Source organism: Burkholderia sp. LK4, from assembly GCF_001043615.1.
Classification (GTDB): domain Bacteria; phylum Pseudomonadota; class Gammaproteobacteria; order Burkholderiales; family Burkholderiaceae; genus Burkholderia; species Burkholderia cepacia.
Genome location: NZ_LDUL01000033.1, coordinates 57,672 through 172,160, shown reverse-complemented (window position 1 = coordinate 172,160; position 114,489 = coordinate 57,672). Strand labels below are relative to the sequence as shown.

The following is a 114,489-nucleotide window of genomic DNA, read 5'->3' as shown; positions in this document are numbered from 1 at the left end:
TGCGCGGCGAAGCCCGCACCCGCAATGCGTCGGCGCCCGGGCTCGCCGGCTGCAACGCGCGCAGGGTCGCCGCATCGATGTGCACTTGCCAGAACTGCGGCCTGTAGTCGGGATCGCCGTCGCGATAACCCTGCCCCGTGATGGTCTGCCCGTCGGGGCTCACGCCGATTACGTTGGCCAGGTTCAGCGTGCCGACCGACAGGCCGGCCGCTTCGAGCAATGCAACGAGGCTACGCATGCCGCTTTGCGGCGTCCACACGAAGACTCGCTCGACACCGGTCTGTCCGTTGCTCGATGTGCCGATGACGACCCGCCCGTCCGTGCTGATCGCTTGCGCGTAGCTGCTGTCGTCGCCGTCGAGAAAACCGAGCCGCTGGATGCTGTCGCCGCCGTTCGTCCACAGCACGGCCTCCGAATCGACCCGTTGTCCATCCGGCGTGACCACCAGCGTGCCAAGCGCGCCGGCGATCGTCCGTTCGTCTTCGGTCACACCACGGGCCTGATCCATTCTCGCCACGCCCGCGTTGATCGTCGGCAATAGTCGTTCACCGATTCGTTCTGTCCAAAGGAGCGCACGCGAGCCATACACGCCGTCGACATTGCCGGCGAACCCCGCTGCTGCATTCCCTGACGAGGTCATCGACAGGAGCTGCACGACATAGTCGCCGCCGGGTGGCAGCTGGCGGAAACCCCTCGGCTGGTCCCACATGAACCGTGCATTCGAGACGCCTATCGTCGAAAAGCGGCCCGCCATCCTCGTGCCGCCGAGGTTCGCGACTTCGACCGATGCGCCCCAGCCCGCCGTATCCGGAACGAGTTTTTGTGTGCGACCGTCGCCAGGCCATCGCACCGCCCATCGATCAAGGTTGCTGCTTTCCGCCTGGCGCGCACTGATCGAGCCGCCGATCACCTGCCCGTCGCCCGACACCGTCTGTGCCATCGAGTCATAGGCGTTCGCCGGCGCCGCCAGCCGCTGCCAGCCCGTCGCGGCCGACCACGAGAAGGCCATCGAGTTACCGGGCTGCGCGTCGCTCCAGTAGGAGCCGATGATCGTCTTGCCGTCCGCGCTGACGGCATTCCCGTTGTACTGCATGTCGCGCGGCCCGCCCAGGTCGCCGATCACGGTCAGCGAATAACCACCCGCCGATACCGTCTGCGCATGAACCGCGCCTGCCGTCGACGCAACGAACAATGTCGCTGCCATGGTGCCCTTCAGATGCATCTCCGTCTCCCCCGAAAAAGACGCTCGGCCGCCGGCCTGCCTTGCACGGTAAATGCCCGCACAGACCGCGCTCGCATGCGTCAGTAGATAAACAACCGAATCGTCGCCGTGCCGTTGAACGGACCGATCTTCGGCGGCCCGAACGCCTTCAGAACGGCATCGAGCGTCACGCTCTGGTAGTTCACATTTCCCGGCATCTGGGCGAGCACGAACTGTTCGTTGAACGCAATCGCCTTGCCGTTTCGGTCCTCGATGCCGATGCCGAAGTTACTCTTCGGATCCGGCACGAGCAGCCCGTTCTGCACCGTCTGCGAAGTCTCGAAGTAGCCGTCCACACGCACCGGCACGTTGCATTGCTTGGTCAGCGCGAGACTGAACGACTTGCGCGGCACGGCTGGCAAGAAACCGCTGCCCGTGGCCTGAACCTGGCCGAACTTCACGACGCCGGGTTCAGGCGTGACTTTCACGTCGACCATGCAGGGTGTCGGCTTGAGATTTTGCAGACCGCTCAGCTTGTAGCGGAAGCTTCCCTTGCTGTTCAGCCCGCGCTCGCCGTCGAACTGAAACACTGCATAGATATCCGAGGGCGGCCTCGTCCACGCCCCCCGCTTGCGAATGACGACCTGATACCTAATGCTGATGGGCCATTTCGGACACATTCCGGCATCGACCTGCCAGTTGTCCAGCTTGCAGATTTTCACGGAGCTGTGCGTGTCAATGCCGTCCCCCGGCTGGCTGGTGCGTCCGTAATAGTCGGTGCCCTCGAAGCGAATGCCGACTTCGAGCCCCCACGCGGCCGGATTCTGTTTCTCCGGGTTCGCGTAGAAGTAGATCTGTTCGGGGAAATTCTGCAACCCGCCGATATCCTTGTAGCAATAGCCCGTTGTCGTACGCGGCGGCGACACCCAGATCACGTAACCATCTGGCGCGTCGGTCGGATACGACGCGACATTGCCGATCGCCTCGGTCAGCGACAGGCCGCCGCTGTCCGCAATACATTTCAGTGCCCACGCCGGCTGCGCGAACACGACGAACAGTGCGATCACCCACCACCTGAGCCACGCCGGCATCCGCAACGCGATCCCGTTTCGTCGCGCGCCGCTCATTTCTTCACGCTCTTGCAAGCACCGGCCTCGCACGCATACTCGACCGCCACCTGGCCGCCGTAATCGTCGATGTGCGTGACGAACAGCGTCGCGGGCGTCGCGGCCTTGAACGGCACGTCGGCCGTGCTCATCGGGCTGACCATCACCGGCTCCAGCGGCACGTGCGTCTTCTGCGCACCCGCCGCCACATCGACGATCGTGATGTGATACGGCGTCGGATTGTCGAACACGAGCTTGTGCGCGGCCGCATCGACGCGCAACGTCATCGGCAGCGTCCAGTCCTCGTCGCGCGCGGGCTGCACGGCCTTCGGCCGGTAGAACAGCTTCATCTGCGTATGCAGCGCGATCTGCAGCGTGTTCGGCGTATCGGTCTTCGGCGGCACTTCGCGGATGTTCAGGTAGAACACCGATTCGCGATCGGCCGGCAGCTCGGTGCCCGGCAGCTTCGCGATCCGCAGCACGTTGCGCTCGTTCGCCTCGACGCGCTGCAGCGGCGGCACGACCATCAGCGGCGACGTGATCTTGTTGCCCTGCGCGTCCTCGAGCCACGACTGCACGAGATACGGGTAGGTCGTGCTCTTGTTGGTGATCGTGACGACCGCCGCCTGTTCGCCTTCGTTGAAGATCACGCGCGTGCGATCGGGCACGATCGCCGCCTGCGCGGCGCCCGCGAGGAGCGCACCGGCGGTCGCGAGCACGCACCATGCGCGCCGCGGAAAGGAAAGGGAGAAGGAGTTTTTCATCGCTGGATCCGTGAATTCATCGTTCGACCCGTGCGGCCGCTGCATGCGACTCGCCGGGCGTCTGGCACGTCACCGGAATCGGCGTGCCTTCGAGTTGGAGCTGGTTCGGCAGCGTGTCGATCGTGCAGAGCGTGCGTTCGCCCGCGCGCACCGCCAGCGTGGATTTCGGTTGAACCTGGGTCAGGAACGCCGCGCCGCCCTCGCCGACGATGCCGAGTTCCTTGCCGTTCGCCATGTCCTGCACCGATGCGCCGAACGGCAGCGGCTTGCCGACCGGGTCGGTCAGTGTCAGGTACAGGTTGCTGCCGCGCGCGGCGGAGAACTTCACGAAGCCGATCGCGCCGTCGGTCAGCACCATGCGCTGGATCGGGTTCGACACCTGCACCTCGAGCGGCAGCTTCTCGACGTTGACCGTCGCGTCGTAGACGTTGTACGGCGAGATGCCGTCGAGCACCGTATAACCGCGCGAATCGGTATGCGAGAGCGTGCCGGACAGCGGCACATCGGGCACGCCGTCGGTCGACACCAGCAGCCGCGTGTCGCCCGCGTTGCCGTTCGCGTGCGCCGCGACGCCGTATTGCGTCGCGACGAACGAGCCGTCGACTTCGAGCGACGCGGCCGCATATGCATTGGCGAGCGTCGACGCCTGCGCGGTCAGCTGATACGCCGACGAGCGCTGGCGGTAGCTCGCGTTCGCCGACGCCCGTCCGTCGGTCGCGCCCGCGTTGACCTGATAGGTGCGGCCATCCGGATCGTCGTAGATATAACCGGCGTTCACGCTCGTGCTGCCGCTGCCCGTCGTCAGGTTCGACGTGACGGTGTGGCGGCCGCCGATCGGCAGCGTCGCGGTAACCGAGACCTGGTTGCCGCTTGCACCGGCGCTCTGCGTGCGGAAGGCCGATACGCTCACGTTCAGGTTGCGCAGCGTGCCGATCGAGAACGCGCGCGTCAGCGTGAGGCCGACGCGCTGCTCGTTCGCACGTTCCCAGTAGGTCGTCTGGTCGTACGAGAAATAAGTCGACGTGTCGCCGAAACGCTTCGACAGCGTCGCCGAGTAGCGCTGCTTGCTGTTGGCGAGGCCGTACGCGGTCGGGTCGCCCGAGAACTGCGCGAAGTTCGTGTATTCGCGCTCGGAGAAGCGATAACCGAAGAAACGCACGTCGGCATCGAGCCCGTCGAAGTGCTTCGAATAGTTGATGCGGTACGAGTTGCCGTTGCGCGTCGCGCCGCTCCACCACAGGCGTGCCCGCGCATGCGTGACGTCGGCCGACAACGCGCCGAACGCGCCGAAGTCGCGGCCCACGCCGAGCGCGATCGACGTGTAGCCCGACGCGGCGATGAAACCGCCGTACGCGGTGACGTCGAACGGCAGGCCGTAGGCGATTTCGCCGAAGCCGAAGAACGGCGTGATGCCGGCGCCGCCAAAGAGCCGCGGCTTGCCGACGGCGGCCTTGTAGCGCAATTGCCCGGCGCGCGCGAGGAACGGCACGGCGGCCGTCGTCACCTGGAAGCGCTGCACGCTGCCGTCCTCTTCCTCGACTGCAACGTCGAGCGTGCCCTGCACGCTCGTATTGATGTTCTGCAGCGCGAAGGCGCCCGGCGACACGCGCGTCACGTACAACACGCGGCCCGCCTGGGACACGGTCACGGTCGCGTTGGTGCGCGCGACGCCCGAGATCAGCGGCGCATAGCCGCGCAGCGAAGGCGGCAGCATGCGGTCGTCGCTGCGGATCGACGCGCCCGTCAGCGCGAACGTGTCGAAAATGTCGGACGTCAGGTAGTCGTCGCCAAACGTCACCGTCGACTGGATCGACGGCAGCGCGCGAAACGCATAAAGCCGGCTGAAGCGGAACGTGCGGTCCGCGTAGGCCGTATTGCCCACGTTCGATTGCGCCTGGTAGTCGCCGCGAAAGCGCCATGCATCCCAGTTCGCGCCAACCGTCCCGTAGGCCTGGATCGAATTCGTTTGCCCGCCGCCCGTGCCGAAGTTGCGGTTCGTGTTCGCGATCACGCGATAGTCGAGCATCGCGCCGGGGATCCCTTCCGACCAGCGCTCCGGCGGCAGGTAGGTCGTATCGCTGAACTCGAGCGCAGCCTGCGGAATCGTGATCTTGAGCCGCCCGTCGCTTTTCAGGTAGCGCACGGTCGCCCCCTCGATCGCGCCGAGATCGACGCAACGGCCGCCCTGGAAGCGCGGCAGGTCCTTCGCGAGCGACGGCTTCAGCCCGAACTGCGCGACGAGTTCCGGGCGCAGGCACGGTTTGCCCGCTCCCGACGCGTCGACGGCGATGAACTCGATCGCCTGCAGCCCGTAGAACAGGTCGTTGACCTGTACGTCGAGCATGTACTCGCCGGGCAGCGTGAAGTCCGCCTGCGAGAACTGCGACAGATCGACGTTGTTCGAGCCGTCGATGTTCAGGAACGACGAATTGAATTCCGTCGCATGGCTCTGGCTGCCGACAACCAGCACGGAGACGCAAAGGAAGGAATGTCTGATTCGCACGCGGCGCTACCGGAAGTCGAACGAAGGGGGAAATGAGGAAAAACGAACGAGGAAGGGTGCGCGCACCCTTCCCCGGTACGGCGGCTTACTGGTAGCGGACGGTGAAGTTCGCCACGCCTTCGGCGGTACCCGGCGTCACGCCGGCTGCGGTCGCTTCGTACATGGCCGCGAAGCGTGCGACGTTCGTGCCGTTTTGCAGCACGGTCGGTGCCTTCTGCTCGGCGCCGTTGTCGAGGTATTCACCCGACGCTGCCTGCAGGCGGATGCCGACGTTGGTTGCCGAACCGATCGTGGCGAGCAGCTTCGGCTGGCCCGCGCTCGACGTGCCCGTGAACGTGAAGTACGCGTTCTGCGCGACGCTCGTGTCGCAGTCGGTCAGCTTGATGTCGAAGTTGGTCGGCGTGGACTTGTCGCCAGCCTGCTTGAACACGTTGGTCGGCACCTTGCCGAGGTTCACGGTCTGGTTGACCGAGCCCGAATCGATGCCGCATGCGCCCGCGACGATCTCGCCCGTGAAGTTGATCGTGCCGGTGCCCGCTGCGAAGGCCGAGGTCGACAGGGCCGCGAGTGCGACAGCGGTCAGGATGGATTTTTTCATGACGTTTCCCGAAAGGACTGCAAATGGAATAGATGACGTGGCGGATACAAACGGCAGCGCGTGGCGGCTCCCGTCCGTCACGAGGCGGCATTATCGAGATAATCATGAAAGTTTTCTGTAAATCATTGTCAAATGCATCTGACAATGTCCGATTTACCCCTCCAAGTCCTCACTATTTCCTGTCGATTTTCAATCCGGAAATTTTTATCCGCAGTCCTTTTTTATTCACCGGAAGCAATTGAAGATCAAGGACATTTCCGATCGAGAGTCGAAACCACCCCGCTCACCCTTGCCGGCATTGGCTCCAGCAAATCATCTGCGAAAAGGACAAAACATTGTCCGGAGCCGCCATCGTTGCCCGACGACAACGCCAATATCAAATCATTTTCAACAAACAGGAAATTAACCGGCGATTCAATCAATACGATTTTTTCGCGCAAACGATTGCGACATGAATACAAACGTTTTACCGCGACACTTTGTCGCCCTCATTATTTCCGATATATGATTAATTCGATCTTCAATTCCGGATTGCAAATCGCACGCATGAGCGGCCGCCGGAACCCGATATCGGAACCTCGTCGCATGGGAGAAAGAAGGCAAAATGACCCGCACACGTTTGCGCGAAATTGCGACACGCGCGGTCGCAAGATGACGGCTATCCCGGCCGGCCTGTCGATGGGAAAAGATATCGCTGGAACCAGCGGTATGGATCGAGGGAAGCGGCGGCGGCACGTCGATACGTACCGCCGCCGTCATGCCGCCCGACGCGCTGCGGCGTCAGGCGACGGGCACTACGCGGAAGCCGCGGCCTCCGCCGACGCCGGCGACCAGCCGCCGCCGAGCGCGCGATACAGCGCGATCGCATTCGCGAGCCTCAGCTGCTTGAGCCGGATCAGTTCCTGCCCCGACTCGTACGTGCTGCGCTGCGCGTCGAGGAGTTCGAGATACGTCGCGACGCCGCCCGCGTAGCGGCGTTCCGCGAGCTTCAGCCGCGCGCCGTCGGCCGCATACACGTCCTGCTGCGCGGCGAGCTGGCGATCGATCCAGTCGCGCGCGGCGAATGCGTCGGCCACTTCGCGGAACGCGGTTTGCACCGCCTTCTCGTAATCGGCAACCGCGATGTGCTTGCGCGCGTTCGCGACGTCGAGGTTCGCGCGGTTGCGTCCGCCCGCGAAGATCGGCAACGTGATGCGCGGCGCGAACGTCCATACGCTGGTGCCGCCGGCAAACAGGCTCGAGAACGCGTCGCTGACCGAGCCGTAGTCGCTCGTCAGCGTGATGCGCGGAAAGAACGCCGCGCGCGCGGCGCCGATCTGCGCGTTGGCGGCCTTGAGCCGCGCTTCCGCCTGCCGGATGTCCGGCCGCCGTTCGAGCAGCGCACTCGGTGCGCCGGGCGCCACGGGCGCGATCGACAGCGTGTCGAGCGCGGTCGTGTCGCCCGGCACGTTGCGCGCGAAGTCGCCCGCGAGCAACTGCAGCGCCCGCACCGACTGCGCATGCTCGCGCTGCAGCGCGGCCTGCGATGCGCGCGCGGATGCCACCAGCATCTCGGCCGAGCGCAGCTCGATCGCGTCGCTCGTGCCGGCCGCATAACGACGCTGCGTGAGCGCGGCCATGCGTTCGCGCGCGTCCAGCGTGCGCTGCGCGAGCGCGAGCTGCTCGTGCAGCGAGCGCTCCGATACGTACGCGCCCGCCACGTCGGCGATCACGCCGATGCGCACCGTGCGTTGCGCGTCGGCCGTCGCGAAATACTCGGCGAGCGCCGCGTCGGACAGGCTGCGCACGCGGCCGAACAGGTCGAGCTCGTACGCGCTGACGCCGACGCCCGCACGATACAGCCCGCTGATCGCGCTTTCACGCACGACCGGGTCGTACTGGCGCGCACGCTCATAACCCAGATTCGCATCGACCGACGGCATCAGGTCCGCGCGCTGCACGCCGTACAGTGCGCGCGCTTCCTCGAGCCGGCCGGCGGCGACCCGCAGGTCGCGGTTGTTCGCGAGCGCCGCGTCGATCCACGCCTGCAGCGCGGCATCGGTGAAGTACGCGCGCCAGTCGTCGAGCAGCGCGGCATCGGCGGGCGATGCCGCGGCCGACGTGGGCGCGGCTTCGCCGTCGACCGGCGCATAGGTCGCCGGCACGGGCGCCGCCGGCCGCTCGTAACGCGGTGCGAGCGTGCAGCCGGCCAGCGCGAGCGCGGCGGCCAGCGCAACCTGAACCCGCAGCGCTGCCTGTGCATTCAGCGCAAACATCATTGAGAACCCTCCATCGCCGCCGGCTGCGCTCCGCCGCGCCGGCGCGGGCCGACGTCGAACAGGCGGCCGACGATCACGAAAAACAGCGGAACGAGGAACACCGCGAGCACGGTCGCCGTGATCACGCCGCCGAGCACGCCGGTACCGATCGCCATCTGCGCGCCGGACGCGGCGCCCGACGCGAACGCGAGCGGCAGCACGCCCACGCCGAACGCGAGCGACGTCATCACGATCGGCCGCAGCCGCAGGCGCGCGGCCTCGAGCGCGGCGTCGACGAGCGACATGCGCTGCGCGACCAGGTCCTTCGCGACTTCGACGATCAGGATCGCGTTCTTCGCGGACAATCCGATCGTCGCGATCAGCCCCACCTTGAAGTAGATGTCGTTCGGCATCATCCGCAGCGTGACGCCGAGCACCGCGCCGATCACGCCGAGCGGCACGACCAGCATCACCGCGAACGGAATCGACCAGCTCTCGTAGAGCGCCGCGAGCGCGAGGAACACGACGAGCACCGACAGCGCGAACAGCATCGGCGCCTGCGCGCCCGACAGCCGTTCCTCGAACGATTGCCCCGACCACGCATGGCCGGTACCGGCCGGCAGCTTCGCCGCGAGTTGCTCGATCGCGGCCATCGCCTCGCCGCTGCTGTGGCCCTGCGCGGCCGAGCCGTTGATCGTGAACGACGGAAAGCCGTTGTAGCGCGTGAGCTGCGGCGGGCCGAGCGTCCAGTGCAGTGTCGTGAACGCCGCGAGCGGCACCATCTCGCCATGCGAGTTGCGCACGCGCAGCTTCTTCACGTCGTCCGGATCGAGCCGGTGCAGCCCGTCGGCCTGCACGATCACGCGCCGCACCTGCGTGCCGTGCATGAAATCGCCGATATAGTCGGAGCCGAACATCACCGCGAGCGTCGTGTTGATCTCGTCCATGGACACGCCGAGCGCGGACGCCTTCGCGCGATCGATGTCGAGCTTCAGCTGCGGCGCGTCCTGCGTGCCGGCGAACATCAGGTCGGTCAACGCGGGATCCTTGCGGCCCGCCTCGAGCAGCTGCTCGCGCGCGGCGCTGAACGTCGCGTAGTCGAGCCCGCCGCGGTTCTGCAGCCGGAAGTCGAAACCGCTCGACGAACCGAGATCGGGCAGCGCCGGCGAGTTCATCGCGAACACCGTCGTGTTCGGCGTGCCCGCGAAGCGCTCGTTGATGCGCGCGACGATCGCCTGCACGTGCGCGTCCGCGGCCTTGCGCTCCTTCCAGTTCTTCAGCGTGACGAAGATCATCCCGCCGTTCGGCCCTTCGCCGTACAGGTTGAAACCGCCGAGCGCATACGTATAGGCGGTCGGCTCGTCACGGCGGATGGCCGACTCGACTTCCCGCACGCTCTGCATCGTTTCCGCGAGCGGCGTGCCTTGCGGGCGGATCACCATCACCATGAAGTTGCCCTGGTCCTCGTCCGGCAGGAACGCGGTCGGCAGTTGCGTGAGCATCAGCCCCGCGGCCGCGGTCAACGCGCCGTACACGACGAGCCAGCGCACCGGCTTCTTCAGCATCTTGCCCACGCGTGTCGCGTAGCGCTGCGTCGAACGCGCGACGAAGCGGTTGAACCAGCCGAAGAAGCCGCGCTTCTCGTGATGTTCGCCGGACACGGGCTTGAGCAGTGTCGCGCACAGCGCGGGCGTGAGCGACAGCGCGAGGAAGGCCGAGAAACCGATCGACACCGCGAGCGACAGCGCGAACTGCCGGTAGATGTTGCCCACCGCGCCGCCGAAGAACGCCATCGGCACGAACACCGACGTCAGCACCACGGTGATCCCGACGATCGCGCCGCTGATCTGCTTCATCGCCTTGACGGTCGCGTCGTACGGCCCGAGCCCCTCCTCGACCATCAGCCGCTCGACGTTCTCGACCACGACGATCGCGTCGTCGACGAGGATGCCGATCGCGAGCACCATCCCGAACATCGTCAGCACGTTGATCGAGAAACCGGCCGCATACATCACGCCGAACGTGCCCGCGAGCGCGACCGGCACGACGAGCGTCGGGATCAGCGTCGCGCGCAGGTTCTGCATGAACAGGAACATCACGAGGAACACGAGCACGCCGGCCTCGATCAGCGTCGTGACGACCTTGTTCATCGACACGCGCACGAACGACGACGTCTCGTACGGGATCTGGTACTTCACGCCCGGCGGGAAATACGCGGACAGCTCGTCCATCGTCGCGCGGACGCGTTTCTCGGTGGATACCGCGTTCGAGCCCGGCGCGAGCTTGATGCCCATCCCGGTCGCGACCTTGCCGTTCACGTACGACGGGTAGTTGTAGTCGTTGCCGCCGAACTCGACGCGCGCGACGTCGCGCAGATACAGCGCGGAGCCGTCGGCCTGCGTGCGCAGCGCGATCGCGCCGAACTCGGACGGCGTCTTCAGCGGCGCATCGGCGAACACGGTCGCCGCGATCGGTGCGCTGGCCGGCACCGCGGCGCGGCCGATGTCGCCGATCGTCACGCGTGCGTTGTGCGCGCGCACCGCCGACGCGATATCCGACGCGGTGAGGCCGTGCCCGGCCATCTTCACCGGGTCGGGCCAGATCCGCATCGCATATTCGGCGCCCCAGAACTGCACCCGGCCGACGCCGTCGACACGGCGCAGCGCCTGCACGACGTTCGCCGACGCATATTCGCCGAGCTGCACGTCGGTCATCCGCCCGTCGTCGGATGTCAGCGACACCACGAGCTGGATGTTGTCGGCGGCCTTCTCGACCTGGATGCCGTCGCGCCGCACCGGTTCCGGCAGCCGCGCATCGACCGTCTTCAACCGGTTCTGCACTTCGACGGCCGCGAGATCGGCGTTGACGCCCTGCTTGAACGTCAGGTACAGCGACGCCGCGCCGGCGCTGCTCGTCGCGGACGTATACATCAGCCCCGGCGCGCCGTTCATTTCGCGCTCGATCAGCGCGGTCACCGATTCCTCGACGACCTGCGCGGATGCGCCCGGGTACGTCGCATAGATGCTGACGACGGGCGGCGCGATGTCCGGGTACTGCGCAACGGGCAGCGAGCGGATCGCGAATGCGCCGCCCAGCATGATGAAGATTGCGATCACCCACGCGAAGACGGGGCGATCGATGAAGAAACGTGCCATGGTGGTGTGGTGTTAACCGGTCAGGTTTGACGGGCGGCTGCCTGCGAAGCGGCCGCTGCCGGCGCCGCTTTCGACGGCGGCACCTTCTCGACGGGCTTGACGGCCGTATCGGGCGCGAACTGCGCGGCATCGTCGACGATCACGCGCTCGCCGCCCGCGAGGCCGCGCGTGATGCGCCAGTCGCGGCCGCTCATCTGGTCGGCCGTGACCTCGACGTCCTTGACCTTGCCGTTCGTGCCGACCACGCGCACCGACGTGCGGTCGGCCGTGCGCAGCAGCGCATCGCGCGGCACGAGGATCGCCCGCTGGTCGACCGCCGTGTCGAGTGCGATCCGCACATACGCGCCCGGCAGCAGTTCGCGCTCCGGATTCGGGAACAGCGCGCGCATCGCGACGGTGTCGGTGGTCGGATCGACCGCGAGATCGCTGAACAGCAGCTTGCCCTTCAGCGGATACGCGGTGCCGTCGGCGCGCAGCAGCGTCACCGTGATGTCGTGCTGCGCGATGCCCGTCGCGCGCCCGCTCTTCACCGCCCGGCGCAACGCGTCGACGTCGGCGGCCGGCTGCGAGAAGTTCACGTAGATCGGGTCGAGCTGCTCGACGGTCGTGAGCGGCGTCGCCTGGTCCTGGCCGACGAGCGCGCCTTCGGTCACGAGCGCGCGCCGTGCGCGGCCCGCGATCGGCGCGGTGACCGTTGCATAGTCGAGCTGCAACTGCGCCCGTGCGAGTTCCGCCTTCGCGGACGCAACGTCGGCCTTCGCCTGCGTGTCGCCGGCAACGGCCTCGGTGTGGTCGCGCTCGCTCACCGCGCGATCGCGCACGAGATCGTCGTAACGGCGGCGCTTGTCGCTCGCCGCGAGCGCGGCGGCCTGCGCCTTCGCGAGCGCCCCCTGCGCGGCGTCGCGCGCGGCCTTCAGCGGCGCGGGATCGATGCGGAACAGCACCGCGCCCTGCTTCACTTCCTGGCCTTCCTCGTAGGTGCGTGCGGTCACGATGCCCGCGACCCGCGCACGCACTTCCGCCTGCCGGTATGCATCGAGCCGGCCCGGCAATTCGACGGTCATCGGCACGGCCGTCGGGCGCACCGTCACGACCGTCGCCTGTTTCGCGGCCTCCGGCGCGGTGTCCTTGTCGCCCTTTCCACATCCGGCCAGGCCGAGCACGGCCGCCAGCGCGAACGGCGCCAGCCGGTGGCGCAACAGGGAGCGATTGTTATTCATATGTGACCTCGGATCGTTCGCCGCCGATACAATGCGGCGGCTCAGGGTGGCCGATTATAATCAGTCACGATTGATTAAATACACGCCGCTTCAATCTGACCGGCACACTGTCTCAATAAAACGACAGCGAACTGTAAGGAATTTCAGGACATGGCCCGCAAGACCCGCGAAGAATCGCTCGCCATCAAGCACCGGATCCTCGACGCCGCCGAACTCGTGCTGCTCGAGAAAGGCGTCGCGCAAACCGCGATGGCGGATCTCGCCGAGGCCGCCGGGATGTCGCGCGGCGCCGTCTACGGCCACTACCGCAACAAGATGGAAGTGTGTCTCGCGATGTGCGACCGCGCGTTCGCGCGCACGTCGGAAGGCTTCGACGCGGGCGACGGGCTGCCGCCGCTCGCCACGCTGCGGCGCGCCGCCTCGCACTATCTGCAGGAATGCGGCGAACCGGGCCCGATGCAGCGCGTGCTCGTGATCCTCTATACGAAGTGCGAGCAGAGCGAGGAAAACGGCGCGCTGCAGCGGCGCCGCATGCTGCTCGAATTGCAGATGCTGCGGATCACGAAGGCGCTGCTGCGCCGCGCGATCGCGGCCGGTGAACTCACCGCCGATCTCGACGTGCATCTGGCCGCCGTCTATCTCGTGTCGCTGCTCGAAGGCGTGTTCGCGTCGATGATCTGGACCAACCGGCTGCGCGGCAACCTGTGGAACGACGCCGAGGCCATGCTCGACGCCGGCTTCGACACCGTGCGCACGTCCGATGCGTTGCGCAGCCGCACGCACAAATTGCCGGACTGACGAAATTTGTCGTAATAAATGCTGATTTAACCCGATTTACCGCACTGCGAAACGAATGAGCTGACCCTCTTTAAAATTTTTAACGTTGTGCGGAACACCGGTAGACTGGCCCTGTCATCTTTCTTTAGCGTCTTCGTGATAACCGGGTTCGACCCGGTATGCACGCCGCCGTTCGAAGCGGGCATCGCCCCGCGCGTTGGGTCGAACGGAAACGACACAGGCCCCTGGCGGGGCCTGTTTTGTTGCACGCCCGCCGCCCGCGCCCGTCGCTGCCCGACGGATGTGCCGCCGGCGGCCCCTGCCCACACCCCTTTGAACCGCTTTCCTGGATGTGGACACCTTGGTCAAGTCTGCCGCTACCCCTGATGCTTTCGCGCCCGGCCGCGCGCAGCGCGTCGTGCGCGCGCTCGTGCCGGCCGCCGTGCTCGGCGCCCTCGCCGCACTCGGCCTCGCCGCGCTGCCGGCCGTGTCGCAACTGCCGGGCGCCGTCGACTCGGGCACGGCCGCGCTGCCGCAGCGCGTGCTGTCCGACACGCCGTTTCCCACCGCGCAGCATTTCGTGACGAGCGAGCTCGCCCGCACGATCGGCGAGCGCAACGAGCACGTCGATCGCAACACCGATCGCAGCCTGCAGCCCGGCCTGTTCGCCCCGCTCAGCGCGCATCGCAACGACATGCTCGGCTATGCCAGCCTGTTCCAGCTTGCTCCGCCCGAACACCAGCAAGGGATGCGCGCGGGCGACATCGAGCTCACGCTGTCCGATACGCTGAACCGTCTCGACGTGCCGCCCGAAGTGCGCATCCAGCTCGGCGATCTCGTCAGCGGCAAGGTCGCGATGCGCGCGAGCGCGCAGCGCGGCGACTACTACCGCGTCGCGTTCGATACGAACGACGGCACGCCGCGCCTCACGGCGCTCGAACTGCGCGTCGCCGGCCGCACGTTCGGCGCGATCTGGTTCCGCGCGCCGGGCGCCGAACACGGCGCGTACTACGCGCTCGACGGCTCGCCGCTCGAAGCCGCGGCGTTCACGATGCCGGTCAAGTGGACGCGCATCAGTTCGTTCTTCGGCGAGCGCATCCATCCGCTGTCGCAGGCGATGGCGTTCCACACGGGCGTCGATCTCGCCGCGCCGAGCGGCACGCCGGTCGCTGTGGCGGCCGACGGCGTCGTGTCGTTCGTCGGAACCGATCCGGGCGGCTACGGCCGCTATGTGATCGTCGATCATGCGGACGGCTATTCGACGTACTACGCGCACCTTTCCGCATACGCTCGCGGGCTGAAGGTCGGCGAAACGGTGAAGCAGGGTCAGCGTATCGGCTCGGTCGGGATGACGGGCGCGGCCACCGGCCCGCACCTGCATTTCGAGGTGCGGGTCGCGAACGATCCGGTCGATCCGCTCGTCACGCTCGCGAACGCGCAGACGGGGCTGTCCGACATGCAGCTCACCGCATTCCGCCAGGAAGCCGCGCAATGGCGCTTCCGCCTCGCGTCGATCAACAAGACGCCGTTCGCGTTCGCGCAGAACGACGGGCCGCTGTGGGGCGATTTTGCGACTGGTCCGTCGACGTTGCGGGCGGTTTTCGATACGCACTACGCGGCGGAACGAAGCTGACGCGCTGAAGCGCCCGACCACCGCAGCAACATCACGCGCGTCGCCGGTCGAATAGCGGCGACGCAGCCCGCTGCGGAGGGTCGCGGACCATTCATCTTCATCACCGAGAACGCGCGCACGCATCGCACCGGGCTCGCGGGCCCACCGTTACCGCGCGGGTTCCGTGCACTCGGCCGTCGTCTGCGCCGCACGCCGCTCCCGCGCCCCCCGCGACAACAACCACCGCGCCGCGCCGTCGAGCGACGTACACAGCACCAGATAGATCACCGCGACGAACAGAAAGATCGGCGCCGGATACACCATCAGCCGGTTGTTCACCTGCGTCGCGACGAACGACAGCTCCGGCACGCCGACGATATACGCGAGCGACGTGTCCTTCACGAGCGCGACCCACTGGTTGACGAACGACGGCGTCATGATCCGGATCGCCTGCGGCAGCAGCACGTGGCGCACCGTCTGCCAGCGTGTGAGCCCGAGCGACAGCCCGGCCTGCCATTGCCCGTCGCCCGCCGCGACGATCCCCGCATGCACCGCATGCGCGAGATACGCGCCGCCGATCAGCGCGAGCGCGCACACGACCGTCGTGAGCCCCGGCACGTCCATGTGCAGCAGCACGGGCATCAGGAAGTAGGTCCAGAAAATCAGCATCAGCACGGGAATCGCGCGGAAGAAGCCGATGAACGCGAGCAGCAGCACGCGCGCAGGGCCGCGCGCGAGCGCCATGCCAACGCCGAGCGCGATGCCGAGCACGGCCGATGCCGCGGCCGACGCGATCGCGAGCAGCAGCGACAGCGCGGCACCGCCGAGCGGCCCTTCCGGGAACGCACCGACGAGCAGGTACGGCAGATTGGCGAGCAGCAGCGAGAAATCCATGGTCAGCGCCCCGCTCCCAGCCGGTCGCGCCATTGCGTCGCCGCATACGCGCCCGCTTCGATTACGGCCACCGCCGCGACGTACAGCAACGTCGCGACGCCAAACGCGGCGAACGTCTTGAACGTTTCGGTCTCGACCTGCCGCGACGCATACGACAGCTCGGCCACGCCGATCGCCATCGCGAGCGACGAATTCTTCACGAGATTCATGTACTGGCCGAACAGCGGCGGCAACGCGATGCGCACGGCCTGCGGCAGCACCACGTAGCGCAGCGACTGCATCGGCGTGAGGCCGAGCGCGGCGGCCGCATCGTGCTGTGCGCGCCGCACGCCGCGCAGGCCGGCTTCGCATTCCTCGGCGACGAACGCAGCCGTATACGCGCTCAACCCGACCCAGCCCGCGACGAATTCGAACGACGGCCACGCGAGCGCGAATGGGCCCACGCTCACCGCATGGCGTGCATTGAGCCATGCGATCCACGTGTCGGGCAGCAGCGACGCGACACCGAAATACCAGAACAGCAACTGCACGAGCAGCGGCGTGTTGCGGAACGTGACGACGTACGCGGCGGCCACCGCGCGCGGTGCCGTGCCGCGCGCATGCCGCATGACCGCGAGCAGCAGCCCGCCGGCGGTCGCGGCGACGGCCGACGCGGCCGCGAGACCGAGCGTCAGCAGGAAGCCCTGCCAGAGCCAGGACAGATATTTGGGAGCCAACCCGAGCATGCTGGGAAGCGCGCACGACGCGCGCGGTCGGATGAAAGCGAAAAGCGCCGCGCGGCCGGTGCTCCGGCCGATCGCGGCGCGCGAGCGGGAGCCGTCAGGTCTTGTCGCCGATCCGGAAGATGCGCGTGAGCGGCGTCTTCGTCGTCGGCCCGAACCATGCGTCGTAGATCTGCACGGCGCGGCCGTTCGCCTCGAGCCCCTTCAGCGTGTCGTTGACGAAGCCGAGCAGGCGCGTCTCGCCTTTCGGCACGCCGACGCCCATGTAGTCGTTCGAGATCGTGAACGCCGGAATCTCGTAGTTCTGCTTGTCCGGCACGTTCGCGAGCAGGCCGATCAGCTTCGGGCCGTCCTGCGTAATCGCCTGCACGTTGCCGGCGCGCAGCGCGGCGAACGCGAACGGCGTGTCGTCGTACGCGACGATCGTCGCCTTCGGGAATTTCTCGCGCAGCGTGATTTCGTTGGTCGTGCCCTTGTCGGCGCCGACGCGCAGCCCGTTCAGCTGGTCGGCCGATTTCAGCACGCCCTTCTTCGCGAGAAACTGCTGGCCCGACGAGAAATACGGGATGCTGAAGTCGACCTGCTTCGCGCGCTCGTCGGTGATCGTGAAGTTCGCGAGCACGAGGTCGACCTTGCCGGACGTCAGGAACGGAATGCGGTTCGCGGGGTTGGTCGGCTGGAGCTGCAGCTTCACGCCGAGCTTGTCGGCGAGCGCTTTCGCATAGTCGACGTCGAGGCCGACGATGTGATTGCTTTTGCCGTCGACATAGCCGAACGGCGGGTTGCTGTCGAACGTCGCGACGCGCAGCACGCCGGCCTTCTTGATATCGTCGAGACGGTCCGCATGCGCGACGGTGCCTGCGGTAATGAGCGCAGCCCCGACGAGCCACGTAGCGAGAGTGTGGAATTTCATGAGCACGACCTGATTTGTTATGAAGGCCGCCGCGGATCGCGCGGCGGCCCGGTTCGAAGAACATCGCGACGGAGTGTGTCGTCGCGAAGCCGCTAACGTATCAGCGCGTGCGGTGAATCCGAACCAACAAATGGTGCTTTGCTCAGCGGGTTTCGTCATGAGCCACGCGGGCCGCCGGCACGGACACGCAGCAACCAGCATAGGCGAGCCGCCGCACCCCACCAACCCCGCCGGGGCCGACGTGAGACGCAACGCGCACAAAAAAAGACGCCCGCTGCACGCAGCGGGCGCGAATCCCAGTCAAGGAGGTGTTACACAAACTACGCCCTCAGGGTGCGGAAATCTCGCGTGATGGACAACGAATCGATTTCGATATCGATATGACGGGACACGCATTCGTGGAATCTTCCCGCGTCGAGCCGTGAATGCCGCAGCCCGACGCGAGGCCGGGGAACGCAGCGGCCCGGCTCGACGATCATCGCGAAACGTGCAGGCCGCGAAGCCGCCAGCGCATCGGCGCGCGTCGCGAATCCGAACCGGCAACAGATGCTTTGTGCCACACGTAACGCGATGAAAAAGCCACTGCACGCATCTTCTCCGCATGCGCGCAGTGCCGGGGCCGTTACGGAAACGTGAACGTAAACTCCGCGGCGCCGCCCGCGTAGCCGGCCCTGAGTTCGCTGTCGGTGCCGGTCCGGATGTACTGCGCGCTCAACGGCATCACGGCGGTGTCGCCGACGCGCTTCATCGGATACTGCTTCGCGCTGTCCGGTTCATCGTAGCTGATCCGCTCGCCAGTCAGGCCGTTCGTCATCACGATGTTGAAGCCGCGGGCGGTCGCCTGCCCTTCGGGCGCGCTGAGCTGCAGCAGCGTCTTGTCCGCATTCGGCTGGACGGCCTTGTCGCGGAAGCTGATCGTCGGTTTCGCCGCCGCCGCGCACCGGCTGAGCGTGATGTTGAAATCGACCGGCTGCGACGTTGCATGCAGGCTCGGGAACTGACCGAGCGACGCTCTGCCGAGATTGACCGGAACGATCATGTTCGACTCGACTTCGCATTGCTTCGGTATCGGAATGCCCCCGCCGCCACCGATCGTCAGGTTGCCGACACCGGTATAGCTAATCGACTGCCTGCACATGTTCGATGGAAGCGGTGGGGTCAAGATCACGTCGCTGCCGAGCGACGCGGCGTTTTCCGGCAACGTATACGCGTACAACGTGATGCGCGGTGTCCCGAGCAGGTCGTTCACGACGATCTCGCCCTCCGGCAACGAGGTCGCCGCCTTGGTCAGCATGAGGTGCTGCTCGAAATAGACCATGATCGTATTGCCGACGGACGTCCCGCCCCCCTCCACGCGGACGATCGCCGACTTCGCAACCGCGGTCGGATAGACACTCTGCACCAGCTTGCGCGATTCGCCGTCGCTGTCGACACCCGACCAGCGCAACGCGATGCCGTCCACGTTCGTCCGCGCGAGGCCGTCGGTAACGACCGTCCCCACCTCCCAGTGCCCGGCACTCACCAGCTCGTACGCGTAGGGCCCTTGAGGCCCGTACCTGTACGATACCGTGAGCGACACCATGCGCTGATAGAGCACGGCGCCGACCGGTGTGCTGTTCGTCAGGCGCGTGATCTGCCTCCAGCTCGTCGCCTGGACGTTGCCGAACGTGCAATCGACGGCCGTCGTCCCCGCCGTTGCCGCATTGACATGGCATGCGCACGCCGCGCACACGGCGGCCCTGAACAAGCGCGCGGGCGTGCGCCCCCATCGACATACGCGCCGCAGTATCGTTGTCATGCTGTCTCCCGTTGAAGCGGCGACGGGCGTCGCATCGCCCGTCGCCGAATGCCTTACTGCTCGATCACACCGAGGTTGACGCCCGCGATCTTTTGCTGCGCGGCGGCACCGACCGCATGGCTCCACCGGAACGTGCCGCGATTGACGCCGACGAGGCCACCGTAGACCTGCTGCCACGACGAATAGGCGCTGTTGTTGACGCGACCGCTTGCCGCCGAGCTCTCGACCAGCCCCGCGTTCAGCCCGACCAGGCCACCGAGCGTTGCCTGGCAGCCGCCGCTGACCGTGCCCGACGCCGACGAGCCGAAGATCTCGCCGAGGTTGTCACCGACGAGTCCGCCGACGACGCCCGACGTGCTGCCCTGAACGTTGCCGGTCGCCGATGCGACGGCGAGCGTGCCCGACGTTGCGTTGGTACCGGCAAAGCCGCCCACCGACGCATACATGCCGGCGGATACATCGCCGCTTGCATCGTTGTCGGCCAGTACGCTCTCGTTGTAGCCGGCGAAGCCGCCCGTCTTGCTGTAGTTGCCGCCGGTCGTCTTGCCACGCGCGACCGAATGCGCGATCGTCCCGTTGAGATGACTGCCGACGAAACCGCCGACGGTGCCCTGCCCGCCGGATACCGTGCCGTGTGCCTGTGCGTCGTCAATCAGCGCATCGCGGCCCTGGTTGATGCCGACAAAGCCGCCCGTTGCGCCGGACGACGCGCTGGTGACCGCGCCCAGCGCCTTGCTCCCGGTCACGGACCCCAGGTTCATCCCGACGAACCCGCCGATCGCCTGAGCGGACCTGCCGTCGACCACGCCGCTTGCAAGCGCCCCCCAGATCGTGCCGGCGTTGTAGCCGACAAACCCGCCCGCCGTACCGGCCGTGCCGCCCGTCGTGCGTCCGGAAGCCGTGCCCTGCACGATCCCGCCGGCCAGGTTCGCGCCGACCAGACCGCCAACGTTGACGCCGGACAGACCGGCGGCGGACGTCGAGCCGAGGCTCGTGCCATTGCGGATCGTGCCCCCGCGGTTCACGCCGACGAGGCCGCCCAGCGACGCTGCGTTCGGTGCGCCACCCGATACTGTGGCGTTCGCCATGCTGTCGGATATCGTCGTGTCCTCCGCGCGTCCGGCCGGTGCCGCCTGCTCGCCGACGAGACCACCCGCGGCGTAAGTCATGCCGTTGCCTTCCACCCTGCCGGTAAACGACGATTGCGCCACGCTGCCGCGGTTGATGCCGACGAGACCGCCGAGCACGTTGCTGCGGCTCGCACCGGCTCGCACCAGCGTGTTGTCCGACACGACGACGTTCGCGATCTCGCCGCGATTCTCGCCAGCCACCGCACCGATCGAGACCGGTCCCGGGCCTGCGGCCGCACCGACGCTCGACGATTTCAGCACGAGGTTCGCGATGCGCCCCGTATTGAGGCCGAACAGGCCCGCATAGGGGCTGCCGCTCGTAATCGACAGCCTGCTGACCGAATGACCGAGCCCGTCGAACACACCGGAGAACGGCGTGTCGGCGCCGATCGTCTGGAACGTGGTGTTGTAATAGCCGCCGGCGATGTCGTTGCCGAGCACGTACAGGCCGCCCAGGTTCGCGTTGATCGCCTGCAACTGCGCGAGGGTCTGGATCACCGTATGGAGAAACCCGTTCGACTCGAACCCTGCGCCCGCACCGGACAGCGTGACGGATGCGCTGTTGCCGAGCGAATACGTGCCAACGTAGTCGAGCTTGAAACGGGCGTTCGCGCCGGTCAGCGCGACCGGCGCGTTGATCTGCGCGCCTTGTGCCGCGTCGATGGCCACCCCGGCGTTCGCGCCCGTTGCACGTAGCGCGCCGTTCACCGCGACGTCGCCCTGCCGGCTCGTCAGCATCAGCTGATTGCCCGTTGCCCAGTTCACCGGGCCGTCGACCGACAGCTTGCCCTGCTCGGCGACGAGTTCGATATCCGTCATCCCCAGGTTGCGCGACAGCGTATCGGCGACGATCGTCCCCTGCCGGCTCGCACCCGGCGTGACCGACAGGTCGGACGACGCAATGCGCCACACGCCGTTGCGTCCGTTGGTGGCACGGGTATCGACCGTCGTGCCGAGCGCAACCTTCACGTCCGCACCGCGCGTGTCGATCGTGCCGCCGTTGCCGGGGGTCGTCGCGCTGGCGTTCAGCGTGCCGGCGACGTTGACCGTCCCTGCGTCATGACCGTCCAGCGAGATCCGCCCGGCGGAATTCCTGAGCGTGCGCGCCTCGATGGCGCCCTGGTTGTTCACCACCGTCTGCAACAGCGCATTGGCGGTGCGCGCGCTCATCAGCACCTGACCGCCATCGGCCTTGAGCAGACGCTCGTTGCTGGCCAGCGCGTCGACCGCACGCTCGTCGACCTGCACGTTGAGCAGCTTGCTGCCGTCGAAGTTCAGCGTGATGGCATCGCCCGCGGCGAGCGCCACGGTGCCCATCTGGGCCTGGACGACGCCACGGTTCACGACCTGCGCGCCGAGCAACGCAATCGCGCCGCCTTCGGCCGCGACGAGGCTGCCGCTGTTCTGTATGTTGCCGATCGACGAGCCGGAGAACCGATAATTCCCGGCGGCGAAATCGGCATTCTTGATGTCGAGCGTCGAGGCCACGAGGCCGCCGACGTTGACCTGCGCACCGTTGCCGAACAGGATCCCGTTCGGGTTGACGAGAAACACGCGGCCGTTCGCGTCGATGCTGCCGTGAATCGCACTGCCTTGCTGCCCCACGACCCGGTTCAGCGCGATCGACGACGCGGACGGCTGGTTGAACTTGACGCGCTGCCCCGCATCGACGTTGAACGACGACCATTCGGTCAGCAGCTTGTCGCTGTGCTGGTTGATCGACATCTGCCGGCCGTTGTCGTAACGCAGGATGTCGGCACTCCCGGACACGACGTTCTCGCCGACCGGCAACGCATGCGCGGCGCTCATCGCACCGCCGGCGACGCATGCGACGGCCAGCATCCTCCTGGTGCGCGTCGATGCCTTGCCTCGGCGACGCGCGCGTTCACCCGCAACCTGCCACACTCCCTGCCCGCTGTTCCACACCAGAGCGTAGGTTTTGTTCATTGTCGATTTGCCTCGTAATGATTGAATCCCTGCCGATATCCCCGGCAGGACGGGTATTGCACGGTTTGCCGGGGTACCGGCGATCAATGCGCATCGAGCCGCCCCCGGTGCTCGCGCGACTGGCCGCCGTCGTCGACCGCGTCAAAGAGGATGTCGTCCACCGGCGGGCCGGACCGCGCATCGAGCGGAATCTCGGTGCGACCGAACGGCTCGACGTCGACCGCGCCGCCGGCCAGCACGATGGGCCGCCCTTGCACGACGACCCGCGTCAGCGTCACGTAGTACGGCGTCGGGTTGACCGACACGAGGACGGAATGCGCCCGCGCGTCCGCCACCGTCCACCTCAGGCGATCCGGTGCGTCGCGCGGATCGCCGTCGATGCCGCGCGGCCGGTACAGCAGCTTCATGCGCAACCGGTACGCAATGCGCAGCATGTTGTCGGCCTGCCCGGCAGGCGGAACTTCGAGCAGGTTGATCCAGAAGCGGGATTCCCGATCCGTTGCCAGTTCGTCGCCCATCGCGCGCACGCGTACCGCCAGCGCCTGCTGCGGGTCGAGCCGCGCAAGCGGCGGCGCGACGACGAAGGGCACGCGAAGCCCGCCCGGATCGGCGTTCGCGTTGCCGTCGTCGAGCCAGATCTGAACGAGGATCGGCGTGCTGCCGAGATTGCGGGCGGCGATCGTCTGCGCACGCGCACCGCCGGAATAAATGAAGCGCGTGCCGACGACCGACAGCGCTGCCGATGCGGGGAGGGAAACGATGGCCGGCACGGACGCCGCGGCAGCAAGCAACGCCGCCCGGACCGCGCCGCGCAAAATGTGCGCGTTGCGCGGCATGAGCGGCCACCGGGTCGCGAGCGACACGAAACGGGAGAGAACGACGCGCATCGAACTACGGCCTCCCGGCCCGCGGTGGCAGTGACGCGGGCGAACGGCACACACGCGTGAGCGTCACATAGCCCGTGCCCGCGCGTTGCTCCGCCGGCACCGAATAGTCGATCGCGCACTGCTGATCCTGTCGCTGGCCCCACTCGACCCGGATTCGGCCGTCATGCTCGCCGCTGCGCACGAACAGGCGACTGCCCTGGCCGACTGCCCCGAGCGGTGCACCCGTCCGTGCATCGAGCGCGCGCGCGGCGAACGGCAACGGACGGCCGTCCTCGGTTGTCGCGTCGATCAGCAGCGCGCGCGCCTTCACCGTATCGTATGAAAGCATCACGACCGCGCCGGCGCGGGGCGCAACGCTGCGCGAGACCGTCGTCATCTCGACGTCGTCCGCCACGTCTTTCGGATCGATGTCGATCCGGTTCAGCTGATAAGGGACGAGACTCGGGACGATCGCGTAGCCGAACCGGTTGACCCTGGCATCCGAATTGCCGACCGACGCGCCTTGCGCATCCGGCGCGCGCACGACACCGACCGTCTCGCCCAGCGTCGGCCCGGGCGTCACGCCGCCCGGGTGCACGACCAGCCCGCCCGACGCACTGAGCGACGCCTGCTGGTAGCCGCTGCCCATCCCGAAGTTGCCCGCGAGCGACGCCGTCGGCATCCGGTAGCCGACACCGACACTGCCCGACGACGCACGGTTGCTGCCGTCGTAGGTCGCCGACAGCGAGTACGAGCCGTCGCCCTGTTCGCCGAAGCGCCCGGACACGCCTGCCATTGCACTCGTGCCCGCGCTGCTGTCGTGCGTGACGAGTGTGTTGAACGTCGGTGCGCGACGCGCATTCCGGTCGAGCGGAATCGACACGCTCACACTCGCGAGCGTGTTGCCTTCCGGACGCCCGAACGACGACATGCCGGCCGACATGTTGCGCACCCGCTGGACCGACGCGCTCAGCGTCACGTCACGCCACTGTTTGCTGTAGCCGAGCGTGAAGCTGAGCGTCTGGCCGCGTCCCGCCCAATAACTGAGCGACGAGCCGTTCAGATAGACATTGCCGGCCTGCCCGATCTGCTGGCTGATGTTGAGATCGACGCGATTGCGCAACCGGGGAAACGAGTCGGCCGACAGCCCCTGGGCCGTCCTGCCGGCCAGTTGCAGCGCATCGCTCAGGCCGAGATAGCCTTTCGTCGAATAGCGATACGCGAGCAGCGAGAAGTTCGTGCCGCTGTTCGGCAAATTCTTGCTGTACGACACGCGGATGCTGGACCCGTTCATCCGCTCGGCGCCGGCCGGCTGCGTGCGCGCAACCGTGACGTCGGCCGCGATGCCGCCGATCGGCGTATTGAACGCGATGCCCATCAGCGCCGACTGGTAGCGCCCGGTGAACGCGCCGCCGCCGTATGCCGTCACCAGGTTGTTGATCCCCCGCTGCACGGTGAACTGGCCGACATACTGCGCACCGCCGCCGTTACCTGAACCGAAATCGATCGCGCGACCCGCCATCGCGCTGAAGCGCGTGCTCCCCGGCCGCAGCAACTGGACCGTCGTCGCGAACGGCACGATGAAGCTGTGCGCATCGCCGTTCGCTTCGGTCACCGTCACGTTCAGGTCGCCGCCGTAACTCATCGCCTGCAGGTCGTCGATCTCGAACGGGCCCGGTGCAACCGTCGTCTCATGCACGAGATAGCCGCGCTGACGGATCGTCACGCGCGCGTTGGACTGGGCAACGCCGCGCACGACGGGCGCGTAGTAGCGCAGCGTATCGGGCAGCATCCGGTCGTCGCTCGAGATCTGGACGCCGCGAAACGATACGGCGTCGAACAGATCGCCGCTCGTCGAGCTTTCCCCGACGAGCAACTGGGCCCGCCATGCAGGCAGATCCGTCTGCGCGTAGACGTTGCCGCGCTGGTAGCGCACGACACCGCGCTGCGACCAGGTGAAATTGCCCGTATGGCGAATCCGGAACGGCCCGGCGTTCGCCCCCATCGTCAGCCCCGTATAGAGCTGCGCGAACTCGTAGCCGCTGGCGCGCGTCGTAAACGCCATCGCGTTGTAGTTCACGAGTGCGGCCGGCACGCCGTTCGTCCAGGTCGACGGGTCGACGTAAGTGCTCCGGTTCGCGAGCCGCATGTAGAACTGCGGGACGACCAGATACAGCTTCTGTTCGTCCTGATCGAACGACAGCTCGGCCCCCGGAACATGGCGGGAGACCGGCTCGCAAAGCAGCCCGTCGGGCATCGGTTCGGGCGGTGCATCGCGATCCTGGCCGCGCTCGCTGCGCGCCAGATCGACGCCCGCGCGCTGCAGCATCGCACGGTCGTAGCACGGCCGCACGCGGCCGTCGCCGGCGCGCCGGAACGAGATCTCTTCCACGCCGCGCCATTGCCCGTTGACGACGAAATCCACGCGCCGCTGCCCTTCCGTCAGCACGTTCGGACGCTCGTAGGGCGTCGTGTCGATCGGTGTGGCCCCGGCTCCGTGCATCAGCATCGATTCGTCGAAGCGGACCGTGTCGCCAGCCTGCGATACCGGCTCCGCCGTAACCGGCGTGTCGCGGCCGGTGCCGTCGTGCGCCGGCGTCGCGATTTCCGCGGCCGCGCGCTCCACGAGCAGCCCCGCGCTTGCGACGGCGACCGCCACCGGCGTCAGTGCCGATGCGATCGCCTGCCGACGCGATCGCGGTCGGCAGCGCGGCGCCGGTACCGGGCCGCGCAAGGTAGGAATAGCCGAAAAGCTCTGCATGAGGAATTTCGTTTTTTCGCATACCGAATCAACTGGTCGTTGTATCGACCCGTGAAACGGCATGTTGAATCGTGCCTCGATACGGTGTGGACGGACGCCCTGCTCAGTTCTCCAGTTTTTTCGTTATCGTGGTGCGGCCGCCGTAGTCGTCGATGACCATGTACCGCACGGTTGCCGGCTTGCGCGTGGATGCCGCAACACCCGGCAGAACGAACTGCGCGCGGTCGAACGGCGCGACCATTCCGCCGCCTGCCGATACGAACGTGCCACCCGCATCGCTCTCCACCTTGCCGAACGAAACGTAATACGGCGTGGGGTTGGCAACCTCGAGCACGACCCTGCGGCCGCCCGCGCCAGGCGCTGCCGCGACCGTTTTCCAGACCAGTTGATCGGGTGCGGCATCCACGCCATCGGCGAGCGCCGTCGGTCGAAAGAAGAGTTTGATGCGCGTCCGGAATCCGAACCGCAGCTGGTTACCGGCATCCTTCTGGCCGGCCGGCACTTCGAGTACGTTCAGCCAGTAAATCGATTCGCGGTCGCCGGGCAGCGATGCCGGCGTATGCGTGATGCGCAGCACGGCACTGCGACCGGGCTCGACGCGCTTCAGTGACGGAGCGACGATGAAAGGCACCTGCAATTGCTCGGGCGGCACGTCGACACGGCCATCGTCGACCCAGCTCTGCGCAAGCACCGGCTGCTCCGACGTGTTTTCGACGCGCACCGTCACGTCGCGCTCGCGTTCCGGGAAAACCACACGCGTGCCGTTCAATACAAGCGCTGCCTGCGCCGGCACGGCGCAGGCAGCCCATGCCACGACGCAACACGTCACCACATAATTAATAGTACGAAATGACAAGATCATGGCACGGAACATGGACAACAACGATCAGTAGTAAGCGAGCGTGTAGCGGATGAACGAATTGCCCGAGCCGGTCTTGATGGCGGCCTGATCGACCGTCGACACGTAGGCGGCCGAATAGGTCAGCGTCGCCGTATTGTCCTTCACGGTTGCGACCTGCGCATCCGCCAGGTTTTGCGGCTTGCCGAGCCAGATCTTGCCGGCCTTGCCGTTGCCGGCGTCGCTGACCTGAATCTCCACGCCTTCGGCCGGTTTCGTCCCGACGAGCTTCAGGTTGCCGGTGGCCGGATTGACGTTGACCGATGCCGGGTCGAAATCGATCACGACCTTGGTATCGTCGGTACAACCCGCGTTGCCGCCGATATTCAGCGCAAACGGTACCGGCGTGGACGTCGAGCCGGCCGTGGCGAACGTGCTGGGGTTGATATGGTCGCCCAGCGACACTTCGCGGATATTGTCTACGCCAGGCGCCTGGCCGTTGATGTTGCACGTCACGTCCGAGATGCTTCCCTCGAACTTGATCGTCCCGTCGTATGCATGGGCAACCGTCGGAACCAGGACTGCGCTTGCGATACCGGCCGCAACCCAGCACCGAAGAAGTTTCATCTTCATTTCCACTTTCCTATGAGATTGATTGGCTTGTGGCATACCGGCCGACATGCGCAATGCCACTTGCTTCAATGGCATGACGCGAAATGGCGGCCGCGCCGTCATTCCCGGTGAAACGGAATGTTCCGCTCCCCTTCGAATATTGACGACCCCGCAATTCTATTTATCCGAACTGGAAATTAATATCGTACAAGTAAGAAATTGATGGAGCAGAAAGCATTCGCGAAGCGCCGGATTCGGGCAGTTTATTGGCACATCCGCGATCGAAGCGGTTTTCCGGGAAACAAGACCATGCCGGAACGTCTGCGCCACCTGCCCGGCAGCGCGTCCAGTGAATATCTCAAGCATGGATAAAAACCCCTGTCAATCCACTCCATGACATAGGCTTTCTGGCCAGCGTAAAAGTCCTAATTCAATACCTGAAATCAGGACAAAACCCAATCCAACTACCGGAATTTGTGATTGGAATAGAAAGCGGCGCTATCCGCAAAAAGGCAATGCGCCGGTGTCCGACGTTTTAGTTTTGAGTAGTGCGGCACGTCGGGACAACGCGCGGCGTTCATTCCCGGAAATCCGGATGGCCGAGAACGGCAGGCAACGCATTATCGTGGTGCAGGCCGGCACACGCGTGTGCCGGTCGGGCGAGAGCGAGCGCGCGCGAACGCCGCGCGCATCGGCGGCCGTGGAGGAACCGATCGTGGCGCCGTGGCCGGCGGCACGCGAAAAAAGACGCCCGCTGCACGCAGCGGGCGCGAATCCCAGTCAAGGAGGTGTCACACGAACTACGGGTTCAGATTACGGAAATCCCGCGTGATGGACAACGAATCGATTTCCATATCGATATGACGGGACACGCTCACGCCGGCACTTCCCGCGTCGAGCAATGGATGCCGCCGCCGCCCGACGCGATGCCGAGGATGTCGACCTGCACGATCGCCCGGTTCCCCGCATACGGGCGGACGGCCGCGACCGCGGCTGCATCGGCCGCCGCGTCGTTGAACTTCGGCATCACGAGCGCCCCGTTGCACGTGTAGAAATTGATGTAGCCGGCCGCGAAGTGCGACATCTGCCGGTCGTTCAGCGTGGTCCCGGCGGACGTGCCGAAAATTGTCGGCGGCACCAGCTCGACGATCTTCAACGGCCGGCCGTTCGCATCGGTCTGGCCCGCAAGGCGCTGCCGGTTCGCATCCGTCAACGCGCGCTCGCCGGTCGAGTTCGACGCGTCGTAACAGCACGCGACCACGCCGGGCGCGAGAAAGCGCGCGTAGAAATCGACGTGCCCGTTCGTGATGTCGGTCTCGCCGGCCGGCGTTGCCGCGCCGCCGGCACCGCCCACGCCGCTGCCGCGCGGATAGGTTGCCGTGCCCGGCAGCCAGATGATCTTCCGCACACCGAGCGTGCGCTGCAGTTCGGCCAGGACGGTATCCCGGGCCGTCGGCAGCAGCGTCGCATTGGCGATCGCACCGTTCGGGATATCGAACAATTGCGGATTCCGGTTCACGTGCAGCACGGCCGACTCGGTGAGGATCGCCGTCGCGTCGCCGTCGAACTCGATCGCGCCGCCCTCGAGCGTCAACGTGCTGCGGATCAGGTTCGCGCCTTTCGTCTGCGCCATCCAGCCCGCCACCGCACTGTCACGATCGAACGGCTGGAAGAACTTGCCCGCCTTCGACCGGTTGCTCGCAGCCGCGACCGCCGGCGGGACCATCGTGCCCGGACTCATGCCGGCGCCGTCGGTGTTCGCATTGCCCCAGCCGTTGAAATTGAAGCTGATCGCATTCAGTGCATTGCCGTTCGCGGTGTCCCTGACGAACAGGCACCCCGTGTCGCGCACCCAGAAATCGTTGAAGCCGTCGGCGAGCGGCACGAGGTTGATCCCGCCCGCACCCACGGCGCGTGCCGCATAGCGCGCATGCAGATCGGGGTTCGCCACGCTCGCGGTCGCGAGCAGCGCGCGGGCCGCGTCGAGATCGGCCGGCTGCACCAGCATGTTGACCGGTTCGGTTGTGCCGATCGCCTTCGCGACATCCATCAGGTCGGCCCGCACCCGGTCGATCCCGGCATCCGTGCTCTGCGACGTGACCGGCATCCAGATGCCTTCCGTGCCGGACGCAAACGCCATGTAGGTCGACGCGTGCGGGGCATCTTCGGCCGGCAGCCGGTACACGGCCTGCCGCGCCGACGGCGTCGTGCTCGGCGTGGACGCCGTGCCGGAGGCTCCGTCGTCGCCGCCGCCGCATGCGGCCAGGCTGCCCAGCAGCGGCAAGCCGAGAAAGGCGGCCGAATATCGGATGAAGCCGCGCCGGCCGGTATCCGGCGTGTGCCGCGCACGCCTGGCGGCGTTCTCGTGAGTACGTTGTTTCGTCATGTTGCAACTCCATTGCGCGGTCGGCGCGCACGCGTGCGCACCGGCTTCCGTCTCGCAAGACGGATTCCGCATTGTTTTCAGTAGTCCGGAACGAATCGTTGCCCGAAACGGTCGTTCGGGCCGGTCACGCAAACCAGCCCATGACCGCGCTCAGGCCGGCTGCTGCTGCGTGGTGCAGTGAATGCCGCCGCCGCCTGCGGCGATGCCGTCGATGTTCAGCTGGATGATCTCGCGCCCCGGAAACAGGTCGACGAGCGTGTCGCGCGTGTTGCGGTCGGCGCGGCTGTCGCCGAACTCCGGCGCGATCACCGCGCGATTGCACACGTAGAAGTTGATATAGCCGGCCGCGAATTCCGCGTTCTCGTATTGGTGCCGAACGGTCTTCGGGCCCGGCAGCACGACGACCTTCAACGGGCGGCCCTTCGCATCGGTGGATTTCCGCAGGATCTCCAGATGCTGCCGCGTCACCGCGTGGTCGTACGAGGACGGGTCCGTGTCGAGCCCGGCCACCACGACGCCCGGGCTCGTGAAGCGCGCGTAAAAGTCGGTATGCCCGTCGGTAATGTCCTTGCCTGCGATGCCCGGCAACCAGATGATCTTCTTCAGCCCGAGCAGCCGGCTCAGCTCCGCCTCGCACTGCGCCTGGCCGACGCCCGGATTGCGGTTCGGATTGAGCACGCAGCTGCGCGTGATGATCGCCGTCCCCTCGCCGTCCACCTCGATGCCGCCGCCTTCGAGCACGAGCCGCGTGTCGAGCAGCCGCGCGCCGGCGCGCTCCGCCACGAACGGCGCGACTTCCGCGTCCTGGTCGTGCTCCTGCTTGTTGCCCCAGCCGTTGAAATTGAAGCTCACGCCGCCGAGCTGGCCCGACGCGTTCTTCACGAACACGGGCCCCGTGTCGCGCATCCACAGATCGTCGACCGGTTGCTGCACGAGCTCGACCGAAGCGCCGCACAGCCGTGACGCGATCGCATAATCCTGCTCGCGCACCAGCATCTTGAGCGGCTCGTGCGCGGCGATCGCCTTCGCGATCGCGGCCAGGTTCGCGCGCGCGACGGGCAACAGCCGTGCGCCCCAGATGTCCTCGCTCGGACCGAACGCCATCCATGTCGCCGTGTGCGGCGCGCCTTCATCCGGCATGTGCCAGGTTACGCCCTGCTGCGCATGCGCAGTGCGGCCGAGCAACCCGCCCAGCGTGCTGGCGGCCAGCGCCGCCCCCGATACGGACAGGCCGCGTTTCAACAGTTGACGTCTCGTTGTCATGGCATTCCTCTTTCGCTTGCCGGTTGCTTCGATTGCTTAGGTTGCTTACGTTGTTTCAGTGGCTTCGTGACGCACGCTCACGGTCGAGCCGTCTTGAAGCCGAGCCAGGCCCGGCCTTCGAGACGCATCGCGGCCGGCGATTCGGCGATCGGCGTGAACAGCGTACGCCGCGTCGACTCGTCCGGATAGATGCCCGGATCGCGCACCAGCGCCGGATCCATCAGCTTCAGCGCGCCCTGGTTCGCATTCGCGTAGCGCGTCGAATTCGAGATCTTCGCGATCACGTCCGGACGCAGGATGTAGTTGATGAACGCATGCGCGTTATCCGGATGTTTCGCGGAGGCCGGAATGACCATCGCGTCGAACCACATCAGGGTGCCGATCCGCGGAATGTCGTACACGACGTCGCGCTTCGGATCGCGCGCCTTCGCCTTCTGCGCGGCCAGGTTGATCGCGCCGGAAAAACCGACCGTCACGCACAGCTCGCCGTCGATCAGCTCGTTGGCGTCGGACGAACCCACGAACTCGCGGATGAATGGCCGGATCTTCATCAGCATCGCCTGCGCGGCCGCGTAGTCCTGCGCGGACGGATGCATCGGATCGCGGCCGACATAGCGCAGCGCCAGCGGCAGCACGGTGCTCGCGGAGTCCTGCAGGCCCAGGCCGCACTTCGCGGCGACGCGCGACGCGATCTCCGGCTTGAACAGCAGGTCGAGGCTGTCGGCCGGCATGTCCTTGCCGAGGATCGCGCGCACCTTCGCGCGGTCGTAGCCGACGCCCACGGTACCCCACATGTACGGCACGCCGTACCGGTTGCCGGGATCGGACTGCGCCATCTGCTTCAGCAGCGACGGATCGAGATACTTCAGGTTCGGCAGCCGGTTCCTGTCGAGCTTGCGAAACACACCCGCCTGGATCTGCCGGGCCATGAAGTCGTTGGTCGGCCACACGAGGTCGTAACCGCTGTTGCCCGTCAGCAGCTTCGACTGCAGCGTCTCGTCGCTGTCGTACGCGTCGTAGCGCACCTTGATGCCGGTTTCCTTCTCGAAGCCGGCCAGCGTATCCGGCGCGAAGTAATTGCTCCAGTTATAGAGGTTCAGCACTTTCTCTTCGTCGGCGCGCGCCGTTCCCGCCAGCACGCACAGCGCGAGGCCCGGCGCCGCGACACACAACCATCCTTGCCGTCTCATCGCGCCTCCCTCATCGATAGCAGGACGATACGCCGTCGCTGGTCAGCAACGTACGGTACATCTCCGGGCGGCGATCGCGGAAGAAGCCCCACGACTGCCGGTCGGCGCGGATCGCGTCGAGATCGAACGTGTGCACGAGCACCGCCTCGTCGGTGCGGTTCGCCTCGGCCAGCTTCTCGCCGGTGTGATCCGCGATGAAGCTCGACCCGTAGAACACGCCGGTGAGGCCCTGCTGCTGCGGATTGCCGTTGCCGAAGCCGGCTTCGCGGCCAATCCGGTTGGCCGCCACCACCGGCACCATGTTGGCGGCCGCGTGGCCCTGCATCGTGCGCTGCCAGTGCCCGGACGAATCGAACGCACTGCTGAACGGCTCCGAGCCGATGATGGTCGGAAAGCACAGGATCTCGGCGCCCATCAGCGCGAGGCAACGCGCCGTCTCCGGATACCACTGGTCCCAGCAGATGCCGATGCCGATCCGGCCGAAGCGGGTATCCCACACCTTGAAGCCGGAATCGCCCGGTGTGAAATAGAACTTCTCCGTATAGCCCGGCCCGTCCGGGATATGCGTCTTGCGATAGACGCCGAGCACGCGTCCGTCCGCGTCCGCCACGGCGATCGAGTTGTACGCGGCATTGCCCGCGCGCTCGAAGAAGCCGATCGGCAGCACGACGCCGAGTTCGCCGGCCAGCGCCGCGAACCGGGCGATCTGCGCGTTGCCTTCGAACGGCTGCGCGAGTTCGAGATGGCGCACGTTCTGGTCGAGGCAGAAGTACGGCATCGCGAACAGCTCCGGGCACAGCACGAGATTCGCGCCCTGCGCGGCGGCCGCGCGGATCAGGCGCTCCGCGGTGGCCATGTTGTCTTCGAGATTCCAGCTGCCCGACGCCATCTGGACGGCGGCGACGGTGATGTGTTTGGACGGCATTGCGATTGCTCCTCGATGGAACCGGAAACCGCTGACGGGACGTCGCTCAGTGCACGACGGACGGCTGCTGCTGCGTCGAACAGTGGATGCTGCCGCCGCCGATCGACAGCGTCGGGATCGGCAGCATCTGCACCTTGCGCGTCGGGAACGCCCGGCTGAATGCGTCGCGTGCGGCCTCGTCCTGCTCGACGCCGAATGCGGTCACGATCACCGCGCCGTTCACCAGAATGTAGTTCGCGTAACAGTCGCAGTAGCGCTCGGAGCCGAAGCGTTCGCTGACGATCGGCGACGGCAGGTCGAGCAGCTCGAAACGGCGCCCCGCCGCATCGGTCGCGAGCTCCAGCGCGCGGCGGTTTTCCCGCATCACGCGGAAATAGTCGCCCTGCTCCGGCAGCGCGGTCTGGCACAGCATCCGGCCGGGTGCGATGAACGACGCGATGCCGTCCACGTGCCCGTTCGTCTCGACTTCGTCGGGGTTGCCCGGCAGCCACACGATCTTCTCGACGCCCAGCATGCGGCGCAATTCCGCCTCGATCTCCGCGCGGCTCAGGTGCGGATTGCGGTTGGGATGCAGCAGGCAGCTCTCGGTCGTGACCAGCGTGCCCTGCCCGTCGACGTAGAACGAGCCGCCCTCCAGCACCATGTGCGAATTGAAGATCTCGGCGCCGGCCGCGCGCGCGATGTCCTGACCGGCCTGCTGGCAGCCGTCGTACGGCTGGTACTTCTCGCCCCAGCAGTTGAAGCGGAACACGGCCGCGCCCAGCCCGCGCCGTTCGCTTACGAGGAAGATCGGCCCGCAATCGCGCAGCCAGTTGTCCTCGGCCGCGACCGGCAGCACGTCGACGCTCGGGCCCACCAGTTCGCGCGCGGCGTCGGCCTGGCTGTGGTGCACCGCGACCACGCAGCGCTGATAGCGCGCGATCGTGCGCGCGACCAGCGCGAATTCGCGGCAGACCTGCGCGTAATGCGTCCCCCACAGGTCCTCGCGATTGTCGAGCACCGGCCATCCGAGCCACGTCGCGTGCATGGATTCCCATTCGGCTGGCATCCGGTAACCGCGCTGGCGAGCATCAAAGCGACCCATCGATCCGACTCCGTTGTGATTGATGAGCGATTTTCCGTCAGGTTAAACTTGATGAATATTGATATTTTTTGGCCGAATCAATCAATTCACCTCATATCTCGATGCAACGCGTTCCGTCCCTGAAACTACTGACCGGCTTCGAAGCCGCGGCCCGGCTGGGCAATTTCTCGCGCGCGGCCGACGAGTTGCACCTGTCGCAGTCGGCGATCAGCCATCAGATCCAGCAACTCGAAGCGCAACTCGGGCAACCGCTGTTCCGCCGGCGCGGCCGCGGCGTCGAGCTGACCATCGCCGGCGAGGTCCTGCAGCGCAGCGTCCAGCGCGCGATGGACACGTTGCGCGGCGGGCTCGACCGCATCGCGACCTACCTGAACCCGGGGCTCGTCGTGCTGGTGTGTCCGGCGCCGTTGCTGCACGGCTGGCTGCAGCCGCGCCTCGAGCAGTTGCAGCAGGCGCTGCCGGACCTGTGCCCGCTGCTGTCGACCGACGAAACCGCGCGCTACGTCGACGAGATCGACGTCGACATGACGATCGGTACGCGGCCGATGCTGCAGCCGGGCCTGGTCGATATCCCGTTCATGCGTGACGAATGGGTGACGGTATGCGCAACGCCGCTGGCCGAGACGCTCGCCCGCGTGCCGCGTGCCGAACACGCGCGGCACGCGGGGCTCGTCTGCCTCGAAACGAGCCTGACCGACGAGCGCATGGCGACCGTCTTTCGCGAGCAGTTGTCGGATTTCCGGATGCAGGCGATCTACGACGACCAGCGGCTCGTGCTGGACGCCGTGCAGCGCGGCCGCGGCATTGCATGCCTGCCGCGCCTCGTCGCGCAGGCCGGCCTCGACCAGCACACGCTGACCGTGCTCGCCGACTACCCGCGCCTGCCCGGCACCACATGGTGGCTGTCGCGGATGGAAGGCCCGTCGCGCTCGCCGATCGTCGAGCAGATGTTCGACTGGCTGGTCCAGCAAGGCATCCTGTCGAGCGTGGCCGACCCGGCGCCCAACCATGCGCCGCCTCCGCCCGCGTAATCGAACGCCGAAAAAAAACGTCCCGCCGGCTGGCGGGACGTTCGTCATGAGGCGAATGCGTACGATGCGCGGCCGATCACGGCTCGTGACGCAGGTACCCTTCCTTGCTCGGATCGCGCATCCGCCACGACACGATCAGCGAGATCGCGCACAGCACGGTCACGTACCAGTAGAAGGTTTCCTCGCTGCCGATCGACTTGAACCACAGTGCGACGTACTCGGCCGAGCCGCCGAAGATCGCGTTCGCGACCGCATACGACAGGCCGACACCCATCGCGCGCACTTCCGGCGGGAACATCTCGGCCTTGATCAGCCCGCTGATCGACGTGTAGAAGCTGACGATCGCGAGCGCGACCGTGATCAGCACGAATGCCGCCACCGGGCTCGTCACGTCCTTCAGCGCGTGCATCAGCGGCACCGTGCCGATCACCGCGAACGAGCCGAACAGGATCATCGACGTGCGGCGGCCGATCCGGTCGGACAGCGCGCCGAACACCGGCTGCATCAGCATGTAGACGAGCAGCGCGACGGTCATCACGTTGCTGGCCGTCTTCGCATGCATGCCGGCCGTGTTCACGAGGTACTTCTGCATGTACGTCGTGAACGTGTAGAAGATCAGCGAGCCGCCGGCCGTGAAGCCGACCACCGTGAAGAACGCCCCCTTGTGCTGCCACACGCCGCGGATCGTGCCCGCGTTTTTCTTGTCGCGCGATTCGGACGTCGACGTCTCGTCGAGCGACTTGCGCAGGTACAGCGAGATCAACGCGGCCGCCGCGCCGACCACGAACGGAATGCGCCAGCCCCACGCCTTCAGTTCGTCGCCCGACAGCGTCTGCTGCAGGATCACGAGCACGAGCAGCGCGCACAGCTGGCCGCCGATCAGCGTCACGTACTGGAACGACGCGAAGAAGCCGCGGCGGCCCTTCAGCGCGACCTCGCTCATGTAGGTCGCGCTCGTGCCGTATTCGCCGCCCACCGACAGCCCCTGGAACAGCCGCGCGACCAGCAGCAGCGCCGGCGCGAGCGCGCCGATCTGCGCGTAGGTCGGCAGCACCGCGATCACGAGCGAGCCGCCGCACATCATCAGCACCGAGATCATCATCGCGTTGCGGCGGCCGTGGCGGTCGGCGATGCGGCCGAACAGCCAGCCGCCGATCGGACGCATCAGAAAGCCGGCCGCGAACACGCCCGCCGTGTTCAGCAGCTGCGTCGTCGTGTTGCCGCTCGGGAAGAACGCCGGCGCGAAGTACAGCGCGCAGAACGAGTAGATGTAGAAGTCGAACCACTCGACGAGGTTGCCCGACGATGCGCCGACGATGGCGAACACGCGCCGCCGGGTGTCATGCGCGGACAGCGCAGCTTGTTCGGTCTGGACGTCCATGGATTGGTCTGTTCCTTGTAGTACTTTCTGGGCGAGGCGGCTGGGCCGCCGCGTGCGATCGAACGTGGCACCGGTTCCGGCGCACGGCGCTACGGGATTTTAGCGAAATGTAAAGTAACCGGCTCTCCGGGTTCGTCCGGATGTAGAAAATTTTTCTCCCGCCATGCGTTCGTCATATGAAAACGCCAGCCCGCAGGCTGGCGTTCGGTGCAAACTTTCCGCAGGCGATGTTCAGATCCGCACCTCCGGCGGCACGTAGCGGCACTCGTAGCGCTTGCGCACGGTACCGGCCTCGTCGACGCTTTCCAGGAACACGTCGAATTGCCAGAGCCGCGCCATGTGCTTGAGCACTTCGTCGCTGTCGTTCGACAGGTGACGGTTGTCGGTCATGAAGTGGCGCAGCGTGAGGCTGCGGTCGCCGCGCGTGTTCACCGCCCACACCTGGATGTTCGGCTCGCGGTGATGGATGTCGTACTGCCTCGACAGTGCCTGCCGCACATACTGGTAGCCCGAATCGTCGTGGATCGCCGACACCTCGAGCGAATCGCGCATGTCGTCGTCGAGCACCGAGAAGAGCCGCATGTCGCGGATCAGGCTCGGCGACAGGTACTGCGCGATGAAGCTCTCGTCCTTGAAGTTGCGCATCGCGTAGTGCATCGCCGGCAGCCACGGGGTGCCCGCGATCTCGGGAAACCACTTGTAGTCTTCCTCCGTCGGCGCTTCGCAGATCCGCCGGATGTCGCTCATCATCGAAAAGCCGAGCGCGTACGGGTTGATCCCGCTGTAGTACGGCTTCGTGACGGGCGGCTGGTAGACCACGTTGCTGTGCGAATGCAGGAACTCCATCATGAAGCTGTCTTCCAGCTTCCCCTGGTTGTACAGCGTATTCAGCAGCGTGTAGTGCCAGAACGTCGCCCAGCCTTCGTTCATCACCTGCGTCTGCCGTTGCGGGTAGAAATACTGGCCGATCTTGCGCACGATGCGGATCACTTCCCGCTCCCACGGTTCGAGCAGCGGCGCATTCTTTTCCGCGAAATACAGCAGGTTCTCCTGCGGCTCGGGCGGATAGCGGTCTTCCTGCTCCTCCATCAGCTCGGGCTTCTTGCCCGGCAGCGTGCGCCACAGTTCGTTCACCTGCGACTGCAGGTACGCCTCGCGTTCACGCCGCAGCGCGGCCTCCTTCGACAGCGAAGGCTTCTGCGGCCGCTTGTAGCGGTCGACGCCGTAGTTCATCAGCGCATGGCACGAATCGAGCAGTTCCTCGACACGATCGAGCCCGTAGCGCTCCTCGCATTCCGCGACGTAGTTCTTCGCATACACGAGATAGTCGATGATCGCGTGCGCGTCGGTCCACAGCCGGAACAGGTAGTTGCCCTTGAAGAACGAGTTGTGCCCGTACGCCGCGTGCGCGATGACGAGCGCCTGCATCGTCATCGTGTTCTCTTCCATCAGATACGCGATGCACGGGTTCGAGTTGATGACGATTTCGTACGCGAGGCCCATCTGGCCACGGCGGTAGCTCTTCTCGGTCGACAGGAAGTGCTTGCCGAACGACCAGTGACGGTAGTTGACGGGCATCCCGACCGACGCATACGCGTCCATCATCTGCTCGGCGCTGATCAGTTCGAGCTGGATCGGGTAGATGTCGAGCTCGTATTGTTCGGCGACCTGCGAGATGTGCGTGTCGTATTCCTCGAGCAGTTCGAACGTCCAGTCGGACGGGCACGGCAGCGGCTTGCGTTCGGCAACGTTCATACGCGCTTCCTTTTGCCCTGGGCCGGGCAAGTCGGCGGCCGGCGGCGGCGGTTCGGCCTGCCCGCTTTGCTGCGGTGCGGCAGGGCCGGCCGTGTCGTCGCCGGAAGGGCGCGGCGCATAGCCGCGCGACTCGTTGTGCAGATGGCGGGTCGTCATGACATTTCCACCTGCTTTTCGAACAATTCGCGAAACACCGGGTAAATGTCGGCAGCCGATTCCACTTTTTTCATCGCGAGATGCGGCTGGGACAGGGCCAGTTGCGCGTATTCCAGCCACAGGTTCTGCTCTTCCGGCGCGACCTGGATATACGCGAAGTAACGCACCTTCGTGAGGATATCCTCTTCCAGGATTTTGCGACACTTGGGCGAATCGTCAGTCCAGTTGTCGCCGTCGGACGCCTGCGCGCCGTAGATGTTCCACTCGGTCGGCGAGTAGCGCTCGTTCATCACCTTGCGCATCAGCTCGAGCGCACTCGACACCACCGTGCCGCCGCTCTCGGTCGAATGGAAGAAGGTGTCCTCGTCGACTTCCTCGGCACGCGTGTGGTGGCGAATGAACACCACCTCGATGCGCTCGTAGTTACGCTTGAGGAACAGGTAAAGCAGGATGAAGAAGCGCTTCGACAGATCCTTGCGCTGCTCGTCCATCGAGCCCGACACGTCCATCAGGCAGAACATCACGGCCTGGCTCGACGGTTGTGGCTGCTTCACGCGGTTGATGTAGCGCAGGTCGAACGGATCGATGAACGGAATCCGCCAGATGCGCCCCTTCAGGTGATGGATCTCGGCCTCGAGCACCGCGATCTCCGCGCGCCGGTCTTCCGGGTCGCTCTTCATTGCCTCGAGCTGCGCCTCGAGGTCGCGCAGCTCGTTGACGAGCGGCGAGCCGAGCGCGATGCGACGCCCGAGTGCGCTGCGCAGCGAACGCACGACGTCGATGTTGTTCGGCGTGCCTTCCGCCGACCATCCCGCGCGCACGTTCTTCCAGCTCGGCACCGTCAGCAGGTGCGTCTTCACGAGGCGAGGCAGTTCGAGATCGTCGAAGAAGTACTGCATGAATTCGTCGCGCGACAACTCGAACACGAAGTCGTCCTGCCCTTCGCCCTCGTTGCTCGCCTGACTGCCTCCGCCACCCGAGCCGCCCTGCGGGCGCGGGATCTTGTCGCCGCGCACGTAGTCCTCGTTGCCGGGGTGCACGTATTCACGACGCCCGCCAGGCGCGTGCCGGAAATTCGGCTCCGCGATGTCCTTGCGCGGGATCGTGATGCTCTGCGTGCTCTGGATATCCTTGATGCTACGGTCGCGCACCGCATCGGACACGGCACGACGAATGTAGTTCTTGACGCGACGCAGAAAGCGTTCGCGGTTGGCGATACTCTTGTTCTTGCCGGCCAGCCTGCGGTCGATGATTTGATGAAGCACTCCCGGTCTCCCGCTCGAAAGTCGATCTGCCGGGGCACTCGCCGCGCATGCCGTCTGCCGTCATGCGGGCGGCGCCTCTGAAGGCGCCCGTACGGTCTCGCCGTACGGGCGCGGTACCGCGCGCGTCATGATGACTTGCGCACGCGCAGGTACCAGTCGCAAAGCAGCCTCACCTGCTTCGGCGTATAGCCCTTCGCGACCATCCGGTTCACAAAGTCCTCATGCTTGCGCTGCTCCTCCGCCGAACCCTTCGCGTTGAACGAAATCACTGGCAACAGTTCCTCGGTGTTCGAGAACATCTTCTTCTCGATCACGACGCGCAACTTCTCGTAGCTCGTCCACACGGGGTTCTTGCCGGCGTTCGCCGCCCGTGCACGCAACACGAAGTTCACGATCTCGTTGCGGTAATCCTTCGGATTACTGATGCCGGCCGGCTTCTCGATCTTCTCCAGCTCCGCGTTCAGCGCGGCGCGGTCGAAGCTCTCGCCCGTATCGTGATCGCGGAATTCCTGGTCCTGGATCCAGAAGTCCGCATACGTGACGTAGCGGTCGAAGATGTTCTGGCCGTACTCCGAATACGACTCGAGGTAGGCCGTCTGGATCTCCTTGCCGATGAAATCCGCGTAGCGCGACGCCAGCACGTCCTTCACGAAGGACAGATACTTCTGCTCGGTTTCCGGCGGGAACTGCTCGCGCTCGATCTGCTGCTCGAGCACGTACATCAGGTGCACGGGGTTGGCCGCGACCTCGCTCGAATCGAAGTTGAACACGCGCGACAGGATCTTGAACGCGAAGCGTGTCGACACGCCCGTCATCCCTTCGTCCACGCCCGCATAATCGCGGTATTCCTGGTACGACTTCGCCTTTGGATCGGTATCCTTGAGGTTTTCGCCGTCGTACACCTGCATCTTCGAGAACAGGCTCGAATTCTCCGGCTCGTGCAGGCGCGACAGCACCGAGAACTGCGACATCATCTTCAGCGTGCCCGGTGCGCAGACGGCCTCGGCCAACGACGAGTTGCGGATCAGCTTCTCGTAGATCTTCGTCTCTTCCGAGACGCGCAGGCAGTACGGCACCTTCACGACGAAGATCCGGTCGAGCAGTGCCTCGTTGTTGCGGTTGTTGCGGAACGCCTTCCATTCCGACTCGTTCGAGTGCGCGAGGATGATCCCGTCGAACGGAATCGCGCCGAAGCCCTCGGTGCCCTTGAAGTTGCCTTCCTGCGTGGCGGTGAGCAGCGGGTGCAACACCTTGATCGGCGCCTTGAACATTTCGACGAACTCGAGCAGGCCCTGGTTCGCCAGGCACAGGCCACCGGAGTAGCTGTACGCGTCGGCGTCGTCCTGCGCGTACTGTTCGAGCTTGCGGATATCGACCTTGCCGACCAGCGACGAGATGTCCTGGTTGTTCTCGTCACCCGGTTCCGTCTTCGCGATGCCGATCTGCCGCAGGATCGACGGATAACGACGCACCACGCGGAACTGGCGGATGTCGCCGTTGTATTCGTGCAGGCGCTTGACAGCCCACGGACTCAGGATGTTTTTCAGGTAGCGGCGCGGAATGCCGTACTGTTCCTCGAGGATCGGGCCGTCTTCGTCGTAGTCGAACAGCCCGAGCGGCGATTCGTTGACGGGCGAACCCTTCAGCGAATAGAACGGCACGCGCTCCATCAGTTGCTTGAGACGCTCGGCGATCGACGACTTGCCGCCGCCCACCGGGCCAAGCAGATAGAGGATCTGCTTCTTCTCTTCGAGCCCTTGCGCAGCGTGACGGAAATATGCGACCACCTGCTCGATCACTTCCTCCATTCCGTAGAACTCACGGAATGCGGGATAGACCTTGATGACCTTGTTCGCGAAGATCCGCGACAGGCGCGGATCGTTGCGGGTATCGATGTGTTCAGGTTCCCCGATTGCTGCCAGCATGCGTTCACCAGCCGTCGCGTACGCGGATGGATCGTTCTTGCAGAGCGCGAGATACTCCTCCAGCGAGAGCTCTTCCTCTCGCGTTTTTTCGAAGCGGTTCGCGAAGCTGCTGTAAATATCCATGCTACCTCCCTCGCCTGAGTCTGAAGACGTGCCTGCCTTCGTACGACTGCGCAGAAGCAAGCGCGTTCGAATTCATCCTAAACCCTTTCTTATTTTTTTTCACGAACTCTTCGTATGAAGTTCGTCATTCTCGACAACACCGCTTGGACAACGCATTTCGTCGTTTTACAATCGATCTCCCGAGCCGCAGAAACTGCATCCGTCGCGTCTCGTCGAACAACGGAACGTCTTGTGCGTTGGACACATCCGACGTCGTCACTTCCTCCCTCATCCCTATACGTTCGAGCAGCCGTTTGCGACGACACGTTGCGCGCGCCGTTACAAATTTTTTTCGCAGCGCCCTTACGGAAATACCCGTACGACGGATGCGGGCACTTCACTCGCACCTGTGCGCACCTCAGTCGATGCAGAACGTTCGATGCACGCAACCTTGCACGATCGTCGTTCATGTACGTCGTCTGTCACATTTCTCCACTGCAGAAACGACAACGCCCGCGTGTTGCGGGCGTCGTTCGCTACCAAATGGGATACCAAATGGGGATAGATACGCGGCACGCGCGAATCAGAAGGTTTCCCAGTCGTCCGCGCCACCGGTAGCGACCGCCTGCGCGGGCGCAGCGGCGGCCGCGACGGGCTTGCGCACCGGTGCCGCCGCAGCCGCGCGCTTCGGCGGGGCATCGCGATCGTCGCGCGCAGCAGCGACCGGCACGGCAACCGCAGCGGAAGGCGCACGCGGCGCGTGACGCACTGCAACCGGCACCGCAACCGGTGCCGCGGAACCCGGCCGCGACGTGTCGTCGGCGAGCTGGAATACCGCTGCCGTTTCACGCAGGCGCCCGGCCTGTTCGTCGAGCGACTGCGCGGCGGCCGCGGCTTCCTCGACGAGCGCCGCATTCTGCTGCGTGACCTCGTCCATCTGCGCGACCGCGCGCGCCACCTGGTCGATCCCGCCGCTCTGCTCCTCGGATGCCGCCGCGATCTCGCCCATGATGTCCGTCACGCGCTGCACCGCACCGATCACGTCGCTCATCGTGCGCCCCGCCTCGTCGACCAGCGTGGAACCCGACCGGATGCGCTCCACCGACGCGTCGATCAGCACCTTGATCTCCTTGGCCGCGGCCGACGAACGCTGGGCCAGGCTGCGCACCTCGCCCGCGACGACCGCGAAACCGCGGCCTTCCTCGCCGGCCCGCGCGGCTTCCACTGCTGCGTTCAGCGCAAGAATGTTGGTCTGGAACGCGATTCCCTCGATGATCGCGATGATGTCGGCGATCTTCGCCGAGCTGTCGTTGATCTCGCCCATCGTGCCGACCACCTGGCCGACCACCGTATTGCCCTTGTTTGCAATCTCCGACGCATTCGCGGCCAGCGAACTCGCCTGGCGTGCATTGTCTGCGTTCTGCTTCACGGTGCCGGTCAGTTGCTCCATGCTCGACGCGGTTTCCTGCAGCGCCGCGGCCTGCTCCTCGGTGCGCGACGACAGGTCGATGTTGCCGGCCGCAATCTGGCGCGCCGCGGTCGCGATCGACTCGCTGCCGCCGCGCACGGTGCGTACCGTGTCGACGAGCCCGCGCTGCATCTTGCCGAGGCCCTCGAGAAGCTGGCCCATCTCGTCACGCCGGTCCACGACGATCGGCCGGCGCAGGTCGCCGGCGGCAATCGCGTCGAAATGCGCGAGCGCGTCGGCAATCGGGCGGCCGATCGCACGGCTCAGCGTCAGCCACGACACCACCGCGGCGGCGAAGCCGGCCGCCAGCGCGACGATGGCCAGCACACGCAGCGTCTCGTACACCGATTCCGCATGATCGAAGTTGGCTTGCGCGTCACTGAACTGGAAGTTGCGCAACGCCTCGCTCGCCGTCGAGAGGTCGGTGTAGCGCGCCTGGAGCTGCTTGGCGCCGTCGCCGATGCGGTCGGCCTGATTCGCGCCGAGCACGCTCGCGAACGCGTCGCACTCGTGCTGCAACGCCTGCCGCTTCGCGGCGACGTCCTGTGCGATGCGATCCTCCTCCGGGCCGCGCGGCAACGCGAGGTACTTTTGCCACCAGGCGTCCGACTGCGCGCGCATCCCGCGGCTTCGCTCGATGGCAGCCGCCGCATCGGGCGTGCCGGCCAGGAGCGCCGCCCGGTCGAGGGCCAGCCGTTCGCGCGCCGAGTAGATCTCGGCAATCGAGACATCGACCGCGCTTGGCATCTGATTCGTGAAGATCTCGCGCGTCGTGCCGTTCGCGCGCGTCATTCCATACACGCCGAGCCCACCGATCACACCGAGGAGCACCGCCAGAAACGCCATCGTGAAACCGATGCGCGCACGAATCGTCAGGTTTTTGAACGCCATCATCCTTCCTGTGTTGCGTCGTAATGGACGGGACGGACCCGTCGCTTCGAAGCATTGCTTCACCTGATGCATTTACGACCAGACACCGCACAACTTGATGGCGTTTCCGCTATTTTTTCGAATTATTCGTCTGTTTATTACAAATAGCTGAACGAAAATACGTACATCACCGTGCACTGGCATGCACCGCGATCAGAGGCTCTCGATTGCCGGCGTGCAGCGTGGATACGCGGCCGGCCGTCGTTTGCGCCGAACCGGCCGCGATGCGCGATCCGGCCCTATCCGGCCCTATCCGGCCAGTTCGGCAAGCGTGGGAATCGACGGTTGCGCGCCCGCCCGCGTGACCGACAGTGCCGCCGCGCGTTGCGCGAAGCGGATCGCGGTGTCGACGTCCGCGCCGGCCGCGAGCCGAGCGGAAAAGCCGCCGATGAAGGTATCGCCGGCCGCCGTCGTGTCGACGGCCTGCACGGCAGGCGCCGGATAATGCCGCGCGGCGCCGTCGGCCGTCAGCGCAAGCACACCCCGTGCGCCCAGCGTGACCAGCACGTTGCGCGCGCCGCCAGCCTGCAGCGCGCGGGCGGCGGCTTCGGCCTCCGCCGGGTCGCGCACCGGCAGCGCGGTCAACGCGGCCGCCTCGACCTCGTTCGGGATCAGGTAATCGACGAGCGGCAGCCAGCCGTCCGGCAGCGGCGCGACGGCCGGGGCAGGATTGAGCACCACCGTGCGGCCGAGCCGCCGCCCGGCCGACAGCGCCGCGAACACCGCATCCGGCGGCGTCTCGAGCTGGCAGATCACGACGTCGGCCGACGCCAGCGCGGCCTCGTGCCGCGCGACCGTATCGGTCGTGACCTCGCCGTTGCCGCCTGCGACGATCACGATCGCGTTCTGGCTCGCATCGTCGACGACGATCAGCGCGACGCCGGTCGACGCCGACGCGCTCGTCGCGAGCCCCGCGCAGTCGATCCCCTCGGCTTCGAGGCCCGCACGCAGTGCCGCGCCGTGCGCATCCGCGCCGACGCAGCCGATCATCGCGACCTGCGCGCCGAGCCGCGCGGCAGCGACGGCCTGGTTGCCGCCCTTGCCGCCCGCCGCCTGCGCGAACGCATGCCCGGCGAGCGTTTCGCCGGGCAGCGGCAGGCGCGGCGCGCGCACGACGAGATCCATGTTGAGGCTGCCGACCACCGTCACGCGGCCGGCGCCCGCCGCGGGCGCGGTCATGCGCGACCGCCGGAAGCCGGCGGCTCGCGGTAGATCGCCGTCGATTCACGCAGCACGAGACGCGGCGACACGACGCGACGGCGGCTCGGCACGGCCGACGAGCCGCCGCCGATCCGCTCGATCAGGGTCTGCGCGGCCATTTCGCCGAGCGCGCGCACCGACTGGCCGACCGTCGACAACGCCGGATACGTGTAGCGGGAGAATTCGATGTCGTCGAATCCGATGATCGAACAGTCGTCGGGCACGCGCATGCCGCGCTCGGCCGCCGCACGCAGCGCGCCGACGCCCATCAGGTCGTTGCCCGCGAAGATCGCGCTCGGCCGCACCGATTCGAACAGCCGCGACGCCGCGTGATAACCGCCGAGGCACGAGAAGTCGCTTTCCGCGATCGCGCCCGGCACGATGTCGACACCGCGCTCGGCCATCGCACGGATGAAACCGTGCACGCGCATCGCGCTGACCGCCGTGTCGGTCGGCCCCGTGATGCAGCCGATCTTCGCGTGCCCGAGCTCGAGCAGGTGGCGCGTCGCCAGGTACGCGCCGCGCTCGTGGTCGATCTGCACGAGGTCGGCCGCAAGCCCCTCGATGTTGCGATCGACGACGACGAGCGGCGCATGGATGTCCGCAAGCGTCTGCGCGAGCACCGCATCCTCGCCCGCCGACGCGACGATCAGCCCGTCGATGCGCTTTTCCTGCAGCACGCGCAGGTAGTTGCGCTGCTTCACGGGATCGTCGTCCGAGTTGCAGAAGAACACGCAATAGCCATTGGCCGCACACTGATCCTCGATGCCGCGCGCAAGCTCCGCGAAATACGGATTCGTGCTGTTCGGCACGACGAGGCCGATGGTCGCCGTCGCACGCGCCTTCAGCGAGCGTGCCACGGCCGACGGCACGTAATTCAGCTCGCGGATCGCGCCCTCGACCTTCGCACGCACATCCGCAGACACCGGCCGCGAGTTGTTCACCACGTGCGAGACGGTCGTAAACGACACCCCCGCCATGGCTGCCACATCCTTGATCGTCGCCATTTCCCGTTTCTCTCTGGTCTGTTCTGTCTGTCTTTCTACCGCACGCGCGTGCGCCGGCTGCGATACGTATCGAGCACGACCGCCACCACGATCACCGCGCCGGTGATGATCCGTTTCGTCGGCTCGTTCGCGCCGATCTGCGCCAGCCCCGCGGCCAGCACCGAGATGATCAACACGCCAAAGAACGTGCTGATCACCGAGCCGCGCCCGCCCATCAGGCTCGTGCCGCCGATCACGACGGCCGCGATCACCTGCAGTTCGAGGCCGACGCCCGCGTTCGGGTCGGCCGCCTCGAGCCGCGAAATCTGGAACAGCGACGCGAGCCCCGCGAGCGCGCCCATCAGCGCGAATACGAGAATTTTATACGGCCTCGGGTTAACCCCGGCAAGTCGGACGGCTTCTTCGTTCGTACCGATCCCGACGAGATAGCGTCCGAACACGGTGCGCGTCAGCACGAACTGGGCCGCGATCATCACCGCGACCGCGATCAGGAACGCCGGCGAGATGCCGAGCGCGATCGGGTTCGACAGGAAATCGAACGCGTCGCCGATATAGGCGGTGCGCGAATTCGTCAGCTGGTACGCGAGGCCGCGTGCGGCCTCCAGTACGCCGAGCGACACGATGAACGACGGGATCCGCCAGCCGACCGTGACCGCGCCCGTCAGCGCGCCCGTGACGGTCGCGACCGCGATGCCGATCAGCGCGGCCGGCAGCGGCCCCCACTGCCATTTCAGCGCGGCGACGCTGACCATCGACGCGGCGAGCGCGAGCACCGAGCCGACCGACAGGTCGATCCCGGCGATGATCAGCACGAAGGTCATCCCGACCGACATCACGACGAGATCGGGAATCTGGTTCGCGATCGTGCTGAACGTATCGTAGGTCAGGAAATGCGAGCTCAGCGTCGAAAACAGCACGATCATCGCGGCAAGCGCGCCGGCGAGCCCGAGATAGTTCGACAGGCCGAGCCGCGTGCCGGACAGCGTGCGCGCGCGGCGCCCCGTCACGTCCTGCTGCGCGCCTGCGTCGGTCGGGGATACGGGAGGCTGGGTCATTGCTGTCGTCCTGTCGTCGAAGTGCCCGGAGCGGCGCCTTGCGCCTGCCCCGCATCCGGATGCCGTGCGCCGCCCTGCGGCGTCTCGCGGCCGAAGCCGGCGAATGCCGCGGCCAGCAGTGCATCCTGGGTCCAGTTGCCGCGCTCGAACACGGCGGTCATGCGGCCGGCCGACATCACGCCGATCCGGTCGCAGATCAGCATCAGCTCACGCAGGTCGCTCGACACGACTACGAGCGCGCGGCCTTCGCGCGCGAGCGCGCCCATCAAAGTGTAGATCTCGAACTTCGCGCCGACGTCGATCCCGCGCGTCGGCTCGTCGAACAGCAGCACGCCCATGTCGCGCGCGAGCCAGCGGCCGATCACGACCTTCTGCTGGTTGCCGCCCGACAACTCGCCGACCGCCTGCGCCGCACCGTGCGTGCGGATTCGCAGCGCGTCGATCTGCTGCTCGGCGAGCGCCGTTTCACGCGCGCTGTCGACGATGCCGCCGCGCGCCAGCCGGTCGAGCTGGCCGAGCGACACGTTCGCGGTGATCGACTGCGTGAGCAGCAACCCCTCGCCCTTGCGATCCTCGGTGATCAGCGCGATGCCGTGCTTCACCGCCTCGACGGGCGAGCCGATCCGCACGGGCTTCGGCGGCTGGCCGATCGCGATCGTTCCCGCATCCGGCGCATCCGCGCCGTAGATCAGCCGCAGCAGTTCGGTACGTCCCGCGCCGATCAGCCCCGAGATGCCGAAGATCTCGCCCGCGCGCACCTCGAGCGACACGTCGCGCACCGCCGTCCCGCGGGTGAGGCCCGACACGACGAGCCGCGGTGCGCCGATGCGGCGCTCGCCGAGATCGATGTGCTCGCCTATCTCGCGCCCGACCATCAGCGTGACGAGCCCGTCGGACGTCGTCGCCGCCATGTCGCCCGCGTGGACGAGCCGGCCGTCGCGCAGCACCGCGACCCGCTCGGCGACACGCGCGAGCTCCTCGAGCCGGTGCGAAATGTAGATGATCGCGACCCCGCGTGCCTTCAGCCGGTCGATCTGCTCGAACAGCAGCTCGACTTCACGCGCGGTCAGCATCGCGGTCGGTTCGTCGAGAATCAGCACGCGGCAGTCGCCGATCAGGTTGCGCGCGATCTCGACCATCTGCTGATGGCCGATGCCGAGCGCGCCCACCGGCGTATCGGGATCGACCGTGTCGAGCCCGACCTGGGCCATCGCGGCCCGTGCGTCGTCGCGCAACCGCGCGCGATCGATGATCCCGAAGCGCCGCGGCAGGCGGTTCAGGAACAGGTTTTCGGCGACCGTCAGGGTCGGCAGCAGGTTCAGCTCCTGCATCACCATGCGCACGCCGAGCGCCTCGGCCTGCGTCCGGCTCGCCGGCGCATAGGGCTGGCCGCCCAGCTGCATCGTGCCGGCGGTCGGCTCGACGAGGCCGCCGATGATCTTCGACAGCGTGCTCTTGCCGGCGCCGTTCTCGCCCGTCAACGCAAGCGCGTGGCCCGCGTCGAGCGTCAGCGTGACCTCGGCGAGCACGGGTTCGGCATAGGTCTTGCCGATGCCGGATACGGACAGCACGGGAGCGGCTGCGCGGGAGGGTTGGGAAGTCGGGTCCATCGCGATCCTGGTTGCGGCCGCGCGCACGCGGCGCGCGGGTATGACGCTCACAAGTGCATGTGCATGCAGTGGCCGTGATCGCGCTCACCCCTGATAACGGCCGCCGCGCCCGATTCTTGAGGGCGGCGGCCGTATCGGGTTTGCGTCACTTCGTCACGAGATCCACCGGCGTCTCGACCACGCCCGACATGTCGGCCTGCTTGCGATGCTCGGAGATCGCCTTGAGCGCCGTGTCGATGCCGAACACGGCCTGCTTCGCCGCGTACTGATCGGCCGTCGCGAGCACGCGGCCGTCCTTCAGCATCGGCTTGATCGCATTGATGTTGTCGTAGCCGACCACGAACACCTTGCCCTGCTTGCCGGCCGCGCGCACGGCCGACACGGCGCCGATCGCCATGTTGTCGTTGCCGCACAGCAACGCCTTCAGGTTCGGGTATTCGTTGAGCATCGCGGCCGCGACCGCATTGCCCTTGTCGATCTCCCATTCACCGGACTGCACCGATACGACCTTCATCCCGCCCGCCTTCATCGCGTCCTGGAAGCCGGCCGTGCGCTGCTGCGCATTGGTCGTCGTCGACACGCCTTCGACGATGCCGACCTGGTCGCCCGCCTTCAGCCGCTTTGCGAGGTAATCGCCGATCTTGCGCGCGCCCTTGCGGTTGTCCGGGCCGACGAACGGTACGTTCAGGTTCTTCGATTTCAGCACGTCGGGATCGAGCCGGTTGTCGATGTTCACGACGATGATGCCGGCGTCGACCGCCTTCTTCACGACCGGCACGAGCGCCTTCGAATCGGCCGGCGCGAGCACGATCGCGTCGACCTTCGACACGATCATCTGCTCGACGATGCGGATCTGGTTCGCGGTGTCGGTCTCGTCCTTGATGCCGTTGGTGATCAGGTCGAACTGGTTCGCGTTGTGCTTCTGGTATTCCTTCGCGCCCGTTTCCATCGTCAGGAAGAACTCGTTGGCGAGCGACTTCATCACGAGCGCGACCTTCGGCTTGGCCGATGATTGCGCATGGACGGCCGGTGCGGCGGCAACCGCGACGGCGGCGAGCGCGGCGGTCAGGAAACGACGGCGAAAGAGGACATTCATACACATCTCCTGGCGACCGGCCCCACGGGCCGGACTATTGTTTGACTGTTGTTTTAATGTGAGCAAACGTTTGCGCCACACTACCCGGGCAATGGCCATCGATGCTGCTGTCGGTACCACGAAATGGAAACGAGGCAGACGGCCGACTGCCTGACGCGTGCTGTTGTTTACGCGCCTCCGCCGGCGGGAAGCCGGCGGAGTGAAGGCTATGCTGTACCGATTCGCGCCGGCGCGCAACCTGTCTGATCAATATTTAGGGTTTATTCGGAGCGCGTGTCACGCCGGATCCCGCGGCTCCGGCTCGTCTTCATCGGCTGACGGCGGCTCGCCGAATCGGTTCGCGTGCGGCGTGCCGGCGATGAAGCCGTTCATCACGAACAACGCGAGCGCGCCGACGATCGGCACGAACAGCAACAGCATCCACCATCCCGACTTGTCGATGTCGTGCAGCCGCTTCACACCGACCGCGATCGACGACCACGCCGCGACGACGGCGACCACGACGAGCACCAGCATCGCCAGCAGCGGCAGCTCGTCATCCGGCGAGCGGTGCGAATCCGCATCGAAAAACACGCTGAGCAACGCGGAAACCAGGCGTAGATCCACCACGGCAGGCGTCCGATCCGGCCTTCGAAGGAAAAGAGAAACCATTTCAGGTTCATTGTTTACCTCTTCGTCACGCGTGTTGCGTGCTGTGCGCCATGTTGCCGAATGTGCCTGAACGGGCAATCCGCGTGCGTCGTGTTGCGAATGCGAACGGGCTGCCGGCCATGTGCCCCGCGCTTCGTTCCGGCGGCGCGCAGGGTGTCGGTGAAGCGGGCCGGGCGATCGGGATGGTGCCGGAGAGTCGCGTCAACACCCGTCAGCCGGCATTCACGCGCATTGAATCACATGCAAGGAGAAATGGGGCGGCCGGTATGCAGGATGGCAAGGCCCGATGCGAGGCGCTCGAACGTGCCGTCTTGATTTCTCTCTGGCAGGCGAGCGCATGTCGTGCGCCGAGTGCGGGGATGAACCGGCAGGAAACCGCGATTGCGGCCGGTGATTCGGTGAGTCTGGGTCGAACAACCAGGCAGGCGGCAGGTCGCCTGCGCCGCCTGGTGCATGAGGAGACGTCGCGCCATCCGCGGTGATCGCGCGGACGGCGCACGACGTACTGTCGTCAAACGGCTTCGCGCAACAGCCCCGCGATTTCGGCTTCGTTCAGGTGCGGCGCGAACATCTCGATCAGCCGGTACGCATACGCACGCAGGAATGCGCCCTTGCGCAGGCCGACCCGCGTCGTGCTCGCCTCGAACAGGTGCTGCGTATCGAGCGCGACGAGCCCCGTGTCGCGCTGCGGATCGTAGGCCATCGCCGCGACGACGCCGATCCCCATCCCGAGCTCGACATAGGTCTTGATCACGTCGGCGTCGATCGCGGTCAGCACGACGTCGGGCACGGCACCCGCCTGCGTGAAGGCCTGGTCGATGTGCGAGCGGCCCGTGAAGTCCTGGTCGTACGTGATGATCGGGTACTCGGCGATTTCCTCGAGCGTCAGGTTCTCGCGACCGACGAGCGGATGGCCCTTCGGCACGACGACCGTGTGGTGCCACGAATAGCACGGGAACGTGACGATGTCCGGATAGCGGTCGAGCGCTTCGGTCGAGATGCCGAGATCGGCCTCGCCGTTCAGGATCATCTGCGCGATCTGCTGCGGGCTGCCCTGGCGCAGCGCGAGATGCACCTTCGGGAACACGTCGGTAAACTGCCGGATCACCTTCGGCAGCGCGTAGCGCGCCTGCGTGTGCGTCGTCGCGACGACGAGGTGGCCGCTGTCCTGGTCGGCGAACTGGCGCGCGACGCGGCGCAGGTTCTCGGCATCGAGCAGCATCCGCTCGATCAGCTGGTGCACGGCCTTGCCGGGCTCCGTGAGCCCCGTCAGCCGCTTGCCGCGCCGGATGAAGATATCGACACCCAGCTCATCCTCGAGATCCTTGATCTGCTTCGACACGCCGGACTGCGACGTGTACAGCACGTTCGCGACTTCCGTCAGGTTCATGTTCTGGCGCACCGCTTCGCGCACGAACCGCAATTGCTGAAAATTCATGGGTATGCCTCTTAGGCTGTCATTGTTTGATTGTCTGATCGGAGCGCGCTCCGCCCCCTGCCCTGCATTCTGGCGTCAACGCGCGGGAAACACACGCACCGCGCGCGGCACGGCCGTTGCACCGTCGCCGACCTGCAGCGACAGCGCACGCCATGCGTCGCGATCGAGTTCCGCCTCGAGCGCGCCGCCCGCGCGCGCCTCGAGCTCCACACGCACCGACCCGCCGAGCGGAATCACACGGCGCACGTCCACCGCGATGCCGTCGCGGTGCCCTTCGCCGGCCGGCCAGAGCTGCAGGTCGTGCGGCCGCACGTACGCGTTCGCAGGGCCCGCGAAATCGGCATCGACCTCGATCGGCGCAGCCGCGCCCTCGGCCACGAAACCGCGCCCGGCGACCGTGCCCGGCAGCCGGTTGGCCGCGCCGAGGAACTCGTAGACGAACGCGCTCTGCGGATGATCGTAGACGTCCTGCGGGCTGCCGACCTGCTCGACGTGGCCGCGGTTCAGCACGACGATGCGGTCCGCGACTTCCAGCGCCTCCTCCTGGTCGTGCGTGACGAAGATCGTCGAGATGTGCAGGTCGTCGTGCAGGCGGCGCAGCCAGCCGCGCAGTTCCTTGCGGACCTTCGCGTCGAGCGCGCCGAACGGCTCGTCGAGCAGCAGCACCTTCGGCTCGACCGCGAGCGCGCGGGCGAGCGCGATGCGCTGGCGCTGGCCGCCCGACAGCTCCGACGGATAACGCTGCGCGAGCCAGTCGAGCTGCACGAGCTTCAGCAGCTCGTGCACCTTGTCGCGGATCACGCTTTCCGACGGCCGCTCGCGGCGCGGCTTCACGCGCAGCCCGAACGCGACGTTCTCGAACACGGTCATGTGGCGGAACAGCGCGTAGTGCTGGAACACGAACCCGACCTGCCGATCGCGCGCGCCGACCGACGCGACGTCGAGCCCCTGCAGCACGACCTGGCCGGCATCCGCGTGCTCGAGGCCCGCGATCACGCGCAGCAGCGTGGTCTTGCCGCAGCCGGACGGCCCGAGCAGCGCGACCAGTTCGCCGGGCGGGAAGTCGAGCGACACGTTGTCGAGCGCCGTGAAATCGCCGAAGCGCTTCTGAAGGTTACGGACGGTGATACCCATTCTGGTTGCCTCTTTACGATTTCGACGAAACGGCGGCGGGGCCGACGTGTGCGGGAACGGTGTCGCTCGCGCCGGCCAGTTCGGCGGCCAGATGACGCTCGGCGATCAATTTCAGCGCGAGCGTGACGAGCGCGAGCAGCGCGAGCACCGACGCCACCGCGAACGCTGCCGCGAAGTTGTATTCGTTGTACAGGATCTCGACGTGCAGCGGCATCGTGTCGGTCACGCCGCGGATATGGCCCGACACGACCGACACCGCGCCGAACTCGCCCATCGCACGCGCGTTGCACAGGATCACGCCGTACAGCAGCCCCCACTTCACGTTCGGCAGCGTCACGCGGCGGAAGATCTGCCAGCCCGACGCGCCGAGCACGCGCGCGGCTTCTTCCTCGTCGGTGCCTTGCGCCTGCATCAGCGGAATCAGCTCGCGCGCGACGAACGGGAACGTGACGAAGATCGTCGCGAGCACGATGCCCGGCACCGCGAAGATGATCTGCACGTCGTGCGCCTGCAGCCACGGCCCGAGCCAGCCCTGCGCACCGAACAGCAGCACGTACACGAGACCCGAGATCACCGGCGACACCGAGAACGGCAGGTCGATCAGCGTCGTCAGCAGCGCCTTGCCGCGGAATTCGAATTTCGCGATCGCCCACGACGCGCACACGCCGAACACGAGGTTCAGCGGTACGGCGATCACGGCGACGGTCAGCGTCAGCTTGATCGCCGACCACGCATCGGGATCGGCCAGCGATTCGAGATAGAAGCCGATGCCTTTTCTCAGCGCCTCGACGAACACCGCGGCGAGCGGCACGACGAGGAAGAACGCAAGGAACGCCAGCGCGATGCCCGTGAGCAGCCAGCGCACGACGCGCGACTCGCTGACGGGGTCGAGCCGCTTCGCGGCGCGCCCTTGCGCGGCCGAAGACGGGGTTTTCAGCACGACGGTGGCCTCCTGGCTCATTGCTGGCCTCCTGCTGCGGCGGCGGTGACGGCAGCAGGCGCGGGACCGCTCGCGCCCTTGCTCGTGCGGCGCTGCAGATACCACTGCAGCGTGTTGATCAGCAGCAGCATCAGGAACGACACGACCAGCATCACGACCGCCAGCGCGGTCGCGCCCGCGTAGTCGTACTGCTCGAGCTTCGTGATGATGAGCAGCGACGTGATCTCGGATTTCATCGGCACGTTGCCGGCGATGAAGATCACCGAGCCGTATTCGCCGAGTGCACGCGCGAACGCGAGCGCGAACCCGGTGAGGAGCGCCGGCAGCACGGCCGGCAGCACGACGCGGCGGAACGTCAGCCAGCGCGACGCGCCCAGGCACGCGGCCGCCTCTTCCTGCTCGCGCTCGAAATCCTCGAGCACCGGCTGCACGGTGCGCACGACGAACGGCAGCCCGATGAAGGTCAGCGCGACCAGCACGCCGGCCGGCGTGAACGCGATCTTGATGCCGAGCGGCGCGAGATACTGGCCGACCCAGCCGTTGGTCGCGTAGACGGCCGCGAGCGAGATGCCGGCAACCGACGTCGGCAGCGCGAACGGCAGGTCGACGATCGCATCGACGAGGCGCTTGAACGGGAACGTGTAGCGCACGAGCACCCACGCGACGAGGAAGCCGAACACGGCGTTGATCAGCGCGCCGCCGAGTGCGGACGTGAACGTCAGCCGGTACGACGCGAGCACGCGCGGCGACGCGACGGCGGTGACGAACTGGTCCCACGACAGCGTCGCGGTCTTCAGGAACGTGGCGGCGAGCGGTATCAGCACCACGAGGCTCAAATAGGCCACCGTGATGCCTAGCGTCACGCCGAAACCGGGCAGCGCGCTCGGCTTGCGAAAGGTGTACGTCGTCATCGGATGCTCTTGCTGGGTCGATGCTGCTCATGGGTCCGACGCAAACGCCGGCGCGATGCTTTGCGCCGGCGGCCCGTCGAGGGTGCGGCGCGCTGTCGTGGCGCGCCGCTGTCGTTATGGTGTTACTGCGGCTTGTAGATCGAATCGAACACGCCGCCGTCCGCGAAATGCGTCTTCTGCGCATTCGTCCAGCCGCCGAAGGTATCGTCGACCGTGTACAGCTTCAGCTTCGGGAACTGCTTGGTCAGCTCCGCCGGCACGTTCTTCGAACGCGGCCGGTAGTAGTTGCGTGCCGCGATCTCCTGGCCCTGCGGGCTGTACAGGAAGTTCAGGTACGCCTCGGCCAGCTTGCGCGTGCCCTTCTTGTCGACCACCTTGTCGACCACCGCGACGGGCGGCTCGGCCAGGATGCTCACCGACGGCACGACGATCTCGAACTTGTCGGTACCGAATTCCTTGACCGACAGGAACGCCTCGTTTTCCCATGCGATCAGCACGTCGCCGATCCCGCGCTGCACGAAGCTCGTGGTCGCGCCGCGCGCGCCGGAATCGAGCACGCCGGCATTCTTGTAGAGCTTCGTGACGAAGTCCTTCGCCGTCTGCTCGTTGCCGCCCGGCTTGTGCTGCGCGTACGCCCATGCGGCCAGGTAGTTCCAGCGTGCGCCGCCCGACGTCTTCGGGTTCGGCGTGACGATCGAGATGCCCGGCTTGGTCAGGTCGTCCCAGTCCTTGATCCCCTTCGGGTTGCCCTTGCGCACCAGGAACACGATCGTCGACGTATACGGCGACGCGTTGTCGGGCAGGCGCTTCTGCCAATCCTTGTTGACGAGGCCCTTGTTCGCGAGCGCGTCGATGTCGTACGCCAGCGCCAGCGTGACGACGTCGGCCTGCAGGCCGTCGAGCACCGAGCGAGCCTGCGCGCCCGAACCGCCGTGCGACTGCTTGAAGTTGACGGTCTCGCCCGTCTTCGCCTTCCACTCCTTGCCGAACGCCTGGTTGAAGTCCTGATACAGCTCGCGCGTCGGGTCGTACGACACGTTCAGGAAGGTCGTATCGGCCTGCGCGTGCGTCGCGACGCCCAGCGCCGCCGCCGCGCCCAGCGCGAGTGTTGCGATCAGGCGGCCCACTCCGCCCACCAGCCCCGTATTGCGCTTGCCCATCCTTGGTTCTCCAGTGTTGTCGGTATTGCGATGTCGGGCCAGTCTAGCGAACGGGTTACATGATTAAAAATAATCGTTCCTCATTTTTTAATACTCAAAAGTGCTAACGCAGACGGGATGGACGGTTGCGGCAGATAAACCGGCGTCCGGACGTCGCAAAATCACGCCGGAACCGGCGTGATCGCGTCGAACCTCACGTAACACTTGAAATTCGCGAACTACTGTATAAAAATACAGCTCACTGTCTATCCATACAGTTGAGCCATGACCAAACTCACCGCCCGTCAGCAGCAAGTGTTCGACTTGATCCGTCGCGCGATCGAGCGCTCCGGATTCCCGCCCACCCGTGCCGAGATCGCGGCCGAACTGGGCTTCAGCTCGCCGAATGCGGCCGAAGAGCACCTGCGCGCGCTGGCGCGCAAGGGTGTGATCGAGCTGGCCGCCGGCGCGTCGCGCGGCATCCGCCTGCTCGGCATCGACGATGCCCCGCACCAGTTCACGCTCCCGCACGCCGGCCTGATGCAACTGTCGCTGCCGCTCGTCGGCCGTGTGGCAGCCGGTAGCCCGATCCTCGCGCAGGAGCACATCTCGCAGCATTACGCGTGCGATCCCGCGCTGTTCACCAGCAAGCCCGACTACCTGCTGAAAGTGCGCGGCCTGTCGATGCGCGACGCCGGCATCCTCGATGGCGACCTGCTCGCCGTGCAGAAGCGCACGGAAGCGAAGGACGGCCAGATCATCGTCGCGCGTCTCGGCGACGACGTCACGGTCAAGCGCCTGATGCGCCGGCCGGGCGGTCTCGAGCTGATCGCGGAGAACCCGGATTACGAAAACATCTTCGTCAAGGCCGGCAGCGCGGAATTCGCGCTGGAAGGCATCGCCGTCGGGCTGATCCGCTCGGGCGAACTCTGACATTCCGTCTCGCTGAGGAGAACATCATGGAACGCCTTGCCCGCCTGCTGCCTTTCCGTCAATTCGGTCGCCTGCGTCACCTGCGCGGCCGCACGCCCTGCGCACCGCTGTCCGCGGCGGCGCCTGTGCAAGAAGAAGTCGCAGTCGAACGGCAGGCGTCCCTGCTGCCGTCGGCGCTCCCCGCTTTCGCGCGGGTATCGCTGAACGCCGGCCTGAATCACGCGGAACCCGCGCGCCGCGCGCCGGTGCGCGTCTATCACGGTCGCTCTCGCCTGATCATGGTCGGCACGATCGATGCCGTGTGCCGGATGATCGATCGCTGCATTGCAGAGGAACGTTCGGCCACGCCAGGCGGTCTCTGATTGCGGAACATCCCCGCACCGGAGGCAACGTGACCGGATCTTCGGGCCGCGCATGGCGGCTCAAACCCCTGCTGATCATCGTGCTGGCCATCGCCGCCGTTGCGGCGATCGGCTATGCCTACGCATCGCCGTACGTCGCGCTCGGCCGCCTGAAAACGGCGATCGATGCGCGTGATGCGCAGGCCATCAGTGAATATGTCGATTTTCCGTCGCTGCGCATCAGCCTGAAGCAGCAGGTCACGGAAGAGCTGATGCGCCGGATCGACGCGGTGAAGAAGAGCAATCCGTTCGCGGTGCTCGGTGCACTGCTCGGGTCGGCATTGATCGGCCCGCTGGTCGATGCATACGCGACCCCGGAGGGCGTGGCCGCGCTGATGAGCGGATTGCCGCCGCGTGGCAATCCGGGAGAGCGTCCACCTGACCTGTCGAATCTGCCACCAGGCAGCGATGCACCGGGCAACACGCCGGCCGCATCGGCACCCAATCAGGCTTCGGCAAGCGCAGCCGCTCCGGGCAGCAACGCGGCGGCCGCATCATCGCCGCCCCCTGCTGCTGCCGCGCCGGCCAGCGAGGTCGATGCAGCGCATTCGCCGCATCAGCAGCAAACCAGCGCCGGCTACCGGAATATCGATGAATTCGTCGTGACCTACCAGCGCAGTGCCGACGGCACGCGCTATGCGGCGATATTCCACCGCTTCGGCCTGTTCTCGTGGAAGTTGTCCGCAATCGACCTGCACGCTTGACAGGGCTCGACAGGACTTGACTGGCTCGGGGTCATCGCCCGAGCCACTGAGGCGGCGTGACTGCCTGACCGGCACGGTTCGCCCGTCAGGCAGTCATCGAATCATTGGATCATTTGCCGTTCGCCGTGGCCGCTTCACGCTCGCGTGCGATTTCGGCCTTCTGCTCTTGCGCCGACGAACACGCAACCAGAATGCTGCAGTTCACGCGATCGAGCAGTTGCGTGTTGCCCGAGCCCATCCACCATCTCGACAGCCCGCTGCGGCACCGGTGGCCGACGACGACGAGATCGGCGTTCAGTTCCGTCGCGAGATTCGCGATTTCGTCGATCGGATAGCCGAATGCGAAATGGCCCTCGGCCTGCACACCGCGCTCGCGCAGCCAGTTCACCCCTTCCTGCAGGATTTCACGCGCGGTTTCCTCGAACCGGCCGCACGCGACGTCGGTCAGCAAACCCGCGCTCTGTGCAATGCTCGAGCGCATGTCGACGACCGACAGCAAATGCGTCTCGGCCTTCAGGTCCATCGCGAGATTGGCGCCGCAGCGCAGTGCCTTGCGCCCTTCGAGCGTGCCGTCGTAACACAGCAGAATCTTGTTGTAGCTAGCCATGAAACCTCCCTATCGCAACAACGAGCCTACGCATTCATCATGGTGCGCCGCAATTCAGGACGCAAGGGATGGAAAACGCTGATTCGCTCCGCGCGGCGCGTGCGCGATGATGCGGTGCACGATCGGTGCGCGCATGCATCGCACCGCACAGGCATGCCCTGAAGAGACGCAGCCGATGCACTAGAATGGCCCGTTCGTACTCCAGCGGGCCACCAGGCGCCGGCGTCGTGCGCGTCGGTCATGCCCGTGTGACAGGCCATCGTCCGATCGGTTCGCCAACCGGCCACGCATCCGGCAGCGAAACGCTGCCGCGCCCGCATACAACGACAACCTACCCATGCTCGTTGCACCGATCGATTTCCGGAACGTCGAAAAGCGCTATGGCGACAAGCTTGTCGTCAACGGCCTGTCGTTCACCGTGCAGGCCGGCGAATGCTACGGCCTGCTCGGCCCCAACGGCGCAGGCAAGACCACCACGCTGAAAATGCTGCTCGGCCTCACGCATCCCGATGCAGGCACCATTTCGCTCTGCGGCGAACCGGTTCCATCGCGTGCGCGACATGCGCGCCAGCGTGTCGGGGTCGTCCCGCAGTTCGACAATCTCGACCCCGACTTCACCGTCCGCGAGAACCTGCTCGTCTTCAGCCGCTATTTCGGCATGTCGGCGCAGGCCGCGCACGCGCTCGTGAAACCCCTGCTCGAATTCGCGAAGCTCGAGAACAAGGCCGATGCGAAGGTCGGCGAACTGTCGGGCGGCATGAAGCGCCGGCTCACGCTCGCCCGTGCGCTCGTCAACGATCCCGATGTGCTGGTGCTCGACGAGCCGACGACGGGCCTCGACCCGCAGGCGCGCCACCTCATGTGGGAACGCCTGCGGTCGCTGCTCGCTCGAGGCAAGACGATCCTGATCACCACGCACTTCATGGAAGAAGCCGAGCGCCTGTGCGACCGGCTGTGCGTGATCGAGGAAGGCCGCAAGATCGCCGAAGGTGCGCCGCACGCGCTGATCGAATCGGAGATCGGCTGCGACGTGATCGAGATCTACGGGCCCGATCCGGCCACGCTGCGCGACGAGCTGGCGGCGTTCGCGAAGCACACCGAGATCAGCGGCGAGACGCTGTTCTGCTACGTGAGCGACCCGGAACCGCTCAGTGCGCGACTCAAGGGTCGCACGGGGTTGCGCTATCTGCATCGCCCGGCCAATCTGGAAGATGTGTTCCTGCGGCTCACGGGCCGCGAAATGCAGGACTGATCGATCATGGACGTGCGCAACTATTCCGCCACCGCCCCGTCGGCACCGCCACGCGTGTCCCGCTTCGCGATCGCGATGCCCGCGAACGCAACCAACTGGATCGCCGTCTGGCGGCGCAACTATCTCGTCTGGCGCAAGCTCGCGCTCGCGTCGATGTTCGGCAATCTTGCCGATCCGATGATCTATCTGTTCGGTCTGGGGTTCGGGCTCGGCCTGATGCTCGGCCATGTCGACGGCGTGTCGTATATCGCGTTCCTCGCGGCCGGTACGGTCGGCTCGAGCGTGATGATGTCCGCGAGCTTCGAGTCGATGTATTCGGGTTTCTCGCGGATGCACGTGCAGCGCACGTGGGAAGCGATCATGCATACGCCGCTTGCGCTCGGCGACATCGTGCTCGGCGAGATCGTCTGGGGGGCAAGCAAAGCGATGCTGTCGGGGGCCGCAATCATGCTCGTCGCGGGGGCGCTCGGTTATGCGCAGTTTCCGTCGATGCTCGCAGCGCTGCCCGTGATCGCGCTCGCGGGCCTCGCGTTCGCAAGCATCGCGATGATCGTCACGGCGCTCGCACCGTCCTACGATTTCTTCATGTTTTATCAGACGCTCGTGCTGACGCCGATGCTGCTGCTGTCGGGCGTGTTCTTCCCGACCACGCAGCTGCCGCCGATCGCGCGGCACGCGGCGCAGGCACTGCCGCTCGCGAACGCCGTCGAGCTGATCCGGCCCGCGATGCTCGGCCGGCCGGCAACCGACGTCGCGCTGCATGTCGCGGTGCTCGCCGGCTACGCGGTCGGCGGGTTCCTGCTGTCCGCCTGGCTGTTCCGGCGGCGAATGATGCGCTGACGGCCGGCGCACCGGGCGCCGGCTTCATGCGACGACGTCACTCGTCGTCGTCGCTCCACGGAATCTCGACGTCGGTCAGGAACGCGACGGTCGCGAGCGGGCCACCTTCCTGGCGGCCGAGCTTGCCGTCCGCGCGATGCCATTCGACGCGGAACTGCGTGCCCGGATCGTCGGCGAGCAGATAAACCGTGCGCAGTTCTTCCTTGTCGGCTTCGTCCACCGGGCCGTCGAACGACACCAGCATCTTCTGCGGCCACAGGCCGTTGACCGGATCGTAAATGCGATCGCCTTGCGGAATGTCGATGCTGGCCTCGACGCCGATCGTTGCGGAGGCCTCGATGATCATCGTGCCGAGTGCGTTCAGCACGGCAGTCGCCCGCGCGGAATTGGCCTGGCGGATCGCGAGATCGCCGCGCGTCAGCGCCTTTTCGAGTCGAGGATGAATCTTCGGTTGGGTCATGCGTTTTCCTGTTTGCTTCTTGTAAATGGCGCCGCACGCGTGAAACGGCGGCGCCGGATGAATACGACGATTGCGCCCGGCCGGCGCACCGCTTGCGCGCGTCAGAACCCGAACGCGACCGCGAGCAGGCCGCTCGCGATCCCGAACACGACGACAAGGATCGCGACGATGGCCAGCATGTAAGGCTTGAACGAACGCGCGAGCATCGCGAGCGACGGCACGCTGATCGGCGGCAGCGTCATCAACAGCGCGGCGGCCGGGCCGACGCCCATGCCGAGCGACAGCATCGCCTGGATGATCGGCACCTCGCCCGCCGTCGGGATCACGAACAGCATGCCCGCGACCGCGAAGGCGACGATCCAGCCGAGATGATTGCCGACGTCCGGGCCGATATGCGGGAACAGCCATGCGCGCGCGGCGCCGAGCAGCAGCACGAGCACGATGTATTCGGGCACGAGCCGCACGGCCATGCGTGCGAGCAGCTTCATCCAGCGCACGAACGGATTGCCGGCCGCGGCCTGCTCGGCCGCCAGCGCGGCGAGCTGCGCATCGTCAATGCGGGCGTCTTCAGGGCGCGCGATCCGGTTCAGCAGATAGCCGATCCCGAATACCATCGCGACGCCGAGCACGAGGCGCAACGCACTCCAGTGCCAGCCGAGCACGAAGCCCATGAAAACCAGCGCCGCCGGGTTCAGCACCGTGTTGCCGAGCCAGAACGCGACCGCGCCGCCCGGCGAGGCATGGCGTGCACGCAGCCCCGCGACGACCGGCGCCGCGCAGCACGTGCACATCATGCCGGGCAACGACAGCAGGCCGCCCGCGGCGACGCTGCCGAAGCCGGTGCGGCCGAGCACGCGCGCGACCCAGTGCGCGGGCAGCAGCGCCTGCACGGCCGAACCGAGCAGCAAGCCGAGCACCATCGCCTGCCAGATCGCCTTGCCGTACGCCCATGCGTAGTCGAGCGCGGCCTTCAGCGACGGCTCGGGCGCGGCCGCCGACGTGCCCATCAGGATCGACTGCCCGATCGAATGATGCTCGGCGGCAACGAACGCCTTGTTGTAGTACGGGAACCATTTCACATAGAACAGCCCCGCGACCGCGATCAGCAGGAAGGTCATCCAGCCGAGTGCCGGACTGGGTTGGGTGCGTGTGGTCGTCATCGTGTGATCGTCGATTGGTTATTGTCGGTGGCGGGCTTCACGCCTGCCGCAAGTGCGGCCGACGCGGGCAGCCCGGCCTGCGCGAGTTGCGCCAGCAGCGTGCGCGCCTGGTCGCACGCATCGGCCGCGTTGGGCCGGAACGTGAACGTCAGCGCCCGGTTCGGCTTGTTGTACGTCGCGCGATAAGTGCGCGCATACGCGGGATCGTAATGCTTGTCGATCAGTTCGGTGAACAGTTCGGCACGCGCGCCGGCATCGATCAACGCCTTCCAGTGCGTCACCTGTTCGCGGCTGTGCAGGCCGATCAGCCGGTGCAACTGCGCCTTGAACGCGTCCGGTTCGTCGAACAGGTGCGCGTAATCCTCGAGGAGGAACGCGATGCGCTCGTCGTGCGCCGCGTCGACATGCACCCACGGCCCTGCGTGAAACGCTTCGATCAACGCGATCGGCAACTGCACGAGCCCGATCCTGCGGCTTTCCGATTCGACGAATACCGGCCATTCGGGGTCGAAACGCCCAAGTGTTTCGACGAGCCCCGAATCGAACCCCTTCTGCGCCGGCTGCGGCTTGCCCGGCAGCGCGCCGAGCAGCGAACCGCGATGGCACGCGAGCGCCTCGAGATCGAGCGTCTGCGCGCCCGCGTCGCGCAGCGCGTTCAGCAGGCGCGTCTTGCCGCAGCCCGTATGGCCGACGAGCGCGATGTAGCGAAAGCGCGTCGGCAGCGAGTCGAGCGTCGCGCACACCGACTGGCGGTACGACTTGTAGCCGCCGTCGAGCTGGCGCGCCTTCCAGCCGATCAGGTTGAACCAGGTCGTCATCGAGCCCGAGCGCTTGCCGCCGCGCCAGCAGTAGATCAGCGGCCGCCAGTTGCGCGGCCGGTCGGCGAACGTCGTGTCGAGATGACGTGCGATGTTGCGTGCCACCATCGCCGCGCCGACGCGCGTCGCCTCGTACGGCGACACCTGTCGGTACATCGTGCCGACGAGCACGCGCTCCTCGTTGCTGAGCACGGGCGCGTTCAGCGCGCCGGGGATATGATCCTCGGCGAACTCGAGCGGCGTGCGCACGTCGATGATCTCGTCGAACTCGCCGGCGCGATCGAGGGTGACAATCAGGTTCTTCAATTTGGCGTCGAACAGGGGCGATGCGGCTCGATGAGCCGCATGGGCACGGAAGGCGGATTGGCGATTATCTCACGGGCCGGCGTCTCGGGCCGCGCGCGGCGGCCGGCGGCGGCGACGCGGCCTGCATCGCGTCGATCAGATGGTCGCGGAACGCGCGAACCGACGCGGGCAGATCGCGCCCCGCCATCGTCTGCACCTGGATGCTGCGCTCGCGCAACTGCGGGTTCGTCACGGGCACGACGACGAAGCCGTCCGCGGCGCAGCGGTCGCGCACCGACAGCAGCCCCGTGAACATCACCGCGCCCGTGCGTCGCGCATAACCGTACATCGCCGCCGTGTTGTTGCTCGTCAGTTCAGGCTCGAGCAGCAGCCCGTCGAGCGCGCATGCGATGTCGATCAGCTGGCGCACCGTGGTGCCGGCCTCGGGCAGCACGTGCGGGTGACGCGCGACATCGGCGAGCGACACCGCTTCACGCGTCGCGAGCGGATGGTCGTGCCGCACCAGCGCGAAGATCGGCGCGCGCTCGGTATGCTCGACGCGCACGCCCTTCTCCGGCGCGAGGCTGAAGCTCAACGCGATGTCCACGTCGCCGTCGCGCACGCGCCGCGTCGCCTCCGCCGGCGACACAACCCACACCGAGAAATCGACGCCCGGATGGCGTGCCTTGAAGCGCGCGAGCGTGCTGGGCAGGAAATCGATCGCGAACCCTTCCGAGCAGGCGATCTTCAGCAGGCTGCCGTGCAGCGCGTCGAGCCCGCTGATGTCCTTCATCACGTGCTCGGCCTCCAGCAGGCTGCGCTGCGCGAACGCCAGAAGCCGCTCGCCGGCCTCCGACAGCGCCATCCCGCGCGGCCGGCGCTCGAACAGCGGTGCGCCGAGCTCGCTCTCGAGTTTCGCGATCTGGCGGCTGATCGCCGAGACAGCCACGTGCAGCCGCGCGGACGCGTCGCTGATCGAACCGGTACGCGCCACCTCGACGAAATACCGCAACGCCAGGCCATGCAGGAAAGCCGCCATCGTTCTGTCTCCACCCGGCTGCCGGCCGCGCTGCTTTGCCTTTTCGGCAAAGAAAGGTTCGAAATTCGATCATTGTGACAAAAAAAACGGCTTTCTAGAATCGATCGCACTTCACGCTGCACGCACAAACCGCGGTGTGCAGCGAACCCGACAGAGGAGACACGACTTGAGCCGTACCGCCGCCATCCAGCACGCGCTGAACCAGTTCGAATCCGGTGCGTTCTTCACGACCCTGAGCCGCCGCGTCGGCTTGCGGACCGAAAGCCAGGAAAGCGGCAACGGTGCCGCGCTGCGCGCCTACCTGACCGACGAGATCGCACCCGAGGCCGCGCGCCTCGGCTTCACGTCGCGGATCGTCGACAATCCCGTCGACGGCGGCGGCCCGTTCCTGCTCGCATCGCGCCACGAAGACGATGCACTGCCGACCGTGCTGATCTACGGCCACGGCGACGTCGTGCGCGGCTACGACGCGCAGTGGCGCGCACCGCTGTCGCCGTGGACGCTGACGGCCGACGGCGACCGCTGGTACGGCCGCGGCAGCGCCGACAACAAGGGCCAGCACACCATCAACCTGGCTGCGCTGGCGAGCGTGCTCGATGCGCGCGGCGGCCGGATGGGCTTCAACGCGAAGCTGCTGATCGAGATGGGCGAGGAAACGGGTTCGCCGGGCCTCGACGCACTGTGCCGTCAGGAGCGCGACGCGCTCGCGGCCGACGTGCTGATCGCATCCGACGGCCCGCGCATCGCCGCCGCGCGCCCCACGGTGTTCCTCGGCTCGCGCGGCTCGGTCAATTTCAAGCTGAGCCTGCGCGCCCGTGACGGCGCGCATCACTCCGGCAACTGGGGCGGCCTGCTGCGCAATCCGGCGATCGTGCTCGCGCACGCACTCGCGAGCCTCGTCGACGCGCGCGGCGCGATTCGCGTCGCGGGGCTGCGTCCGCCGCCGATCCCGGCCGCCGTGCGCGAGGCGCTCGCCGATCTCTGCGTCGGCGGCGGCCCCGGCGATCCGGCGCTCGACGCCGGCTGGGGCGAGCCCGGCCTTACCGCGCCCGAGCGCGTGTTCGGCTGGAACACGGTCGAGATCCTCGCATTCAAGGCCGGCAACCCCGAGCACCCCGTCAACGCGATCCCGCCGGCCGCGTACGCGCACTGCCAGTTGCGCTTCGTCGTCGGCACCGACTGGCAGGCGCTGCATGCGCACCTGCGCACGCACCTCGATGCGCACGGCTTCGCCGACATCGAGATCGACGTCGAGCGCGGTGCCCCGGCGACGCGCGTGTCGCCGGACGATCCGTGGGTCCGCTGGGCGGTCGCGTCGCTGGCGCGGACCACCGGCAAGAAACCCGCGATCCTGCCGAATCTCGGCGGCACGCTGCCGAACGAAGTGTTCGCCGACACGCTCGGGCTGCCGACCCTGTGGGTACCCCATTCGTACCCTGCGTGCTCGCAGCACGCGCCCGACGAGCACCTGCTCGCGAGCGTCGTCAGCGAGGGGCTGCAGATGATGGCCGGCCTCTTCTGGGATCTCGGCGACGACGCCCCGACCGTTCGCCGCGCGGCGCCCGCCGCGGCCGGCGCCACCCTGTAACGCGCTTCGCCCCTTTCACGGGACCTGCCCACACGATGAACACGACCACCCTGACCTCGCAGGAAGCCGCCCTCCCCAGCGCCGCGAAAATCCGGCGCATCATCTTCGCGGCGTCGATCGGCAATGCACTCGAATGGTTCGACCTGATCGTCTACGGCTTCTTCGCGGTGACGATCGCCAAGCTGTTCTTCCCCGCCACGAGCGAAGCGACGTCGCTGATGCTCACGCTCGGCACGTTCGGCCTGTCCTACCTGATCCGGCCGATCGGCGGCTTCGTGCTCGGCGCGTACGCGGATCGCGCGGGTCGCAAGGCGTCGCTGCTGCTGTCGATCGCGATGATGATGGCCGGCACGCTGCTGATCGCGTCGATGCCGACCTACGCATCGATCGGCATACTCGCGCCGCTCGGGATCATGCTGTCGCGGCTGATGCAGGGTTTTTCCGCGGGCGGTGAATTCGCGAGCTCGACCGCGTTCCTTGTCGAGCACGCGCCGCAACGGCGCGGTTTCATGTCGAGCTGGCAGTTCGCGAGCCAGGGCCTCGCGACGCTGCTCGCGTCGGGCTTCGGTGCGCTGCTGACGTCCACGCTGACAACCGCGCAACTCGAAAGCTGGGGCTGGCGCGTGCCGTTCCTGTTCGGGCTCGCGATCGGCCCGGTCGGGCTGTACATCCGCCGTTACGTCGACGAAGGCGTCGAGTTCAAGACGCAGGCACGCTCGGAAGCGCCCGTGCGCGAACTGTTCGCGGATCAGAAGCTGCGGCTGCTGCTGTCGATCGGCGCGCTCGTGATCTCGACCGCGATCAACTACATGGTGCTGTACATGCCGACCTATGCGATCAAGCAGCTCGGCCTGCCCGCGTCGACGGGCTTCGCGGCGACGCTCGCGACCGGGTTCGTGCTCACGCTCGTCACGCCGGTCGTCGGCCACCTGTCCGATCGCACGGGGCGGATCCGCATGATGGCGGCCGCGGCCGTGCTGATGCTCGTCAGCGTGTGGCCGACGTTCGCCTGGCTCACGCGCCACGCGTCGTTCGCAACGATGCTCGCCGCACTGGTCTGGATCGGCGCGCTGAAGGCGATGTACTGCGGCGCGCTGCCGGCGCTGATGGCCGAGCTGTTCCCGTCGCAGACGCGCGCAACGGGGCTCGCGGTCAGCTACAACACGGGGGTCACGCTGTTCGGCGGCTTCGCGCCGTTCGTCATCACCTGGCTGATCAGCGCGACCGGCAACCGGCTGTCGCCGGCGCTCTACCTGATGGGGTGTGCGGTGCTGAGCCTCGTCGCGCTGTTCGTCGCTCGCACCCGGCTCAAGATGCGATAACGGAAGAAACGGCGGCGGCTACGCGCCGCCGGTGCGGCCCGTAGCGGTATCGGCATCGTCGCCGCGCGGGCCGCGTGCCAGTTACGGCGCGGGGTTCGGCTGCAGCTCGTGCAGCGCATCGATCTCGGCGAGGATCTCGTCGGACAGCTTCACGTCGACGCTGCCGATGTTCTCCTTCAACTGCTCGAGCGACGTTGCGCCGACCAGGTTGCTGCGCACGAATGGCCGGCTGTTGACGAACGCCAGCGCGAGCTGCGCGGGCGACAGCCCGTGACGCCGCGCGAGCGCGACATAGCGCGACGTTGCCTCGACGGCCTGCGGTTTGCTGTAACGCTGGAAGCGCTCGAACAGCGTGATGCGCGCGCCGGCCGGACGCGCACCGTTCTCGTACTTGCCGGACAGCCAGCCGAACGCGAGCGGCGAATACGCGAGCAGGCCGACGCCGTCACGATGCGTGAACTCCGACAGCCCGTTCTCGAACGTGCGATTCACCAGGCTGTACGGATTCTGGATGCTTGCGATACGCGGCAGCCCGAGCTTCTCGGCCGCGCGCAGGAACTGCGCGACGCCCCATGGCGTTTCGTTCGACACGCCGATCGCGCGTACCTTGCCGGCCTTCACGAATTCCGCGAGCACGCCGAGGGTTTCCTCGATCGGCACCGTGTAGGCGTCGTCGACCCACGGATAGGCGGGACGGCCGAACGTCGTCGTGCTGCGGTCGGGCCAGTGCAGCTGATAAAGATCGACGTAGTCGGTCTGCAGGCGCTTGAGGCTGCCGTCGAGCGCTTCGGTCAGGTTCTTCCGGTCGAACTGGTTGCCTTCGCCGCGAATATGGCGCGGATTGTGCGGCTGCCGCGCCGGCCCTGCGATTTTCGTCGCAAGCACGATGCGCTCGCGCTGCGCGCGATGCCGCGCGAGCCACGTGCCGATGTACTGTTCGGTGCGCCCCTGCGTATCGGGCTTCGGCGGCACCGGATACATCTCCGCGGCATCGATCAGCGTCACGCCTTGCCCGATCGCGTAGTCGATCTGCTCGTGCGCATCGCGCTCCGAATTCTGCTCGCCCCACGTCATCGTGCCGAGGCCGATCAGGCTGACCTCGATGCCCGAATCGCCAAGTGTGCGGTATTCCATGCTGTTCCTGTCGCGTCGGTGGAAAGCAGGAACGCTATCACATTGAAGCGACCGCTTCAGACAGGCGCCGCACACGCTTACAGGCGGCCTTCGGTACGGGTGCGAGCGTTCACGCGCAGGGCTCGAACGAAGGCGTTGCGGCCCACCGTTACTGCGGCCGCTGGATGAAACAGGTCGCCGACGCATGCGCGACGATCTTGTCATCCGGCGTCTTCAGCGTGCCCTCGGCAACGCCGAGCGAACGCGACAGGTGAATCACGCGCCCTTCCGCAACCAGCTCGACGTCGCGCGGCACGGGTCGCAGCATCTTCACATGCAGATCGACCGTACCGTAGCCGACGCCCGCATCGAGCATCGAATGCACCGCACACCCCGTGACCGAATCGAGCACCGTCGCCGCGAACCCGCCGTGCACGCCGCCGAGCGGGTTCAGGTGCCGGCCGTCCGCCCGCGCCGAAAATTTCACATAACCGAGCTCGACGTCGAGCGGACGCATCGGGATCGTCTCGGAAATCGACGCGAGCGGCGCATCGCCCGATACCGCTGCGCGCAGCAGATCGAGACCAGACAGGGAAAGCGGGTTCATCGGGTTGTCTCCGGGTTGAAAGCGCGTCGCCGCGCGAGTAAGTTCCAAATTGGAACTCATTATTCACAACGACCACGGTCGTTGTCAACGAGGCCGGGCTCGTTGCAGTCGAAGGCGGGTTCTATAATCGAGCCCGCTATTTCGCTGAACCGCCGCAAGAGACTCGACGATGAAATGGGATGACATCGGCACGCTGAACTGTTCGGTCGCGCGTACGCTTGCCGTGCTCGGCGACCGCTGGACCATGCTGATCCTCCGCAACGCGTTCCTCGGCTGCCGCCGCTTCGACGCGTTCCAGACCCAGCTCGGCATCACGCGCCATGTGCTGGCGGAGCGGCTCGCGCGGCTCGTCGACGAAGGCGTGCTGGCCAAGCACGCGTATCAGGAACGCCCGCAGCGTTTCGAATATCGTTTGACGGACAAGGGCCTCGACCTCTACCCGACCCTGCTTGCGCTGACCGCATGGGGAGACCGCTGGAAAGACGACGGCCAGGGGCCACCGGTGCAGTTGCGTCACCGTACCTGCGGCCATCTGATGCACGCGGTCACCGTATGCTCGGCGTGCGGCGAGCCGCTCGACGCGCGCGACGTGCAGCCGGAGCGTGGCCCCGGATGGGTCGCAGCCGAAGCCGCCGGAACGACTTCGGCCGAGGACTGACGCATCGCGCATACGGGAACGCATACGGGAGCGTGTGACGCACACGGATCGTTCGTTGCGTTCGCGCTGCTGTCGCCGGGTCCAGCGAGCCGACCTGGTTGCACTCTCGCACGGCTTGCACGCCGTTACCCTGCCGTCGCATGCGCATTCATGCGCCGCCATCGCCCCCCCATCCGCCGATCGACCCGATCGCATGCACGGATCCCGCACAACGCAACTTTGTGTCACCACCTCTGCCATCGCCGGTCTTCGCGATGCGTCATCCCTTGGCATCCGCACGTGACCGGGCCGCCACGTGTGCGTTACACTCACGGCCCGCTGTCTCGAAATTATTCGCTGTCCAAGATGTTGTCGCGCAATCGCCTCGCCGCTACCTGTCTCGCCGCCTCCCTGCTCGCCACACCGTTCACCGCTTTCGGCAAGACGCAAAGCGAATCGCTGCTCCAGCAGGCGATCGACTTCGTGTCGCGGTGGCTACCGGCCCCCACTCACGAAGCGCCCGCAACACAGGTCGTCGAATCGGCGTTTTCGCCCGATGGCGGTGCCGAAGCGCTGGTGCTGAAAGCGATCGGCGCCGCGCGCAGTTCGATCCGCGTCGCCGCCTATTCGTTCACGTCGCCGCCCGTCACGCGCGCACTGCTCGCCGCCAAGCGACGCGGCGTGAATGTCGCGGTGGTGGTCGACGACAAGGGCAATCGCGCGAAGAGCAGCAAGCAGGCGTTGAACCTGCTCGTCAACGCAGGCATCCCGACACGCACGATCGACGCCTATGCGATCCATCACGACAAGTACCTCGTGATCGACGCCGAGCACGTCGAAACGGGCTCGTTCAACTACAGCGCGTCGGCGGCCAGCCGCAATTCCGAGAACGTCGTCGTGGTGTGGAACAACCCGCAACTCGCGTCGCGCTATCTCACGCACTGGCAAAGCCGTTTCGACCAGGGCACGCCGTACCGTTCCAGCTACTGACACGCGCCGCGCTCACATCGTGTTCGATCCGCCGTGTTGCAGATGATCGGCGAGCATCGCGCGAAGCTCAATTCGGCCGAACGGCCAACGCGTTGCCTGCTTAATGGATTTCAGCCGTCCGCCCCGTCGCGGCACCGGCCTGCGTCGCCGGCGTGCAGCGATTCGCGTGCTCACCCGCGCCGCGTGCCGACGATGTCGACAAGCCGCTGGCGCCGCCCGGCAGCGCGTTGCTCACACATGCGACGCTGAATACCAGCGTGTTCTGGACCATTGGATAAAGAAGATACAGCGCAAACGCGAGATAACCCGCGTACAGAATTCGAACCATGGTGCAATGGAAGGCGATGAACGATTGGACTCGCCCTGTTTACGGCACTGCGCCGGGCACCTTGAGACGTCGCGCACCGGATTGCGCATCGGGGCGAAACGCGGGCCCATGACGCCCGCTTCTCACCGCATCTGCAACGATCCGGGCCAGGCCGAAACCGCCCGCTTCCGGATCGCCGGCATGGCGATACGCTGCGCAATGCGCGATACTGTCCGGCATACGATCCCGTGACCGGCCTCGCAGCCGGGACAAAGGACACGACCCATGCAAATTGCACCGAAACCGGCCAACGAGGCGGCCCGCCTCGATACGCTTCATTCGCTCTCGATCCTCGACACGCCGCCCGAAGAACGCTTCGATCGCCTGACCCGTCTTGCACGCAGGCTGTTCGACGTGCCGATCGCACTGGTCAGTCTCGTCGACGACGATCGCCAGTGGTTCAAGAGCCATGCGGGGCTCGACGTCACGCAAACGTCGCGCGACGTGTCGTTCTGCTCCCATGCGCTGCTCGCGGACAACACGATGGTGATCCAGGATGCGCTGAACGACGATCGCTTCCACGACAATCCACTCGTCACAGGCGCGCCCGGCATCCGCTTCTACGCCGGCCGGCCGCTCGTGGCGCCGAACGGCGCGCCCATCGGTACGCTGTGCCTGATCGACACGCGGCCGCGCTCGCTCGAACCCGACGAGCTCGCGCTGCTCGGCGATCTCGCCCACATGACCGAACGCGAGATCGCCGCGCTGCATTTCGCGACCACCGACGAACTCACCCAGCTGACGAACCGCCGCGGCTTCGAGATCCTGGCCCGCCACGTGCTGAGCCTGTGCGATCGCCTGGGTCGTCACGCGGTGCTGCTGTTCTTCGACCTCAACGATTTCAAGGCGATCAACGACCGCTTCGGCCACGCCGAGGGCGACCGCGCACTCAAGACATTTGCCGACACGCTGACGGGCGCACTACGCGACAGCGACGTGATCGCACGGCTTGGCGGCGACGAGTTCGTCGTGCTGCTGAGTGCCACCGATCCGGCCGACGTCGCCGAGCCGGTCGAGCGCGTGACGCAGGCGCTTGCGCTGCGCAACACGGCCGACGCGCGCGGCTATGACATCCGCTTCAGCGTCGGGTACGTCGACTACGACCCCGCGCACCATCACGACGTGGCCGGCCTGCTCGCATCGGCCGACCAACGGATGTACGAGCACAAGCAGCGCGGCAAGACGGCCGGCGCGTGAGCGCGGGCGCATGCCGCCGCCCTGCCGGTCAATTGCGGTGGCGCGGCTGTGTCAGCTGCCGCACGGCGGCGCGCTGGCCATCGCCTCCGCGATCTGCTCGGGCGTCAGGTCGCGCTGGTGCGTCGCGAGCGACCAGCGGTGTCCGAACGGATCCTCGACTTGTCCGTAGCGGTCGCCCCAGAACATGTCTGCGGCAGGAATCGTCACCGTCGCGCCGGCCGCGACCGCCTTCGCGATCGCCGCGTCCGTATCGGGCACGTAAAGGTGCAGGCAAACCGGCGTGCCCTTCAGGGCCTTCGGCCCGAGCGCGCCGTGTTCGGGCATTTCATCCACCAGCATCAGTGTCGAATCGCCAATCACGAGGCACGCGTGCGCGAGCCGGCCGTCAGGCATCGCCAGCCGAAACTGTTCGCTCGCATTGAACGCGCGCTTGTAGAAGTCGATGGCTGCGGTTGCGTCGGCGCAGATCAGGTGCGGCGTCAGCGTACGCATCCCTTCCGGGATCGGTTTAACGGACGTGGACATGGGTGTCGCTCCTTCGGTCGGTGGTCGTATCGGAATCGGGACGGACGCGCGATGCGCACGCCTCCGATGCTACGACGGACGACCCCGGCGGAAATCGACACGGCGCCCCGCATTTTTTTGTTTTCTCGAGTTTCAGGGCGCTCGGGGTCGCCGCATCGGGCGTCACCCGCCCGTTCGGCCGGCCTCGTTGTCCGGCGTGCCGAACCGCCGGCGACATGCCTCGAGCAGTCCTGCCACCGCATCGAGCGGAAGATCGGCAAACCGGGCAATCGGCAGCATCACGCCGCCCGGCACCCTGGTGCGCGACGAATGCGCCGAGAACTGGTAACCGATATAGCGATTGCCTGCGACGCTGATGATCCGGAATTCGGTGACATCACGCCATGGCGTGACGGGTTGTTCGCGTAAGCCTCCGATCAGCCTGAAACCCGTCTCGTCGATATGCAGCGCCATCCTGCGTCGCGACGACACGAAGAAGGCGGCCCCCGCCAGCGCCAGCAATCCGGCCAGCGCCGCTACCGGCCAGAGCGCCGGGGCGGCCGCATAACCGCACAGGCTTGCCGCGGCCAGCAGCATGCATACGATCGCCCTTCTTTTCAGGCTCCGGCCGTCAACCGCCAGTGTCACCGGCAACTGGCCGGCGATCGTTCCCGCGACCGGATCGACGTGCCAGCCGGAATCGGTGGATTCAAGTGCGTCTTTCATTGTGCGATCGCTCACCTCGACGGCCGCCGGGTGATCGAAGCCGGACACCCAGTCGATGCGCTGAAATGGTCGGCGTGCCGACGGGAAATGATCGCGATCGAAAAAGGTACGCATCGACGCACGCCAGCACGCACTCGTCCACGCGGAACGGGCAGTGCCCGGCCGGCACCGGTCATATTCAGTTGCACACCTTGACGGTGCCGTTGGTCGTGCATTGACCGGTGGCCCAGTGACTCTGCCCTGCCAGATGAGGCGCCAGGCCGATGCCACGGATTGGCGCGGCGGGCGACGACGCCGGAACGGCTGCGGCTGCCGACGCGGTGTCGGGCGACGGCAGCGGAGGCGGCTCGGACGCAGTCTGGCAAGCCGACAGCGCCAGACAAAGCGCGGACGCCCACGGAGCGATGAGGGATCTGGACATGATCTCGTACGCGTTTGCGAAGTTCGCTTCCGGTAACGGCTCGCTGAAGATCGCGTGACCGTCAAACCGTTCGGCACGACCGGTCATGCGGCATGACGATCGTCCAATACTACTCCTCGTGATCGACGTCGTGCGAGCGACCGTTCGGCCAGGTGCCGCCATTCATGCGACGACGCGTGCTAGCGACGGCGCATGCCCCTTCGGTCAGATTTGCGGCAGATCGCGCAACGTGCGCGATTCGTTCGTTGCATCGATGTCGAGCTCGATGCCTTCCGATGCATCGCGATACAGCACGCGTTTGAGCCGGGGCCCGATCGCGGTGGCGTCCGATGCCGAAAAGATTGCGCGGACATCGTTGCCGGACGCGAGCGCGCGCGCCACGTCCGCCACCGGTGCCTCGCTCGGCGTCGCCGCCCACGACCGGTCGGACGGATTCACGGCCGCCCAGCGCACGTGCGTCACGCGCGCGCTGAGCGGATCGATTCGCACACCATTCACCGCAAACATCGACATCGCCATCTCCTTCGAATATTTTTGCGGCCCGCCGTACCGAGGCACGGTCACGGACGGCCCCAGATCTCGCAGACGTTTCCCGCCGGGTCCGCCACGGAAATCGCAACCGTGCCGTCGCCGTAGTCCCACTCGTTCAGGATGCCGACGCGGCACGACTCGAGCCGTGCGACGGCTTCCGACACGTGCGCGACTTCGACGGCCAGCGCAATGCCATGGCCGGTCGGCCGGAACTCCGGATACGGAAACCTGCCGCCGCTGCCGGTGTGAACGGTCAGCGTTGCTCCGCCCATCACAAAGCGGTGCCACGGATTCCCCGCAGCCGACACGCCTTCGGAGTGAACCGGCAGCGCAAGCGCCAGACGGTAGAAATCCACCACCGCCCGAAAGCGATCGTCTTCGACCGGCACCAGGATGCCCAGACTCGCGATCATGTGCGCCCCTCCGGTCAACGCGATTTTCGATGATACATTGGGATGCTTTACAACCGTCAACAGACAATCGTGCACGGGAGAAACACATGACCGACGCCTGGGGAACCTTCCCTGCCAGAATGGGCGACCATCAGGCTTTCATCAGCTTCAACCACGACTTTGCGGAAATCGCGGAAGGCGATCCGCGCACGTCGCTGCTCAGCGTGCGCGTCCCCTTTGCGCATCCGACGCCGGAAGGCCTGCCGACCGGCGACGAATTCGCCGATCTCGCGAAGATCGAGGACCTGCTGGACGCCGCGATCACGGCGAAAGGTGGTGTGCAGGTCGGCCGCATCACCGTCGACGGGCATCGGGATTTCCTTTTCTACGTATCGCTCGACGAAGAGGCTGCGGCGGAGATCATCGACGCGCTGGCCGATCAGACGACCTACGCGTTGCACTACGCGCACCAGGACGATCCGGACAAGGAAGCGTACTGGCAGACGCTCTACCCGACCGACGACGACCGGCAGATCATGCGCGACATGCGCGTGCTGGACGAATTGCGGAAGAAAGGCGACGCCGGCGATGTCAGCCGGCGCGTGATGCACTGGGCGTACTTCCCCGACCAGAGCGACGCGCATCAGTTCGCGGACTGGGCCGAAGCGAAAGGCTATCCGGTCGAATCGGTCGCCCCTACCGAGGACGGCAAGTCGGCCGTACGGTTCTCACACGAGGGCACCATGGCACTGGCCGACATCACACGCCATACGGTCGCGATCAATCGCGAGGTACATTCGTTCGGAGGGGCATACGACGGATGGGAAACCAGCGTCGAACAGGCTGGCCGAGCGGGTTGACCTACCCGCCGCAAGCGACGTGATGCACCGCATCCGGCGCAAAAAACATCCCGGCGGCATTGATGCGCGCCGCCGGGACCAAGGCATCACCGGCCGAAACCGGCGATGGGCCTGAGGGTTCGCTCAGGCACGAGGAAAGCGATACGTGCGGACCAGGCGATCGGATGCAGGGCACGCAACCGGTGCGATTGCGCTGCCCGCCGAACGCCTGTCCGGTTCCGCCGACGCGGCCTTGCGGCGTCGGACGGGCAAAAAGCCCCCGCTCCTGCGCGAGCGAGCGGGGAAATGGTTGACCGGGCCGGGGAAGAACGGTCAACCGGCCAGATTGTGAGCGCCGGCCGCGCAACGATCTGTGCGGCAACTCACCATTTGGTGACGATGCCGCGGCAACCGGCACGCTCCCGTGCCGCGCGGATCGCGTCACGGCCCGAGCGCGACGCCCGCGACCGGCGCGAGCAACACCACGATGACAGGCGACAACACCACCGCCCCGATCATCATCACGCCGTCGGCCGCGAGCGTGACGGGGGTCGCGAGCACGCGCACGGCCTTGCCCGCCGTGGTGATGCGGTCGGTGACGTCGATCTTGTACGAATGCGCAAACGACGACCACGTCTTGCCCTGTGCAAAACCGTCGGCCAGATAACGCGAACCGGCCAGTTCACCCTTCATCTCCAGATCGCTGCTCCCGCGCTTCGTGAAGCCGTCCTCCAGCGCGCGGTCCCAGCCCTCGTCGGTCATATCGGCGCGACGGAGCTGGAGTCGGAACTTGCCCGAGATCTTGCTGCCCTGCGCGACGAATCCATAGAGCGACGCGTTGATCGACTTGCGGTAGGGCGATGCCAGCACGGCACCGAGATGCTCGGGCATATCAAAGATGTAGTGATATTTCTCGCCGAGCACGACGAATTTCTTGCCGTCCTCGCTGACGAGGAATCGGTCGACCGTCTCTTCGTATCGGCCATCTTCGAACAGCATTGCCGTGCAGCCTGTCGGGCCGGCGGCGACAACGATCACGCGCTGCCGTCAGCAGCGCCCTTCTTTTCATGTCTGGAATTTGATCTTGTTTTAATGCAAGCGGATATTTTCAGGCCCGGGGCAAGTCTCCGGCAAGTCGCGGCGGCTGTCAAAGCAGGTTTATTCTATTTTTCCGAGCGACACGATTCCGGCTTCATTTTTTCTGCATCTTTTTTTGAAACCATGTTTCTCGAACACAAGAGCCCGCGCGTCATGACACCGGGTTTCGTCCTCATACCGGTCAGTTGAAAAACCATTCGGCAACCATCTCGATCCAGTCGAGATCGCTGGCGATGTCGATGACGGTTTCGCCGACGATTTCGGCAGTCGATGTGGTCGATGAAGTTGAAGCGTTCGACGCAGTCGACGCGCCCGCCGCCACCGCGCCGGCAGCGACCCCATTCACCTTCGTCATCTGGGCGGAAACACCCGATCCCGGGGCGGCCAGCCGTTCCAGCCAGTCGACGATATTGGCACGCGCATCCTCTTCATCCGCGAAATCACTCCGCTCGAGATAACGGTCGAATACGATCCACGCAAGCGTCTTGCTTCGCGAACCGGATTCGAGATGCCAATCGACAACGCCCGTCCGACCGGACTCCCTGATTTCGAGCGTCGCGGTGAAACAGTAATCGAGATATTCGATCTCAAGTTTCGACGACATGGTTTTCTCCGGTCAATCCGCCCTCTCTGTTCTCGTGATCATCCGCGCTTGCCGGGTTTCGCGACACAGTGTGAATTCTGCATGAAATTCGCGCGACGGCTCATTCCCGCTGGCGGGATCACGATATTCTCATAACCTGTCGATAACGATCGCCGACACATGACTGTACTCGATTTTTCCACCATTCCCCTCGGCGCTTTCGCTCGTGGTTCGGTTCTGCTGCCAGTCACCGCGCTTTCCTGTTCCGGGTATTGCCCTGCTTCGCCATCGCAATCGCACTGCTAAACTCCGGCCAAGACGACCGCTTGCAATACCAGAGGAAAAAATGGCACTCGCCCGCGCACAACAGAATGGCGTAGAGGTCTGGATTGTCCAGATTCCCGGGCACATTCCCTATGCCTATACGCAGCTCAAGCGGGTATTCTCGTGCGACGATACGCGACACCGGGTCGTGACGATCGACCTGACGAAACTGCTGGCATGTGCCGACCGGGACACGACGGACTACGTATTGCCGTCTGTTCTTTACTGGCCACCGGGAAAAGCCGCGGGCATTCGCGAATTCCTCGATCCTGAACAGGACAGGATTCCGGACATGCCGTACATCACGTTTCGCGAGACGAGAACACGAACGCTGCTCGGCATCCCCGGGCTGTCGAAGGTCGGCGTCGCGTCGTTCCGGAACGGCCAGCATCGCGCGCGCTATCTTGCCTATGCAGGTGCAACGACCCTGCCCGTCGAAGTGCACGAGACGGAAGCCGATTTGCTCGTGCAGTACTGTGGCGAGTCACCGTGAAGTACGTTCGGCTTTCGCCCGGCGATGGCTCTCTCGATCAGGACGTCTCGCCGCAAAATATACCGCTTAGAGGCGTTCGCCTCCGTCACGGCTGACGCGATCGCGTCAGCGATTGTCTGCCGGACGCCATGCCGGGTTCATGCACCGCTGCAGCTCGTTGCCAATGCAACGAGGCCCAGGCAAAAAAAATCCCGACACTGTCATTGGTTGTCGGGATCGAACGGCCCTGCAAAGCATGAGGGCACGAGGAAGTCGATACGTTACACCAATGTAAGACTGTTGCGCGCTGTCGGCTCGCGCCAAGTCCCTGTCTCATTCCGCCATAAACGAAAAAAGCCTGCTCACGCGAAACGCGAGCAGGCAAGAAAACGGATCAGCATTCGAGGCACGAGGGCTGTCCAGGAAAGATAACGGCACCGGAAGCGAGAACCTTAGTCGAAAAAGGAAATTGCGCAACTCGCGCAACATCACGTCGACTGAATACGGCCATACAATCTCGCGTCGACGATGGATTGACGAATACCGGCGGCATAGTGGCGATATCCTGTCGCGCTCAACCCTGGCTTTCCGTCAATCACGCGCTGTTCGACCTGGCTTGCGCCTGGCGGAGCGCCCGTCCGTTCAATCGGCCATGTATGGCAAACTTCGGCTCCGAATCGACGCAGCGCGCACTCTTTACCGCAGGGGAATCATGTACGTCTTGATCTATATCGCAGCGGTCGCCGTCGCCAACCTGATGGTCGCTCATTTCGGCCCGGCTGCAACACCGATCATCGCGTTCCTGCTGATCGGTCTCGATCTCGCGATTCGAGACCGGCTCCATCTCGATTGGCGAGGCCGCGCGCTTTGGTCGCGAATGTTTGCGTTGATCGCTGCCGCCGGTGTCGTCAGTTACGCACTCAATCCCGCCGCCAAGGAAATCGCCGTCGCGTCCCTGGTGGCGTTCGGTTCGGCAGCCGTGGCGAGCGCAATCGTGTTTCAACTCGCGCGCCGCTTTCCGATACTGGCGCGCGCAAACGGCGCGAACGTCGCGGGTGCGGCTGTCGACTCCATCATCTTTCCGCTTATTGCGTTCGGGGCCGTGTTTCCGGCGATCGCCGCGCTGCAGTTCGTCGCCAAGGTGGCTGGCGGTGCCTTGTGGTCGTGGGTGGTGTTTCGAAACACTCGATCGGTTCAGGCGGGAATCGCGAGCAATGTGGTCGATCGTTGAGGACAGGTTTGCTTTTCGCGGCATTCGCCACGTTCGAATGCGCGTCTGGCCCGGACGCCCAAAAGCAGCAATCCCGATCTGTCGCGCCATACCCCATCGTCATGCGCTTGCCGTCCGAATAGCGGCGACGACGTTTTGATAGATGAAGGTCGTCGCGCATCCCGCATCTTGTGGCAGCTTCAGCGCCCGACTCACCTGCTCAAGAAAGGGAAACAGCGCGATGACGTTGCGAGGATGGCGCGAATCAGAACCTATCGGGCGAGAACCCTGGCCAAGCGTCTTGCAAGCAGCGTTGCAAGCACTTCCAGCTGATACACGATCGCCACGACGTTGCACGCAATGAGGGCAAAGTCACCAAAATCCACCGGGTGCATGTGATAACCGATTCGGTGGTTATCGACGATTTTTTCAAACGAGGCAATGGCCGACGGGAAGCTGACGACGCTCCCGCAGATCAAGAGAGCGCTGACTCCCGCAATGTGTTTGATCCGTGCCTTTTGCGGCAAAACGCAAGTTGCGAGAAGCAAGCCGATGCCGCCTGCGTTGGAAAAAAGGAAAGACCACGCTATAGGCCAATCCACGGTCCAATCCAGCAAAAAATGGATAAACACAAGCCACGACAAGATCAGCAGGGGCATCGCCGGCGCGACTCCAGCGAGCAGATAAAACGACGCCCTCACTACCCTGAGAGTCGTCATGCCCGTAATCTTTGGCCTTGAATCGGTTTGCCGTTCCGTTGTCTGGGCAACGGGTTTACTCTTTGACCGCATGGATTCCCCGAGAAGCCTCGAATTCCAAATCCTGTGGAGCCCGTCAATTTACCGTAGAACGCCGCTCCGCCAACAGCGCGCGCAAAACACAACCGAAAATTTGACCGCCCGCTCCTTTCGGCACATTGGCGCGGCCGCGTTCCTTCACTCGGATTCCCGGCACCGCAATATTCGACTGCACGAAGTACGACACGCCCCCTCCGTACAACACGCGGCATGTCTACGCGATCGCGATACCGTTGGCCGGAATGCCCCGCTCGTGTGAGCGATACAGCTCAAGCACGACATCGAGTTGTTCGCGACTGGATGTACAAAATGGATGGCTGGCGAGCAGAACGCTCTGGAGACGACGAGGCTCGAATCGACGCTATTGCGCCTGATTGCCTCCCGCAAAGCAAAACAGGCGCCTGAGCGCCTGTTTTGTTAATGCATTCGGTGGGGTGGCTGATGGGACTCGAACCCACGACGACAGGAATCACAATCCTGGACTCTACCAACTGAGCTACAGCCACCACTGTTACTGCTTTTTGTTCTTCGCTGCTTTTGTGTTTCAGCAGCGAAGAACAAGATTATACGAACACTTTTGAATCTTGCAAAGCTTTTTTTTCAAAAACTTCTTCGGCCTCATTCAGATGCGCGCGCGCCTCGTCGAACACGGCCAGATCGCCGCGTGCGAGCTTCTTGTTGTCCGACAGCACACGACGCCAGCCACGTGCACCGGGCATGCCGCGATACAGTCCGAGCGCATGCCGCACGATCGCGCCGAGGTAGGTGCCGCGCTTCAGTTCGGCCGCGCAGTATTCGATCAGCTTCGCCTCGGCCTCTTCGCGCGTCGGCGTCGCTGCGGTCGCCCCATAGAAGCGTGCATCGACCTCCGCGAGCACGTACGGGTTGTGATACGCCTCGCGGCCGAGCATCACGCCGTCGACATGCTCGAGATGCTGCGCAACCTCGTCGAGCGTCGTGATGCCGCCGTTGATGACGATCTCGAGCGAAGGAAAATCGCGCTTCAACCGATACGCATAGTCGTACTTGAGCGGCGGGATCTCACGGTTCTCTTTCGGCGACAACCCTTTCAGGATCGCATTGCGTGCATGCACGACGAACGTTTCGCAGCCAGCCTCGGCCACCGTGCCGACGAAGTCGCGCACGAATGCGTAGTCCTCGACCGCGTCGACGCCGATCCGGTGCTTGACCGTGACCGGCACCGACACCGCATCGCGCATCGCCTTCACGCAGTCCGCGACGAGCTGCGGCTCGTTCATCAGGCACGCGCCGAACGCGCCGCGCTGCACACGCTCGGACGGACATCCGCAATTCAGGTTGATTTCGTCGTAGCCCCACTGCTCGCCGAGCTTCGCCGCGCGCGCAAGATCGTCGCGCTCGCTGCCGCCCAACTGCAGCGCGACCGGCGATTCGTTCGGTGTGAACGCAAGATGTCGCTGGGCATCGCCGAACAACAGCGCGCCCGTCGTGATCATTTCCGTATACAGCCACGTATCGCGCGTCAGCGTCCGGTGGAACGAACGGCAATGACGATCGGTCCAGTCGAGCATGGGCGCGACGGATACGCGGCGGGGAGGAAGCGAGGACGGTACGGACATGGATTTCGGGCAACAGGCCACACGGCGCGGAAACAACCCGGCATTTTACCGCAACAGCGGGCAGGCCTGCCCGGCATGCACGCTACCCCTCGCCCAGCTCCGCATCGACCGCCCGCCGCGCCTCGTCCAGCACGCGCTCGATCACGCGTCGCTCGGTCAGCAGGATCCCGTCCACCTTGACGAGCCGCCAGTCGATCCGCACGGCATCGCCCTGCAGCACGCGGTAATGCGCATGCTCGCCGTCCCAGACCTGCTCGGTCTTCACCTCGATCTCGAAGCCGCGGTACGGCTCGCTGAAATCGCCGAGGTCGCTGCCTCTCGGTTCCATCGCACGCTCCGTGGCGACGCAGCACCAGGCCGCCCGCGCGGCCGGCGCCGTGCGCTCAATCGTATTCGTCGGACAAAAAGGATTTGCCATCGGCCGTCAGGTCGACCCGGTCGGCCGCCGCCTGATAGATCAGCCCCTCGTTCAGCAACGCGTAGACTACGTCGTCGAACGCAGCGGGAACCGGCCGGCTTTCACCGAACTGGTCGATCCATTTCAGCGCCTCGATGGCTTCGGGGGAAAGGATGGGGGTCATGCGTGGCCTCCGGCATCGGTGTCGCTCCATCCTAGCACTTCGTCCGGACGTCGAATACCAAGGCAAACGCGCCGCGCAAATGCCGGGCGGCGCCAACGGGCAGGTTGCCCGCGGCGGCGCACCGGCGCAGGACACACGCTCAGAGGCGTGCGATCGATACTTCGGTCGATTTCACGAGCGCGACGACTTCCGCGCCGACCTTCAGTTCGAGTTCGTCGACCGAACGGGTCGTGATCACCGACGTGACGATGCCGAACGGCGTCTCGACGTCGACCTCGGAGACCACGGATCCACGAATGATCTCCTTCACCTTGCCCTTGAACTGGTTACGTACGTTGATTGCAGTGATGCTCATCAGGTTGATCGCTCCGAAGAAAAAGATCTCAGAACGGGCGGCCGCTGCCGCCCGGATTTAAACGGCCCAGCGGATCTGCCCGACCGGTCGAACGTTGTCTGCCTCGTGCACCTCGCCCGGTGCATCCGTACCGGGCCCGCCGGCGAGCACGCGTTTCAGCACGCGGTCCTCCAGCGCCGCAAATGCGGCCGATGCGCGGGCGCGCGGCCGGTCGAGCGGCACCGGCTGATCCAGCGCCACGCGCCCCTGCTCGATGAGCAGGATGCGATCGCCGAGCGCGACGGCCTCCTGCACGTCGTGCGTGACGAGCAGCGCGGTGAACCGGTGCTCACGCCACAACCGCTCGATCAGTGCATGCATCTCGATGCGGGTCAGTGCGTCGAGCGCGCCGAGCGGCTCATCGAGCAACAGCAGTTGCGGCCGGTGAACAAGCGCGCGGGCCAGTGCCACACGCTGCCGCTGGCCACCCGACAGTTGCGCGGGCCAGTCGTTCGCACGCTCCAGCAGGCCGACTTCGTCGAGCACAGCGCGCGCTTTGTCGCGCGCGCCGCGTCCGAGGCCCAGCATCACGTTCTGCAGCACGGTCTTCCACGGCAGCAGGCGCGCATCCTGGTACATGATCCGCGTGTCGAGCACGCCGCCGCCTTCGCCACGCGTCACGAGCGCGCCGCTGCTCGGCTGCTCGAGCCCGGCGACGAGACGGAGCAGCGTCGACTTGCCGCAGCCGCTGCGGCCGACAATCGCGACGAAGCTGCCGCGTGCGATGCCGAGCTCGACGTCGTCGAGCACCGTACGTGCGCCGAAGCGCTTGCTGACACCCGACAGCGTCACCGCGTCGTCGGGTACCGGGCTTCCTGCCCGCCGCCGTGCGAGCGGAACGATGGACGCACTGCCGTCACGGTCGAGGATCGCCGCATCCCGCGCGTCGCCGTCCGTGACACGCGCCTGCGCCAGTTCGACCTCGAGGTCTGCGCCGGCAAGCGGGCCGTAGGCGGCCGCCGAAGTCGTCGCATTCATGCCTTTGCTCCTGATTGATAAGCCGGGTGCCAGCGCAGCGTCACACGCTCGAGCCATTTCGCCAGCACGTCGGCCAGCTTGCCGAGCACCGCGTACAGCAGGATGCCGACCACCACCACGTCGGTTTGCAGGAATTCACGCGCATTCATCGTCATGTAGCCGATGCCCGACTGCGCCGAGATCGTTTCCGCGACGATCAACATCACCCACATCAGCCCGAGCGCAAAACGCACACCGACGAGAATCGACGGCAGCGCACCGGGCAGGATCACGTCGCGGTACAGCGCAAAGCCACGCACCCCATAGCTCTTCGCCATCTCGATCAGGTTGGCGTCGACCGAGCGGATCCCGTGGTACGTATTGATGTAGACCGGAAAGAACACCCCGAGCGCGACGAGGAACAGCTTCGCCTTCTCGTCGATGCCGAACCACAGGATCACGAGCGGAATCATCGCGAGCGCCGGGATGTTGCGAATCATCTGGATCGTCGAATCGAGCGCGACCTCCGCCGCCTTCGACAAGCCGGTCGCGAGCCCCAGCGCGAGGCCGACACCGCCGCCGATCGCGAAACCGAACAGTGCGCGCCATGTGCTGACTTTCACGTTCGCCCACATTTCCCCCGACGTCACGAGCGACCAGGCCGCTCGCACGACCGCCACGGGTTCGGGCAGCACGCGGGTCGACAGCCAGCCGACGCGGGCGCCGACTTCCCATGCCACCAGCAGCGCGAGCGGCACGAGCCACGGCGCGACGCCGCGCCACGCGCGGGCGGCCAGGGCCGCGCCCGTCGTCGACGTTTTCGTTGTCATCGCAGGCCTCCTGTCACTCAGCTCTGGGCTGCCTTCGGCAGATAGCTGTTGCCGACGATCTCGCCGAACGGGCCGGACAGCGGGCCGGTCGCCTTCGCCGCGCCGTTGCCCTTGATCAGCGGGAACACGAGTTCCGCGAAACGGTACGACTCCTCCAGGTGCGGATAACCGGACAGGATGAAGGTTTCGATGCCGAGATCCGCGTATTCGCGCATGCGCTCCGCGACCTGCTCCGGATTGCCGACGAGCGCGGTACCCGCGCCGCCGCGCACGAGGCCGACGCCGGCCCACAGGTTCGGATACACCTCGAGTGTCTCGCGGCCGCCGCGCTTGCCGCCGTGCAGCGCGGCCATCCGGCGCTGGCCTTCCGAATCCATGTTCGCGAACGCCTTCTGCGCGCGGGCGATGGTTTCGTCGTCGAGGCGGCTGATCAGGCGCTCCGCGTCGCGCCATGCTTCGTCCTCGGTCTCGCGCACGATCACGTGCAGACGAATCCCGAACTTGATCTTGCGGCCGCGGGCTTCCGCGCGGGCACGAATATCGGCGATCTTCTTCGCAACGGCCTCGGGCGGCTCGCCCCAGGTCAGGTAGGTGTCGATGTGATCGGCCGCGATCTGATGCGCGGCCGGCGACGAACCGCCGAACCACAACGGCGGATGCGGACGCTGCACGGGCGGATACAGCGCCTTGCCGCCCTTCGACTGCAGGTGCTTGCCGATGTAGTCGAACCCGCCGTTGTCGTGCGACGCGGACAGCAGCCCGCGCCAGATGTTCAGGAAGTCGTCGGTGATTTCGTAGCGCGTGTCGTGATCGGCGAACAGGCCGTCACCCTCGAGTTCGGCGGCATCGCCGCCCGTCACGACGTTGATCAGCAGGCGGCCGCCCGACAGACGGTCGAACGTCGCGGCCATCCGCGCCGACAGCCCAGGCGACGCGATACCGGGGCGGATCGCGACCAGGAACTTCAGGCGCTGCGTCGCCGGGATCAGGCTCGACGCAACGACCCACGCATCCTCGCAGGAACGGCCGGTCGGCAGCAGCACGCCCTCGTAGCCGAGCGTGTCGGCCGCAACCGCCACCTGCTTGAAGTAATCGTAATCCGCGGCGCGTGCACCTTCGGCCGTACCGAGATAACGGCTGTCGCCGTGCGTGGGGATAAACCAGAACACATTCATCTGCTGCTCCTGCTTGACTGTCCTTGCCGGAATTTGAAAAAACACCGCCCTGCTCGCGTCGCGGATCAGCGGCGCATGCATGGTGTGCGTTCGAATCGGGATGGTTCGCCGGTCAGGCCGTGCAGCGGGCGAGGACGCGATTGCACGGCTGTTTCTGGGAAATCAGTCTAGGGATCGGTACAGGGCTTTGGAACGATTTTTTTGAGCTTAGGTTTTCCGCTTTCGTGATTAGCACGACGCTGGAGCGAATATCACCGCGAGCGGGCCCTATAATGGCGCACCTATCCGAATAACTCCGCGCGTACAGCCCCGGCCGTGCGCGCCTGCGGTGCACTCATCGATGCAGAAAGTCATCCTGCCATTCCTGTCCGGCTTCCTGGCCGCCCTGTTCTTTCGCGAAGCCACGCTCGCACTCCTTCATACGGCCGACCTGATCGCCGCAACCGGCTTCTCCACGCAGCCGTTCGCGCCGCTCGGCATTCCTGAATTTGTCGCGAATGCGCTGATCAGCGCATGCTGTGCGATCCCGATGGCGTGGCTGCTGCGCGTCTCGCCGGAACGCGAGGCATCGTGGATCGGCGCGCTGGTGTTCGGCGGCATCGTGCTGACGGCCGCCCGCGTGTTCGCGATCGATCCGCTGCGCGGGATCTGGCCGTCGGGCAACATGATGCCCGTGCTCGCCGCCGGCTTCGCGGCAAACGCGGTATGGGGCTTCGGCGCGCTCGTGTTCATGCGCGCGTTCATGTCGGACGACGCCGGCGACGAGTAACGCGGACGCAAGCGCCACGCCCTTCGGCCGCCGGGCGGTCGACATCCATGCAAAAGGCCGCCTGCACCTGCAGGCGGCCTTTTCGTTTCCGGCTCGCGCGTCGGTCGGCCCGACGTCAGTCCTGCAGATTCCGCAGCGGATGCGTGTCAGGTGTCCACGGGCTGTCAAACATCGCGAGCACGTCTGCACGATCGATATCGGCGGACGACTTGAAACGCCAGACCGGCTGGTGGTCCTTGTCGACGATCAGCGCGCGCACGCCTTCGATCACGTCGCCGCGCGCGAACGTCGAGCGCGTGAGGTCGAGATCGCGCCGCAGGCAATCGGCCATCGTCGCGCCGCGTGCACGTTCGACGACTTCGAGCGACACGGCCATCGACAGCGGCGACAACTGTTCGCGCATCGCATGAGCCGCCTTCTCGATCCATCCGTCGACGGCCGCGCAATCCTGCTCGGCGTCGAGCGACGCGAGAATCGCGCCGATGTCGGGCTGCGCGAAATGCCGGTCGATCCCCGCGCGCGCGTCGGCCAGCGCCGACGTGTCGGGCGTCGGCACGACCTTGTGTGCGGCGGCCGCTTCGGCTACGCACGCGACGGCCTGCGCGCCGCTGTCGATGCGCACGTGGCGCAGCGTGTCGAGCAGCGCCGGCAGCGCGGCATCGGGCAGATAGACGTCGGCGAGCTGCGCGTACAGCGCGCCGGCTGCGTCGAGCGTCGCGCCGGTCACGGCGAGATAGCGGCCGATCGCGCCGGGTGTGCGCGCGAGGAACCAGCTCATCCCGACGTCCGGGAACAGGCCGATACGCGTTTCCGGCATCGCCATCTTCGTCGAGTCGGTCACGACACGCAGGCCGCCCGTATGCCGCGCCGCCTGCGAAATGCCCATGCCGCCGCCCATCACGACGCCGTGCATCAGCGCGATGTAAGGCTTCGGATAGGTGAAGATCGCGTGGTTCAGCGTGTATTCGTCGATGAAGAACGTATCGACCGCATCGCGGTCCCCGCGCTGCCATGCGTCATGGAAGAAGCGCACGTCGCCGCCCGCGCAGAACGCGCGCGGATGCGGGCTGTGCACGACGATCGCGACGACCTCGGGATCGTCGCGCCACGCGTCGAGCGCCTGCTGCATCAGCCGGATCATGCCGACCGACAGCGCGTTCAGCGCCTTCGGGCGATTCAGTTCGAGAAAACCGATGCGGTTCGCGACATACGCGCGTACGTCGGGCTGGGCGGATTCGGCGGAATCGGCTGCGGAAGTGGGGGTGGAATCGGTCATGAGGGCCATCCGGCAAATGGCAGTCGCACGCTCAGTGCGCCTGCATCTTCGAAAACAGGTTCAGCACGACGACGCCTGCAATGATCAGGCCGAGGCCGATCACGGCCGGCAGGTCCGGCACCTGGCGATAGAGCAGCATCGCGACGAGCGTGATCAACACGATGCCGGCACCCGACCAGACGGCATAGATGATGCCGACGGGCATCGTGCGCAACGTGAGCGACAGGCAGTAGAACGCGATGCCGTAGCCGGCGACGACGAGCGCCGACGGCCAGAAGCGCGTGAAGCCGTCCGCCGCGCGCAGCGCGGACGTGCCGACCACTTCCGCGACGATCGCGATCGCGAGCCATGCGTAACCGGGAAGCTGCATCGCTCAGCTCCTTGCGAGGGCCAGCACGGCGTAGTCGTGGCCGAGCTCGGCACACAGCACCTCGACGACGAATTCGTGATCCGCGCGTTGCGGCAGCCCGGACGCGGTGATCGAGCCGATCACGCCGGCGCCGGCGACGGTCAGCGGAAACGAACCCCCGTGCGCCGAATATTCGGCGATCGGCAGCCCGTGCTTGTCCGCCAGCGTCGCGCCCGCCTGCTGCATGCGCAGGCCGATGGCGTACGAGCTGCGGCGGAAATGCGCGACGACGTTGCGCTTGCGGCGCACCCAGTCGGCGTTGTCGGGCGTGGCGCCGGCGAGCGCCGCGTAGAACAGCGGCTGGCCGAACGTGACGATGTCGAGCGCGACCGCATGGCCGCGAGACGCCGCGAGCGCATGCATCCGGTTGCCGAGCGCCCACGCACGGGCCGGGTCGAAATGGGGAAACACGAGCGCCTGTTCCTGCGCGCCGATCGATTGCAGATCGTGAGCGATGTCCATGAATCCGTCGATGCAGTAATGAGAGTTGCAACGGCGCCGATGCGATCGCGCAGGGCGTCGCTGGCGAAGAGGCGAAACAAACCGTTCGATTCTAGCGCACGCGCCCGACGTACCGTCCCTACAAGACACGACACGCGATTGTCAGAAAGTGCTTGCACCCGTTCGGGTAACTCCTTATAATTCATTTCTTCGACGGACGCGGGGTGGAGCAGTCTGGCAGCTCGTCGGGCTCATAACCCGAAGGTCGTAGGTTCAAATCCTACCCCCGCAACCAACGTCCAGATTCATGCAAAAAGCCCGGCTCCGTGCCGGGCTTTTTGTTTTCCCGTCGCATTTCCCGCCCCTCTTCGCGCATCCGCACCTTCCGCTTCGCGCGACACGCAGCCGGCATGCGCAGGCGTTCAAGAATGCCGCGACCCGGTGATACACTCGCATCACCTCGTCCCTTCCACTCGACATGAAATTCTGCTCCGTCTGCGGTCACGAAGTCATCGCGCGCATTCCTCCGGGCGACAACCGCGAGCGCTTCGTCTGCGATCACTGCGGCACGATCCACTACCAGAATCCGCGCAACGTCGTCGGAACGGTCCCGGTCTGGGGCGATCAGATCCTGCTGTGCCGCCGCGCGATCGAACCGCGCTACGGGTTCTGGACGCTGCCCGCGGGCTTCATGGAAATGGGCGAGACGACGGCCGAAGCCGCCGCGCGCGAAACGCTCGAGGAAGCCGGTGCGCGTGTCGAGGTGCAGAACCTGTTCACGCTGCTCAACGTGCCGCACGTGCACCAGGTCCACCTGTTCTACCTCGCGCGGCTCACCGATCCGGGATTCGAAGCCGGCGAGGAAAGCCTCGAAGTGAAGCTGTTCGACGAAGCCGACATCCCGTGGGACGAAATCGCGTTCCCGACCGTCAGCCAGACCCTGCGATTCTTCTTCGCCGATCGCGCCGCCGGCGACTACGGCGTGCACACCGGCGATATCTTCCGCTCGCTGCGCAACGGCTGAGCCCTCGCCCCATGGTCCCCTGGCTCGGCCCGGACGATCCGTTTCCGCCCATCGAACGCGCGCTCGGCCCCGCGACCGGCGCGCCGGGGCTGCTCGCCGCGAGCGCCGACCTGCTGCCGTCGCGCCTCATCGACGCATACCTGCGCGGCATCTTCCCGTGGTATTCGGACGGCCAGCCCGTGCTGTGGTGGAGCCCCGACCCGCGCATGATCCTCGTGCCGGACGAGTTCAAGGTGTCGCCTTCGCTGCGCAAGACGCTGAAGCGCGTCCTGCGCGAACCCGAATGGGAAGTGCGCGTCGACCACGACTTTCCGGGCGTGATGCGCGCCTGCGCGCAGGCGCCGCGCCGCGGGCAGCGCGGCACGTGGATCACGGCCGAGATCATCGATGCATACACGTCGCTCTACCGGTCCGGCAACGCGCACAGCATCGAGACCTGGCACGACGGGCGACGCGTCGGCGGCCTGTACGGCGTGTCGTTCGGGCGGATGTTTTTCGGCGAGTCGATGTATGCGGACGCGACCGACGCATCGAAAATCGCGCTGGCCACGCTCGTCGCGCACCTTCGCGAGCAGGGGCTGGAAATGATAGACTGCCAGCAGAATACGTCGCATCTAGCGTCGCTCGGCGGCCGCGAGATCGCACGCAAGGCCTTTGTCGCTCACGTGCGCAGCGCGGTAGCCGAACCGCCGATTCCGTGGCAGTTCGACAAGCGCGTGCTCGCCGCGCTGACGGGCCGCGCCGAAACGGCGCCTCCCTCCGGGATCGAGCGCTAGCGCGGCACTCCCTCCCTGCAACGAGAGCTGCCCATGACTCATCCGACTGAGCTGCCGCTTTCACCGCTTTCGGCGCTGCAATTCTATGCAACGGCGCCCTATCCGTGCAGCTATCTGGACGGCCGCGTCGCGCGCTCGCAAGTCGCGACGCCGAGCCACCTGATCAATTCCGACATCTATACCGAGCTCGTGAAGGCCGGCTTCCGGCGTTCGGGCGTCTTCACATACCGCCCGTACTGCGACGGCTGCCGTGCCTGCGTGCCGGTGCGCGTCCCCGTCGACGCGTTCGCGCCGTCGCGTACGCAGCGCCGGATGTGGAAGCGGCACCGCACGCTCGTCGCGACGGTTTCGCCGCTGCACTACGACGAAGAGCACTACGCGCTCTACATGCGCTACCAGTCCGCACGCCACGCGGGCGGCGGCATGGATCGCGACAGCCGCGACCAGTACGAGCAATTCCTGCTGCAGAGCCGGATCAATTCGCGCCTCGTCGAATTCCGCGACCTCGACACACCGGGCGGCGAGCCCGGCAGGCTGCGCATGGTCAGCATGATCGACATCCTCGGCGACGGACTGTCGTCCGTTTACACGTTCTTCGAGCCCGACGACCAGCACACGAGTTACGGCACCTACAACATCCTGTGGCAGATCGAGCAGGCCAGGAGCCTCGGCCTGCCCTACGTGTATCTCGGATACTGGATCCGCGAGAGCCCGAAGATGGCCTACAAGGCGAACTTCCACCCGCTCGAAGGGCTGATCGACGGCCGCTGGAAGATACTCGATCCGGATCGGATCGACCTGCCGCCCGTCGACGCGGCACTGGCCCGCGCGCCATTGCCGGGCGGACATTCCGGCTCGGGCTGACGCGCGCTGCAGGGGCGAGGACGCGAAGCGCGCCCCTGCCGCTCAACTCCCGGTAAAATACCGGGTTGTCATCCATTCCGGCTGTCCGCCCTATTCCCGTGTTCAGTTCCCTTTATCCGCTGGCCCGCGCATCCCTGTTCAAGATGGATGCGGAAGACGCTCACCACCTCACGCTGCGCGCGCTCGGCGCGGCCGGCCGCACGGGCCTTGCCTGCGCGCTGTCGGCCCGCGTGCCCGACGCGCCGCGCACCGTGATGGGGCTCACGTTCCGCAACCCGGTCGGCCTCGCGGCAGGCCTCGACAAGGACGGCGCGGCCATCGACGGCCTTGCGGCACTCGGCTTCGGCTTCATCGAGGTCGGTACGGTTACGCCGCGCCCGCAGCCCGGCAACCCGCGCCCGCGGATGTTCCGCCTGCCGCAGGCCGAGGCACTGATCAACCGGATGGGCTTCAACAATCACGGTGTCGACCAGTTCGTGAAGAACGTCCAGGCTGCCCGCTATCGGGGCATCCTCGGCCTGAACATCGGCAAGAACGCCGATACGCCGATCGAGCGCGCCGCAGAGGATTACCTGTACTGCCTCGAGCGCGTGTACCCGTTCGCGAGCTACGTAACGATCAACATCTCGTCGCCGAACACGAAGAACCTGCGCCAGCTGCAGGGCGCGGGCGAGCTCGACGCGCTGCTCGCGGCGCTGAAGGACAAGCAGCAGCGCCTTGCCGACTTGCACGGCAAGCTCGTGCCGCTCGCGCTGAAGATCGCCCCCGATCTCGACGACGAACAGGTCAAGGAAATCGGCGACACGTTGCTGCGCCACAAGATCGAGGCGGTCATCGCCACCAACACGACGCTGTCGCGCGCGGCCGTCCAGGGCCTGCCGCATGCGGACGAAGCCGGCGGCCTGTCGGGCCGCCCCGTGTTCGACGCGTCGAACGAAGTGATCCGCAAGCTGCACGCAGAAGTCGGCAGCGAAGTGCCCATCATCGGCGTCGGCGGCATTTTCTCGGGCGAGGACGCCCGTGCGAAGCTCGCGGCCGGCGCAGCGCTCGTGCAGCTCTACACGGGCTTCATCTACCGCGGCCCCGCGCTCGTCGCGGAATGCGTGAAGGCCGTCGCCCGCGAACGCACCGCGTAATATAGGCATAAACAAACGGTATTTAGAGGCCGATTGCATTTTTGCTATCATCGACCCTCATTACCAGAATCAATGACCCGGACAGGGCAAGGAAACACACGATGAAGATTGCGCTGCTGAAGAAGCTGCTGGTTGCCGGCCTGATCGGCACGTCGCTCGCTGCCGCCACCGCGCATGCGGCCGACCTCCTCGACCAGGTGAAACAACGCGGCACGCTGCGGGTCGGCCTCGAAGGCACGTTCCCGCCGTTCAACTCGAAGAACCCGCAAGGCGAACTCGTCGGCTTCGACGTCGACATCGCGAAAGCCGTGGCCGCGAAGCTCGGCGTGAAGGCGGAATTCGTGACGACCGAATGGAGCGGCATCATTGCGGGTCTGCAGGCCGGCAAGTTCGACGTGATCTCCAACCAGGTCGGCATCACCGACAAGCGCAAGGAAACGCTCGACTTCTCGCCGCCTTACACGTTTTCGTCCGCGCAGCTGATCCAGCGCAAGGACGACACGCGCGAGTTCAAGTCGCTGGATGACCTGAAGGGCAAGAAGCTCGGCGTCGCGCTCGGCACGAACTACATGGACATGGCGAAGTCGGTGCCCGGCATCGACGTGAAGACGTACCCGGGCGCGCCCGAGTACCTGCGCGATCTCGCGGCCGGCCGACTCGACGCCGCGCTCAACGACCGCCTGATGCTCGCGTACCTGACGAAGAATTCGCAACTGCCGCTGCGCCCGGGCGCGAACGTCGGCTCGGCGAACCCGTCGGGCATCCCGTTCAAGAAGGGCAACCCGAAGTTCCAGAAGGCGATCGACGACGCGATGGCGCAACTTGAGGCCGACGGCACGTTCACGAAGATCTCCGACAAATGGTTCGGCATCGACGTGACGAAACCGATCAAGTAAGTACGCCTGCATTTCCCGCCGGACGGCGGGCCGGAAAGGGCGGCATCCGTAACGATGCCGCCCTTTGTTTTGTTCGTCCGGTTTATGATTGCGCTTTCGCGCACGCATTCGATTCGTATTCCATGTCGACAACGTCCCTGCTCGTCCAATCGCTGCCGGTGCTCGCCCAGGGTGCCGTGCTGACTGTCAAGTTCGCCGTGCTGTCGATGGTGTTCGGCCTGCTTGGCGCCGTCGTGCTCGCGATGATGGGCATCCGGCAAAGCGAAGCGCTCGACGGCTTCGAACGCATCTGGGTCAACGCGCTCGCGTGGCTGGCACGCGCGTACGTGAGCCTGATGCGCGGCACGCCGCTGCTCGTGCAGATCTTCGTCATCTATTACGGGCTGCCGAGCCTCGGCATCTCGCTCGACCCGACGCCCGCCGGCGTCATCGCGCTGTCCGCGAACGTCGCGGCGTACATGTCGGAAAGCATGCGCGGCGCGATCAACGGGATCGCGCGCGGCCAATGGCTCGCCGCGTACAGCCTCGGGCTGTCGTGGGGGCAAACGCTGCGCTACGTGATCGGTCCGCAGGCGCTGCGCATCGCGGTGCCGAGCCTGTCGAACAGCCTGATCAGCCTGATCAAGGACACGTCGCTCGTGTCCGTGATCACCGTGACCGAACTGCTGCGCAGTGCGCAGGAAGTGATCGCGGCGACCTATCAGCCGCTGCCACTTTATCTCGCCGCCGCGGCCGTGTACTGGATCCTGTGCCAGGTCCTCGAATGGGTGCAGCGCTGGTACGAAAAACGCCTGTCGCTGCCGACGCGGCACTGAGCACCGGCCGTTCGCCGGGCCGCCCGCGCGCGCCCGGCGCCTTCCTTCCCGCTTACTCGCCCGAATAGCGCACGCCGAGCGCCGCTCGCGCGGCATCGGTCATCGCGATCATCTGCCGCGAATGGTCGTGCGTCATGATCGGGCTTTCGGTCTTGCCCGCGCGCAGCAGGTCGCAGAAGTGCGCGGTCTCGTAGTTCAATCCGCCGCCTTCAGCCGGTGCGTCGAGTTCGACGGTGCGCCCGTCCGCATAGCTGATCGTCGCGCGCACCGGGTTCCACCACTTCTCGTGAATCGTTACATGGCCGCCGGCTGCGGCAATCAGCGCGTCGCCACGCCCCATCACGTCGAGCCCGCAAAAAAGCTGGGCGATCCCGCCGTGCGCATGCACGCTGTTCAGGCTCGCGAACAGGTCGACACCCGTCGCGCCGACGCGGCCGAGCGTCTGTACGTCGAGCGCCGCACCGAGCCAGTCGACCGCGAGAAAGGTCTCGTAGATCCCGATGTCGAGCAGCGCACCGCCCGCGCGATCGAGGCGATAGACGGAATGGTCGCCGGGTACCGACGACGACGCGCACCCTGCCCGTACGAGCCGGATCTCGCCGATCGGATCGTCCTGCAGGTGCGCGCGCAACTGACGGTACAGCGGGAAGAACGGCGGCTTCATCGCCTCCATGAAAAGCCGCCCGGCGTCGCGTGCCGCTTGCAGCACGGTGTCGAGCTGCGCCGCGTTCAGCGTCGCGGGTTTTTCGCACAGCACGGCCTTGCCGGCGGCAAGCGCGGCCAGCGTGTACTGCGCGTGACTGTCATGGAGCGTCGCGATGTAGACCGCGTCGATATCGCTCGCGAGGAGTGCTTCGAGGCTGGCGGCAGGCGAACCGCCGTATGCGCCGCAAAAGGCTGCCGCGGCGTCCGCGCGGCGAGCCCAGGCACCGGCGAGCGTGGCGCCCGGCACATGTGCGAGGCTTTGCGCGAAGCGGCGCGCAATGCTGCCTGCGCCGATGATGCCGAAGAGCACCGGGCGATGGTCGTTGTCGTTCATCCTGATCTTCCGTGTCGGTCGTATGACGGTGGCCGGCACGCTGCCGGCCGGACGTCATGATAAACGGCCCGGCGGCACACGGATGAGCGAAACGCGCCGCGTCAGGCGCGCATGGGCACGTCGACGGAGAAATCGCGCGAGATCTCGTCGGCGCTGAAATCGATCAGCGCGAGCGAAGCGGCTTCGGCTTCGCGCGGGTCGCGCCGCTCGATTGCGTCGACCACACGCGCATGCGCCTTCACCACGACGTCGTGCGCGCCCTCCTTCTGCACGACACGCGGATTCACGAGGCGCACCGCGCCGCGTACGATCGCCGCCATCTGCTGGAAGAACTGGTTACCGCTCGCCTGAACGATCCGCGTGTGCAGCAACTCGTCCGCCGTGTCGTAACCGGGGTCGCCCGGCTGCAGCACCTTGAACGCATCGAACGCTTCACGGATGCCCGCGATGTCCGCCGCCGTTGCGCGCACTGCCGCCTGCGCGGTCGCGCGCGGTTCGATCAGCATCCGGAATTCGATGACGTCGCGCATGAACTGCGGATCGGGTTTCGCCCGGAAGCGCCAGCTCACCACGTCTTCGTCGATCATGCGCCAGTCGCGCATCGGACGCACGCGCGTGCCGACTTTCGGACGCACGTCGAGCATGTCGCGCGCAAGCAACATCGACAACGCTTCCCGCATCACGGTGCGACTCACATCGAACTCTTTCGACAGCACGTCCTGCGGCGGCAAGATGCCGCCGTACTTGTCTTCGACGATACCCGAGACAAGCCCATCCATCACTTTGGCGACCAGTGACCGGTCTTTGCCCTGCTCCATGACACCTCCCCGTGCGTCGATTTGCGAACACCTGCTCCGCAGTTCCGCCGGCCCTGGTTACGACTGTTCTTATGATCTATAAGTTGATGAGTTCGAGGACATTTCGCTATCTGGTAAACACCTGACAGGGTTATCCCTCTTTTTGACGGGGTGATTTATACGGCTAAAAATAAGGCCCGGGAAGCGCATTGCGCCTACCGGGCCCCGAATTCCACAAGATTTAAACATTCAGTTCATTACGGTACATGGCATACCGTTACGGACTGCTTTCCATATCTTTCAATTGGCCGAATAAACGATCGTTTCAACGCCGTTTTCCGTGCCGAGCAAGCACAGATTCGCGCCGCGCTCGGCGAACAGGCCGACCGTCACGACGCCCGGCCATGCGTTCACCTGCGCTTCGAAGCCGCGCGGGTCGGCGATCTGCAGCCCCTTCACGTCGATGATCTCGTTACCGTTGTCGGTGATGTACGGCGCACCGTCCTTCGTCACGCGCAGCACGGGCACGCCGCCGAGTGCGGTCACGCGCCGGCCGATCGCCGTGCGTGCCATCGGCACGACTTCGATCGGCAGCGGGAATGCGCCGAGCACCGGCACGCGCTTGCTGGCGTCGGCGATGCAGACGAACGTGTCGGCCACCGATGCGACGATCTTCTCGCGCGTGAGCGCACCGCCGCCGCCCTTGATCATCGCGCCGCCCGCGTCGATCTCGTCGGCGCCATCGACGTACACCTGCAGCGAGTCGACCTCGTTCAGGTCGAACACCTTGATGCCGTGCGATTTCAGGCGTTCGGTCGTGGCGACGGAGCTCGACACGGCGCCGCGATAGCGCGCCTTGACGACGGCGAGCGCGTCGATGAAGCAGTTGGCGGTCGAGCCGGTGCCGACGCCGATCACGGCACCTTCCGGCACGTTCTGGATCACGTAGTCGGCGGCGGCCTGGCCGACGAGGCGTTTGAGTTCGTCTTGAGTCATGGAGTGGTAAAGCTGCGGGATTGCGGAAAACCGCCAGTTTACCGGAGTCGGATGACGGCCCGCGTTTTTCGGCGTGCGGGGCGCCGCGGGTTCAGGGCTCACCTGCCGCGGGCGCATGGTCCGCGGGTTGCGTGCCGGCGAAGTACTTGTCGAGCAACGCCTGCGCGATCGCATCGGTTTCGGCGTCCGGATTACCCGCGTAGTCGGCCGGCCTGAAATGCATCTGAAACGCCGCGAACACGCGTCGCGTACGTTCGTCGAGCACGCCGTCGGTCGCCACGTCGTAGCCGTAGCGCGCGAGCTTGAGCTGCAGTTCGCGCACGTCGACCGGCGCATGCGGATCACGACCGGCGAGCCGCGCCGCCACGGTCGCGGCGTCCGGCCACGCACCGACACCGGCCTGCGCCAACGCATGCCACGGGAACAGCGGCCCTGGATCGATCTTGCGTTGTGGCGCGATGTCGCTGTGCCCGACCACGCGCGTCGAAGGAATCGCGTAGCGCGCGACGATGTCCTTCGACAGCCGGGTCAGTGCGGCGACCTGCTCGGGCGGATACGGCTGCCAGGTGCGGTTCTGCGGATCGAGCGGGCCGCGGTTCACGTTCTCGATGCCGATCGACACCGCGTTCAGCTCGGTCGTGCCCTGCCACTCGCTGACGCCCGCGTGCCATGCGCGCTCCGATTCCGGAACGAGCTGGTAGACGACGGGCAGCCCGCGCTCGATGCGCGGCTGAGGCGGGATCACGTAATGCACGCTGACCGAATCGCCCGTCAGCGTGCGCAGCGATTTCGCCTCGTCGCTTTCGGTGTAATGCATCACGAGAAACCGGATCCGCGAATCGGCACCGCGCGCGTGCAGGCTCGTGTCGGCATAGTAGGTGCCGCGTTCGACGAGCGTCGGCGACGTGCAGGCAGCCAGCAGGCACAGCACGGCGCAGGATGCGCCTATGCGGAACAGGGTCATCGGTCGCGCGCTCCGGAGGGCCGCGTGCCGCACCGGATCGCGGCACGCGTCGTTCGGGTCATTGGAGGCCCGCGCAAGCCGCGCGGGACGGCCTGCGTCAGCCCTTCACGCGCCGCTGGCGCACGGCTTCGTACAGGCACACGCCGCTTGCGACCGACACGTTCAGGCTTTCGACGCTGCCGGCCATCGGAATGCTCATCACTTCGTCGCAGGTGTCGCGCGTGAGCCGGCGCATGCCTTCGCCTTCCGCGCCCATCACGAGCGCGACGGGGCCGTCGAGCTTCGTTTCGTAGAGCGTTGCCGAGGCTTCGTCCGACGTGCCGATGACCCACACGCCGGCGTCCTTCAGCTCGCGCAGCGCACGGGCGAGGTTCGTCACCGTGATGTACGGCACCGTATCGGCCGCGCCGCTCGCCACCTTGGCGGCGGTCGCGTTCAGGCCGACCGCACGGTCGCGCGGCGCGATCACCGCGTGCGCGCCGGCCGAATCGGCGACACGCAGGCATGCGCCGAGGTTGTGCGGATCGGTGACGCCGTCGAGCACCAGCAGCAGCGCGGGGCCCTGGATGCCGTCGAGCAGTTCGGACAGGTTCTGCGCGAGCGGGATGTCCTCGACACGCGCGACGACGCCCTGGTGGCGCTCGGTATGTGCGAGGCCCCACAGGCGCGTTTCATCGGCCGCGATCAGCCGCACGCCCGCTTCCTTCGCGGCGTGCAGGAAGTCCTGCATGCGGCGGTCGCGGCGCGTCTGGTCGTACAGCACCTCCGCAACCGTCGATGCATCGTGCCGCAAACGTGCGGTCACCGCATGAAAACCGTAAAGAACCTTCAGACGTGACATGACTGGAACAACCTTCGATCAAACGTGCGGCCGCGCGACGCGCGCAGCCGCGATCCATGGAAAAGGAAAGCGCCGCGTTGCCGGCCGATGACCGGTGACGCGGCGTCTCTCGATACTGCGGGGCGTGCGCATGGCGCCGCCCCGAACGCTCAATACTTCTTGCGGGCGCGGGTCTTCTTCGCGGTCGGCTTCGCCGCCGCACCGCCGCCGCCGTTGCCGGCACTACCGCCCTTCTTCTTCGCGGCGGCACGCGCGGCGCGCGCGTCCTTCACCGTGACGCTCGGCGCGCTCGCGGCCTTCTTGCGGCGCGGCGCGGGTTCTTCCGCCTGCGGCAGAGCACGGACACGCGGGCCGTTACGGTCGATACCGCCGCCAGCCGAAGCCGGCGCGGGCGACGGACGCGGCGCCTTCACCGGCGTATCGCGCACGAGGCGGAAGTCGATCTTGCGCGCGTCGAGATCGACACGGCTCACCTGTACGCGCACGCGATCCGACAGACGATAGCGGATGCCCGTCCGTTCGCCGCGCAGCTCGTTCTTGATTTCGTCGTACTGGAAGTAGTCCGAGCCGAGTTCGGTGACGTGCACGAGCCCTTCGATGAAAAGCGTGTCGAGCTGCACGAAGATGCCGAACGACGTGACGCCGTTCACCATCCCGCCGTACTCCTCGCCGAGCTTGTCGCGCATGAAGTAGCACTTGAGCCAGGCCTCGACGTCGCGCGACGCTTCGTCCGCGCGGCGCTCGTTCGCCGAGCAGTGCAGGCCGAGTTCTTCCCAGATCGCCGTATTCGAGCGCGAGCGGCCGCGCGTTTCGTCGTCGGCCTGCTGCATCGCACGGGCGCGCGGTGACAGCGCGGTGTTCAGCTCGAAGCCGTCCGGTGCCTTCGGCACGTATTTCTTGCCGGACAGGATCGCGTAGATCGCGCGGTGCGTGAGCAGGTCCGGATAACGGCGGATCGGGCTCGTGAAGTGCGCGTACGCCTCGTAGGCCAGGCCGAAGTGACCGATGTTGTCCGGGCTGTAGACGGCCTGCTGCATCGAGCGCAGCAGCATCGGCTGCAGCATCTGTGCATCGGGCCGGTCGCGGATCTGCGCCATCAGCGCCGCGTAGTCGCTCGCATGCGGCTTGTCGCCGCCGCCGAGCGACAGGCCCATGCCGCGCAGGAACGCACGCAGGTTCTCGAGCTTCTCCGGCGTCGGCCCCGCGTGCACGCGGTACAGGCCCGGATGCTTGTTGCGCTTCAGGAAATCGGCCGCGCAGACGTTTGCGGCCAGCATGCATTCCTCGATCAGCTTGTGCGCGTCGTTACGCTGGCGCGGCACGATCTGCTCGATCTTGCCCTGCGAGTTGCAGACGATGTAGGTCTCGGTCGTGTCGAAGTCGATCGCGCCGCGCTTCTGCCGCGCGGCGAACAGCGACTTGTAGACGCCGTACAGATCCTGCAGGTGCGGCAGCAGATCCGCGCGGCGCGCGGCCTCCGGCCCCTTCGTATTCGACAGCACGGCCGCGACTTCGGTGTACGTGAGGCGCGCAGCCGAATGGATGACGGCCGGGTAGAACTGGTACGCCTTGATCTCGCCGCGCCCGGTGATCACCATGTCGCACGCGAGCACGCAACGGTCGACCTGCGGATTCAACGAGCAGAGGCCGTTCGACAGCTTCTCCGGCAGCATCGGAATCACGCGGCGCGGGAAGTAGACCGACGTGCTGCGCTCGAGCGCGTCGGCATCGAGCGCGCTCCCAGGCTGTACGTAATGCGACACGTCGGCGATCGCGACGATCAGCCGGTAGCCGTCGCCGCGGCCGACCTTCACCGGCTCGCAGTAGACGGCATCGTCGAAGTCGCGTGCGTCCTCGCCGTCGATCGTCACGAGCGGCACGTCGCGCAGGTCGACGCGGAAACGCAGGTCGGTCGGCCGCACCTTGTCGGGCAGCGCGGCGGCTTCGTCGAGCGCCGGCTGGCTGAATTCGTGCGGCACGCCGTACTTGCGCACCGCGATTTCGATTTCCATGCCCGGATCGTCGATGTCGCCGAGCACCTCGACGACACGGCCGAGCGGCTGCGAATGGCGGCTCGGGAAATCGGTCAGCTCGACGACGACGACTTGCCCGACCTTCGCCTTCTTCACGTTCTGCGTGATCAGGATGTCGTGGCCGATGCGCTTGTCTTCCGGTGCGACGATCAGCGCGCCGTTCTCGTTGAGCAGGCGGCCAATCACGCGCTTGTTCGCGCGCTCGGTGACTTCGACGACGTGCCCTTCCGGGCGGCCGCGGCGATCGTAGCCGACGATCCGCGCGAGCACGCGATCGTTGTGCATCACCTTCTGCATTTCGCCGTTCGGCAGGAACAGGTCGTCCTGGCCGTCGTCGCGGATCACGAACCCGTAGCCGTCGCGATGCCCTTGCACGCGCCCGGCGACGAAGTTCGACGGATGGGTCAACTGGTAGTGGCCGCGCTTGTCGAGGCGGATCTGGCCGTCGCGCTCCATCGCGGCGACACGCCGGAAGAACCCCTCGCGCTCCTGACGCTTGATCGACAGTGCTTCGGCGATGTCGTTGGCGGCCAGCGGCGCGTCGCTCGTACGCAGCACGCCGAGAATCTCTTCACGGCTCGGAATGGGGTACGGATATTTGCTCAAGGGTTTGTCGATGATTGTTCTCGTTGCGTTGACTGATGGTGCACGGCATCAACATAGAGGTGTCCTCCAGACAGTTCTATATTGACGGCGGCGGGTCATTCTATCACCCGCCTGTGTCGCCAAATGACGGGGAATGCCGCCGGCAGGCGCGGCGGAGCCCGGTTTGCGGTGCATCGCAAAAAAGTGTTGACACGTTTAATTGGGGCGCTATAATTTCGCTTCTTTGCAGCAAGCAGCTACTGCAAAACGTGCCCAGGTGGCGGAATTGGTAGACGCACTAGGTTCAGGTCCTAGCGGTGGCAACATCGTGGAGGTTCGAGTCCTCTCCTGGGCACCATCTGTTTTTTGAAAAGGTCGGCTTCTAGCCGGCCTTTTTTCATTTCAAGCCCAGCGCTTTGCGTGAGGACTCGAAAGGCTGCGCTTGCAAGCGCAGCCGGGTCGCGCATGTGTGACCGAGTCCTCTCCTGGGCATCATCTGTTTTTTGAAAAGGTCGGCTTCTGCCGGCCTTTTTCATTTCGACCGCACATGCATGGACGCGCCGCAATCACTGGCGCCCCGCTCTTATGCCCGCCAGCAGGATCGATAGCAGAATTTATCGGTTATCGTCCGCTCGCCCTGTTGGTACGTTAGCCGGCTCGCTTCAATGCAACGAACCAGACAAGGAGCACGATCCATGACGCCGATGAACCGCCGCGCATTCGCGCGCGCGATGCTGGCCGCAGGCCTCACTGCCGCCGGCGTCCGAGCGCGCGCCGAGAACGCACCCGATGTGCTGCGCATCGGCTACCAGAAGTCGTCGACACTCATCACGTTGCTCAAGACGCGCGGCGCGCTCGAGCAGGCGCTGGCGCCGCTCGGCTTGCGCGTGTCGTGGCATGAATTCGCAAGCGGATTGCCGCTGACGGAAGCACTCAACGTCGGCGCCGTCGATTTCAGCGCCGACGTGGCCGATACGGTCCCGGTCTTCGCACAAGCTGCTCGTGCGCGTTTCGTGTACGTCGCACAGGAAGCGCCTTCGCCGAAAGCGCAGGCGATCATCGTCAAGCAGGACAGCACACTGCGTACGCTCGCCGATCTCAAGGGCACGCGCATTGCGGTCACGAAGGCGGCCGGCAGCCATTACCTGTTGCTTGCCGCACTCGCACGCGCGAAGCTCGGGCCGGCCGATGCGACGATCCACTACCTGACGCCCGCGGACGGCCGCGCGGCGTTCGAGCGTGACAGCGTGGACGCATGGATCACGTGGGATCCCTATGTCGCATCGGTCGACCGCAATCCCGACGTACGGATTCTCGCCGACGGCAACGGACTCTCGTCATACCAGCGCTACTACCTCGCGTCGACCAGCTTCGCCACTGCGCGGCCCGACGTCGTCCAGATCCTGTTCGACCAGTTGTCGCAGGCCGGCACGTGGCTGCGCGACCACCCGCAGGACGCAGCGAATACGCTCGCGCCGATCTGGGGACTCGACGCGGCGACGATCGCGCGCGCGAACGCGCGGCGCAGTTACCTCGTTCGCGCGGTGGTCGCACAAAACTTCGGCGAACAGCAGAAGATCGCCGACACATTCCTCGCGGCGGGACTGCTGCCGGCCCGAGTCGACACGAGTCAGGCGCAGCGCTGGAACTTCGACGCGAAACGCGCGATTCCGGTCGGCGCGTGAGAATCCGTCGCGCGAGGGGCAATATTTTTATCGCTTCGAATGAAATTGTGTTGACAGGCTGCGAAGACACGCTAGAATAGCGGTCTTCGCATCGCAGCAAGCGAAACGTGCCCAGGTGGCGGAATTGGTAGACGCACTAGGTTCAGGTCCTAGCGGTGGCAACATCGTGGAGGTTCGAGTCCTCTCCTGGGCACCATCTGTTTTTTGAAAAGGTCGGCTTCTAGCCGGCCTTTTTTCATTTCAAGCCCAGGAAGCAAAGCGCTTGGTTGCTCCGAGCGGGGCGTCGAAAGGCTGCGCTTGCAAGCGTGACTCGGGTTACACATGCGCGACCCAGCCCTCCCTCCTGACCCTCCACTTCCTGAAAAAGCCCCTTCCAGTCGGCTCACCTGCATTTCCGACATCCGGAAGGGATCAGCCCGCGCAAACCCGCCCATCACAAGTGTTCGACGATGTACGTCGGTCGCCCCGCCGCGATGTTTGGGCACCTCGCTCGATGCCCAAACAAATCCGTCAAATTATTTTCGTTCGCGACCTCAAATCCTGTTGACAGCTGCCAAAGACGCGCTATAATTTCGCTTCTTTGCAGCAAGCAGCTACTGCAAAACGTGCCCAGGTGGCGGAATTGGTAGACGCACTAGGTTCAGGTCCTAGCGGTGGCAACATCGTGGAGGTTCGAGTCCTCTCCTGGGCACCATCTGTTTTTAAAAAGGTCGGCTTCTAGCCGGCCTTTTTTCATTTCCGGCTCCGGAAAAACCTCCCCCTCATCTTCTCGAGCAGACCCAGCCGCTTCGATTTGCACCGCCAGCGCAAGCAAACTGCGGCGGCATGCTGCGAGTCCGGCGACGACCCACTGCCCGGGTTCATGCCACCACCCACGCCACCTTCCGCCTGAACGACCGACCTTCCACGATCCATCCCCGATTCCCGACGCCCCGAGCTACCATCCCCGCCCTCCACCTCAAACCGGGATTTCCCTAGGCTGACATGCCGGCGTTCACGCGGTTAAATAAATCAACGTGATTTATTTAATGCGCCGCTGCACGGCGCGCCATGGAAGGAGACGCCATGAGAAGCCCGCACTTCGGCCAGGGCAGCAACTCGGCCAACGTGCGCCGTTACAACGAGCGCCTGCTGCTGAAGACGCTGCGCCGCGCAGGCAGCGCGTCAAAGGCCGATCTCGCCCGCCTCGCGAACATGACGGGCACGGCGGTCGGCAGCATCATCACATCGCTCGCCGACGCGAAGCTGATCGAATTCGCGGGCCGCACCGAAGGCCAGCGCGGTCAGCCGGCTTCGCTGATTCGCCTCGACCCGCGCGGCGCGTTCGGCATCGGCGTCCATCTCGACCGGATGCGCATCGAAACGGCGCTCGTCAACTTCGCGGGCGACGTGCTCGGCCGCCGCTCGCACGACACGCTGCTGCCTCCGCCTGCCGACGTGCTCGAGATCGTCCGCCATGACATCGAAGCGATGCAGGCCCTGCTCCCCGACCACGAGCGCGCCCGCCTGACCGGCATCGGTGTCGCGCAGCCCTACAACCTCGGCGCGTGGATGCGCGAACTCGGTCTCGCACCCGACACGTTCCGCGCATGGGAAGACGTCGATTTCGCCAGCGACCTCGGTCGCATGCTGTCGCTTCCGGTATTCGGCGAGAACGACGGCAACGCGGCCGCGATCGCCGAGCTGTTCTACGGATACGGCCGGCAGTGCGACGACTTCGTCTATCTGTTCATCGGGCCGGCGATCGGCGGCGGCATCGCGATCGACGGCGACTGCCTGCGCGGCGTGACCGGCAACGCGGGCGACATCGCCGTGATTCCCGTGCCGCCGAGCCGGCTCGCTTCCGCGCCGCCGCCGCGTGGCCCGTGGGACATCCTGCTCGCGCGTGCGTCGCTGCATGCGCTCGTGCGCCATCTGCGCCATCACGGCGAGACGGTCGACAACCGGGCCGATCTCGAAGCCTGCATCGCTCGCGGCCTGCCCGCCGTCGACGAATGGATCGACGATTGCGTCGACGCGCTCGCCCCGGCGTTGCGCGCGGTGCTGTGTGTGGTCGATGCGCCGGTGGTCGTGCTCGACGCCGATACCGACGCAGGCCTGCTCGACGCGGTGACAACGCGCCTGCGTGCCGCGCTCGTGGCCACCGCGCCCGAAGCACGCGGCACGCCGGTGCTCGTGCGCGGCACGTTCGGCGCCGACGCCGGCGCGATCGGCGCAGCCACGCTGCCGATGTATTTCAACTTCTCCCCGCGGGCCGGCATCCTCAAGGGCGCCCGCACCGATTCGCAGGAGGTCAACCATGTCGCGATCTGAGTCGCCTCGCCCGCTGCTCGAGATGCGCGGGATCAGCAAGACGTTCCCGGCCGTGCGCGCGCTCGACAACGTGAGCCTGACCGTCTATCCCGGCGAGATCCACTCGCTGATGGGCGAAAACGGCGCGGGCAAATCGACGCTGATGAAAATCCTGTCGGGCGCGTACCGCGCCGACGCCGGCGGCGAGATCCTGATCGACGGCGAACGCATCGACATCGACGGCCCGCTTGCCGCGCGCGATGCTGGCGTCGCGGTGATCTACCAGGAGCTGTGCCTGTCCCCGAACCTGAGCGTCGCGGAAAACATTTATATCGGCCGCGAATTGCGGCGCGGCAACCGGCGCTGGGGCACGATCGACCGCGCGGCGATGGCACGCGGCTGCGAGGACGTGCTCGCGCGCCTGGGCGCATCGTTCGGGCCCGACACGCTCGTCGGCACGCTGTCGATCGCGGAACAGCAGCTCGTCGAGATCGCGCGCGCCGTGCACACCCGCGCGCGCATCCTCGTGATGGACGAGCCGACCACGCCGCTGTCGTCGCGCGAGACCGAACACCTGTTCCGCCTGATCCGCCAGTTGCGCGAGGAAGGTCTCGCGATCATCTACATCAGCCACCGGATGGCGGAGATCTACGAGTTGTCCGATCGTGTGTCGGTGCTGCGCGACGGCACGTATGTCGGCACGCTCGAGCGCGCGTCGCTGTCGGCCGAGCGTCTTGTCGCGATGATGGTCGGCCGCGACATCTCCGGCTTTTACAAGAAGGAACACGCGCCGTACGACCCCGGCCACCTGCTGCTGTCGGTACGCGACATCGCCGACGGCGCGCGCGTGCGCGGCTGCAGCCTCGACCTGCACGCCGGCGAAGTGCTCGGCATCGCGGGGCTCGTCGGCGCCGGCCGCACCGAGCTCGCGCGGCTGATCTTCGGCGCGGAACCGCGCGTGCGCGGCAACGTGAAGGTGGGCGAACGCACGTTCGGCGCGCACTCGCCGCGCGACGCGATCGACGCCGGGCTCGTCTACCTGACCGAAGACCGCAAGCGCCAGGGCCTGTTCCTCGACATGAGCGTACGCGACAACATCAACATCTCGGTCTGCAACCGCGATGCGCGGCTCGGTGCGCTCGACCTCGCGCGCGGCGCCGAACGGGCACGCGACGCGATTGCATCGCTGTCGATCCGCGTTCCCCACGCGAACGTCAACGTCGGCGCGCTGTCAGGCGGCAACCAGCAGAAAGTGCTGCTGTCGCGCCTGCTCGAGACGAAGCCGCGCGTGCTGATCCTCGACGAACCGACGCGCGGCGTCGACATCGGCGCGAAATCCGAGATCTACCGGATCATCAACGAACTGGCCCGCGCCGGCGTGGGTGTGATCGTGATCTCGAGCGAACTGCCGGAGATCATCGGCGTCGCCGACCGGGTGCTCGTGATGCGCGAAGGCGAAATCGCGGGCGAACTCGGCGGCCACACGCATACGCCCATCACGCAGGAAGCCATCATCGCGCTCGCCACCGGCTCGCAGGCCGAACTCGCCGACGCGCACTGAGCCCGCCCTTTCAGTCCATTCTTACATTCAGGTTACCGACATGATCAACCCGACCAAGCAGCGGAACCTCGCTTCCGCGACGGCCCATCCGGTGGGCAACCGTACGCCGCTGTTGCGCGGCGCCGATCACCGCGCCCGCATGCAGTCGCTGATCCGCACCGCCGGCATGCTGCCGGTGCTGCTGGTTCTGTGCATCGGCTTCGGCTTCCTGACCGACGGCTTCTTCACGCTGCAGAACCTGTCGATCGTCACGCAGCAGGCGTCGATCAACATCGTGCTCGCCGCCGGCATGACCTTCGTGATCCTGACGGGCGGCATCGACCTGTCGGTCGGCTCGGTGCTCGCTGCCGCGGCCGTCGCGGCGCTGCTCGCGTCGACCATTCCGGGCTGGGGCTGGCTCGGCGTACCGTTCGCGCTCGTCGTCGGCCTCGTGTTCGGCGCGATCAACGGCGGCCTGATCTCGTTCCTGCGCCTGCCGCCGTTCATCGTCACGCTCGGCGCGATGACGGCCGTGCGCGGCGTTGCGCGCCTGATCGGCAACGACACCACCGTGTTCAATCCGCAGTTGCCGTTCGCGTTCATCGGCAACGGCACGATCCTCGGTGTGCCCTGGCTCGTCGTCATCGCGTGCGCGGTCATCGCGATCTCGTGGTTCATCCTGCGCCGCACGGTGCTCGGGATGCGCATCTATTCGGTGGGCGGCAATCCGGAAGCCGCGCGCCTGTCGGGCATCAACGTGCGGGCGATCCAGATGTTCGTCTATGCGGCGTCGGGCCTGCTCGCCGGGCTCGGCGCGGTGATGTCGGCCGCGCGGCTTTATGCGGCAAACGGCCTGCAGCTCGGCCAGTCGTACGAACTCGACGCGATCGCCGCGGTAATCCTCGGCGGCACGAGCTTCGTCGGCGGCGTCGGCTCGATCGTCGGCACGCTGATCGGTGCGCTGATCATCGCGGTACTGACGAACGGCCTCGTACTGCTCGGCGTGTCCGACATCTGGCAGTACATCATCAAGGGGCTCGTGATCATCGGCGCCGTTGCGCTCGATCGCTATCGCCAGCGCGACTCGGCACGCACCTGACCCTTCCCGTCGATTCAACCTTGCGGCGCAGGCCGGTTCGCCTGCGCCCGTTCACCAACAACTCGGAGACACAACGACATGATCAAGCACAAAGCCGCCCTGACCGCCGTCGCCTGCGCACTCGCCTTCGGCGCTTCCGCCGCACACGCGGCCGACAAGCCGCTCAAATCGATCGGCGTCACGGTCGGGTCGCTCGGCAATCCGTACTTCGTCACGATCGTCAAGGGTGCCGAAGCACGCGCCAGGCAGCTCAATCCGAATGCGAAGGTCACGGCCGTCTCGGCCGACTACGACCTGAACAAGCAGTTCACGCAGATCGACAACTTCATCTCCGCGCACGTCGACATGATCCTGCTCAACGCGACCGATCCGAAGGCGATCGAGCCGGCGGTGAAGAAGGCGCAGGCGGCCGGCATCACGGTCGTCGCGGTCGACGTCGCCGCGGCCGGCGCAAACGCGACCGTGCAGACCAACAACGTGAAAGCCGGCGAACTCGCGTGCGACTATATCGCGAAGAAACTCAACGGCAAGGGCAACGTGATCATCGAGAACGGCCCGCAGGTATCGGCCGTGATCGATCGCGTCAACGGCTGCAAGGCCGTGCTCGCGAAAAACGCCGGCATCAAGCTGCTGTCGAGCGACCAGGACGGCAAGGGTTCGCGCGAAGGCGGGATGAATGCGATGCAAGGCTACCTGACGCGCTTTCCGAAGCTCGACGCGGTGTTCACGATCAACGACCCGCAGGCGATCGGCAGCGACCTCGCCGCGAAGCAGCTGAACCGGCCGGGCATCGTGATCACGTCGGTCGACGGCGCACCCGACATCGAGGTCGCGCTCAAGTCCAACACGCTCGTGCAGGCATCGTCGAGCCAGGATCCCTGGGCCATGGCGCAGCAGGCGGTCAACGTCGGCTACGGGATCATGAACGGCCAGAAGCCGGCCAATCCGATGATCCTGATCGAGCCGACGCTCATCACGCGCGACAACGTGAAGACCTACAAGGGCTGGAGCTCGCCGCGCTGATCGCGCCGCCTGTCCGCCCACGCAATCGGGCGGTGCGGGGCCGTGTCGCCATGCGCGACGGCCCCGTACTGCCCGCCTTTTCGGATCACCCGCTGTACGGCCGTGCGCAACGCCACGGCACAAGGTTTCGACATGACGACGACGTTCCCCCGCCTGATCGTATTCGGCGAAGCGCTGACCGATTTCATCCGCGACGACGCGCAGCACTGGCACAGCATCGCCGGCGGCTCATGCTGGAACGTCGCGCGCGTCGGCGCGCGACTCGGCGTGCCGACGGCCTTCGCCGGCACGGTCAGCCGCGACATCTTCGGCGACGAACTGATGCGCAAGAGTGCCGACGCCGGGCTCGACCTGCGCTTCATCCGGCAGGTCGATCGTGCGCCGCTGCTCGCGATGGTCGTGTCGAAGCAGCCGCCCCACTATTTCTTCATCGGCGAGAACAGCGCCGATCTCGCGTTCGATCCGGCGGACCTGCCCACCGGTGCGCTCGATGCGGCCGAGATCGTGCACGTCGGCTCGCTCGGCGTCGTGCGCGAGCCGCTCGCGACGCGCCTGATCGAAGTCGCGCAGGCCGCACGGACGGCCGGCAAGCGAATCTCGTTCGATCCGAACTTCCGTGCGCCGATGGCCGCGCCGTCGTATCGCGACACGCTGCGCCGGCTGGCCGGGCTCGCCGACTGGATCAAGGTGTCCGACGAGGATCTGCGCGGGTTGTTTCCGGAACTCGATGAAGCCGCCGCGCTCGCGCAACTGCGCGCGTGGGCGCCCGATGCAACGATGCTCGTCACGCGCGGCGCATCGGGCATGCAGCTCCTTCATCGCGACACCGTGCTGTTCCAGCCCGCGTTCCCGACCGAGGTGGCCGACACCGTCGGCTGCGGCGACGCGAGCATCGGCGGCTGGCTCGCAAGCCAGCTGGCGCGTCCCGACGCGTCAGCCGCCGAGCATCTGCGCTACGCGGCCGCGTGCGCGGCGGTCGCCTGTGCGCATGCAGGCGCCTATGCGCCGACGGCGGCCGAGGTGACCGACATGATCGACCGCACTGCCGATACTGCAGTTTCGCAATAGCACGTACCGGCGCACCGCCCCGTCACGCGGCGGTCGTTCCGCCGCTGCCGTCCGGCGGCGTCCCGGCCTGCAGCAGCTGCAGGCTCTCGTCGACGCTCAGTTCGGACATCGCATCGTCGTGGAGCGTATCGTCCGCCGCGCGGCGCAATGCATGCAGCGTGTGCACCTTGAGCCGCACGAGCGCGAGCCGCAACCCGCGCGCCGCGCATTCGGCAGCAAAGGTGCGCAACGATTCGATCGTCGTGCCGTCGACATCCGGCGTTTCCTCGAGGCTCAGCATCACGGTATGCGTGTCCGGCGCGGCTTTCATCAACGCACGCACACGGTTCAACATCCGGTCCGCGTTCGCGAAGAACAGCTGCGCCTCGGGCCGCACGATCAGCACGCCCGGCACCGGCTTCGCGTCGGCGTGGCTCGCGACGTCGACGAAATCATGGCTGTCGCGCAGCCTGCCGAGCACGCTGACGTTCGGCTCGGACAACTTGCGCAGCGTCAGCAGCAGGCTCACGCCGATGGCCGCGAGCAGCCCGTGCAGCACACCGAGCACGAGCACCGCGAGCAGCGCGGCGATCACGACGAGCCGGTCGCGATGCCAGGCCCAGTACGGCCGGAATACCGACGGATGCAGCGAGTGGCTGACCGCGAAGATCACGATCGCCGCGAGCACGGGCTCCGGCGTGCGCGCCAGCTGCGGCAGCAGCAGCCACACGATCAGCGCGACCACGCCCGCCGCCCACAGGCCTGCAAAGCGCGACTGCGCGCCGGCCGCTTCGTTCGCCGAGGTCGCCGAATAACCGGCGCCGACCGGCATCCCGTGCAGCAGGCCCGACACGAGATTCGCGCAGCCGAGCGCGACGAGGTCGCGGTTCGGCGACACGCTGTCGCCGTGCTTCAGTGCGAAGTTGCGGATCGATCCGTACGACTCCGCATACAGGATCAGCATCAGCGCGAACGCAAGCTCGACGGTCTGCATCCATGCGTTGCGGTCGAGGGTCGGCAGGCCGAACTCGATATGCCGGAAGTCGATGTGGCCGACGATCGCAATGCCGTATCGCTGCCAGTCGACCGCATAACCGGCCGCGATCGACAGCACGATCACGACGAGCGTGGCGGGCACCCGCGCGCTCCGCCCGAGTGCGAACAGCAACGCCAGCGCGGTCGCGCCGAGCACGACGCTCGCGAGATTCGCGTGCGGCGCGCCGCTGATCAGGTCGAGCGCGACATGCGGCGCATCGCTGTGCTGCACGGAAATCGCGAGAATCTTCGGCAACTGCTTGATGACGATCGTCAGCGCGAGGCCGAACGTGAAGCCGCGCAGCACCGGCCGCGCGACGAAATCCGACATGCCGCCGAGCCGCGCGGCACCCGCCAGGATGAACAGCACGCCCGTCATCGCGACGAGCGCCGCCGCCAGCGCGAGCTGCGCGGCAAGCGCCATTCCCGACTCCGCGAGCACGGTCGCCGCGAGCACGGCAGCCGACGACGACGTCGACGACACGATCGCGAAACGGCTACTGCCGGTGAGCGCATAGACGACGAGCCCCGACAGCAACGCGATGAGACCGGCCTGCGGCGGCAGGTTGGCCAGCCCCGCGTACGCGACCGCCTCGGGGATCAGCAGGCCCGCGATCGACAGGCCGGCCAGCGCGTCGAGGCCGATGCGCCGCGTCGGCGGCGGCGCGGCCGCGTCGAGCGCGGAGAAATGCTCGGCATGCTGCGGGCCGGCATCGGGGCGGATCGGGGCGGTCGTCATGAGGTGCTCAGGGTTTGACGGCGATGACGCCCGACCAGCCGGGCAGATAGCGTGCATCCTGCTCATGCGCGCGATGCAGTGCGATATCGAGCGCCTTCGCGAAGTTCTTGCGGATCTGGTCGAGCGACACGTGCTGGCGCAGGTAGTCGGCCCACAGGAATTCGCTGAACGGCGTCGCGTCCTTCGCGTAGCCGCCCGCGGTGCGCAGCTCGCCGGCGAGGCTGCGGTACGGATCGTCCACCAGCCCCGTCAGCGCCTTCGGCAGATTCGCGTAGTCGCGGCGTGTGCCGTCCGCACCGAACGGATGCACCCACTGGTTGTGTTCCATCATCCGCCAGAAGATCGTGTCGTCGAGCCACGACAGGTCCTTCAGCAGCATCGCGTTCACCCGCACCTCGCCTTCCTCGATCAGCGCGAGGCCGAGATGGTGGTGATCGGTGATGTAGTGCAGCCCGTCCGGGCCGAGTACCGCCGGGAACCAGTGCGATTCGATCGCCGCCTTGCGCGCGCGCTTGTTGAGCCCTTTCCAGTGCTTGCGCTTCGCCTTGACTTCGCGATAGCCGACCGTCATCTGCGTCGGACGCAGTTCTTCCAGCTTGACGGGAATCAGGTGAACATCGTTGCCGAGTGCCATGGTCGTACCCCATGTTGCGAAATTCCGGCAACGATACTCCTGATCACACGAGCCGTTAATACGTCATGACCTCGATACGCATCCGGTTGACGATCTCTGACAACCGTCCGTACCTGCGCAAGACGCTGCGCTACGCGCGCAGGTCGTTGCGTTCGAGACGATGTCGAATGTAAGGAATGCGATCGTGCACGACGCTCACCCGGCGCATCCCGAGCTTGCGCGCGACGTTCAACGAGCCGCTGTTGGCTTCCGCGATATCGGCGATCACGCGCGGCAGGCGCACGGTGTCGAACGCGTGGCGCACGACGGCTTGCGCGGCCTCGCTCGCGATACCGCGCCCCCAGGTCTCACGCACCAGCCGCCAGCCGATCTCGACGTCGCGCGCGCCATCCGCATAGTCCGGAATCAGCAGGATCCAGCCGATGAACGCATCGGGCGCGGCCTTCTCGAAGATCGACCAGTAGCCGAGGCCCGGCGGATAGTCGCGCGTGATCCGGTGCGTGACGAAGCGCCGGTGCTCGACGGGATCGTGCCACGGGCCCGCGATGTGCCGCGTGACCTCGGGATCGCGATCCATCGCGATGCAGGCGTCGAGATCGGCCAGTACGCGCGGACGCAGCCACAGCCGCGCAGTTTCGAGCACGGGCAGCGTGGCGGCGGAAGGTTCAGTCATCTGGACTCCTGATTCGGTGACGATGCTCACCGGACGCATTACAAAACAGATACAAACGGCCTTCCGGAATGATACAGATGCCTGTCGTCGGTTTCGCGCGACGCCGTTGCCGAATCCGAAACAGTTCATTTCCTAGGGATTATTCCCGATTCGGCGTTATCGCGCCCCACATCGCCGGGCGCCGCGGCCTACACTCGATCCATGCCCCCGCACCGCGCGCAAGCCGGCCGGCATCCGCATGCACATCGTAAGCGCGCAAGCCAACGAGGAGACCTCGGACATGAGCTGGACCCGCGAACAACGCAACGTGACGATCGCCGCCTACCTGGGCTGGACACTCGATGCGTTCGATTTCTTCCTGATGGTCTTCGTGCTGAAGGACATCGCCGCCGAATTCGGATCGACGATTCCCGCCGTCGCGTTCGCGCTCACGTTGACACTCGCGATGCGTCCGCTAGGCGCGCTGATCTTCGGCCGGCTCGCCGACCGCTTCGGCCGCCGCCCGACGCTGATGGTCAACATCGCGTGCTACTCGCTGCTCGAGCTCGCATCGGGTTTCGCGCCGAGCCTGACCGCGCTGCTCGTGCTGCGCGCGCTGTTCGGCGTCGCGATG

Annotated in this window: 105 protein-coding genes and 5 tRNA genes (2 of these 110 running past the window's edge); 35 read left to right on the top strand and 75 right to left on the bottom strand. The window is 66.1% G+C overall.

Annotated elements, in window-relative coordinates:
* From VK92_RS17935 to VK92_RS17900, 8 genes are all read right to left on the bottom strand, one after another.
* A protein-coding gene (locus VK92_RS17935; RefSeq protein ID WP_231616460.1) for a calcium-binding protein crosses the window boundary here: on the bottom strand, positions 1-1,204 show its 5' portion. The gene continues 122 nt to the left of window position 1, outside the view; only the first 1,204 of its 1,326 coding nucleotides appear in the window; the start codon lies at positions 1,202-1,204; its stop codon lies beyond the left edge, outside the window.
* 98 nt (positions 1,205-1,302) lie between these two features.
* Entirely contained in the window at positions 1,303-2,328 is a 1,026-nt protein-coding gene (locus tag VK92_RS17930) for a fimbrial protein (RefSeq protein WP_048020614.1), read from the bottom strand.
* Positions 2,325-3,071: a fimbrial biogenesis chaperone gene (locus tag VK92_RS17925; protein ID WP_048020784.1), complete on the bottom strand. Its 747-nt coding sequence runs from the start codon at positions 3,069-3,071 to the stop codon at positions 2,325-2,327. The genes VK92_RS17930 and VK92_RS17925 overlap by 4 nt, the downstream gene beginning before the upstream one ends.
* A 16-nt stretch (positions 3,072-3,087) precedes the next feature.
* Positions 3,088-5,541 (bottom strand): fimbria/pilus outer membrane usher protein, encoded by a 2,454-nt coding sequence (locus VK92_RS17920; protein WP_048020616.1) that lies wholly within the window; start codon positions 5,539-5,541, stop codon positions 3,088-3,090.
* A gap of 118 nt (positions 5,542-5,659) precedes the next feature.
* Positions 5,660-6,172: a fimbrial protein gene (locus tag VK92_RS17915; protein WP_027787455.1), complete on the bottom strand. Its 513-nt coding sequence runs from the start codon at positions 6,170-6,172 to the stop codon at positions 5,660-5,662.
* Positions 6,173-6,966: 794 nt separating this feature from the next.
* On the bottom strand, positions 6,967-8,427 hold the full coding sequence (locus tag VK92_RS17910; RefSeq protein WP_048020786.1) for an efflux transporter outer membrane subunit: 1,461 nt from the start codon (positions 8,425-8,427) through the stop codon (positions 6,967-6,969).
* The gene (locus VK92_RS17905) at positions 8,427-11,564 is read right to left on the bottom strand and encodes a multidrug efflux RND transporter permease subunit (protein WP_048020617.1); all 3,138 of its coding nucleotides are present in this window, start codon (positions 11,562-11,564) and stop codon (positions 8,427-8,429) included. Before VK92_RS17905 ends, VK92_RS17910 begins: the two co-directional genes overlap by 1 nt.
* Before the next feature lie 20 nt (positions 11,565-11,584).
* Positions 11,585-12,784 carry a MexX/AxyX family multidrug efflux RND transporter periplasmic adaptor subunit gene (locus VK92_RS17900; protein ID WP_048020619.1) on the bottom strand — a complete coding sequence of 400 codons (1,200 nt, stop codon included), beginning with the start codon at positions 12,782-12,784 and terminating at the stop codon, positions 11,585-11,587.
* 150 nt (positions 12,785-12,934) lie between these two features.
* Between VK92_RS17900 and VK92_RS17895 the strand changes: the two genes are divergently transcribed.
* Together VK92_RS17895 and VK92_RS17890 are read left to right on the top strand one after the other, a co-directional pair.
* Complete coding sequence (locus VK92_RS17895) at positions 12,935-13,582, top strand: TetR family transcriptional regulator (RefSeq protein ID WP_048020621.1); 648 nt, start codon at positions 12,935-12,937, stop codon at positions 13,580-13,582.
* 340 nt (positions 13,583-13,922) lie between these two features.
* Positions 13,923-15,194 (top strand): M23 family metallopeptidase, encoded by a 1,272-nt coding sequence (locus VK92_RS17890; RefSeq protein WP_048020622.1) that lies wholly within the window; start codon positions 13,923-13,925, stop codon positions 15,192-15,194.
* 147 nt (positions 15,195-15,341) lie between these two features.
* Here the strand turns inward: VK92_RS17890 and VK92_RS17885 are convergent, their stop codons facing one another.
* From VK92_RS17885 to VK92_RS17820, 14 genes are all read right to left on the bottom strand, one after another.
* Positions 15,342-16,067, bottom strand: coding sequence for an amino acid ABC transporter permease (locus VK92_RS17885; protein ID WP_048020624.1), 726 nt, complete (start codon positions 16,065-16,067; stop codon positions 15,342-15,344).
* Between the two features lie 2 nt (positions 16,068-16,069).
* The gene (locus VK92_RS17880) at positions 16,070-16,792 is read right to left on the bottom strand and encodes an amino acid ABC transporter permease (RefSeq protein WP_048020626.1); all 723 of its coding nucleotides are present in this window, start codon (positions 16,790-16,792) and stop codon (positions 16,070-16,072) included.
* 94 nt (positions 16,793-16,886) lie between these two features.
* Positions 16,887-17,702 (bottom strand): ABC transporter substrate-binding protein, encoded by an 816-nt coding sequence (locus VK92_RS17875; protein WP_042977678.1) that lies wholly within the window; start codon positions 17,700-17,702, stop codon positions 16,887-16,889.
* Between the two features lie 622 nt (positions 17,703-18,324).
* A complete protein-coding gene (locus VK92_RS17870; RefSeq protein ID WP_048020628.1) occupies positions 18,325-19,500 on the bottom strand; it encodes a fimbrial protein in 1,176 nt (391 codons plus the stop codon).
* Positions 19,501-19,553: 53 nt separating this feature from the next.
* Entirely contained in the window at positions 19,554-22,577 is a 3,024-nt protein-coding gene (locus VK92_RS17865) for a two-partner secretion domain-containing protein (RefSeq protein ID WP_048020630.1), read from the bottom strand.
* 83 nt (positions 22,578-22,660) lie between these two features.
* Positions 22,661-23,464, bottom strand: a complete 804-nt coding sequence (locus VK92_RS17860) for a fimbrial biogenesis chaperone (protein WP_053076233.1) — start codon at positions 23,462-23,464, stop codon at positions 22,661-22,663.
* 4 nt (positions 23,465-23,468) lie between these two features.
* Positions 23,469-26,102, bottom strand: a complete 2,634-nt coding sequence (locus tag VK92_RS17855) for a fimbria/pilus outer membrane usher protein (RefSeq protein ID WP_231600475.1) — start codon at positions 26,100-26,102, stop codon at positions 23,469-23,471.
* Positions 26,103-26,307: 205 nt separating this feature from the next.
* Positions 26,308-27,078 carry a fimbrial biogenesis chaperone gene (locus VK92_RS17850; RefSeq protein WP_231616459.1) on the bottom strand — a complete coding sequence of 257 codons (771 nt, stop codon included), beginning with the start codon at positions 27,076-27,078 and terminating at the stop codon, positions 26,308-26,310.
* 12 nt (positions 27,079-27,090) lie between these two features.
* Complete coding sequence (locus VK92_RS17845; RefSeq protein ID WP_048020632.1) at positions 27,091-27,675, bottom strand: fimbrial protein; 585 nt, start codon at positions 27,673-27,675, stop codon at positions 27,091-27,093.
* An 853-nt stretch (positions 27,676-28,528) separates the two neighbouring features.
* The gene (locus tag VK92_RS17840) at positions 28,529-30,040 is read right to left on the bottom strand and encodes an agmatine deiminase family protein (protein WP_048020794.1); all 1,512 of its coding nucleotides are present in this window, start codon (positions 30,038-30,040) and stop codon (positions 28,529-28,531) included.
* A gap of 150 nt (positions 30,041-30,190) precedes the next feature.
* The gene (locus VK92_RS17835) at positions 30,191-31,303 is read right to left on the bottom strand and encodes an agmatine deiminase family protein (RefSeq protein ID WP_048020634.1); all 1,113 of its coding nucleotides are present in this window, start codon (positions 31,301-31,303) and stop codon (positions 30,191-30,193) included.
* A gap of 77 nt (positions 31,304-31,380) precedes the next feature.
* On the bottom strand, positions 31,381-32,493 hold the full coding sequence (locus tag VK92_RS17830; protein ID WP_048020636.1) for a polyamine ABC transporter substrate-binding protein: 1,113 nt from the start codon (positions 32,491-32,493) through the stop codon (positions 31,381-31,383).
* 10 nt (positions 32,494-32,503) lie between these two features.
* Entirely contained in the window at positions 32,504-33,418 is a 915-nt protein-coding gene (aguB, locus tag VK92_RS17825) for an N-carbamoylputrescine amidase (protein WP_048020638.1), read from the bottom strand.
* A 46-nt stretch (positions 33,419-33,464) separates the two neighbouring features.
* Positions 33,465-34,502 (bottom strand): agmatine deiminase family protein, encoded by a 1,038-nt coding sequence (locus tag VK92_RS17820; RefSeq protein WP_048020640.1) that lies wholly within the window; start codon positions 34,500-34,502, stop codon positions 33,465-33,467.
* 101 nt (positions 34,503-34,603) lie between these two features.
* On the opposite strand from VK92_RS17820, the gene VK92_RS17815 reads away from it, so the two are divergent.
* Positions 34,604-35,533, top strand: coding sequence for a LysR family transcriptional regulator (locus VK92_RS17815; RefSeq protein WP_048020642.1), 930 nt, complete (start codon positions 34,604-34,606; stop codon positions 35,531-35,533).
* A gap of 76 nt (positions 35,534-35,609) precedes the next feature.
* Here the strand turns inward: VK92_RS17815 and VK92_RS17810 are convergent, their stop codons facing one another.
* The 11 genes from VK92_RS17810 to VK92_RS17760 form a co-directional block, all read right to left on the bottom strand.
* A complete protein-coding gene (locus VK92_RS17810; protein WP_021163178.1) occupies positions 35,610-36,914 on the bottom strand; it encodes an MFS family transporter in 1,305 nt (434 codons plus the stop codon).
* 231 nt (positions 36,915-37,145) lie between these two features.
* A complete protein-coding gene (locus VK92_RS17805) occupies positions 37,146-38,825 on the bottom strand; it encodes a SpoVR family protein (protein WP_048020644.1) in 1,680 nt (559 codons plus the stop codon).
* Positions 38,822-40,090, bottom strand: coding sequence for a YeaH/YhbH family protein (locus tag VK92_RS17800; protein ID WP_048020646.1), 1,269 nt, complete (start codon positions 40,088-40,090; stop codon positions 38,822-38,824). Before VK92_RS17800 ends, VK92_RS17805 begins: the two co-directional genes overlap by 4 nt.
* A gap of 125 nt (positions 40,091-40,215) precedes the next feature.
* The gene (locus VK92_RS17795) at positions 40,216-42,138 is read right to left on the bottom strand and encodes a PrkA family serine protein kinase (protein WP_021163181.1); all 1,923 of its coding nucleotides are present in this window, start codon (positions 42,136-42,138) and stop codon (positions 40,216-40,218) included.
* 562 nt (positions 42,139-42,700) lie between these two features.
* A complete protein-coding gene (locus tag VK92_RS17790) occupies positions 42,701-44,476 on the bottom strand; it encodes a methyl-accepting chemotaxis protein (RefSeq protein WP_048020796.1) in 1,776 nt (591 codons plus the stop codon).
* Positions 44,477-44,764: 288 nt separating this feature from the next.
* Positions 44,765-45,694 carry a ribokinase gene (gene rbsK, locus VK92_RS17785; RefSeq protein ID WP_021157020.1) on the bottom strand — a complete coding sequence of 310 codons (930 nt, stop codon included), beginning with the start codon at positions 45,692-45,694 and terminating at the stop codon, positions 44,765-44,767.
* Positions 45,691-46,722, bottom strand: coding sequence for a LacI family DNA-binding transcriptional regulator (locus VK92_RS17780; RefSeq protein WP_027787474.1), 1,032 nt, complete (start codon positions 46,720-46,722; stop codon positions 45,691-45,693). Before VK92_RS17780 ends, rbsK begins: the two co-directional genes overlap by 4 nt.
* Positions 46,723-46,757: 35 nt before the next feature.
* A complete protein-coding gene (locus VK92_RS17775) occupies positions 46,758-47,777 on the bottom strand; it encodes an ABC transporter permease (protein WP_027787475.1) in 1,020 nt (339 codons plus the stop codon).
* Positions 47,774-49,387: a sugar ABC transporter ATP-binding protein gene (locus VK92_RS17770; RefSeq protein WP_048020649.1), complete on the bottom strand. Its 1,614-nt coding sequence runs from the start codon at positions 49,385-49,387 to the stop codon at positions 47,774-47,776. Before VK92_RS17770 ends, VK92_RS17775 begins: the two co-directional genes overlap by 4 nt.
* Before the next feature lie 145 nt (positions 49,388-49,532).
* Positions 49,533-50,483 (bottom strand): sugar ABC transporter substrate-binding protein, encoded by a 951-nt coding sequence (locus tag VK92_RS17765; RefSeq protein ID WP_021157018.1) that lies wholly within the window; start codon positions 50,481-50,483, stop codon positions 49,533-49,535.
* A gap of 276 nt (positions 50,484-50,759) precedes the next feature.
* Entirely contained in the window at positions 50,760-51,092 is a 333-nt protein-coding gene (locus tag VK92_RS17760) for a DUF805 domain-containing protein (RefSeq protein ID WP_165589138.1), read from the bottom strand.
* A 92-nt stretch (positions 51,093-51,184) separates the two neighbouring features.
* Here VK92_RS17760 and VK92_RS41880 point away from each other — a divergent pair, with 92 nt between their 5' ends.
* On the top strand, positions 51,185-51,616 hold the full coding sequence (locus VK92_RS41880) for a hypothetical protein (RefSeq protein WP_131723317.1): 432 nt from the start codon (positions 51,185-51,187) through the stop codon (positions 51,614-51,616).
* A gap of 29 nt (positions 51,617-51,645) precedes the next feature.
* Here VK92_RS41880 and VK92_RS17755 read toward each other — a convergent pair whose 3' ends face one another.
* The 5 genes from VK92_RS17755 to VK92_RS17735 form a co-directional block, all read right to left on the bottom strand.
* Complete coding sequence (locus VK92_RS17755; RefSeq protein WP_006484201.1) at positions 51,646-52,572, bottom strand: CysB family HTH-type transcriptional regulator; 927 nt, start codon at positions 52,570-52,572, stop codon at positions 51,646-51,648.
* A 75-nt stretch (positions 52,573-52,647) separates the two neighbouring features.
* Positions 52,648-53,706 carry a sulfate/molybdate ABC transporter ATP-binding protein gene (locus tag VK92_RS17750; RefSeq protein ID WP_021157015.1) on the bottom strand — a complete coding sequence of 353 codons (1,059 nt, stop codon included), beginning with the start codon at positions 53,704-53,706 and terminating at the stop codon, positions 52,648-52,650.
* A gap of 13 nt (positions 53,707-53,719) precedes the next feature.
* Complete coding sequence (gene cysW, locus VK92_RS17745; protein ID WP_048020652.1) at positions 53,720-54,667, bottom strand: sulfate ABC transporter permease subunit CysW; 948 nt, start codon at positions 54,665-54,667, stop codon at positions 53,720-53,722.
* Positions 54,664-55,557 (bottom strand): sulfate ABC transporter permease subunit CysT, encoded by an 894-nt coding sequence (cysT, locus tag VK92_RS17740; RefSeq protein WP_021157013.1) that lies wholly within the window; start codon positions 55,555-55,557, stop codon positions 54,664-54,666. The genes cysW and cysT overlap by 4 nt, the downstream gene beginning before the upstream one ends.
* Positions 55,558-55,679: 122 nt before the next feature.
* Complete coding sequence (locus tag VK92_RS17735) at positions 55,680-56,717, bottom strand: sulfate ABC transporter substrate-binding protein (RefSeq protein ID WP_021157012.1); 1,038 nt, start codon at positions 56,715-56,717, stop codon at positions 55,680-55,682.
* 264 nt (positions 56,718-56,981) lie between these two features.
* Between VK92_RS17735 and lexA the strand changes: the two genes are divergently transcribed.
* From lexA to VK92_RS17720, 3 genes are read left to right on the top strand one after another with little or no spacing between them, the layout of a single operon-like run.
* Positions 56,982-57,629 carry a transcriptional repressor LexA gene (gene lexA / locus VK92_RS17730; protein ID WP_006754655.1) on the top strand — a complete coding sequence of 216 codons (648 nt, stop codon included), beginning with the start codon at positions 56,982-56,984 and terminating at the stop codon, positions 57,627-57,629.
* Between the two features lie 26 nt (positions 57,630-57,655).
* Complete coding sequence (locus tag VK92_RS17725) at positions 57,656-57,991, top strand: hypothetical protein (protein WP_006476078.1); 336 nt, start codon at positions 57,656-57,658, stop codon at positions 57,989-57,991.
* Between the two features lie 29 nt (positions 57,992-58,020).
* Positions 58,021-58,734 (top strand): DUF2939 domain-containing protein, encoded by a 714-nt coding sequence (locus VK92_RS17720; RefSeq protein WP_048020655.1) that lies wholly within the window; start codon positions 58,021-58,023, stop codon positions 58,732-58,734.
* A 109-nt stretch (positions 58,735-58,843) separates the two neighbouring features.
* Here VK92_RS17720 and VK92_RS17715 read toward each other — a convergent pair whose 3' ends face one another.
* On the bottom strand, positions 58,844-59,341 hold the full coding sequence (locus VK92_RS17715; protein WP_021157010.1) for a universal stress protein: 498 nt from the start codon (positions 59,339-59,341) through the stop codon (positions 58,844-58,846).
* 337 nt (positions 59,342-59,678) lie between these two features.
* Here VK92_RS17715 and nodI point away from each other — a divergent pair, with 337 nt between their 5' ends.
* Complete coding sequence (gene nodI / locus VK92_RS17710; RefSeq protein ID WP_021157008.1) at positions 59,679-60,593, top strand: nodulation factor ABC transporter ATP-binding protein NodI; 915 nt, start codon at positions 59,679-59,681, stop codon at positions 60,591-60,593.
* A gap of 6 nt (positions 60,594-60,599) precedes the next feature.
* Positions 60,600-61,433 (top strand): ABC transporter permease, encoded by an 834-nt coding sequence (locus VK92_RS17705; RefSeq protein ID WP_021157007.1) that lies wholly within the window; start codon positions 60,600-60,602, stop codon positions 61,431-61,433.
* A 37-nt stretch (positions 61,434-61,470) separates the two neighbouring features.
* Here VK92_RS17705 and VK92_RS17700 read toward each other — a convergent pair whose 3' ends face one another.
* The 4 genes from VK92_RS17700 to VK92_RS17685 form a co-directional block, all read right to left on the bottom strand.
* On the bottom strand, positions 61,471-61,893 hold the full coding sequence (locus VK92_RS17700) for a hypothetical protein (RefSeq protein WP_021157006.1): 423 nt from the start codon (positions 61,891-61,893) through the stop codon (positions 61,471-61,473).
* Between the two features lie 101 nt (positions 61,894-61,994).
* Complete coding sequence (locus VK92_RS17695) at positions 61,995-63,053, bottom strand: permease (RefSeq protein ID WP_048020657.1); 1,059 nt, start codon at positions 63,051-63,053, stop codon at positions 61,995-61,997.
* Complete coding sequence (mnmH, locus tag VK92_RS17690; RefSeq protein WP_021157004.1) at positions 63,050-64,177, bottom strand: tRNA 2-selenouridine(34) synthase MnmH; 1,128 nt, start codon at positions 64,175-64,177, stop codon at positions 63,050-63,052. The genes VK92_RS17695 and mnmH overlap by 4 nt, the downstream gene beginning before the upstream one ends.
* A gap of 64 nt (positions 64,178-64,241) precedes the next feature.
* The gene (locus VK92_RS17685; RefSeq protein WP_048020658.1) at positions 64,242-65,195 is read right to left on the bottom strand and encodes a LysR family transcriptional regulator; all 954 of its coding nucleotides are present in this window, start codon (positions 65,193-65,195) and stop codon (positions 64,242-64,244) included.
* A 166-nt stretch (positions 65,196-65,361) separates the two neighbouring features.
* On the opposite strand from VK92_RS17685, the gene VK92_RS17680 reads away from it, so the two are divergent.
* A complete protein-coding gene (locus tag VK92_RS17680; protein ID WP_048020660.1) occupies positions 65,362-66,783 on the top strand; it encodes a M20 family metallopeptidase in 1,422 nt (473 codons plus the stop codon).
* A 35-nt stretch (positions 66,784-66,818) separates the two neighbouring features.
* Positions 66,819-68,105, top strand: coding sequence for an MFS transporter (locus VK92_RS17675; RefSeq protein WP_021157001.1), 1,287 nt, complete (start codon positions 66,819-66,821; stop codon positions 68,103-68,105).
* 81 nt (positions 68,106-68,186) lie between these two features.
* On the opposite strand, the gene VK92_RS17670 is transcribed toward VK92_RS17675, so the two are convergent.
* Entirely contained in the window at positions 68,187-69,239 is a 1,053-nt protein-coding gene (locus VK92_RS17670) for an NADP(H)-dependent aldo-keto reductase (protein ID WP_048020662.1), read from the bottom strand.
* Positions 69,240-69,387: 148 nt separating this feature from the next.
* Positions 69,388-69,825: a PaaI family thioesterase gene (locus VK92_RS17665; protein WP_021156998.1), complete on the bottom strand. Its 438-nt coding sequence runs from the start codon at positions 69,823-69,825 to the stop codon at positions 69,388-69,390.
* A 169-nt stretch (positions 69,826-69,994) separates the two neighbouring features.
* Between VK92_RS17665 and VK92_RS17660 the strand changes: the two genes are divergently transcribed.
* Positions 69,995-70,483, top strand: coding sequence for a winged helix-turn-helix transcriptional regulator (locus VK92_RS17660; protein ID WP_048020663.1), 489 nt, complete (start codon positions 69,995-69,997; stop codon positions 70,481-70,483).
* Positions 70,484-70,828: 345 nt separating this feature from the next.
* Entirely contained in the window at positions 70,829-71,452 is a 624-nt protein-coding gene (locus tag VK92_RS17655; protein ID WP_048020665.1) for a phospholipase D family nuclease, read from the top strand.
* 100 nt (positions 71,453-71,552) lie between these two features.
* Here VK92_RS17655 and VK92_RS17650 read toward each other — a convergent pair whose 3' ends face one another.
* Positions 71,553-71,780: a hypothetical protein gene (locus tag VK92_RS17650; protein ID WP_048020666.1), complete on the bottom strand. Its 228-nt coding sequence runs from the start codon at positions 71,778-71,780 to the stop codon at positions 71,553-71,555.
* Positions 71,781-72,044: 264 nt separating this feature from the next.
* Here VK92_RS17650 and VK92_RS17645 point away from each other — a divergent pair, with 264 nt between their 5' ends.
* Positions 72,045-73,016, top strand: a complete 972-nt coding sequence (locus VK92_RS17645) for a sensor domain-containing diguanylate cyclase (protein ID WP_048020668.1) — start codon at positions 72,045-72,047, stop codon at positions 73,014-73,016.
* A gap of 51 nt (positions 73,017-73,067) precedes the next feature.
* Here the strand turns inward: VK92_RS17645 and VK92_RS17640 are convergent, their stop codons facing one another.
* The 5 genes from VK92_RS17640 to VK92_RS17620 form a co-directional block, all read right to left on the bottom strand.
* A complete protein-coding gene (locus VK92_RS17640) occupies positions 73,068-73,541 on the bottom strand; it encodes a VOC family protein (RefSeq protein WP_021156992.1) in 474 nt (157 codons plus the stop codon).
* Positions 73,542-73,703: 162 nt separating this feature from the next.
* The gene (locus VK92_RS17635) at positions 73,704-74,246 is read right to left on the bottom strand and encodes a hypothetical protein (protein WP_048020797.1); all 543 of its coding nucleotides are present in this window, start codon (positions 74,244-74,246) and stop codon (positions 73,704-73,706) included.
* Positions 74,247-74,424: 178 nt separating this feature from the next.
* Positions 74,425-74,667, bottom strand: coding sequence for a hypothetical protein (locus tag VK92_RS40215; RefSeq protein WP_081052453.1), 243 nt, complete (start codon positions 74,665-74,667; stop codon positions 74,425-74,427).
* 204 nt (positions 74,668-74,871) lie between these two features.
* Positions 74,872-75,180, bottom strand: a complete 309-nt coding sequence (locus tag VK92_RS17625; RefSeq protein ID WP_048020799.1) for a phosphatidylserine/phosphatidylglycerophosphate/cardiolipin synthase — start codon at positions 75,178-75,180, stop codon at positions 74,872-74,874.
* A 47-nt stretch (positions 75,181-75,227) separates the two neighbouring features.
* Complete coding sequence (locus VK92_RS17620; RefSeq protein ID WP_131723316.1) at positions 75,228-75,671, bottom strand: VOC family protein; 444 nt, start codon at positions 75,669-75,671, stop codon at positions 75,228-75,230.
* Between the two features lie 26 nt (positions 75,672-75,697).
* Between VK92_RS17620 and VK92_RS17615 the strand changes: the two genes are divergently transcribed.
* Entirely contained in the window at positions 75,698-76,450 is a 753-nt protein-coding gene (locus VK92_RS17615) for a DUF695 domain-containing protein (RefSeq protein ID WP_048020672.1), read from the top strand.
* A 420-nt stretch (positions 76,451-76,870) separates the two neighbouring features.
* On the opposite strand, the gene VK92_RS17610 is transcribed toward VK92_RS17615, so the two are convergent.
* Both VK92_RS17610 and VK92_RS17605 read right to left on the bottom strand, forming a co-directional pair.
* Complete coding sequence (locus tag VK92_RS17610; RefSeq protein WP_226233331.1) at positions 76,871-77,428, bottom strand: hypothetical protein; 558 nt, start codon at positions 77,426-77,428, stop codon at positions 76,871-76,873.
* Between the two features lie 280 nt (positions 77,429-77,708).
* On the bottom strand, positions 77,709-78,131 hold the full coding sequence (locus tag VK92_RS17605) for a hypothetical protein (protein WP_048020674.1): 423 nt from the start codon (positions 78,129-78,131) through the stop codon (positions 77,709-77,711).
* A 325-nt stretch (positions 78,132-78,456) separates the two neighbouring features.
* Here VK92_RS17605 and VK92_RS17600 point away from each other — a divergent pair, with 325 nt between their 5' ends.
* Positions 78,457-78,927 carry a plasmid fertility inhibition factor family protein gene (locus VK92_RS17600; protein ID WP_048020676.1) on the top strand — a complete coding sequence of 157 codons (471 nt, stop codon included), beginning with the start codon at positions 78,457-78,459 and terminating at the stop codon, positions 78,925-78,927.
* A 691-nt stretch (positions 78,928-79,618) separates the two neighbouring features.
* On the top strand, positions 79,619-80,137 hold the full coding sequence (locus VK92_RS17595) for a VUT family protein (RefSeq protein ID WP_053076234.1): 519 nt from the start codon (positions 79,619-79,621) through the stop codon (positions 80,135-80,137).
* A gap of 251 nt (positions 80,138-80,388) precedes the next feature.
* Here VK92_RS17595 and VK92_RS17590 read toward each other — a convergent pair whose 3' ends face one another.
* From VK92_RS17590 to ssuD, 10 genes are all read right to left on the bottom strand, one after another.
* On the bottom strand, positions 80,389-80,775 hold the full coding sequence (locus tag VK92_RS17590) for a hypothetical protein (RefSeq protein ID WP_131723315.1): 387 nt from the start codon (positions 80,773-80,775) through the stop codon (positions 80,389-80,391).
* A gap of 175 nt (positions 80,776-80,950) precedes the next feature.
* Complete coding sequence (locus tag VK92_RS41875; RefSeq protein ID WP_155638176.1) at positions 80,951-81,100, bottom strand: hypothetical protein; 150 nt, start codon at positions 81,098-81,100, stop codon at positions 80,951-80,953.
* 243 nt (positions 81,101-81,343) lie between these two features.
* A tRNA-His gene (locus tag VK92_RS17585) sits at positions 81,344-81,419 on the bottom strand.
* Positions 81,420-81,476: 57 nt separating this feature from the next.
* The gene (dusA, locus tag VK92_RS17580; protein WP_048020679.1) at positions 81,477-82,463 is read right to left on the bottom strand and encodes a tRNA dihydrouridine(20/20a) synthase DusA; all 987 of its coding nucleotides are present in this window, start codon (positions 82,461-82,463) and stop codon (positions 81,477-81,479) included.
* Positions 82,464-82,593: 130 nt separating this feature from the next.
* Positions 82,594-82,839 (bottom strand): hypothetical protein, encoded by a 246-nt coding sequence (locus tag VK92_RS17575; RefSeq protein ID WP_011351864.1) that lies wholly within the window; start codon positions 82,837-82,839, stop codon positions 82,594-82,596.
* 55 nt (positions 82,840-82,894) lie between these two features.
* The gene (locus VK92_RS17570) at positions 82,895-83,092 is read right to left on the bottom strand and encodes a hypothetical protein (protein WP_027787628.1); all 198 of its coding nucleotides are present in this window, start codon (positions 83,090-83,092) and stop codon (positions 82,895-82,897) included.
* Between the two features lie 139 nt (positions 83,093-83,231).
* The gene (locus VK92_RS17565; protein ID WP_006476104.1) at positions 83,232-83,447 is read right to left on the bottom strand and encodes a TOBE domain-containing protein; all 216 of its coding nucleotides are present in this window, start codon (positions 83,445-83,447) and stop codon (positions 83,232-83,234) included.
* Positions 83,448-83,504: 57 nt separating this feature from the next.
* On the bottom strand, positions 83,505-84,464 hold the full coding sequence (locus tag VK92_RS17560; RefSeq protein WP_048020682.1) for an ATP-binding cassette domain-containing protein: 960 nt from the start codon (positions 84,462-84,464) through the stop codon (positions 83,505-83,507).
* Positions 84,461-85,273 carry an aliphatic sulfonate ABC transporter permease SsuC gene (ssuC, locus tag VK92_RS17555; RefSeq protein WP_021161567.1) on the bottom strand — a complete coding sequence of 271 codons (813 nt, stop codon included), beginning with the start codon at positions 85,271-85,273 and terminating at the stop codon, positions 84,461-84,463. Before ssuC ends, VK92_RS17560 begins: the two co-directional genes overlap by 4 nt.
* 17 nt (positions 85,274-85,290) lie before the next feature.
* Positions 85,291-86,448 (bottom strand): FMNH2-dependent alkanesulfonate monooxygenase, encoded by a 1,158-nt coding sequence (ssuD, locus tag VK92_RS17550; protein ID WP_027787631.1) that lies wholly within the window; start codon positions 86,446-86,448, stop codon positions 85,291-85,293.
* A 340-nt stretch (positions 86,449-86,788) separates the two neighbouring features.
* On the opposite strand from ssuD, the gene VK92_RS17545 reads away from it, so the two are divergent.
* Positions 86,789-87,217, top strand: coding sequence for a hypothetical protein (locus VK92_RS17545; RefSeq protein ID WP_006484223.1), 429 nt, complete (start codon positions 86,789-86,791; stop codon positions 87,215-87,217).
* A 115-nt stretch (positions 87,218-87,332) separates the two neighbouring features.
* Here VK92_RS17545 and VK92_RS17540 read toward each other — a convergent pair whose 3' ends face one another.
* From VK92_RS17540 to VK92_RS17530, 3 genes are read right to left on the bottom strand one after another with little or no spacing between them, the layout of a single operon-like run.
* Complete coding sequence (locus VK92_RS17540; protein WP_048020684.1) at positions 87,333-88,493, bottom strand: enoyl-CoA hydratase/isomerase family protein; 1,161 nt, start codon at positions 88,491-88,493, stop codon at positions 87,333-87,335.
* Positions 88,494-88,524: 31 nt separating this feature from the next.
* Complete coding sequence (locus tag VK92_RS17535; RefSeq protein WP_021161565.1) at positions 88,525-88,863, bottom strand: DMT family transporter; 339 nt, start codon at positions 88,861-88,863, stop codon at positions 88,525-88,527.
* 3 nt (positions 88,864-88,866) lie between these two features.
* Complete coding sequence (locus tag VK92_RS17530) at positions 88,867-89,364, bottom strand: heme-degrading domain-containing protein (RefSeq protein ID WP_048020686.1); 498 nt, start codon at positions 89,362-89,364, stop codon at positions 88,867-88,869.
* A gap of 197 nt (positions 89,365-89,561) precedes the next feature.
* Here VK92_RS17530 and VK92_RS17525 point away from each other — a divergent pair.
* The 7 genes from VK92_RS17525 to VK92_RS17495 all read left to right on the top strand — a co-directional run bounded on the left by VK92_RS17525 (position 89,562) and on the right by VK92_RS17495 (position 94,854).
* Positions 89,562-89,638: transfer RNA gene (locus VK92_RS17525), tRNA-Met, on the top strand.
* 183 nt (positions 89,639-89,821) lie between these two features.
* Positions 89,822-90,367: an NUDIX hydrolase gene (locus VK92_RS17520; protein ID WP_021161562.1), complete on the top strand. Its 546-nt coding sequence runs from the start codon at positions 89,822-89,824 to the stop codon at positions 90,365-90,367.
* An 11-nt stretch (positions 90,368-90,378) separates the two neighbouring features.
* The gene (gene aat / locus VK92_RS17515) at positions 90,379-91,143 is read left to right on the top strand and encodes a leucyl/phenylalanyl-tRNA--protein transferase (protein ID WP_048020688.1); all 765 of its coding nucleotides are present in this window, start codon (positions 90,379-90,381) and stop codon (positions 91,141-91,143) included.
* A 33-nt stretch (positions 91,144-91,176) separates the two neighbouring features.
* Positions 91,177-92,007, top strand: a complete 831-nt coding sequence (locus VK92_RS17510) for an arginyltransferase (RefSeq protein WP_048020690.1) — start codon at positions 91,177-91,179, stop codon at positions 92,005-92,007.
* 98 nt (positions 92,008-92,105) lie between these two features.
* The gene (locus VK92_RS17505) at positions 92,106-93,143 is read left to right on the top strand and encodes a quinone-dependent dihydroorotate dehydrogenase (protein WP_021161559.1); all 1,038 of its coding nucleotides are present in this window, start codon (positions 92,106-92,108) and stop codon (positions 93,141-93,143) included.
* A gap of 101 nt (positions 93,144-93,244) precedes the next feature.
* Positions 93,245-94,039, top strand: coding sequence for a cystine ABC transporter substrate-binding protein (locus VK92_RS17500; RefSeq protein WP_048020692.1), 795 nt, complete (start codon positions 93,245-93,247; stop codon positions 94,037-94,039).
* A 122-nt stretch (positions 94,040-94,161) separates the two neighbouring features.
* Positions 94,162-94,854 carry an amino acid ABC transporter permease gene (locus VK92_RS17495; RefSeq protein ID WP_039358850.1) on the top strand — a complete coding sequence of 231 codons (693 nt, stop codon included), beginning with the start codon at positions 94,162-94,164 and terminating at the stop codon, positions 94,852-94,854.
* A gap of 52 nt (positions 94,855-94,906) precedes the next feature.
* Here the strand turns inward: VK92_RS17495 and VK92_RS17490 are convergent, their stop codons facing one another.
* The 6 genes from VK92_RS17490 to rnr form a co-directional block, all read right to left on the bottom strand.
* Positions 94,907-95,893: a Gfo/Idh/MocA family protein gene (locus VK92_RS17490; RefSeq protein WP_048020695.1), complete on the bottom strand. Its 987-nt coding sequence runs from the start codon at positions 95,891-95,893 to the stop codon at positions 94,907-94,909.
* A gap of 101 nt (positions 95,894-95,994) precedes the next feature.
* On the bottom strand, positions 95,995-96,711 hold the full coding sequence (locus tag VK92_RS17485; protein WP_021161556.1) for a FadR/GntR family transcriptional regulator: 717 nt from the start codon (positions 96,709-96,711) through the stop codon (positions 95,995-95,997).
* 279 nt (positions 96,712-96,990) lie between these two features.
* Positions 96,991-97,686 carry a ribose-5-phosphate isomerase RpiA gene (rpiA, locus tag VK92_RS17480; protein WP_027787641.1) on the bottom strand — a complete coding sequence of 232 codons (696 nt, stop codon included), beginning with the start codon at positions 97,684-97,686 and terminating at the stop codon, positions 96,991-96,993.
* Between the two features lie 91 nt (positions 97,687-97,777).
* A complete protein-coding gene (locus VK92_RS17475) occupies positions 97,778-98,650 on the bottom strand; it encodes an N-acetylmuramoyl-L-alanine amidase (RefSeq protein WP_048020697.1) in 873 nt (290 codons plus the stop codon).
* A 97-nt stretch (positions 98,651-98,747) separates the two neighbouring features.
* Complete coding sequence (gene rlmB, locus VK92_RS17470) at positions 98,748-99,491, bottom strand: 23S rRNA (guanosine(2251)-2'-O)-methyltransferase RlmB (RefSeq protein ID WP_021161555.1); 744 nt, start codon at positions 99,489-99,491, stop codon at positions 98,748-98,750.
* Between the two features lie 149 nt (positions 99,492-99,640).
* The gene (gene rnr / locus VK92_RS17465; RefSeq protein WP_048020699.1) at positions 99,641-102,130 is read right to left on the bottom strand and encodes a ribonuclease R; all 2,490 of its coding nucleotides are present in this window, start codon (positions 102,128-102,130) and stop codon (positions 99,641-99,643) included.
* Between the two features lie 250 nt (positions 102,131-102,380).
* Here rnr and VK92_RS17460 point away from each other — a divergent pair.
* From VK92_RS17460 to VK92_RS17420, 9 genes are all read left to right on the top strand, one after another.
* Positions 102,381-102,467 (top strand) — tRNA-Leu (locus tag VK92_RS17460).
* Positions 102,468-102,804: 337 nt separating this feature from the next.
* Positions 102,805-103,794 (top strand): aliphatic sulfonate ABC transporter substrate-binding protein, encoded by a 990-nt coding sequence (locus tag VK92_RS17455; RefSeq protein WP_048020701.1) that lies wholly within the window; start codon positions 102,805-102,807, stop codon positions 103,792-103,794.
* 109 nt (positions 103,795-103,903) lie between these two features.
* A tRNA-Leu gene (locus VK92_RS17450) sits at positions 103,904-103,990 on the top strand.
* 411 nt (positions 103,991-104,401) lie between these two features.
* Positions 104,402-104,488, top strand: a tRNA-Leu gene (locus VK92_RS17445).
* A 371-nt stretch (positions 104,489-104,859) separates the two neighbouring features.
* Positions 104,860-106,107: an ROK family protein gene (locus VK92_RS17440; protein ID WP_048020803.1), complete on the top strand. Its 1,248-nt coding sequence runs from the start codon at positions 104,860-104,862 to the stop codon at positions 106,105-106,107.
* A complete protein-coding gene (locus tag VK92_RS17435) occupies positions 106,094-107,647 on the top strand; it encodes a sugar ABC transporter ATP-binding protein (protein WP_021161551.1) in 1,554 nt (517 codons plus the stop codon). Before VK92_RS17440 ends, VK92_RS17435 begins: the two co-directional genes overlap by 14 nt.
* Positions 107,648-107,687: 40 nt before the next feature.
* Positions 107,688-108,725: an ABC transporter permease subunit gene (locus VK92_RS17430; protein ID WP_021161550.1), complete on the top strand. Its 1,038-nt coding sequence runs from the start codon at positions 107,688-107,690 to the stop codon at positions 108,723-108,725.
* Positions 108,726-108,803: 78 nt separating this feature from the next.
* Entirely contained in the window at positions 108,804-109,748 is a 945-nt protein-coding gene (locus tag VK92_RS17425; RefSeq protein ID WP_021161549.1) for an ABC transporter substrate-binding protein, read from the top strand.
* Positions 109,749-109,880: 132 nt separating this feature from the next.
* On the top strand, positions 109,881-110,816 hold the full coding sequence (locus VK92_RS17420; RefSeq protein WP_048020703.1) for a carbohydrate kinase family protein: 936 nt from the start codon (positions 109,881-109,883) through the stop codon (positions 110,814-110,816).
* Between the two features lie 22 nt (positions 110,817-110,838).
* On the opposite strand, the gene VK92_RS17415 is transcribed toward VK92_RS17420, so the two are convergent.
* From VK92_RS17415 to VK92_RS17405, 3 genes are all read right to left on the bottom strand, one after another.
* Positions 110,839-112,569 carry a SulP family inorganic anion transporter gene (locus VK92_RS17415; protein ID WP_021161547.1) on the bottom strand — a complete coding sequence of 577 codons (1,731 nt, stop codon included), beginning with the start codon at positions 112,567-112,569 and terminating at the stop codon, positions 110,839-110,841.
* 7 nt (positions 112,570-112,576) lie between these two features.
* Complete coding sequence (locus VK92_RS17410; RefSeq protein WP_048020704.1) at positions 112,577-113,203, bottom strand: ParB-like protein; 627 nt, start codon at positions 113,201-113,203, stop codon at positions 112,577-112,579.
* A gap of 130 nt (positions 113,204-113,333) precedes the next feature.
* Positions 113,334-113,876: a GNAT family N-acetyltransferase gene (locus tag VK92_RS17405; protein ID WP_048020706.1), complete on the bottom strand. Its 543-nt coding sequence runs from the start codon at positions 113,874-113,876 to the stop codon at positions 113,334-113,336.
* A gap of 280 nt (positions 113,877-114,156) precedes the next feature.
* Between VK92_RS17405 and VK92_RS17400 the strand changes: the two genes are divergently transcribed.
* Positions 114,157-114,489, top strand: the beginning of a protein-coding gene (locus tag VK92_RS17400) for an MFS transporter (RefSeq protein ID WP_042976429.1). It continues 888 nt past the right edge of the window; only the first 333 of its 1,221 coding nucleotides appear in the window; the start codon lies at positions 114,157-114,159; the stop codon falls past the right edge of the window.

Bases quoted from the DNA above. Each gene is read 5' to 3' on its own strand.
- VK92_RS17530 (WP_048020686.1), bottom strand. From the start codon at position 89,364: ATGGACATCGCTCACGATCTGCAATCGATCGGCGCGCAGGAACAGGCG.
- VK92_RS17755 (WP_006484201.1), bottom strand. From the start codon at position 52,572: ATGAATTTTCAGCAATTGCGGTTCGTGCGCGAAGCGGTGCGCCAGAAC.
- aat (WP_048020688.1), top strand. From the start codon at position 90,379: ATGGTCCCCTGGCTCGGCCCGGACGATCCGTTTCCGCCCATCGAACGC.
- VK92_RS17795 (WP_021163181.1), bottom strand. From the start codon at position 42,138: ATGGATATTTACAGCAGCTTCGCGAACCGCTTCGAAAAAACGCGAGAG.
- VK92_RS17695 (WP_048020657.1), bottom strand. From the start codon at position 63,053: ATGACGACCACACGCACCCAACCCAGTCCGGCACTCGGCTGGATGACC.
- VK92_RS17415 (WP_021161547.1), bottom strand. From the start codon at position 112,569: ATGACGACCGCCCCGATCCGCCCCGATGCCGGCCCGCAGCATGCCGAG.
- VK92_RS17540 (WP_048020684.1), bottom strand. From the start codon at position 88,493: ATGACCGATTCCACCCCCACTTCCGCAGCCGATTCCGCCGAATCCGCC.
- VK92_RS17430 (WP_021161550.1), top strand. From the start codon at position 107,688: ATGATCAACCCGACCAAGCAGCGGAACCTCGCTTCCGCGACGGCCCAT.
- VK92_RS17865 (WP_048020630.1), bottom strand. From the start codon at position 22,577: ATGAACAAAACCTACGCTCTGGTGTGGAACAGCGGGCAGGGAGTGTGG.
- VK92_RS17610 (WP_226233331.1), bottom strand. From the start codon at position 77,428: ATGCTGTTCGAAGATGGCCGATACGAAGAGACGGTCGACCGATTCCTC.
- VK92_RS17845 (WP_048020632.1), bottom strand. From the start codon at position 27,675: ATGAAGATGAAACTTCTTCGGTGCTGGGTTGCGGCCGGTATCGCAAGC.
- rbsK (WP_021157020.1), bottom strand. From the start codon at position 45,694: ATGACCGCGCCCGCGGCGGGCGCCGGCCGCGTGACGGTGGTCGGCAGC.
- VK92_RS17645 (WP_048020668.1), top strand. From the start codon at position 72,045: ATGCAAATTGCACCGAAACCGGCCAACGAGGCGGCCCGCCTCGATACG.
- VK92_RS17595 (WP_053076234.1), top strand. From the start codon at position 79,619: ATGTACGTCTTGATCTATATCGCAGCGGTCGCCGTCGCCAACCTGATG.
- VK92_RS17770 (WP_048020649.1), bottom strand. From the start codon at position 49,387: ATGGACCCGACTTCCCAACCCTCCCGCGCAGCCGCTCCCGTGCTGTCC.
- cysW (WP_048020652.1), bottom strand. From the start codon at position 54,667: ATGAGCCAGGAGGCCACCGTCGTGCTGAAAACCCCGTCTTCGGCCGCG.
- VK92_RS41880 (WP_131723317.1), top strand. From the start codon at position 51,185: ATGTTGCCGAATGTGCCTGAACGGGCAATCCGCGTGCGTCGTGTTGCG.
- VK92_RS17565 (WP_006476104.1), bottom strand. From the start codon at position 83,447: ATGAGCATCACTGCAATCAACGTACGTAACCAGTTCAAGGGCAAGGTG.
- VK92_RS17500 (WP_048020692.1), top strand. From the start codon at position 93,245: ATGAAGATTGCGCTGCTGAAGAAGCTGCTGGTTGCCGGCCTGATCGGC.
- VK92_RS17570 (WP_027787628.1), bottom strand. From the start codon at position 83,092: ATGACCCCCATCCTTTCCCCCGAAGCCATCGAGGCGCTGAAATGGATC.
- VK92_RS17590 (WP_131723315.1), bottom strand. From the start codon at position 80,775: ATGCCCCTGCTGATCTTGTCGTGGCTTGTGTTTATCCATTTTTTGCTG.
- VK92_RS17790 (WP_048020796.1), bottom strand. From the start codon at position 44,476: ATGGCGTTCAAAAACCTGACGATTCGTGCGCGCATCGGTTTCACGATG.
- VK92_RS17750 (WP_021157015.1), bottom strand. From the start codon at position 53,706: ATGGGTATCACCGTCCGTAACCTTCAGAAGCGCTTCGGCGATTTCACG.
- VK92_RS17885 (WP_048020624.1), bottom strand. From the start codon at position 16,067: ATGGATTTCTCGCTGCTGCTCGCCAATCTGCCGTACCTGCTCGTCGGT.
- VK92_RS17815 (WP_048020642.1), top strand. From the start codon at position 34,604: ATGCAACGCGTTCCGTCCCTGAAACTACTGACCGGCTTCGAAGCCGCG.
- VK92_RS17510 (WP_048020690.1), top strand. From the start codon at position 91,177: ATGACTCATCCGACTGAGCTGCCGCTTTCACCGCTTTCGGCGCTGCAA.
- VK92_RS17705 (WP_021157007.1), top strand. From the start codon at position 60,600: ATGGACGTGCGCAACTATTCCGCCACCGCCCCGTCGGCACCGCCACGC.
- VK92_RS17810 (WP_021163178.1), bottom strand. From the start codon at position 36,914: ATGGACGTCCAGACCGAACAAGCTGCGCTGTCCGCGCATGACACCCGG.
- VK92_RS17615 (WP_048020672.1), top strand. From the start codon at position 75,698: ATGACCGACGCCTGGGGAACCTTCCCTGCCAGAATGGGCGACCATCAG.
- VK92_RS17780 (WP_027787474.1), bottom strand. From the start codon at position 46,722: ATGGCGACGATCAAGGATGTGGCAGCCATGGCGGGGGTGTCGTTTACG.
- VK92_RS17440 (WP_048020803.1), top strand. From the start codon at position 104,860: ATGAGAAGCCCGCACTTCGGCCAGGGCAGCAACTCGGCCAACGTGCGC.
- VK92_RS17820 (WP_048020640.1), bottom strand. From the start codon at position 34,502: ATGGGTCGCTTTGATGCTCGCCAGCGCGGTTACCGGATGCCAGCCGAA.
- VK92_RS40215 (WP_081052453.1), bottom strand. From the start codon at position 74,667: ATGTCCAGATCCCTCATCGCTCCGTGGGCGTCCGCGCTTTGTCTGGCG.
- aguB (WP_048020638.1), bottom strand. From the start codon at position 33,418: ATGCCGTCCAAACACATCACCGTCGCCGCCGTCCAGATGGCGTCGGGC.
- VK92_RS17765 (WP_021157018.1), bottom strand. From the start codon at position 50,483: ATGAATGTCCTCTTTCGCCGTCGTTTCCTGACCGCCGCGCTCGCCGCC.
- VK92_RS17735 (WP_021157012.1), bottom strand. From the start codon at position 56,717: ATGGGCAAGCGCAATACGGGGCTGGTGGGCGGAGTGGGCCGCCTGATC.
- VK92_RS17860 (WP_053076233.1), bottom strand. From the start codon at position 23,464: ATGCGCGTCGTTCTCTCCCGTTTCGTGTCGCTCGCGACCCGGTGGCCG.
- dusA (WP_048020679.1), bottom strand. From the start codon at position 82,463: ATGCTCGACTGGACCGATCGTCATTGCCGTTCGTTCCACCGGACGCTG.
- VK92_RS17775 (WP_027787475.1), bottom strand. From the start codon at position 47,777: ATGACCCAGCCTCCCGTATCCCCGACCGACGCAGGCGCGCAGCAGGAC.
- VK92_RS17410 (WP_048020704.1), bottom strand. From the start codon at position 113,203: ATGGCACTCGGCAACGATGTTCACCTGATTCCCGTCAAGCTGGAAGAA.
- VK92_RS17900 (WP_048020619.1), bottom strand. From the start codon at position 12,784: ATGAATAACAATCGCTCCCTGTTGCGCCACCGGCTGGCGCCGTTCGCG.
- VK92_RS17435 (WP_021161551.1), top strand. From the start codon at position 106,094: ATGTCGCGATCTGAGTCGCCTCGCCCGCTGCTCGAGATGCGCGGGATC.
- VK92_RS17840 (WP_048020794.1), bottom strand. From the start codon at position 30,040: ATGACGAAACAACGTACTCACGAGAACGCCGCCAGGCGTGCGCGGCAC.
- VK92_RS17605 (WP_048020674.1), bottom strand. From the start codon at position 78,131: ATGTCGTCGAAACTTGAGATCGAATATCTCGATTACTGTTTCACCGCG.
- VK92_RS17835 (WP_048020634.1), bottom strand. From the start codon at position 31,303: ATGACAACGAGACGTCAACTGTTGAAACGCGGCCTGTCCGTATCGGGG.
- VK92_RS17535 (WP_021161565.1), bottom strand. From the start codon at position 88,863: ATGCAGCTTCCCGGTTACGCATGGCTCGCGATCGCGATCGTCGCGGAA.
- nodI (WP_021157008.1), top strand. From the start codon at position 59,679: ATGCTCGTTGCACCGATCGATTTCCGGAACGTCGAAAAGCGCTATGGC.
- VK92_RS17675 (WP_021157001.1), top strand. From the start codon at position 66,819: ATGAACACGACCACCCTGACCTCGCAGGAAGCCGCCCTCCCCAGCGCC.
- VK92_RS17880 (WP_048020626.1), bottom strand. From the start codon at position 16,792: ATGCTCGGGTTGGCTCCCAAATATCTGTCCTGGCTCTGGCAGGGCTTC.
- VK92_RS17420 (WP_048020703.1), top strand. From the start codon at position 109,881: ATGACGACGACGTTCCCCCGCCTGATCGTATTCGGCGAAGCGCTGACC.
- VK92_RS17490 (WP_048020695.1), bottom strand. From the start codon at position 95,893: ATGAACGACAACGACCATCGCCCGGTGCTCTTCGGCATCATCGGCGCA.
- VK92_RS17655 (WP_048020665.1), top strand. From the start codon at position 70,829: ATGTTGTCGCGCAATCGCCTCGCCGCTACCTGTCTCGCCGCCTCCCTG.
- lexA (WP_006754655.1), top strand. From the start codon at position 56,982: ATGACCAAACTCACCGCCCGTCAGCAGCAAGTGTTCGACTTGATCCGT.
- VK92_RS17520 (WP_021161562.1), top strand. From the start codon at position 89,822: ATGAAATTCTGCTCCGTCTGCGGTCACGAAGTCATCGCGCGCATTCCT.
- VK92_RS17715 (WP_021157010.1), bottom strand. From the start codon at position 59,341: ATGGCTAGCTACAACAAGATTCTGCTGTGTTACGACGGCACGCTCGAA.
- cysT (WP_021157013.1), bottom strand. From the start codon at position 55,557: ATGACGACGTACACCTTTCGCAAGCCGAGCGCGCTGCCCGGTTTCGGC.
- VK92_RS17930 (WP_048020614.1), bottom strand. From the start codon at position 2,328: ATGAGCGGCGCGCGACGAAACGGGATCGCGTTGCGGATGCCGGCGTGG.
- VK92_RS17725 (WP_006476078.1), top strand. From the start codon at position 57,656: ATGGAACGCCTTGCCCGCCTGCTGCCTTTCCGTCAATTCGGTCGCCTG.
- VK92_RS17635 (WP_048020797.1), bottom strand. From the start codon at position 74,246: ATGAAAGACGCACTTGAATCCACCGATTCCGGCTGGCACGTCGATCCG.
- VK92_RS17910 (WP_048020786.1), bottom strand. From the start codon at position 8,427: ATGTTTGCGCTGAATGCACAGGCAGCGCTGCGGGTTCAGGTTGCGCTG.
- VK92_RS17495 (WP_039358850.1), top strand. From the start codon at position 94,162: ATGTCGACAACGTCCCTGCTCGTCCAATCGCTGCCGGTGCTCGCCCAG.
- VK92_RS17895 (WP_048020621.1), top strand. From the start codon at position 12,935: ATGGCCCGCAAGACCCGCGAAGAATCGCTCGCCATCAAGCACCGGATC.
- VK92_RS17875 (WP_042977678.1), bottom strand. From the start codon at position 17,702: ATGAAATTCCACACTCTCGCTACGTGGCTCGTCGGGGCTGCGCTCATT.
- VK92_RS17905 (WP_048020617.1), bottom strand. From the start codon at position 11,564: ATGGCACGTTTCTTCATCGATCGCCCCGTCTTCGCGTGGGTGATCGCA.
- VK92_RS17455 (WP_048020701.1), top strand. From the start codon at position 102,805: ATGACGCCGATGAACCGCCGCGCATTCGCGCGCGCGATGCTGGCCGCA.
- VK92_RS17925 (WP_048020784.1), bottom strand. From the start codon at position 3,071: ATGAAAAACTCCTTCTCCCTTTCCTTTCCGCGGCGCGCATGGTGCGTG.
- VK92_RS17830 (WP_048020636.1), bottom strand. From the start codon at position 32,493: ATGAGACGGCAAGGATGGTTGTGTGTCGCGGCGCCGGGCCTCGCGCTG.
- VK92_RS17650 (WP_048020666.1), bottom strand. From the start codon at position 71,780: ATGGTTCGAATTCTGTACGCGGGTTATCTCGCGTTTGCGCTGTATCTT.
- VK92_RS17915 (WP_027787455.1), bottom strand. From the start codon at position 6,172: ATGAAAAAATCCATCCTGACCGCTGTCGCACTCGCGGCCCTGTCGACC.
- VK92_RS17560 (WP_048020682.1), bottom strand. From the start codon at position 84,464: ATGAATGCGACGACTTCGGCGGCCGCCTACGGCCCGCTTGCCGGCGCA.
- VK92_RS17600 (WP_048020676.1), top strand. From the start codon at position 78,457: ATGGCACTCGCCCGCGCACAACAGAATGGCGTAGAGGTCTGGATTGTC.
- VK92_RS17545 (WP_006484223.1), top strand. From the start codon at position 86,789: ATGCAGAAAGTCATCCTGCCATTCCTGTCCGGCTTCCTGGCCGCCCTG.
- VK92_RS17870 (WP_048020628.1), bottom strand. From the start codon at position 19,500: ATGACAACGATACTGCGGCGCGTATGTCGATGGGGGCGCACGCCCGCG.
- ssuC (WP_021161567.1), bottom strand. From the start codon at position 85,273: ATGACAACGAAAACGTCGACGACGGGCGCGGCCCTGGCCGCCCGCGCG.
- VK92_RS17640 (WP_021156992.1), bottom strand. From the start codon at position 73,541: ATGTCCACGTCCGTTAAACCGATCCCGGAAGGGATGCGTACGCTGACG.
- VK92_RS17850 (WP_231616459.1), bottom strand. From the start codon at position 27,078: ATGTTCCGTGCCATGATCTTGTCATTTCGTACTATTAATTATGTGGTG.
- VK92_RS17805 (WP_048020644.1), bottom strand. From the start codon at position 38,825: ATGACGACCCGCCATCTGCACAACGAGTCGCGCGGCTATGCGCCGCGC.
- VK92_RS17670 (WP_048020662.1), bottom strand. From the start codon at position 69,239: ATGGAATACCGCACACTTGGCGATTCGGGCATCGAGGTCAGCCTGATC.
- VK92_RS17575 (WP_011351864.1), bottom strand. From the start codon at position 82,839: ATGGAACCGAGAGGCAGCGACCTCGGCGATTTCAGCGAGCCGTACCGC.
- ssuD (WP_027787631.1), bottom strand. From the start codon at position 86,448: ATGAATGTGTTCTGGTTTATCCCCACGCACGGCGACAGCCGTTATCTC.
- VK92_RS17485 (WP_021161556.1), bottom strand. From the start codon at position 96,711: ATGGAGCAGGGCAAAGACCGGTCACTGGTCGCCAAAGTGATGGATGGG.
- VK92_RS17665 (WP_021156998.1), bottom strand. From the start codon at position 69,825: ATGAACCCGCTTTCCCTGTCTGGTCTCGATCTGCTGCGCGCAGCGGTA.
- VK92_RS17625 (WP_048020799.1), bottom strand. From the start codon at position 75,180: ATGTCGATGTTTGCGGTGAATGGTGTGCGAATCGATCCGCTCAGCGCG.
- VK92_RS17475 (WP_048020697.1), bottom strand. From the start codon at position 98,650: ATGACCCTGTTCCGCATAGGCGCATCCTGCGCCGTGCTGTGCCTGCTG.
- VK92_RS17700 (WP_021157006.1), bottom strand. From the start codon at position 61,893: ATGACCCAACCGAAGATTCATCCTCGACTCGAAAAGGCGCTGACGCGC.
- VK92_RS17425 (WP_021161549.1), top strand. From the start codon at position 108,804: ATGATCAAGCACAAAGCCGCCCTGACCGCCGTCGCCTGCGCACTCGCC.
- VK92_RS17685 (WP_048020658.1), bottom strand. From the start codon at position 65,195: ATGGCGGCTTTCCTGCATGGCCTGGCGTTGCGGTATTTCGTCGAGGTG.
- VK92_RS17405 (WP_048020706.1), bottom strand. From the start codon at position 113,876: ATGACTGAACCTTCCGCCGCCACGCTGCCCGTGCTCGAAACTGCGCGG.
- rlmB (WP_021161555.1), bottom strand. From the start codon at position 99,491: ATGTCACGTCTGAAGGTTCTTTACGGTTTTCATGCGGTGACCGCACGT.
- VK92_RS17660 (WP_048020663.1), top strand. From the start codon at position 69,995: ATGAAATGGGATGACATCGGCACGCTGAACTGTTCGGTCGCGCGTACG.
- rpiA (WP_027787641.1), bottom strand. From the start codon at position 97,686: ATGACTCAAGACGAACTCAAACGCCTCGTCGGCCAGGCCGCCGCCGAC.